This is a genomic window from Salinimicrobium sediminilitoris, from assembly GCF_020866905.1.
Classification (GTDB): domain Bacteria; phylum Bacteroidota; class Bacteroidia; order Flavobacteriales; family Flavobacteriaceae; genus Salinimicrobium; species Salinimicrobium sediminilitoris.
In genome coordinates this window covers 519,042-633,200 of the sequence record NZ_JAIVCC010000002.1, presented here as the reverse complement: position 1 = coordinate 633,200, position 114,159 = coordinate 519,042, and the positions used below count along the sequence as shown (strand labels likewise).

The following is a 114,159-nucleotide window of genomic DNA, read 5'->3' as shown; positions in this document are numbered from 1 at the left end:
GCCAATAATTCCAACAAGAGAGTCTCCTGTTTTCAAGCCGGCGACAGCAGGTCGATATTGAGCCAGGCATGAGAAGCCAGAAGACAAAATAAGAGCTATTAGCAATAAGAAATTTTTGTTAGAAGGTCTTTTTATTATCATAATTCCTTAGTATAAATGGGATTTGAAGCTTTAATATCCACTGTGGAAATTTAAAAAATTAAAGGAATCGTGATGAAGTTTTTTATTAAAAATTACAACTCAGGAGTTTTAGTCGATAAGCGCTTTCTATAACCTTCAGCAAAGACCGCAATCACCAGCAGCTGCAAGATGTGGTAAAGCATAATTGGTAGCAGGTATAAAGCATTTGCAGCACTGTTTCCGAAGATCACTTTCACCATTACCGACCCATGAACCAGAGACTTTTTTGTACCGCAGAATTTTGCTGTGATCTCATCTTCAGTGGATAGATTCATCCACCGGGATACCACTCCCAATCCGAAATAAACTACAAAAAATAAGACGGTAACCATAAGGGTGAGCTTTAGCAGATCCACCAAACCAACTGTGCTGAACAATTCCGAAGCAAAGGCACTGCTAAAACTGGAATAGACGATCAACACGATTACCGACTTGTCAAAAAGGCTGATTTTCTTAGAGTTTTTTCGGGCAATATTTCCTAAATACTTCTGAAGGGAAAGTCCGGTTACAAGAGGTAAAATAATTTGAATTACCAGCTTTTGCACTACAGCTCCAAATTCAAATTGGGAAGAGGAAGCCATGAAAACACTCATCCACAGGGGTGTAGCTATGATCCCTATAAGCCCCGAAAGGCTGGCATTAAAAATGGCCGTAGGAATATTACCTCTTGCCAGGGACACCATTACAATTGAAGAGCTTACAGTAGAGGGAAGACTTCCCAAAAAAAACAGGGCAAGCCAAAGGGATGAACCTGTTCCCCCTTCAAAAAATGGAATAAATGCAAGCACCAGCAGCGGGAACGCGATATAAGTAGTTAGCTGGATTAAAATATGAACCCGGTAATTATAAAATCCCGCTTTAAATTCTGCCGGGGAAAGTTTTAATCCGTAGAAAAAGAAGATGAAACCTATACCTATGTCAGTAATGAATTTTAAGGGCAGGACTTCCGGGCCTTCCGGAAGGAACCAAGCCAATAGGATAACAAAAAGTAAGGCAGCAATGAATCCGTTAAATTTCACTAATCTTCAATTTTGACATTATAGGTCTCGACAATGTGCAGGTGCTCTTCCGAGACAAAATCTGTTTCAGTGAACTCCTTTAGACGAACTCTTTTATTATCGTACCTCTTTATACTTTTGGCAAACCTTCTTATGTCATCTGTGGATTTGAGAATAAGCCCGGGAACTTTGACCGATTTTCCGTCACTGTCTTTTGCTACCATAGTAAAATAAGAAGAGTTACAGTGTTTTACTTCTCCCGTCTGGATATTTTCGGCTTCAACACGAATCCCGATCTGCATGGAAGTGCTTCCCACAAAATTCACCGAGGCTTTCATGGTTACCAGTTCTCCGATCTCGATGGGTTTTAGGAAATCGACAGTATCCACACTGGCTGTAACACAGTAGACACCCGAATGCTTTGAAGCGCAGGCAAAGGCGATCTGGTCCATGAGGGAAAGCACATAGCCTCCATGCATCTTACCGTTGAAGTTCGAGTGGGAGGGAAGCATTAGTTCAGAAATTGTGACCTGTGATTCGGCAACAGTTTTAAAGTCTTTGGTCATTTTATATTTTGATTCAGTAGGTTTATAAATTCATTTATTATGTGAGGCTTATCGCAAAAGTTATGAGAAAGAAGTTGAGCTTAAATAACTTCAAGCTTTAATTTAGCTGATTTTGTGAATCTTCCTCATTTGTGCGGGAAAGCCATTTTTGTGAAAGTTTTTGTTTTGGAGAAATACCCAAAGCTTCCAATTGATCAATATCCTTTATAAGGTTCTGTTGACCCGTTAGTTTCTTCATAGCATCATCGTAGGCTGTGGTTGTGGACTTCAATCTCTTTCCAACCGTTTCCAGCTCATCGAGTAGCAACTTGAATTTATGGTACAATGAAGCCGCATGATTGGCGATCTCCAGCGCATTTTGCTGTTGTTTTTCATTGCTCCATAAAGTATCAATTGTCCTAAGCACCGACAACAAGGTGGTGGGACTCACGAGCAGGATATTCTTTTGGAAAGCTGTATAAAAAAAGGAACTGTCGAGATTTTGGGCCAGGTACAAAGCGGGCTCAACCGGAATGAACATGAGCACAAAATCGGGCGACTCCATTTTATACAGATCTTCATATTTCTTTGAACTCAGGTCCTGGATATGACTGTTAAGTGAGCGCAAATGATCTTTAAGGAATCGGGCCCGTTTTTCCTCGTTTTCTTCATTTACATACCTTTCATAGGCCACAAGGGAAACTTTGGAGTCGATAACCATTCTTTTGTCACCGGGTAAATGAAGGACCACATCGGGAAGCAATTTCTTGCCGTCTTCGGTTTCGTGAGACTTTTGCAAAAAATATTCCCGGTCTTTTGCCAACCCCGATTTTTCCAGCACCCGCTCCAGGATCAATTCTCCCCAATTCCCCTGCGTCTTGTTTTCACCTTTAAGCGCCTTCGTGAGGTTGTTCGCTTCCTCACTTATTTTAATATTTTGCTCGTGTAAATACTGAAGCTGTTTTCCCAGCTGTGCATGGCGTTCAATAAAATCATTTGAGTTTTTCTCCACTTTATCCTCAAAAGTTTTGATCTTTTCCTGAAGCGGGTACAGGATCTGTTCAATATTTTCTTTGTTGATGCTGGTAAATTTTTCTGATTTTTGCTCCAGGATCTTGTTGGCCAGGTTCTCAAATTCTTTGCTGAATTTCTCCTGAAGTTTTTCCAATTCTCCTTTTTGATCTTCAAGTTTCGACTGAAGGTTTCTGTACTCCGAATTTCTTTCGGTCAACTGGGTGCTTAAAAGGTCTTTTTTGTTCCTTATTTCTTCCCGTTCCCTGCAGGCGTCCAGGAATTGCTTATTTACCGCTTCTTTTTCCTCTTTTCCCTGTTCCTTTAGCTGAAATACCTGTTCCTGAATTTGAGTTTTGTATTCCTGAAATTGATTATTCAGCTGTTCATTCCTTTCTTTCAGGACATTCTGAATGCTTTTACTTCTAAAATTGGCTACTAAATAACCTATAAAGGTTCCGAAAATGAGAATTGAAAAGGCAGTTATAAGGAGGATGGGTTCTGTCATGAGCAGCAGGTTTGCTCAAAGATACTATTTTCAGGTTTTTATTCTGAAGGATTCCGTAGTCCTGTCAAAAACAATCAGGTCCTGGGGGAAGATGCTCTCAAAATGCCCTTTTTGGATGAGCTGTTGCGGAGTGTCCTGGACGACTTCTTTTGGTTTCATCAAAATGATCTTGTCACATAATTGCAAGGCCAGGTTGATCTCATGAGTTGCAAAGATCACGGCTTTTTGAGTGCTTAAACTTAGATCTTTCAGCAGTTTTAGCACCTGTGCTTTGTGGTACATGTCAAGATGTGAAGTGGGTTCATCGAGGATCATCAAAGGAGTGTCCTGCGCCAGCGCACGGGAAATAAGTACTTTTTGCATCTGTCCGTCACTTAGCTCATAACATTTTTTGGTCTGTAGTTCCTCGATCTTTACCAAAGCCAGGGCTTCTTTTACCCTTTTTCGATCCTCTATGGTCAGGCTGCCTATCCAGTTGGTATAAGGTTGTCTGCCAAGGGCTACCAGTTCTGGAACGCTAAGGTTTTTTGATAGCGGCTGCTCGGTGAGGACAAGGCTTATCATCCTTGCCAGCTTTTCGGAAGAAATATTTTCCCGGTTTTCCTCCTTGATCTCAATCTTTCCTGAAAGTACTTCCTGAACGCCACTTATGGTTCTCAAAAAGGTAGATTTTCCGACGCCATTAATTCCAACCACCGCTACTAATTCTCCTTCATTTACAGCAATATCAATTCCTGAAGCAACTATTGTCTCCTGTTGCTTTTTCCTGTAGCCTATTGTGAGGTCTTCAGTGCTTAAGATGATATTTTTTGTTTCCGTTTCTATTTTGTAAGATATTAAAAAAGGAATTTTCTTTTCCTTACCAGGAGCCAGATCACCACAGGAGCTCCTACCAGGGAAGTTATAGCATTTATTGGTAAAGTGTGTTCACTTCCGGGTAATTGGGCGACAATATCGCATAACAACATGAGAATAGCTCCTCCTAAAACCACGGCGGGAAGCAGGATCCTGTGGTCATTAACGGGGATTACCTGCCTTATCAAATGAGGCACCGCAAGTCCCACGAAAGCAATTGGGCCTGCAAAGGCTGTTATACTACCCGCCAGTAAACTGGTCGATATAATTAGAAGTGCCCGGTTTCTGCTAATGTTCATACCAAGGCTTCGGGCGTATTGCTCTCCCAGTAATAGGGAATTAAGATTTTTTATGCTGAACAGAGCTATGCCAATACCCAAAAACCAGAAAAAGCTTAAAATTCCGAGTTCATTCCAGCTTAGGTCGCCAACACTTCCGTAAGACCAAAAGACATACTGCTGCAATTGTGCCGCGGGACTAAAATATGCAAGCACGCTCACAAGGGCCGAAGTAAGACTGGCAAACATTAGCCCTATAATGAGAATGGCCATAGTGTCCTTTAATCTTACCGATGCCAGCATTACTGCCAAAAGAACAAGCAGACTTCCCAGGCTGGAAGCAATTACAAGGCCCCACTCCGAAAAGAGGACGCTTGCAGCAACTCCGCCAAACATAGTTGCTCCCATAAGAACTAGCGCTACTCCCAGGCTGGCCCCGCTGCTTAGTCCCAGCACGTATGGCCCGGCCAACGGATTCCTGAACATAGTTTGCATAAGCATCCCGCTCACCGCAAGCCCAGAACCCGCCAAAACAGAGGTGAAGGCTTTTGGAATGCGGTACTCCATGATAATATAGGTCCAGCTGTCATTGCCTGCTTCCGAAGAAAACAGGACCCCAAGAACTTCCATAAATGGGATGTTTACAGAGCCAAGACTTATATTTAAAAACCAGACTGCAACTGTTGCTACCAGCAGGAGAATGAATACGGTGGTATAAGTGCGGGTGGTTTGCAATTATTCCATGGGTTTATAAAATGTGGTATTGTAATCGGGGAGCAGCTGCGGATGGAAAATCGAGATGAGGTCTTTTAAGACCAGGTCGGGCCGCATTGGGGCAAGTTCGTAAAAAACAACTCCGCCGGTTTCCCCTTTTTCACTGGCAAAAGTGTAAATATTTTGGTTCTTGAAAGCTTCAAACCGGGTATAATGTTGAGAGGCATTTTTTAGCTCTTCATAAGAGGTGAACTGTGCCGGCCCTACCCAAAAATCGGCATGAGCTGCTTCGGCCAGGACGGTTTCAAAAGATAAGGAAAGACTCCCTGTGCCTTCGGTTTGACCAAAATGGTAGTTCGCATTGGCGTCTTTGATGAACAAAGCTTGCCATGAATTACCTGCAGGCAGGTACCATTGATCTTTATACATGGCGCCGGCCACTACCGTAGGAGTTTCTTTAGCTTCTTTTGCCAGTTCCCTGGCAGCCAGATATTCCTGTTCCACCTCTTCAAAAAAGGCATTTGCAGTCTCCATTTTTCCCAGGAAAGCACCAAAGAATTTTATCCATTCCACCTTTCCAAGGGGCGAACTTTCAGTCCAGTCTGCATTAAAGACCACGGGAATTCCACTTTTTTGGAGGGTGTTAAAGCTTTTGTTGCTGCCGTCAATGGAGAAACCAATCACCACATCGGGCTTCAGGTCGAGCAGGCTTTCGGTATTTAAGGCTTCATTTTTACCCACTTCCTTGATTTTACCTTCAGAAATAAGTTTGCGTGTTTTTTCAGAAGAGATGTAATCCAGACCGGGGAAACCTATCAGCAATTTCTCGGCTTCTAAAATTTCGAGAGACGGGATGTGAGTGGTGGAGGTAACCACAATTTTTTCTACAGGGATTTTAATCCTTTCGTCAAATTTGATGTTCTGTGACACATCAGCACCTTCTTCTGCCAGCAGGTAACGATATGTTCTGTCTGCATTGGGCCATGGATTTTCTACGGTAATAATCATATGATCCCCAAAATCAACAATGTTTAATCCTGAAGCATACTTCACCTCAACCTCTTCTCCTTCCCGTGTAAGGATGGGTTTTTTCTCCTCTTTATCGGGCCTGCAACCCAAAAAGGCTACAAAAAGTAAGAGGATCATTATGTAAGAAGTTTTTCTCATTGACAGTTCAAAAGTAAGATTATTTAAAATTAATGAAGCCGGAAGCGCTGAAATGTTTATTTTCGCTTTGAAATTTTGGTTCGATTGTTTCTGAAGCAATTCAGAAGAAAAGACATCGATTAAAAGGGAATCAGGAAAGTTGAATTACGATGTACGAATTTAGAAGTACGAAGTTCATTCAACTTTGAAGGAGACTAAGGAGATAAAATTACTGTGTACTTCCAACTTCTAAAATCTACCTTCAAACAAGCCTGAGCTGTTCCCGCAACTGTAAGCTTAGTCCGCGGCGGCGGATGCCTTTGTACACTTCATACCACTGTTCCAATTGGGATGGGAAGGTTAACAAAAGGACGCGAGCCAGGAGACCTGCCATTTTCATTAATTAAAACCTTTGGCTTTCGGGAAAAAAGCCTGCGGATGATGAAAAAAAGCGTCTTCTACATTTTATTTTTAGTTCTGTTGTATTCCCATCCGGGATACAGTCAGCTTGATTCTATTAACCATCTGGACGAAGTGGTGCTAAGTGATGTTCACCTTTTTCGGAGGTCTAACAGCAATACCATCCAGGTGCTGAATGATTCTGTACTGGAGCATAATTCGCCTGCTCTTACTTCTATCTTAAAATTTCACAGCCCTATCTATTTTAGGGAGAACGGTCCCGGGATGGTGGCTTCGGCTTCATTTAGAGGGACTACTGCTTCACAAACAGCTGTGATATGGAATGGCATCAACATTAATTCGCAATTTACCGGACAGACCGATTTTAATACTATTCTTACTTCTGGCTATGAGAACATCGCAATAAGGTCTGGCGGGGGCAGCGTCTTATATGGTAGCGGAGCAATTGGGGGAAGCGTCCATCTCAACGACCGCTTTAGGTTTAACAATGGCTTCCAAAATAGAGCTCAAATACGTTACGGCAGTTTCGATACATATTATGGCAATCTTGAATCTGAATATTCGAAGGAAAATCTGAGCGTACAACTGAGTATATCTAAGAGTGGAAGTGAAAATGATTTTCCTTACCCGGGATCGAATAAATTAAACGAAAATGGAGATTACTCCAATACAGGAATTAATGCAGCAGTTGCTTATTTGTTGAATCCATCAAATAGTCTAAAGTTCTATACCAATTATTACATTGGGGAAAGAGGGTTTTCGGGAACCCTTACTGCACCTTCCAAAAGTAAGTACGAAGATCTTAACAGCAAAAATTTACTGGAGTGGAGAAGTTACGTGGGCAATTTTACTTCCACTTTGCGCCTGGCCTATTTGGATGAGGAGTATAAATATTTCGAAAACAGGAATCGGGAGGAATATAGCTACGGTAGATCCAAATCGGGCATTGCAAAATATGAACTCGAGTACCGGCTCCATTACGACAAAAAGCTATTCGCTCTTTTAGAATACCGTAAAACCAGGGGGGAAGGAACAAATATTGAGGCAATTCAGGAAAGAAATACAGGTTCGGCAGGTCTTCTGTTTTCTCATGACCTTTACCCTTTTAGGTATGAATTAAGTGCACGAACCGAATTTTCCGATCGTTATGATTCTCCCTTGCTTTTTTCGGCCGGTGCTTCTTATGCGGTTACCGAAGATTATTTGGTGAAACTGAACATCTCGCGCAATTACCGGATTCCTACCTTAAATGACCTTTTTTGGTACGCCGGCGGAAACCTGGATCTGCGCCCGGAAAATTCCCTGCAGGCAGAGGTAGGTCAGGAATTGAATTTTTCAAACCTGAAGTTAACCGTAACTGGATTTGTCATAAATACTGAAGATTTGCTTCGTTGGGTTCCAACTACAAATGGTATGTGGCGACCCGAAAATACGCAGGAAACCCTGAATTATGGTCTGGAAACAACTGCCGATTGGAATAAGAATTTTAACGGCCACCTTCTAAAGATCAATTCCACTTACTCCTTTACAAAGGCCGTCGATCAAAAAACTGAAATGCAGCTAATTTACGTTCCGCTGCATAAAGCAACAGCCTCTGCCGGTTACGGGTTTAAAAGGTTTAGCAGCTATTTTCAATTTTTATACAATGGGGAAGTTTATACATCTTCAGATAATAAGTATTCGCTGGATCCTTATTATATCGCCAATGCCGGTGTAACCTATGATCTTTTAAGGGATCATCTTGAAATTGGATTTGAGGCCCAGAATATTTTCAACACTTCATATCAAAGTATGCCGTCCCGGCCAATGCCCGGAAGAGCCTATTACAGTTCATTAATTTTTAAATTCTAACCAATGCAAACCAGAAATTATTTTTACCTGATCTTTATTCTTTCAATTCTTACTTCTTGTGAGGCCGATGATGATAGTAATCCGGAGCCGGATAATTCGGGCACTTATTCAGAAGGTTTTTTTGTGCTTAATGAAGGTGTATTTGGACAGGGGAACTCCTCGGTATCTTATGTAGATCCTGCCAATGAAGAAATAAGTCAAAATATATTTTCGGGTGTTAATGGGGTAGATCTTGGAGACACAGCTTCAGACCTGGGTTTTTATGAGGATAGAGTATTCATGGTGGTAAATGTTTCCAATAAAATTGAAGTTGTAGAAGATGGCACCTTTTTAAAGATGGCAACTATTGAAAGCAACCTGGAAAACCCGCGAAAAATAGCCTTTTTGGATGGTATGGCTTATGTGACGAATTGGGGAGACGCTTCCAATCCTTTAGATGATTATGTGGCTGTTTTTAATGCCGAGACTTTTGAGTTTATTACTAAAATTACCGTGGAAGAAGGCCCGGAAAATATTCTCGCTGAAGGAAACAGAATCTTTGTTGCACATAAAGGAGGATGGAATTTTAATAATACCATTAGTGTGATTTCGGGAAGTGATGTCGAAGAAGTAATTGAAGTGGGGGAAGTGCCTAATTCATTGGCTGCAGGAAATGGGTTTTTATGGGTATCATCTTCAGGCTTACCCAATTATGCGGGAGAAACGGCAGGTTCCATAAGCAAGATAGATCTTTCTACTCTTGAAGTAGTGAAGAGGTTAAAAGGTGCTAATGCGTCCTGGCATCCGGGAAATTTGACCCTGGAAAATGATCTTGTCTATTATACCCTGGGTGCAGAGGTTTACAGTTTTTCCACAGGGGAAGAAATTCTACCCTTAGAACCAGATTTTATCATGGAGGAGGCAACGAATCTATATGGATTTAAATTAAATGATGGGAGGATTTATGCAGCTTCTGCGAGCCCGGATTATACGGGAGATGGAAAATTATTTATATATGATGTTGCTACCGGTAATTTACAGACAACCTTTGATACAGGGATTAACCCTAATGGAGTTTTCTTCAATGAATAATTTTCAATAGGTAGTGCTAATTAAGAAGGCTGTCTAAAAAGTTATTTTAGCCAGCCTTTTTTTGTCTGTATAGGGGACGTGTACTTTTAATACTTTTCTTCACAATGTTAAGGTTTAATAAGTGGTCTGTTATGCTCCTTTAGGAAACAACAATTCCAATTTTAATAATTTATTCCTGACCGATTAGCCTTAATTAAAAACGTTGGATGCCAGATAATTTTTTATATAAAACAAAAAGAGGCTGCCTTTTCAGACAGCCTCTTTTTTGGATTTATTTGTTTCCTTATTAAAGGTTTAAGGAACTCGGAAGTTTTTCGATATACATTTTTTGATAGGTAGGATCAAACATTTCGCTTTCCCCAAAAGTCCTGAAATTTTCCTCAGCTCTTTTCATTGTTGCTGTAGTCTGTTCCTGTGGAATTCCCAGGATGTCGTTAAGGGCAACTTTTAAAAGCGGTTCTGATGGATCTCCTAAAGTTCCATAGTCCCTTAAGTTTTCTTTTTTAGTGATATCAGGAGCAAGTCCTTCAATATAGTCAGATACTCCTGCAGAGTTCACCGATTTCAAAACAAGGGGTTGAATTGCATAGGTGTGATTAGGGTTCGCATTTTCACGACCAAAGTTGGAGGAATCGTATAATGTTACGGAAGCCTGAAATTTTCCGGTTGTATTTGTTCCCACCTGGACTACGTCGATGTAAGGATCAAGACCGTTGATCACCAGTTCGCTGGCCGATGCTGAGCGACCGGAGGTAAGGACATAGACCTTTCCTAAGCCCAGACTACTAATAGCTTCGCCGGTTCTTATTTTATTGTTGAATCTGTTTATATAGCTCTCAGGATCCCAGGCTCTCTGATATTTTGCATTCCACTGCTCTTTCATGAAAATTTCTCCTTCGAACTGACCTGTGATCATACTGGCAAGATCGACAGCACTTTCAACGCTTCCACCGCCATTATATCTCAGGTCAAGTACAAGTTCCTGCACTCCCTGCGCTTTAAGATCAGTAAAAGCAGCATTTAATTCGCTGTCAAAATTCCCCGTAAAACTGTTATACATGATGTAGCCTACATTGATCCCTTGTACCTCAAGCACCTTGGAGATCAAAACAGGATTTTCAGTGTATTCCACAGAAGTTAGAGACACTGTTTGATCGGTCATCTCAATGTATCCCGCATCATTAATCTTACCCAGGTTTATAGTGTAAGAATCTCTTCCCAGCAGTGAAGAAAGATTGTTTTCATTCATCTGGATACCATCAATTTCGGTGAAAAGATCACCTCTCTTGATCCCTTTTTCTTCGGCTGAAGTTCCCGGAAGCACATATTGAACAATTCCAAAAACGTCGGTGGTATTACCAATATAACCTAATGAAAATTTCATTCCGTTAGAAAGACTTTTTCCTGCAAAGCTGTTTTCAAGGGCTACATAGTCTGATGTCATAAAACTAAAGCCATCCTGAGATGATTTCAGGTCTTCATAAAGATCCAAAGGAGTATCAAAAGGCTCTAAAAAGCTCCTTAGCTCTGCATTTGTAGAAAAATAATTGTCGGCCAATTCTGGAACGTCTGCCTTATATAAATAGATCTCGTTCATTCCTGCGTAAATGAACTCTTCTATCTCAAGGTTAACTTCTTCTTTTTCTTCTTCTTTTTTCTCTTGTGGTTCTTCAACTACATCGTCATCCTTGGAGCAGGAGGTGAAAAATATTCCCAAAAGGAATACTGGTAAAAATAACTTCTTCATTTAAAAATTTATTTAGTGGTGGTTAAAACTAAGACATTAATGACTGGTTCAAAAGAGAATTCTAAAATAATTGTTAAAATGTTACATTCTGTTCGAAAAGTGGCAACGGCTCTTCTGAATACATTTTTTGATAAAGCGGGTCGTACATTTGGTTTTCTCCTAACACTTTAAGCTTTTTACTATTCAAATTCATGGTAGGCTCCCTTCCTTCGATTATGTCCAGAACTGCTGCAAGTAAGGGCTCCTGGGGATCGCCAAGAGTTCCGAGATTTCTAATACTCTCACTTATTTCATAATCTGGTGTAAGTCCGTTGACATAGTCACTTACATTATTTGCATTGAGAGTTTTATATATCAAAGGTTGTACCGCATATGTATGCCCTGCATTTGCACCGTTTCTCCGGAAATCTGGCGAGTCATAAAGGGTAGTGGAAGCCTGGAATTTTCCTGTTGTATTTTCTCCTACCTGTACAACTTCAATGTAAGGTTTTAGGCTGTTGATCAATAATTCACTCGCCGAAGCTGTTCTAAGGGTGGTAATAAAATAAACCTTTCCCAATCCAAGGCTATTTATAGCAGCGCCGGTTTTTATCCTGTCGTTAAAAAGGTTGATAAGACTTTTGGGTGCAGTAGTTTCCAGAAGGATTTGATAGTCTTCATTCCACTGTTCCTTACTAAATATCTCCCCTTTAAACTGTCCTGTGATCATACTTGCCAGGTCACTGGCAGTTTCCACAGATCCACCGCCGTTATATCGCAGATCCACGACTAGATTTTCAATTCCTTCAGCTTTAAACATACCAAACGCTTCATTAAGAGCTTCATCAAAGCTACTGGTAAAACCGTTATACATGAGATATCCCACATTGCCTTCAGGAGTATCTAAAACTTCTGCTATATAAACAGGGTTTGAAGAATATTCTTCTTTTTGAAGGGTAACGGTTTCTCCTGTAGATGAGATCTCATCCTCATTTATTTCTGCAAGACCTATGGTATAAGATGCAGGTTGTAGTAGTCGAAAATAATTTTCTCTTGTAAGCTGGACTCCATCTACAGTATTAAAAAGATCTCCTCTTTTAATACCTTTTTCTTCTGCTGAAGTATTTGGTAATACGTACCTAACATAACCCAGAACTTCCTCTGAAGTTTCAGAATAAGCGATGACTCCATATTGCATTCCGTTGGTAAGATTAATGCCATCCAAAGATTTTTCAAGCTTTTTGTAATCTTCCACCAAAAAACTGAATTCATCATGATTGGCTATAAGGCCATCGTAGAAAAGATTTTCTGGAGATGAAAAACCTTTCAGGAATTCATCAAGTTCTGCCTGTGTGGCAAAGCGATCATCGGCAAGATTAGGAACATCTGCTTTGTAGAGATACATATCATTCATCGCACTCCAAATAAAGTTTTTAATTTCGAGATCATTGGCTGGAATGAAAACATCGTCAAGATCATCATAACAACTTACGGTAAGTAGGAGCAGAAAGAGACTAAAGAGAAGGTTTCTGGTAGTTTTCATAGCTTTATAGACAATTAGGTGTGTCTAAATTTAGTGGGAATAATTAAAATTTTTCAAATAACTGGTAACAAAATTGTTTTGTAACCGTCGTAAAGGAAAGGGGCAGTAAAAAGCTTCGTCCAACCAAACCAAAATGAAACAGCATACTTTCATAAGCCTCATGAAACCGGTGCAGGACAAGATGTACAGACTTGCCTTAAGGTTACTTGTTTCCAAAGAGGCCGCCGAAGATGCAACCCAGGAGGTGATATTAAAACTGTGGAGCCGAAAGGAGCAGTTAAGTTCTTACAATAATCTGGAAGCATTTGCCATGACGGTCACCAAAAACCATTGTCTCGACCAGCTCAAGCTAAAACAGAACAATAACCTTAGGATCGTTCACAGCAATTACGAATGCGGCGAATCATCCCTGCAACACAAGGTTGAGGTCCAGGATGATCTTAACTGGGTCCAAAAGATCATTGCAGGATTACCGGAGCAACAAAAGATTCTTATTCAACTAAGGGAGGTTGAGCAGTATGAGTACGAGGAGATCGCCAAAATGACCCAAATGAACGAAACAGCCATACGGGTGGCATTAAGCAGAGCCCGCAAAAAAATAAAAGAAGAAATGATTAAAAGACATCGTTATGGAATCGCAAATAATTGAAAAATTACTCGATCGCTACTTCGAAGCCGAGACCACAGGAGCCGAGGAAGACAGGTTAAAGGCCTACTTCAACTCGGGAGAGGTAGCGCCTCATTTGCAACAGTACATTCCAATGTTCTGTTACTTTGAGCAGGCAAAAACCGAACACTTCAGCAAAGAGGTCTCCTTTACTCCTAAAGCCGTAAAATTTTCGGCTGCTAAAAGGAAAGTATATTCCTGGGTGGCAATAGCAGCTTCCATAGCGATCCTCATGGGAATTGTGGTACAGCAGGAAAATCAGGTTAGTGAGTTTGGCACCTATGAAGATCCCGAACTGGCCATGCAAAAAACCCTTGAGGCTTTAGAAATGGTCTCCGTGTACATGAATTCGGGGACAGAGGACCTGGGCTACATTGAAGAATTCAATAATACTAAAGATAAAATTGTAAAATAATTAAAATTAGAAACCATGAAAAAGTTAACCTTAGCCTTATTGGCACTTATATTACCCTTTCTTGCAAATGCTCAGAGTTTTGACAAGTACGAGAGCATGAAAGAAGTAGATGCGGTAGTAGTAACGAGCAAGATGTTCAAGTTACTCACTAAAATTGACCTTAATGCCGATGATCCTGAAACCCAGGCGTACATTGACCTAATCGAGAATCTTCAGGAAATGAAAGTTCTCTCCACCACAAAAGAAGATATTCGTCAACAAATGGCTTTAGATGTTGCTTCCTATATTAAAAAAGGTAGCATGCAAGAACTTATGAGAGTTTCTGAAGATGGAAAAAATGTAAGGTTCTACTATAAGCCGGGTAAAAATGATGATTACGTGAGCCAGTTGTTCATGTTCATGGAAGGTGAGGAAAAGGACAAGCCAATGTCTGTTATTCTTAACATAACCGGGGAAATCAACCTTTCGCAAGTATCAAGACTGGCAAATGATTTCAAGATACCGGGGGGGAAGGAATTGGAAAAAGTAGAAGTGAATTAAGATGAAAAAAGTACTCATAATAATGGTGCTACTAAGCCTGGGGGTTGTTTCATGTGACAATGAAACTACCCTGCAGGAATTTTATGTGGAGCACCAAAACGACAACCAGTATTTGGCCTTTGATATCCCTGCCAGCCTTTTAACAGGGGATAATTCTGCCCTTAATGCTGAACAAAAGGCCACTTTAGAGACCATTAAAAAAGTGAATGTTCTTGGATTTCCTTTAAAAGAGGAGAATAAAGAAGCTTATGAAACCGAAAAGGAAAGACTAACTTCCATTTTAAAAGCCGACAAGTACAAACAGCTTATGCGCTATGGTGGAGGCAATCGTAAAGCCGAGCTTTATTACCTGGGAGAGGAAGATGCTATAGATGAATTGATCGTCTTTGGAAGTGATGACGAAAAAGGCTTCGGAATTGCACGGGTGACCGGCAATGACATGGATCCTGAAGCTATGATAAGACTCCTCAAGTCTTTTGAAAAAGGAGATCTTAATGTAGCCGGTCTTCCCGATTTGGACGGCTTTCTGGATTAAGAGCAAAGTAGAATAAACAATGAACCTCAAAAATGGCATTTTTGAGGTTCTTTGTTTTTTAGATTCCGGTGTAATTCTGCGGAGTGATTTGTCGCAGCTCCTGTTTTATCTCTTCAGAAACATCCAGGTGTTTTATAAAATCAGAAATGCTTTCCCGGTTGATCTTTTCATTTGTTCGGGTGAGGCCTTTTAAAGCTTCGTAGGGATTAGGATAACCTTCCCTTCTAAGAATTGTCTGGATAGCTTCGGCCACTACTGCCCAGTTCTTTTCCAGGTCTTCATTTAGTTTAGCTTCATTCAGCAGAAGTTTGTTTAGACCTTTAAGGGTAGAAGAAAAACCTATTAAGGTGTGGCCAAATGGTACTCCAATGGTGCGCAATACTGTACTATCTGTAAGATCGCGCTGTAAACGACTTACCGGTAGCTTTGCCGAAAGGTGTTCAAAAAGGGCATTTGCAATACCTAAATTCCCTTCACTGTTTTCAAAGTCTATAGGGTTCACTTTATGCGGCATAGCCGAAGAACCCACTTCTCCTTTTTTGATCTTTTGTTTAAAATAATCCATGGATACGTAAGACCAAATATCCTTATCCAAATCCAGGATGATAGTATTGATACGCTTTAGAGCATCAAAAAGAGAAGCCATATGATCGTAATGCTCAATTTGGGTTGTGGGAAATGAATGATAAAGACCAAGAGAGCCTTCAACAAAATCCTTCCCAAAGCTTTTCCAGTTAACATCGGGATAGGCCACTTTATGTGCATTGAAATTTCCTGTAGCTCCGCCAAACTTGGCTGCGTTTGGAATATCCTGAAGGAATTTCATCTGTTCTTTCAGTCTTACCACAAAAACTTTTATTTCTTTTCCAAGGCGGGTAGGAGAGGCCGGCTGGCCATGAGTCCTTGCAAGCATTGGGATATCTTTCCAGTCTACCGAGAGTTGCTCTAGTTTTTCAAGCAGTTCCTCAAGGGCAGGGCTATAAACCTCTTCCATTGCTTCTTTGATACTTAGAGGCACTGCGGTATTATTGATATCCTGAGAGGTAAGGCCAAAGTGAATGAATTCCTTGTAGGAGGCGAGGTCAAGAGCATCAAACTTGTCCTTTATAAAATATTCTACCGCCTTAACGTCGTGGTTGGTGGTTTTTTCAATTTCTTTGATCTTCAAGGCATCTTCGCTCGAAAAATCGATATAGATCTTCCTTAGACCCTGGAATTTTGATTCTGAAATGTCTTTTAGCTGAGGGAGCCCGTGCTCGACCAAAGAAATAAAATATTCAATTTCTACCCGTACTCTATATTTTATGAGGGCCTGTTCACTAAAGTAATCTACCAGTTGCTGAGTTTTGGAAGAATACCTGCCATCTATGGGAGATATTGCCTGAAGAGAGGTCATGAAATGCAGTTAAAAATTAAGGGTTAAAGATACATTTTCGGGCCCAATGGTAAAAAGTATTTGTTCTTTTAGTTTCACTCCGCTTTTTCCAGCAATTCCTGCACCAGCCTTGGAACTCCTGTAGATGCATTTTCAGCAAAGACTTGGAGGTGGCGGGTTTCCTTAACAGAGGGTTTGGGATCTATAAAATATACAGGAATATCTTCGGGGGCATAATAGAGGAGGCCTGCAGCAGGATAGACCTGCATTGAGGTCCCAATGATCATGAGAATATCGGCTTTTCGGGTGATCTCCATCGCCGGTTCCATCATAGGAACTTCTTCTCCAAACCACACTACATGTGGTCTTAACTGGTGGTTGTGTTCGCAAAAGTCTCCTGCGTTGAGATCATTTTCCCAGTCAAGCACCAGGTTTTCATTAAAAGTACTGCGTACTTTTTTAAGTTCCCCATGAAGATGAATGACATTTTTACTACCTGCCCGCTCGTGCAGGTCGTCCACATTTTGAGTAATTATGTGCACCTTGTATTGTTCTTCAAGATCTTTAAGCGCTTTGTGGGCAGCATTAGGTTTGACTTGATTTAGCTGCCGTCTTCTTTTGTTGTAAAAGTCAAGCACCAGTTCCTGGTTGCGTTCCCAGCCAATTGGAGAAGCAACTTCCATTACGTCGTGGCCTTCCCAGAGACCGTCTGCGTCCCTAAAGGTGCTAATTCCGCTTTCTGCACTTATTCCGGCGCCGGTGAGCACCACTACCTTTTTCATTTTTGATGGATTTTAATTTTAAAAAATAAGCAGATTTCTTCAGAAATCATAATGGTATAGACGACTTTTATTACCTCTCAAAAAGGGTAAATTCAGGGAGGTTTTCCTAATTTCGCTGCCATGGAAGAGAACCTTCAATTATTATCCTACCTGGAATCCTTTCTTACAGATAAGAGAAAAGAACTTTTCAGGAAGATTATTGGGCAGCGCACCAATCATTTTACAGTTGCCACCCAGGATGTTTACCAGCTTCACAACACCAGTGCAGTGATTCGCAGTTGCGACGTCTTTGGAATACAAAATGTGCATGTAGTGGAGGAGGTGAACCTTAAAAAGATTGACAGGGAGATCGCGATGGGAGCCCAGAAATGGGTCGATATAAATCGTTATACTTCAACTGCGGATTGTATTAAAACGCTTCGGAAGAAAGGCTACAAAATTGTAGCGACTTCCCCTCATAAAGGAACTTTGCTTCATAATTTCGACATTTCAAATAAGGCTGCTTTGTTCTTTGGTACCGAAACAGAAGGATTATCGCAAGAGGTAATGCAGGAGGCCGATGAGTTTCTACAGATCCCAATGGTAGGTTTTACCGAGAGCTTGAATATTTCGGTTTCTGCAGCTATTATCCTTCAGGATGTTAGCTCAAGATTGAGGAATAGTGATATAAAATGGGAACTTTCAGAAGAGGAACAAATTCTTAAGAGGTTAGACTGGGCTAAAAAGAATTTAAAAAATTCGACCGAAATTATTGCCCGTTTCGAGGCATCACGATAAATTTATTTACATTTAGGTCCCTATAGTTAAAGAATATGACCCTTTTCTTTTATGTCATTATTGGCATTATCACCTTTGTAGCATTCTTACATGCATGGGCAAAGAAGGAATACAACCTAAGCCGCACTGTGGTGATCAACCGACCAAAAGCCGAAGTTTACGCCTTCATTCGACAGCTTAAAAAACAACCCTTGTGGATGCCCTGGTACCTAAATGACCCAAAGGTGGTGATCAAATTTAAAGGGGAAGACGGGAAAGTTGGAGCTACTTCCTATTGGAAAGGGAAAAATAATATTGAAGGAATACAAAAGATCGTCAAAGTCAAAGAAGGGAAGGTGCTGGAAACCCAGTTATTGTTTATAAAACCCTACAAATCCCTGTCACTTAATTATATGGCGGTAAAAGAACTGGAGCCGGAACGTACAAAGATGGTATGGGGCGTCAAAGGGGTGCATAAATTTCCCGCATCGGTGGTGATGCTTTTCTACGGAATGGAGCGTGCTTTAGGTGATGATTTTGAAAGGGGACTTTATAATCTTAAGAATCACCTGGAAAAGAAATAGGTTTATCCTGAAGCTTATCTGCTACACATAAAAAAAATGCCGCAAATTCTCATTTTCGGCACCTTATTTTTTCAGTTTCTTTTATCTATTGAGAACTTTATATTCTTCATAGCAGCCACTCATGGCATCGAGGATCTGCAGGTCATTGGCAGTATTAATAAAGTCGGTTGAATAGTTACAGCGCCTTAGCACTTCGTCTATATCCATCCTGTTAATACCTAATACAGCCATTAATGTTTGCCGGTCAAATTTGCTCTGCAAGAGGTTCCTTATCTCGTCATCCTGCTTCATTTCCCTTAGCTTCTTCATTTGCTTTGGCTGCTGCCCAAAGATGTTGTAAAGGGCATCTGCCGGATTAAACACTGCGCCTAAGGCCCTCGAAATGGCATTTGGACTGTGTTCCCCGCCTTCATATCCCTGGTTTAAACCGGAAATGCTATAGCGGTAATTCTCGTAAATAGGAATATTCTTGGCGTCAATTTCCAGGTAGCCCGTTAATTGAATTGGGCTCACCACAACTTCTTCAAGAGCAATTCCCAGCTCGGTCATCTTCACTTTCACTTCCCCAAACTTAAGCCAGTCGTTGGTAACTCTCACCCGTATGGATTTAAAACCCAGATAAGAAAAATACAGCGTATCATTTACCTCTGCTTTAATTTCAAAATTTCCTTCTTCTCCCGAAACTGCACCAATTACCTGATTAAGATTGACAATGTGTGCATTTTCTATGGGCAGGTCATTTGCCGCATTAAGAACCTTCCCTGTCACCACAGTTGGTTCCTGGCTAAAAGCCAGGAAGCTAAAAAGTAAAAACAGGGGGATTAAAAATTTCTTCATGTTGTGATCTAAGCTACTCACATACTTAGGGAAAACTGTACCAAAAATGTCTTAAAGGATTACTTTTTTGATCTTCTTCTTTTAATAGAACTTTCAATGCTGCTGCTGCGGCCACCGCTCTTCTTTCCCTCGCGTCCGCCGGTTCCTGAGTCAGATGATCTTCTTTTCCCGCCTGAAGGAGAACCTGAAGATCTTCTACGACCTTTATCTGCTCCTTTTGAGGATTTGTCAAAGCTTTGGCTTCCCTTGTCTTTTCCTTTAAATCCTCCACCTTTGCGACCACCGCTACGTTCCTTACCGGCGCTCTTTTTGGTAATCTCAACGTTAATGTGACGTCCATTATGTTTAAAGTCCTGGAAAATTCTAATTACTTCTTCAGCTTTTGAGCTGTCGACATTAAAGAAGGAGAAGCTGTCTTTTACTTCAACACGGTTCACATCATCTCTTCCAAGATCCAAAGTGGCCTTAAGGAAATCCTTCAGACTCATCCAATCGAAATCGTCTTTTGCTCCAACGTTTATAAAGAACCTTGTGCTGTCGCCTTCATCTTCATAAACTTCAGTAGAACCTTTTGCATTTAGATCCTGGGCGTTATTGTAGTAATTGAAGAACCTTGTGAATTCAACTGAAAAGAATTTTTTCAGCAATTCCTCCTTAGTAAGTCCTTCAAAGAGTTCTGCTATACTTGGTAAGTATTTATCGATCTCGTGATTAATCTCAGTTTTGCTGATCTCATTGGCAAGGTGAAAAAGCTGCACTTCGCAGATCTCTCTACCATCAGGAATTTCTTTTCTTTCAAAAGACTGACCAATAATTCGCTCAATTCCCTTGATCTTTCGGGCTTCACTTTTGGAAACAATAACCATGGAAACTCCGCTTTTTCCGGCTCTTCCGGTACGACCACTACGGTGAGTATAAGTTTCAATTTCATCGGGAAGTTGATAGTTAATCACGTGAGTGATATCATCAACATCGATTCCGCGGGCAGCAACATCTGTAGCTACCAGCATCTGGATCTGTCTTCCCCTAAAGCTTTTCATCACCAGGTCACGTTGGTTCTGGCTCAGGTCACCGTGGAGTGCTGCAGCGTTGTATCCATCTTCGATCAACTGCTCGGCAACTTTCTGGGTGTCGCGTTTGGTACGACAAAAGATCACAGAGAAAATATCTGGATTGGCATCTGCCAGTCTTTTCAATGCCGCATAACGGTCACGGGCATTAACGACAAAGTACTCGTGGGAAACATTGGATGTTCCCATGTTCTTGGTACCCACAGTGATCTCAATGGGAGTACGCATAAATTTCTTTGCAATGGTAGAAACCTCCTTTGGCATAGTAGCCGAAAACAACCAGGTGCTCTTTTCTCTTGGGGTGTGAGAAAGGATTTCGGTAATGTCTTCATAGAATCCCATGTTCAGCATTTCATCTGCCTCATCAAGGATACAATACTCGATCGCCGAAATATCTACCAGTTTTCTATTCACCATGTCCTGCATACGACCCGGAGTGGCAACAATGATCTGCGCTCCTTTTTTAATCTGCGAAGCCTGGTCTGTAATACTGGCACCCCCGTAGATCGCTACGGTATTAAGGCCCTTAAAATATTTTGAGTAGTTCTTTAATTCGTTGGTAATCTGTAAACACAACTCTCGGGTTGGAGAAAGAATAAGGCCCTGTGTCTTTCTGTTGTTTACATCAATCTTTTGGATAAGCGGAAATCCAAATGCTGCGGTTTTTCCGGTTCCGGTTTGTGCAAGGGCTACCATATCTGTATCCTCCTGCAGTAAAATTGGGATTGCTTTTTCCTGTACTTCACTAGGGCTTTCAAAACCCATGTCTTTAATTGCCTGTAACAAGGCGTCATTCAATCCTAATAATTCAAATTTATTCATACATATCTAATAAGTTGCAAAGGTAAGGATTAGTTAGCAGCTTATTACATTTAAATTTGTTCACCTTGAGAGGTCAGGAAGTCAATAAGTTCGCGGGTTGCACGTGCGCGATGACTAATTTGAGATTTTTCTTCCAGGCTCATTTCGGCAAATGTCACCTGTTTTCCTTCGGCTTGAAAGACAGGATCATAGCCAAATCCCTGTAATCCCTTCCTCTCAAAAATGATACTTCCGGAGCAAATTCCGGTAAAGGTGTGGAGCTTACCTTTAAGATGAAGCGCAATTACAGTTTTAAAACGGGCACTGCGATCTTCTTTTCCTTCTAGCTCCTTCAATAGCTTATCAATATTGGCCTCGCTGCTTTTTTCTTCCCCTGCATACCTGGCCGAATATACCCCGGGAGCACCGTTCAAGGCATTAACCTCCAGGCCGGTATCATCGGCAAAACAATCGTAACCGTAATTTTTCTTCACATATTCGGCTTTTTGAATGGCATTGCCTTCAATAGTGGGTGCAGTTTCGGGAATGTCTTCGGTACAACCGATCTCCTCAAGCGAAAGCAGCCTTATTTCCTTCGGAAGTAATGCCTGTACTTCCTTTAATTTATTTTTATTATTGGTAGCGAATACTAATTCCATGATAAATTATTTGTGATGGTAAGGTTCATTCCGAAGAATTGTAAAAGCCCTGTAAAGCTGCTCAACAAAGAACAACCTGACCATTTGGTGTGAAAATGTCATTTTTGAGAGGGATAATTTCCCATTTGCCCGGGAGTAAACTTCTTCTGAAAAGCCATAGGGGCCGCCAATGATAAAGATGAGTTGCTTCATCCCGCTGTTCAGCCTCTTCTGGATGTATTCAGAAAAACCTTCAGAGGAAAACTGCTTTCCGTTCTCATCCAGCAGTACTACAAAGTCTGAAGGAGAAAGCTTTTCAACAATGAGCTTTCCTTCCGCAGTTTTTTGCTGGTCAAGAGAAAGGTTTTTCGTCTTTTTAAGATCGGGGATGACCTCAAGTTCAAATTTGTTGTAATGTCCAAGCCTGTTGACGTAGGTGTCGATGAGGTTTTGTAGGGCGGCATCATCGGTTTTCCCTATTGTCAGCAATTTTATGGTCATGATGAGATTTATATGTTTACTTTGTAACTTTAGCAAAAATAGGCACTGCAATGATTTCAAAAGAACAATTTGAAAAGGAAATTGAAATAATAATTGAAAATGCGTTAAGAGAAGACATAGGAGACGGGGACCACAGCTCCCTTGCCTGCATTCCCGGTAATGCCCGGGGCAAGGCTAAACTATTGGTGAAGGATACAGGTATTCTTGCCGGTGTCGATTTTGCACGAAGGGTTTTTGAAAAGGTGGATCCCGAAATGAAGATAGACGTCCAGATCCCGGACGGTAGCCGAATTAAACCCAGAGATATTGTTTTCTACGTGGAAGGGTCTTCACAGTCGATCCTAAAAGCCGAAAGGCTGGTGTTGAACGCTATGCAGCGTATGAGTGCCATAGCCACCAAAACCAGGACTTTTGCCGAAAAGCTTGAAGGCACCGGCACCAAGATCCTGGATACCAGGAAAACCACTCCCGGAATTCGTGCCCTGGAAAAATGGGCTGTAAAAATAGGGGGAGGAGAAAACCATCGTTTTGCCCTTTACGATATGATCATGCTTAAGGACAATCATATAGACTTTGCAGGAGGCATAGAAAAAGCAATAGCCAAAACCCATAAATACCTTACAGATAATAAGCTGAATCTAAAGATCATCGTGGAAGCCAGGAATATCCATGAGATAAAACAGATCCTGAACGCGGGTGGAGTAGACCGGATCTTACTGGACAACTTTAACTATGATGAAACCCGTGAGGCAGTGAAGCTGATCGACAAACGCTGCGAAACCGAATCCAGCGGGGGAATAACCCTGGAAACAGCCAGGAAGTATGCCGAATGCGGAGTCGATTTTATCTCCAGTGGAGCACTAACACATTCAGTTTATAACCTGGACCTTAGTTTAAAGGCCGTTTAATACATGAGCAACGGCGAGAAAACAACTACAAGAAAAAAGGAAGGTTTCACCCATTGGTGGACAAGCCGGGCAAAAAATATTATCCTGCCCGGGTTTGAAGGGCTTTCCCTTTATGATTTGTACATTATTTTTTACGCCGGGTTGGTTAAGGGAACATTTTCGGCAAGAGCGAGCGCCATTTCTTTCAGCTTTTTCATGGCTCTCTTTCCTTTTTTGCTATTTATTCTTAACCTCATTCCCTTTATAAATTTTATTGACGATTTCCAGCTGGAATTTTTGGCTTTTATTGACTCTTTGCTTCCGCCGGAAACCAGCGAATTCTTCAATGACATTTTTTATGATATCGCAGCACGCAAAAGGGGAGGTCTTCTTTCTATAGTTTTTTTGCTGTCCATTTTTCTTATGGCAAATGGCGTAAATGCGGTGTTTACGGGTTTTGAGTTCTCATATCATACCAAAAAAAACCGCTCAATAATTAGGCAATACATTATAGCTGTGGGGGTTTCTTTAATCCTGGCCCTCTTATTGCTGATAACAGTAGTAGTATGGGTATATCTCACTTATTTAACCGAAGATCTTAAAATGCTTCAGGTTGTGAATGATGCGGTGATGTGGGCAAATTTGGGGAGGTATATCATTTTTACAATAATGATCTATTTGGCCGTAGCCACCTTATATTATTTCGGGACCAAAGAGAGCCGGTTAAGTCGGTTCTTTTCAATAGGAGCTTTCTTTTGTACGATCTTTATTTTATTGAATACTTATTTATTCGGGCTGTATATTGAAAACTTTTCTGCTTATAACGAATTGTATGGTTCAATTGGGGCATTATTGATCTTAATGTTCTATATATGGATTAATTCTAATATATTGTTGCTCGGTTTTGAACTCAATGCTTCCTTCATGAAGCTTAAAAGAAAATGAAAATATTATTTAATTTAAAAACTCAAATTATGAAGAACCTGCTTTTATTATTAATGGCTGTTGTGGTTTCCTCTACAGCGGTAGCGCAGAAAAAAGTTGGAGGAGTAACTCTTCCTGCAACTCAAACGTTTCAAAATCACAACCTGCAGCTCAATGGGGCAGGAGTGAGAGAGAAATTATGGATTGACCTCTATGCTGCCGGACTTTACCTGGATCAAAAGAATCAAAACGCCCAGGAGATACTTAATGCAGATAAACCTATGGCCATAAAACTTCATATTGTTTCTAAATTGATCACCAGTGATAAAATGGTAGAGGCAGTGACCGAAGGTTTTGAGAATTCCACTAATGGAAATACTGCACCAATACAGGATGAGATCAACCAGCTTTTAGGCTTTTTTAGAGAAGACATTCAAAAAAATGACATTTTTGATTTGGTTTACCTTCCAAATAAAGGAGTTGTGGCATTTAAGAACGGGAAAGAACGTGGCGTGGTGACTGGGAAGGACTTCAAAAAAGCCCTTTTTGGCATCTGGTTGTCCAACAGGCCTGCAGATGATGGTCTAAGAGATGATCTCTTGGCTCCTAACTAATATTTGTATTACAAACTTTAATAAACCATTCTTCTGGAATGGTTTATTTTTTTGTCCTAAATCCTGCTATTTTTGCTTAAAACCCGGGCTTCAAAATGTCATTTTTTATCAATGTAATTTTACCGCTTCCACTGGAGAAGCATTTTACCTACAGTGTTTCTCTAGATGAGGCTCAATTCCTAAAGCCCGGAATGCGCGTAGCAGTTCCTTTCGGAAAATCAAAGATCTACACAGGAATTGTATCTGAAGTTCACCAAATTCCTCCGTCGGTTTATGAAGCTAAGCCCATTGAGCAGATCCTGGACAAAGCTCCTGTAGTTACTGAAACTCAGCTGAAGTTCTGGAGCTGGATAGCGTCCTATTATATGTGTGCTGAAGGGGAAGTGCTTCGCGCAGCTATTCCCAGTGCTTTTCTTTTGGAGAGTGAAACCATTGTGCAGTTGCTTAACGGAGTACAGGTAAATGATGAGGAATTGACCGATGATGAATTCCTGCTTTATGAAGCCCTGCAGGCGCAATCCTCTTTAAAGATCAATGAAATAATTCAGCTGCTGGACAAAAAAACAGTGCTTCCGGTGATCAATTCTCTCGTAGAGAAGAATATTGTAGTTGTTAACCAGGAGATATTTGAGCAGTACAAGCCGAAGATTGAACGTTATGTAAGACTTCATGAAAGATTTTCCGAGGAAGGACCTATGCACGAATTGCTTGATCAACTTAACCGTGCACCTAAACAAAGAGAGGTGATTTTTACCCTTTTTGGAATGGCTGGAAAGGGGAAGGCTTCAGTGAAGATTTCAGAATTAACAAAAAAGAGGGGGGCTTCGCCCGGAGTGATCAAATCTCTTATTGATAAAAATATACTTGAGGAATTGAAAATCGAAACCTCAAGATTTAATCCCGACCTGGAAGAAATTTCCGGGAGAGTGCATCTCAATGAGCACCAACAGCAGGCTTTACAGGAGATCGAAACCTCCTTCGAGACTCAGGATGTTTGTTTGCTTCACGGAATTACCTCTTCGGGTAAAACCGAGATTTACGTAGAGCTTATCGAAAAAGCCATTTCCCAGGGGAAACAGGTGTTGTACCTCCTTCCGGAAATTGCCCTTACCGCTCAGCTTATTGCGAGACTTCAGAATTATTTTGGGGAACAGGTGCTCATTTACCACAGTAAATATTCTGTGAATGAAAGGGTAGAGGTCTATCAAAATGTACTTCGGAACAAAGAAAATGCGCGGATTGTGATTGGCGTGCGTTCGAGTATTTTTCTTCCTTTTCATGATTTGGGATTAATTATAGTAGATGAGGAACACGAATCCACTTTTAAACAATATGATCCTGCGCCCAGGTATCATGCCCGGGATGTTGCCGTAGTATTAGGGAAGATGCAAGAAGCCAAAGTCCTGTTAGGTTCTGCGACCCCTTCCCTGGAATCTTATTTTAATGCCGATCATTCTAAATACGGGCTGGTTAATCTCGATCGCCGGTATGGAGATGTGCTCTTACCCGAAATTGAAATTGTGGATATAAAGGAAAAGCACCGTAAGAAACGTATGACGGGGCATTTCTCAGATAGACTTTTGGAGGAGATCAAAGAAACCCTGAGTAATAATGAGCAGGTTATTTTATTTCAAAACCGGCGTGGCTTTAGTCCCATCCTGGAATGCAATACCTGCGGGCATTCGCCACAATGTCCCAATTGTGATGTTAGTCTTACTTTTCACAGCCATAACAACCAATTGCGCTGTCATTACTGTGGTTATCATATGGCAATGCAACAAAAATGTATGGCCTGCGATAGTGTGGAGCTTTCCACAAAAGGCTTTGGAACCGAAAAGGTGGAAACAGAACTTAAAGCCCTCTTTCCGGAACATCATATTGGGAGAATGGACCTTGATACCACGCGTGGTAAACATGGATATGAGAAAATAATTTCGGCATTCGAAAATGAGGAAATAGATATCCTGGTGGGAACGCAAATGGTCACTAAAGGTCTTGATTTCAGAAATGTTCGGCTGGTGGGAATAATGAACGCCGATAACCTGCTTAACTTCCCCGACTTTAGGGCGCATGAGCGAAGTTTTCAATTAATGCTGCAGGTAGCAGGCCGTGCAGGACGAACAGAGAAAAGAGGGCTGGTGCTTATCCAGACCTATAATCCTCATCATCAAATTGTGCAGCAGGTTTCTACCAACAGTTATCATGAAATGTACAGGGAACAGCTTGAAGAAAGACGTAACTATAAGTATCCACCATTTTACAGACTTATAAGGATCACCCTTAAGGGCAGGGATTACAGCAGAGTAAACGAGGGAGCCGATTGGCTTGCCATTTCTTTAAAAAATACTTTCAGGGAAAATATTTTGGGACCGGAATTTCCGCCGGTTGCGAGAATAAGGAATGAATACTATAAGAATATTCTTATAAAAATTCCGCAGGGACAATCTTTATCTAAAACAAAAGATCTTATTGGCAGAATCCTTCAAAGCTTTAAAGCAATTGGAGCTTACAGGGGAGTAAAGACAGTAATAAATGTTGATCCTTATTGATTGGCAGCAAGTGCTTCAATAAGATTGGATTTTTTGTGTCGGCTTAGCGGAATTTGTTGCTTGTCGATCTCTATATTTCTGCTGTTATAGCGTTCTATCTTGTCGAGATTAACAATGTAGGATTTATGGATCCTTAAAAATTTGTTTGATGGTAATTGGTTCTCAAAAGACTTCATGGTAGCTAAAACTACAAAATTATCTTTCTCGGTAACAAATTTAACATAATCCCCAAGAGCTTCAATATACTTAAGCTTGTTAAGAAAAACCTTACGGTTCTTCAGGTTGCTTTTTACAAAGATATAATTGTCATCTTCTGGTGGAGCACCATCGTGTTTAAGGCGATAAAGGTTGATAGCTTTAGAAACTGCATTGAGGAACCGGTCTTTTGAGATAGGCTTATGCAAATAGTCTACAGCATCATAGTCAAAGGCCTTGAAAGCGTACTTTGTCTTACCGGTTACAAAGATGATCTGTGGTTTATTGGGAAGATCATCTAACAGGTCAAACCCTGAAAGAATAGGCATTTCTATGTCAAGAAAGATAAGATCTACTTCGGTATCGAGTAGGCCATTCTTGGTTTCGATGGCATTGTTATATTCGGCCACGAGTTTGAGATTGGAATGATCTTTTATGAGCCTGACAATAGATAGTCTTTGCAAGCTGGAATCATCAACGACCGCACATTTGAGTATAACTTCTTCCACTTATAATCGGTTAGTATTAGCAATAATAGATAAAAAAAATCATAAAAAAAAGAAAAAATGGATTTCATCGATTAATAAAGACAGTTTGACTATAAGGTTTCTATTTTGTAATATTAAAGAATAGTGTTACTTTTGCAGCCAATTTAATTTAAAGTAAATTTTTTATGAATCATTATGAAACTGTTTTCATCTTGAATCCCGTTTTATCTGACGACCAGATAAAGGAAACAGTTAAGAAATACGAAGATTTTCTTGTTTCTAACGGTGCCGAGATGATATCAAAAGAGAACTGGGGGCTAAAAAAATTAGCATATCCAATTCAGCACAAAAAAAGTGGTTTTTACCACCTTTTTGAATTCACCGCTCCTGGTGAGGCAATTAACCCACTTGAGGTAGAATTCAGAAGAGATGAGCGCATGATGCGTTACCTAACTGTAAAGTTGGATAAGCATGCTGTTGCCTGGGCTGAGAAGAGAAGAAACAGAAACAAAGAAAAAGCGTAAGGTATGTCATCAATTGAACAACAAGCTAAAGGAAAGAAAGATGGAGAGATCAGGTATCTTACTCCTCTAAATATTGAGACCAGCAAGACAAAGAAATACTGTCGTTTTAAAAGATCCGGGATCAAGTACATTGACTACAAGGATCCAGATTTCTTAATGAGCTTCGTAAACGAACAGGGGAAATTATTACCTCGTCGTTTAACCGGAACTTCTTTGAAATATCAGAGAAAAGTGGCTGTTGCCGTTAAACGTGCACGTCATTTAGCATTAATGCCTTATGTTGGCGATTTACTAAAATAAAAAGAGGCTATTATGGAATTGATACTAAAGAAAGACGTTGAGAAGTTAGGATTTAAGGATGATGTTGTTTCGGTAAAACCGGGATACGGTAGAAATTTTCTTATTCCTCAAGGTGCTGCTGTATTGGCAACTCCTTCTGCGAAAAAAGTTTTGGATGAAACTTTGAAGCAACGTTCTTATAAAGAGAAAAAGCAAGTCGATGAAGCAAAAGCACAGGCTGCGAAACTTCAGGATATTGATATTAAACTTACTGCTAAAGCAGGTGCCGGTGATAAGATCTATGGATCTGTAACCGATGCCGATCTTGCACAGGCTCTTTCTAAAGAAGGAGTAGAAATAGACAAAAAATATATCTCTATTGCAGGTGGTAACATCAAACGTTTAGGTCAGTATGACGCTACTTTGCGTTTTCACCGTGAAGTTGTTACAAACTATGCATTTGAAGTTGTAGCAGAAGCTTAATCGCTGAACAAATTTTATAAAAGCCTGCTTCTAACGGAGTGGGCTTTTTTATTTTTTATTTTAAATCGAATATTTTTTATTGAGTAAGAGTAGGCAGTCTTTAGTAATGAATTAATAGTGGATATTTTGACTCCTAAATTTTCGTTTTGCCCCAGCCCTAAAGGGAGCCGAAGATTTAATTAAAACAATTTTTTACTCGCAATCCGCAACCCGCAACCTGAAGCCCAACTAAACATTATTCCTTAAAAATTAAACCTTAGAAAATTGAAGTACGCTAGATTAACAAAAGAACAGTTTGAAGAACTTCAGCAGGAGTTCATTAATTTCCTGGCATCCCAGTCAATTACTGCAGATGAATGGCAGGATATAAAGATCAATAAACCTGAAGTTGCAGAACAGGAACTTGATGTTTTTAGTGATCTTGTATGGGAGGGGGTTCTCAACAAGGCAGAATTTTTAGAGCATTTTTCCCCGAACCAGATCTACCTCTTCAAAATAACCGAATTGACAATTAATCTTATCGCTGTAGAAGTGAAAAATGACGCAATAGACGTTACCACCCGTCATGGCTATGCCTGGTTACAGCAAAACCTAATGGATGACAGGGTAAACCTGTATACTTCCTCAAAAAACATAAGTGACGACCGCAATAAAGATATATTTGCGCTAATCCAGCAGGGGGCTGTGATCACTAAAGGGGAGTTGTATGGCTTTTTTGAAAAGCATTTGAACCTCTAAGTCTACCTTAATTCAAGTTTAAGTGTTGTCTTTTGTAGGCAAATTAAAACCTACAATAGTCAACCTTGAAAAGAGGTGCAACTGCCTACTTACTGCTGCGCACTGCTAGTTCGTTCGTTCTATTCGTATCGTAACGATTCGATAGGATCCTGCTTCGCCGCCTTTGCTGCAGGATAACTCCCGGCCAAAACTGCTACAATAAGAGTAATTGCAGTAGCCCATATAATTGCCATCCACGGAGTAGTAAAGTCAAATCCTACAGAAGTAGAGACTGCCAGGCCTATTAAGATCCCAAGGATAATTCCTATCACACCACCCATTTGGCCAATGATAAATGTTTCCATAAAAAATTGCATGGCAATGGTATTTTTCTTCGCACCCATAGCTTTTCGCACTCCTATCTCCCGGGTCCTTTCACTTACCGAAACCAGCATTATGTTCATTAGGGCGATAGAGGATCCAAAAATGGTAATTATCGATATTACCCATGCGGCAATATTAAGGTATTGAGTAATAGAAAAAATTCGATTAAGCAGGTCATCGCTTTTTGCAATTCCAAAATTGTTTTCTTCCACAGGATTTAGTCCGCGAACGTTCCTAAAGGTAATGATAGCTTCGTCCTGGGCGCCTTCAAGCATTTCCTGGTTCTCTACACGTACACTCAGATCGTAATTGATATTGGGATTGGTGAACATCGAACGGGCAACCTGGATTGGAATCAGAACCCTGAGATCCTGATTGTTCCCAAAAGTTGACCCCTTTGATTCCAGGACTCCAATGACCCTGAATTTCACTCCCCGAATGGAAATAGTTCTGTCCAGAGGTTCAAGTCCTTCCAGAATTCCACTTTTAACATCACCACCAATAATTGCTACATTATTATTGTTCTCAATATCAAAAATGCTGAAGTCACGTCCCTCTTCAATACTAAGTCCCGAGTTACTTACGTAATTTTCATTCACTCCCAGGACACTGGCTTCAGGATCTGTTTTTTCGCTTTCGTATTTTAGTTCGGCTCTTGAGGTTCCGGTAAAGGAAATAGCAACCTTTGTTTGAGGATACTCGTAATTATCCTTGAACTGCTTGACTTCTCTATAACTTATTACCGGATTCACCTTCTCTCTTTCTCCACCATTCACCCTTATCTGGGAATCATAACGCTGTAAATTAAAGGTATTGGTGCCCATAGAAGCAAAATCACTTGTTATGGTATTCTCAAGTGCGGCAACAGCGCTTAAGATCCCTACAAGTGCAGTTATTCCTATAGCTATGATCATTACCGTAAGTACAGTTCTTAGTACCTGACTCTTAATGGAAAAGAAGGCGATACGAACATTTTCTTTAAAAAGTGGAAACATGCGAAAGTTTCAGTTTGAAGGTTAGACGCATTTCATTGGCTGTTGTTACACAAACTCTGTATAAATCCTCTCCCCGGGTTCTTTTTATTTTTCAGATATTTGTGCCTTAAAGAACAAGACTAAAAATGGCGCAAAAACCTTCAATTCCCAAAGGTACCCGGGACTTTTCTCCTTCCGAAGTAGCAAAACGTAATTTTATTATTCAATCCATAAAAGAACAGTTCGAAAAATTCGGATTTCAACCCATTGAGACTCCAAGTTTTGAGAACAGTGAAACCCTAATGGGGAAGTACGGGGAAGAAGGTGACAGGCTTATATTTAAGATCCTTAATTCAGGAGATTTTTTAAGAAAGGTTGATGAGCAGGCTTATAAAGGTAAAGATAGCCTAAAGATCACCTCTTCAATTAGCGAAAAGGCCTTAAGATATGATCTTACCGTGCCTTTTGCACGCTATGTTGTCCAGCACAGAAATGAGTTAGAATTTCCTTTTAAACGTTACCAGATCCAGCCGGTATGGCGTGCAGACAGGCCTCAAAAAGGGCGTTTTAGAGAGTTCTTTCAGTGCGATGCCGATGTTGTTGGCAGCGATAGCCTTTGGCAGGAAGTGGAGTTCGTGCAGTTGTATGATGCTGTCTTTACATCATTAGGCTTGGAAGGGGTGACAATTAAAATGAACAACCGTAAGGTGCTTTCAGGGTTTGCTGAGGTCATTGGAGAGTCCGATAAGCTCATAGATTTCACTGTAGCCCTTGATAAGCTTGATAAAATAGGCGAAGAAGGCGTTGAAAAGGAAATGGGGGAGAAAGGGATCTCTTCGGAAGCAATCCAAAAAATTAGAAAGGTTTTCGGACTTAAAGGAACTTTTTCTGAAAAAATAGAGGTCTTGAAAGACATTTTAGCAACCTCTGAAATTGGAACAAAAGGGATCGAGGAGCTGGAATTCATCAACAGTGCCATACAGGAATTAGGACTTTCTACTGCAAATCTTGATCTTGACGTGACGCTTGCCCGCGGACTTAACTACTATACAGGAGCCATTTTTGAAGTCTCAGCGCCCGAAGGCGTGGCAATGGGTTCTATTGGCGGCGGCGGTCGCTACGATGATCTAACAGGCATCTTTGGAATGAGCGGCGTGAGCGGAGTGGGTATTTCTTTTGGTCTTGATCGTATCTACCTGGTACTTGAAGAGCTCAACCTCTTCCCGAAGACTGTGGCACGAAATATTAAGGCGTTATTCATAAACTTCGGAAATAAAGAAAGCCTGTACTGTCTTAAAGCGGTAAAGGAATTACGTTCTGCCGGAGTTGCTGCTGAACTTTATCCTGAAGAGGCCAAAATGAAAAAGCAAATGAATCACGCCAACAAAAGGGATATTCCTTTTGTAATACTGGCCGGGGCTGAAGAAATAGAAAATAAAAAATTTACCCTAAAGAATATGAAGAGCGGAGAACAACAGGCTGTTTCGCTTGAAAATTTGATATCAATATTAGAAAAGTAGTCAGGACCGCAATATTGAATTAAAATTCTTGTCAGCCTTTCCTTCAGGAGGATTTGTTAAGATCAGACTGTTGTCTCCTGTAAGGAATTGGACCTGTTTTTATTTTCAAGGCGGTTGATGTTTTCAGCGAATGCTTTAACTCGTTCCCAATTGGTGTATTCTATAGGTTTTTCTGTTTTGGTTGGGCCGTTGGTAAATTTCATGATGGCCTTGATCATTAATCTATCCAAAAACCTGTACTTTTTATAGTCGAGACTTCCGGCGAAAACGCCTGTAAGATCGGGTTTCCAGTCAATGGATTTCATTAATTTAATGAGGTATGGATTTGTTTCAGGAAGATTCTTGTCAGCTTTTCGCGCAACAAGATTTACCGAAAAGAAGGCGCTGTTTATCTTTTCCAGCTCTTGCCGGTTAACTTTTATAAATCTTTCAACGACTTCGTTGTGTTTCCCGTACCGTATGCTGGCGCCAATGATAATGGTATGATAACTGGAAATTTCTTCATAAAATTTATCAATGGAATAAAGGTGGATTTTTGAATGGGGATGTTCAAGGTGGTTGGCCAAATATTCACAAATTTTTTTGGTCTGCCCATCAACTGTCGAGTATAATATGGCAATAGGTTTCATAATCTTAATTAAAGCCGGGAAATAATTTCCATTAATTTTTTAAGACCAACTTGTCGTAAAATGTGGGTTATGCGGTTGCTTAACATTACTTATTTACGACCTTTTAAAGGTACGAAATGCATCAAAATAATTTTCAGCAAAATAGAAGAATTGTAGGTGTGGACACATTCTTAAATAGCAGGATTTTTTGCTAAAAATTGCCTTTTCTGACGGGCAATAAAAAAGCTTGGTGAATTTTAAAGTTTTGTTAAATTAGTGGTTCTAACCATTGACCACTATGAAGACTTTTTCATTCTTAGCCCTTTTTCTCGGATTTGGGATTACGCTCTCTGCTCAAACCCGTGCAATAACCGATACAGGCCAGGAGGTCGTCCTTTACAGTAACGGCACCTATGCTTATGTAAATGAAGAAGATGCTGCTGCAGTTGACATACCCACCAGTCCCAAGACCTTTACTAAAACCGAAAATGCTTCATTTCTTTTGAAAAGTAAGAAAGTGAATGTAGGCTTTTGGCTGGATCCAAAGCTGTGGTCATTTGGTGAATCAAAGGAAAATCCAGATGCCGAATATGAAGTGGTACTCAAGGGAGAAGACCTTTACGGAGTGATCATTACTGAAAAGATTGAAGTACCTCTGGAAACTCTAAAAAATGTGGCCATTGAAAATGCACGCCAAATTGCTCCCGATATTAAAGTGAAAGAGCAGGAGTATCGCATGGTAAATGGGGAGAAAGTGCTTTATCTTAGACTTGATGGTACTATGGATGGAATGAAAATTTCCTATTCTGGGTATTTTTACTCCAATTCTACAGGCACCGTTCAATTTATAACTTTTACTTCACAGAATTTGGTGGAAGAATATCGTGAGGTAAGTCAGCAGTTAATAAATGGGCTTGTAAAACTCAGCTAGGTTTCGTTTACAAACAGTTTTTGATTCGTTTATTCACTTAACCTATTCATCTCCTGGGGGGATAATTTCATATTAACTGCTTCCTCAAAAGCATTTAGGTGACTTTCTTCGGTTGCACTGGCAATGGGTGCGGTTACTGCCGGTTGCTGCATTAGCCATCGCAAGGCTACAGCAGCATTTGATACCTGGTGAGCTTTAGAAATTTCATCAAGGGTTTTTAATTTATTCAAACCTTTATCGTTGAAATATTTCTTGACCATTTCTTCCCGGGCACCTTCCAAATCCTCTTTCTTGCGATATTTCCCTGTGAGAAAGCCACTTGCTAAAGAAAAATAGGTAATCACTGCAAGATTATTTTCTTCGGCGAGGGGTTTATATTGCCCTTCAAATTTCTCCTTTTCAACAAGGTTGTATTCAGGCTGAATTACCTCGTATTTTGGCAGATCATTTTGATTTGCTGCTTTTAAAGAAGCCGAAATTCTTTCCGGGGACAAGTTGGAAGCTCCAATGTGACCCACTTTACCTTGTTTGATGAGCTGCTCATATGCCTCCAGGGTTTCTTCTACAGGTGTGTTTTCATTATCCCAGTGAGTAAAATATAGGTCGATATGATCTGTTTGCAGGCGTCGCAGGGAATCTTCAGCAGCTTTTAAAATATATTTTTTTGAAATATCTCTTCCTTCTTTTCCCGGATTGGAACCGACTTTGGTAGCAAGAAAGATTTCATCCCTGTTGCCCCTTTCTTTGAGCCATTTTCCAATGATGGTTTCGCTTTCTCCGCCGTGGTTGCCGGGAGCCCAATGAGAGTAAGAATCGGCGGTATCTATGGAGTTGAATCCTTTCTCAAAGATCTTGTCCAGCATCCTGAAAGATTCTTTTTCATCGAGGGTCCAGCCAAAGACATTCCCTCCAAAGACTATGGGGGCGATTTCGAGACCGGTAGATCCAAGAGGTTTTTTTAGCATATCAACAGATTTTAAATTTTTTAATGATAACAGGAAATGAAGCTATGATGAATTGGTGGAAAAAACATTTCAGAAAATAGCATTTTTGAAGATGCCTTCCGGAAGTTGTTAAACACTATTTCCGGGTCATAGGAACTTTCAATTTAATTTAATTCAACCCTTCTCTCAAAACAGTTTTCTCCTGAGAAGATATTGTTTTCTTTTGCCGGCCTAAATTATTTACCCGAACCAGAACTACTTTGAAGATTGGTTCTTTTAGCTTCCTCTTCAAGTAATCGTATATACCTGTCAAACTGTGGTTGGGTAAGAATATCCCGGATTTCCCGGGTTTCTAATATTTTGAGGTCCTTTAGTCTATTGAGTTTTTCTTCTTCTTCAGGAATATTTGCATTAAATACCTCTTCTCGTTTTATATCAAACTCCACAAACTTTTTTTGCAAAAGAAGGGCTTGCTTTGCTGTCAGGGAAAGTTCATCATCCCACTTATCAACTCTATCCTTTGCCGCTATTTCTATTTCTTCATGGGGTTTGTTCTGCGTGATATCCTGAGCGGACCCAAGTGTTGTAAAAAGGAAAGTAAAAGTTAAGCCTAATATTAACTGCATTGTTTTTATATTCTTCATGATAATTATTTTTGGGTTTGGGAAATTATTATTTTAAAATCGCTCCGGGTGGTTAAAGTTCCTCCATCCCACGAAACTCTTTGTTCACTTTGTTTTCTATTCCAGGTATCCTTTCTCCCGAATGATCACCGAATCCAGTGCTTCCTTTAGATAAGTAAGCGCCAAATCCTTTTGCTCTTCAGAATTTTTATTTGTTTCTCCATTTTTAAGGTCTGTTGCAATGTCAAAACTCTTAGAGGTCCAGTTGATCTCCTGCTGGTCATCAATTTTGCTCAATTGACTGGTGGTCTTGTTTAAGAGTTGCATTAACTCCTCTACAAAACCGTCATTTTTTACCTTAAGCTTTTCCACTTTGGCCCTTATGTCCTCAAGTTCATGAATTTTTCCTTTCATGTTTTTCAATTGAAATGATTAACCATTATTCTCAATTCGCCCTTTTTTGGTTCCTTCTATATTTTCCCCGGTATCGACTTCTGTTTCATCACCGCATGAGTAGAGAGCAACCAATATCCCTGCAAATGCTAACATCAATAATTTTTTTTTCATCATTACATTAATATTCCTTCAGAAGAAATCTGCTTCCGAAGAATTCATTGATCTGAAAATTTACTCGTATGGGTTATCCGTACTTTTCAGAAAAGGCAAATTCTTCAGTAAATCCTGGTTGCGCCGAAGAAGATGTCCGCATGTTTTAAATTTAATTGATACATCGGCCTATAACAAGAAGTTTAAGAAAGAATTAGGTGGATAATAATATAAGGTTAACAGGGAGAGTGGGTTAGTAGGCAATCAACACAGACAAAGGAAGAAAATGGTGTATCTGAAATAAAAAAAGCCGGAAAAAATTTCCGGCTTTTTTTGTAGCGAGAACGAGATTTGAACTCGTGACCTCCGGGTTATGAATCCGACGCTCTAACCAACTGAGCTACCTCGCCATTTACTAAAATTTACAGGACCAGTAAGGGTTATGCTTTCTTTTAGCGGGTGCAAATATAAAAACAATTTGGGTTGCCGCAAACTATCTTTTCGGAATTATTTAAAATGATTTCTTTTTAGGTTTATAATTAATATTTATATTGCCCGAAACTAACAATTTCGAAGAATGGACGATAAGATAAAGTATGAAATGGAGTTTCCAATCCAGGCTTCCCCTTCTTTACTCTACAACTATATTGCAACCCCCTCGGGTTTAAGTGAATGGTATGCAGATAATGTGAACTCACGCGGAGAATTATTTACATTTATATGGAACGGCAGTGAAGAAAAAGCGAAACTACTCAGTAAAAAATCTGGGGAACGTGTTAAATTTCGCTGGCTGGCCGATGAGGATACCCAGTATTTTTTCGAAATACGTATTCAGGTAGATGAGATCACCAAAGATGTCTCTATTATGATAACCGATTTTGCTGAAGAAGATGAGATAGATGAAGGAAAAATGCTGTGGGAAAATATGATCTCAGACCTGAAACAAGTACTGGGTTCAGTTTAAAAATCCTTTATAAAATAGTACATTTGCCCGTTTTTAAACGGGTTTTTTTATGACTAACATTAATGGACAATTGTTCGAAAAAGATGAGGCTTCCCTTTCAATTGCAAACCGCGGTTTTGCCTATGGTGATGCAGTTTTTGAAACTATAAGGGTGGTCAATGGGCGGATCATTTTTTGGGAAGATCACTACTTCAGGTTAATGGCTTCCATGCGAATCATGAGAATGGAAATTCCGCTAACTTTTTCTCCGGAATTTCTGGAAGCCGAAATTCTGCAGATTGTTCGGGAAAATGACCTTTTTGACACTCAGGCTCGCGTAAAGTTTATTGTTTCACGCAAACCCGGAGGTTTGTATACGCCCGAAACTAATGAGATAGATTATTTAATTACTTCTGAAGCCCTTGCAGATGCTTTCTACCTGTTCAAGGAGGACTTTTATGAAGTAGAACTCTTCAAAGATCATTATGTCACTGCAGGTCTGCTTTCAACCTTAAAGACCAATAATCGCGCAGTGAATATACTTGCAGGGATTTATGCAAAGGAAAATGAATATCATAATTGTTTGTTGCTCAACGAACAAAAAAATGTGGTTGAGGCCCTTAATAGCAATCTTTTCCTTGTGGTTGATAAAGTAATAAAAACTCCGCCTCTTAAGGATGGATGCATAAAGGGAATTACTCGCGGAAAAATACTCGAGATTGTTAAGAAAATGCCCGAGTTCAAAATAGAGGAGGCCTCGATTTCTCCTTTTGAATTACAAAAGGCAGATGAGATGTTCATTAGTAATGTGGTCATGGGAATACAGCCGGTGAAAAAATACCGCAAAAAAGAATTCACGTCAGAAGTTGCAAAAACACTACTTGGCAGACTTAATACCTTGGCAAGGCTGAGTTAATTGTAAGAAGGATTTTCTGGAGCGTTTGACCAAATGACATAGTTGCCTCCCAATTGCATCATTTTATCTTTCCAGAAGGTTCTTGGTTTTCGGTTCAAAATGTCTTTGTGATCGTGATTTTCGGCCACTATCCAGGAGTGAGCGTGTAGTTCTTCATTAAGTTGATCAAATTCCCAACCCGAATATCCCAGGAAGAACTTGATCTCGTTTTCGCTTATGAGATCTTCTTTAATAAGTTCTTTAACAGCTTCAAAATTTCCACCCCAATAAATACCGCTGGCTATCTCAATACTGTCTGGAATGAGATCGGGTATTTTATGAATGAAGTAAAGATTATCCTGTTCTACAGGTCCGCCATTGTAAACCTTAAAATTTCTTGAAATGTCTGGCAGGAGATCTTTGAGAGTAAAATCAAGCTGCTTATTAAGAATAAACCCTACAGAGCCATTCTCGGTATGATCTGCGATGAGCACAACCGATCTGTTAAAGGAAAGATCCCCGGTGATGGTAGGCTCCGCAATGAGAAGTAATCCTTTTGCAGGTTTAAGTGTAGTCATTCGTCAATAGTTTCTCCAATCTATTAATTAAATTTATAAAAATATTGTACAGCTTCAAATGACGGGGTAAAATATTTAACAAAAAACTCTCCCAGAGGGGAGAGTTTAATATTTTCTTAGCATTTGTGAGAATTAATTCACAGCTTTCTGAAGATCTGCACCAGCTTTAAATTTTACAACATTCTTGGCTCCAATCTTAATAGTTTTTCCTGTTTGTGGATTTCTTCCTTCTCTTGCAGCTCTTTTTGAAACTGACCAGGATCCGAATCCTACTAGAGAAACGCGATCTCCTTTCTTAAGTGACTTTTCTACATTTTCAAGAAAAGACTCAAGAGCTTTTTTTGCAGCTGCTTTGGAAATTCCGGCGTTTTCAGCCATTGCATCGATTAAATCTGTTTTGTTCATAATTTGAGTTTTTAATAGTTGTTGGTTAAACATTTAATAATTTGCTCTACAAATTTATATGGAAAACTTTCCCATGCAAGTAATATCAAGGGAAAAGCCTTGTATTGTTAATAACTTCGGTAAATTGTTAATAACCTTTGTTGATTTTTTCGGAAATACGCTAATATCAGCATTCATAAGGCCTCAGACAACTTTGGCATTGGAATAAAATTCATAGCCATTCAAAAGATCTTTTATTGTCATTTTTTTCTTTCCCGGAAGTTGGATTTCCTGCAGGACCAAAAAACCATTTTTAACCGCCACTTTTATTTTTTTATCCTCCTGCAGCAATTTCCCTACAGGGTAATGATGTTCTGCCGGTTCAGGCTCGCTTTTATATATCTTAAGCATTACCTCATCATTTCCGTTGATGAGTGTTGTCCAGGCAGTAGGATAGGGGCTAAGGCCACGAATAAGGTTGAAGATGGTCTCCAGTGGTTGTTCCCAGTCAATACGGGTGTTTCGGCGATTAAGTTTATAAGCCGATTTTAACTCTACAATGTCCTTTTGTGAGGTAGTACTCACCGGCCCCTGCTGTAGTGCTTCCAGGGTTTTAATAATCAGTTCAGCGCCGGTTTCCATAAGCTTATCATGCAACTCCCCAGCACTCTCCTTTGATTCTATGGCTACTTTTTGTTGCATGATCATTTCCCCGGTGTCAATTTTCTCATCTATAAAGAAGGTAGAGACTCCCGTTTCCTTTTCCCCATTAATGATAGCCCAGTTTATAGGTGCTGCTCCGCGATATTGAGGTAGTAAGGAAGCGTGCAAATTGAAGGTGCCGTATTCTGGCATTTTCCAAACCGCTTCGGGCAACATTCTAAAGGCAACTACCACCTGCAGGTTCGCTTCGAGAGCTTTTAACTCCTCCAGGAATGCTTCAGCCTTAAGGTTAACCGGTTGCAATATCTTAAGGTCTTGTTCTTTTGCATAGGTTTTAACGGCAGATTCCTGAAGTTTTCTTCCTCTTCCGGCAGGCCTGTCGGGGGCAGTGATCACTCCCACTACATTATATCCTGCTTCCACTATGGCTTTAAGTGAATACACCGCAAATTCGGGCGTACCCATAAAGACAATTCTCAAGTCTCTCATAAATGTTTTAATTTATATTTGTTGGTAGTTGTTGTAGCCAGGGCTCCTTTCTCTACCAGTATTTCCAGTACCTTAATTACATGAGCCTCGGGAAATGGCAATTTTTGGGTCATTTCCCGGGAAGAATGCTCCCGCTCTTCCAGCAAACCTATGATTGCAAAATAGATCTTTTTCATTTCTTCCCTGGTTAATTTAGTGGTCGAAGGCTCGCAAACTGAACAAATTCCGCAGGGCTCTGTTTCTTTTTCTCCAAAATAATGTAATAGCTGTTGGCTTTTGCACTGCCTGTCATTAGTTACATAAGAGAGCACCTGCGATATCTTTTCTTTCTTGGTTTTCTCCTGCAGCTTAATGTACGGCGTTAAAGGATTTATAGTAATATCATCTTCCCGGGGCACCAAAAATGTGATTTTGGTATCATGTTGATGATGCTCAAATTCGACTATGCCTTCCTTGTGAAGTTGTTGTAACAATTTCACGGTCTCCTGCGAAGAAGTCCCGGCTTTGCCTGCAATGAATTCTAAATTCAAGTCCACCATGCTGTCAAATGCCCCTCCATAGGTTCGTAAAATGGCTTTGACTACAGGATCGAACTGAGGGTTTCCCTCTAAATACCAGGTAATTTTTTTTCCTGAAATTAAAAACTGAATTCGGGTTTTCTTCTGAAATTGCTCAGAAAGGGACAATACACTTACCCGGTCCAGCAGAAGTATAGCATTATAAGCAAGTAAAGTGTTCAGCTCATATTTTTGGCAGAACTGGTAGAAGTTGAAGTAATGCTCTTCGCCTTCACCCTCGCCGTAAGCGATCCTAAAATAGGAATTCAGCTTTTTATAAACCAGCCTTACAATATCCACTCCGGGAAGCGTAGCCAAAAACTGATTTTTTAAGAGTGGAATATCACTCTTGTTTGTGAGGATCACGGCTTTTGCAGGTTTACCATCCCGTCCCGCTCTCCCGGCTTCCTGGAAGTAACTCTCGAGGCTTTCGGGCAGGTTTATATGGATCACTGTGCGCACACTTGCCTTGTCAATCCCCATCCCAAAGGCGCTGGTGGCAACCATTACCCGTTTCTCATCTTTAAGCCATTTTTGCAGCCTTGAGGATTTTTCAGCTTTTTGGAGTCCCCCGTGGAAAGAGGTGGCAGAAATGCCTTTTTTGACAAGAAATTGTTCCAGTTCAATGGTAGCTTTCCTCGTGCGAACGTAGATTATGGCTGCTTCATCATGTTCTTTAAGCAATTGCTCGAGATAGTAGTTCTTATCTTCCACTTCCCGAACCATGTAGGCCAGATTTTCTCTTCGGAAGGATTTCTGAAGGATTTTTACATCCTTAAGCTCCAGTTGTTGGGCAATATCTTTCACCACCGGAAGGGTTGCCGTTGCGGTTAATCCAACCATATTAACTTCGGGTTTTAACTCCCGAAGAATGGCAATATTTCTATAAGCAGGTCTAAAGTCGTGACCCCATTGAGAAATACAATGGGCTTCATCTATCGCAACGAGGTTGACCTGCATTTGTTTTATGCGTTCCTGTACCAGCTCCTGTTGTAATCTTTCGGGGGAGAGGTAGAGAAACTTGTAATTTCCATAGATGCAATTGTCCAGCATGGTATCAACCTCCTTAAAGGCAATTCCGCCGGTAAGTGCCATGGCTTTTATATTCTTTGCCTGTAGTGCTTTCACCTGGTCTTCCATTAAGGCCACAAGGGGAGAAATTACAATACAAATACCCGGTTTTATAAGCGCCGGAACCTGGAAGCACAGGGATTTTCCGCCACCGGTGGGCAGCAGCGCGATCACGTCGCGGTTTTCCAGTAATTCGACAATTATATCCTTCTGTAAAGGTCTGAAGGAATCAAAGCCCCAGTATTGTTTTAGTATTTTTTCGGGCTTATCCAAGATGCTCCAGGATAAAGGAAGTGCGCTCGGCAATGGTACCTTCAGGGACTTCTACAGCTTCATAGCCGTGATAAGCATAACTGCGGGCGAGTTCATCGTGTATTTCAACTGCCTGTTCGTAGGTCTCGTATCGTTCGTTATCTTCAGTATAAATCTTTTGCCAGGGGGGCAGTATAAAAACCCGATCGTACAAATATTCCTGGCACACCCGGTTAAAGACAGGAGGGTAGTCATTACCAAAATAATTCATATAAGCGACCACATCGGGTACGCCGCGATCCAGAAAAACCATATCGGCCTTCATGTCATGAGCGTCCTTGAATTGTTTAATCCTGCCTTCTAGTAGCATTTCACTAAAGAGCAAAGGGTCTTTAAGAAATAATTGATCGATCCCTTTCTTTTGAGCCTGTCTTATTATTTCCCGTGAAACTTCATGGAAACAAAAGTGACCATGGTCTTCAAGGGCTTCTATGACAGATGTCTTTCCTGTACCGGGGCCGCCGGTTATTACAATCTTTCTGGTATTCACCCGGCAAATTTCGCGATTTGCAATCAATTTAAAAAATAGATTCTAAAATGTATCTTTGCATTAATTATGAAGTAAGATCATTATGAGCGAAGCTAAAGATCCTGAAGAATTTTATAAAAAATTAAAGTCACAATTACTGGATACCGCCACCTGGCCTTCCGTTTACCTGTACAAGTTTATTGTCCCTACAGAACCCAAAAAAATAATAGGGATCGAAGAAATATTTGATAACATGGGTGCCGTAATTACTACAAAGCAGTCCAAAAAAGGAAGTTATACCAGTGTTTCTGTAAATGTAAAAATGCATGATCCAGATGCGGTGATCGCCAAATACAAGGAAGTAGGGCAAAAAATAGAAGGAGTGATCTCCCTGTAAATAATTGCAGGATAATTTGATAGAGCGCCTTTTTTCCTGAATAATTTTTTTAATTTGCAGTCGATAAACTTCTGCAGTATATTATCACCTAATACTATTCATTTTGACAAACGAATTAGAATATAACTCCGAAAGGAGTAAACTCATCATTCCCGAATATGGAAGGCATATTCAAAAAATGGTTGAACACGCCGTTGAGATCAAGGACGATGAAGAGCGTAATAAAGTAGCCAGAGCAATTATTGCGGTAATGGGAAATCTTAATCCGCACCTGCGTGATGTACCCGACTTTCAGCATATGCTTTGGGATCAATTATTTATCATAAGTGATTTTAAACTGGACGTAGAAAGCCCTTTTCCAAAACCATCCAGGGAAATGTTGGCAGAACGGCCTGAGAGAATGCCTTATCCTCAAAACTTTCCAAAGTATCGTTTCTATGGAAACAACATCAAAAGGATGATCGATGAAGCGAACAAATTCGAAGAAGGCCCCGAGAAAGAAGGTCTTGTGTTCACTATCGCAAATCACATGAAGAAGTCTTACTTGAGCTGGAACAAGGATTCTGTAGATGACAAAGTGATCTTTGAACATTTGAGGGAATTAAGTGACGGTAAGATCAATCTAAAAAATACCGAAGAGGACCTTAGCGAAGCTTCAGAACTTTTGAGAAGCAATAAGAAATTCACCTCGAAAAAACCGGTTAAAAAAACACACAACAGAGCGCGCAGCCGCAAACGTCACTAAAATACTAATTTCTTTATGGGAACTTTTCAAATTGAGGGAGGTCATGCTCTAAAAGGGGAAATTCAACCCCAGGGAGCAAAGAACGAGGCTCTGCAAATACTTTGCGCCGTACTTTTAACTCCCGAAAAAGTTACAATTCATAATATTCCAGATATCCTGGATGTCAATAAACTCATTCATCTGCTTAAACAATTGGGCGTTAAGGTTGAAAAGCTGAAGAAAGGCACCTATACTTTCCAGGCAAATGAACTGGACCTGAATTACCTTAAAAGCGAAAAATTTAAGGAAGAGGGTAGTGGCCTTCGAGGATCTATCATGATCGTTGGCCCTATGCTGGCAAGATTTGGGCACGGTTACATCCCACGTCCCGGGGGAGATAAAATTGGCCGTAGAAGACTGGATACACACTTTGAAGGTTTTATAAAACTGGGTGCCGACTTCCGTTACAATAAGGAAGAGCGTTTTTATGGAGTAGAAGCACCAAATGGTTTAAAAGGAACTTATATGTTGCTTGAAGAAGCCTCGGTAACCGGAACAGCCAATATTGTTATGGCTGCTGTGCTGGCAAAAGGTCAAACCACAATCTATAATGCAGCCTGTGAGCCCTACCTGCAACAACTTTGTAACATGCTTAACCGTATGGGGGCGAAGATCTCTGGCGTAGGATCAAACCTTCTGGAAATTGAAGGAGTGGAATCTTTAGGCGGTTGTACCCATACTGTTTTACCCGATATGGTTGAGATTGGCTCATGGATTGGCCTTGCCGCGATGACTAAAAGTGAGATCACTATTAAGAATGTCGGCTGGGAACATTTAGGTCTTATTCCGGCCACTTTTAGGAAGCTGGGGATACAACTGGAGCAAAGAGGCGAGGATATTTACATTCCTGCTCATACCGATGGCTACGAAGTGCAAAGTTTCATTGATGGATCGATCATGAGCATAAGCGATGCTCCATGGCCGGGATTCACCCCCGATCTTTTGAGTATTATGCTGGTGGTAGCTACTCAGGCCAAAGGAGACGTTCTTATTCATCAAAAGATGTTTGAAAGCCGTCTTTTCTTTGTGGATAAATTAATTGATATGGGTGCAAAAATTATCCTTTGCGATCCGCACCGGGCTACAGTAATTGGTCATGATTTTAAATCCCAGTTGAAAGCCACAACCATGGTTTCTCCAGATATTAGAGCCGGAATTTCCCTGCTTATTGCAGCACTTTCTGCAAAGGGAACATCGGTGATCCATAATATTGAGCAAATTGACAGGGGATATGAGAATATTGACGAGCGTTTGCAGGCAATTGGAGCCAGGATCAAGCGAATATCTTAACTGAGAATCAAGAGCCAAGAGCCAAGACTGTGAGCTTTTCAAAAAAAAGGCTGCCGAAAAATGTAATTTTTCGGCAGCCTTTTTTAATTAAAAGTTATTCCTTAAACCTTAACCCTTGTTAGTGGCTTTGCATTTCAGCTTTACGTTTCTTTAGTTGCTTTTCCAGATCTTTTACAGTTTCTGCTGCTGCGGCTTCAAAGCTGTCGGAATTTGAGGAGGCGTGGATCTTCGGGCCTGGGAGGCTCAATTCGATCGCACAAACTTTCCCATTTCCATTAGTAGATTTCTCTTCCTTGAACATTACATCTGCAGAGATGATCCAGTCGTATTTATTCTCAAGTTTATCAAGTTTTCTTTGAACAAGTTGTTCAGCTGAAATTTTAGTGTCGGTGTGTACAAATTGAATGTTAGTCTTCATATTACTTCTTTTTTGCTTAAAATATTAATTCCAAGATACCAAAATCACTTCGGAAAATCTTGGGTTTATAAAAAATATAACGTTCCTAAAATGGCATTTTCAGGGCTGCTGTTACTCTGGAAGTTGTGAAGCAATCTCATTAAACTCTACTTCTCCATCTTCCTGAAGTTCATATTCAAAAATTGATTTTCCCTGCACATGGCCATCATCATAAATTGCCAGCACCCAATCTTCAGAAATTACCTGAACCTTCCGGAATTCCATGCTGCCTCCAAGCACAGCTTTTAAAGGAATTAGATCCTCTTTGTTCTTCAGGGCATTAACAATGTGCTCTTCGGGATTATCAATATCTTCAAATTCCTTTCCGAAGAAGATGGAATAGTCATTTGCGGAATAATCTATCTCCCGAAGGTTGACCAAAGAATCTTTAAGCTCCTGTTGCCGGTTTAATTCCTGGGTGAGGGAATCAATTTTTGAAGTTTTTACCTCCATCTCCCGGTCATCATTTTTACAACCGGAAAGCACCAAAAAGAGGGTCAAGAATGCTATTTTTGGAAGGTATGATTTACAGGTCATAAATGTTGTTGTATGAATTGCCGGGAGTCACAAAGAATTCCCCGTTTACATAGCGGAAGTTACGTTTAATTCCGGCAATCTTCTTATGATCTTCCTCATCCAGTTCCACATTAATGCTTTCCAGGTTGGAAATTATATGATCCTTCGAAGTGGATTTTGGAATCACTGCAGTTCCCCGGGCAACGGCCCATTTAATAAGGACTTGTGCAGGTGAAACATCATGTTTTTTAGCTACTTCTAAAATTGCCGGTTCCTTTAGAAGGGAAGGCTCATCCTCAGCTTTCATTTGCGCACTTCGGTCACCGCTTCCAAGGGGTGAGTAGGCTGTACAGTGGATATTATTTTCCTTACAAAACTGTAAAAGCTCGGGCTGCGGCAGGAATGGATGTAGCTCCACCTGATTCATTTCGGGAACTTCGTTAGTTTTTGACATGAGGTCGTCCAGCTTTTTACTGCTGAAATTCGATACTCCAATATGTTTTACCAAACCTTGTTTTTTAGCTTCGATCATGGCATTCCATGTCTCGATCAATGGAACTTCCTCCAGGGAAAGATAATCTTCATCTTTAGAAGGAAAAGATACTCCATGCTTAAACGCGACCGGCCAGTGCATGAGGTAGAGGTCCAGGTAATCAAGTTGCAGGTCCTTCAGGGTTTGCTTTAGAGCTGGGATTACATGCTCTTTTTTATGAGAATCGTTCCATAATTTGGAAGTCACCCATACGTCCTCTCTTTTGATCTTCCCTTCCTTAAATATTTCATTGAAGGCATTCCCAATTTCGGCTTCATTGCCGTAAGTGGCTGCACAATCTACATGGCGGTACCCATTGTTTAGTGCAATTTTCACTGCTTCTCCAACTTTTCCTTTATCAGATTTCCAGGTACCAAGGCCTATAGCCGGCATTTTATCTCCGTTCTTGAATTTTAGTGTTTCCATAGTATAAATTTATTTCCTGAATTTAAGCAGGAAAAGCCGCCTGCCAAAGGATTTGAGCGGGTTTAGCAGAAATTTAATATCAGGTAGAAACATGTTGGCAGTAAACTTTCAAAATTTACGCAAATGGATAAAATAGTACGGACTATTTCTTTTTTTACTGAAAGCAATTAGTACGGGGAGGAACTTCTCTATTATTTAATGAACCATTTTCTGGTTTAAATCTCCATCAGAAGGTGAATCGCACAATCAACGTCTTGGGTGGAATTCCTCCATAACTTTTCGCAGGTGGGAGCGATCCAGGTGGACGTAAATTTCTGTTGTGGTAATACTTTCATGCCCCAGCATTTGCTGAATAGCCCTAAGATCTGCGCCGTTTTCCAGCAGGTGAGTGGCAAAAGAATGCCGGAAGGTGTGCGGGCTTATCTTCTTATTCAAACCCGAGGCGACAGCAAGTCGTTTTATAATGGTAAAGATCATGGCGCGGGTAAGTTTTTTTCCGCGGCGGTTCAAAAAGACGGTGTCTTCATGCCCTTTTTGAATATCCTGGTGTGATCTTATGTAATCAAGATAAAGATCAATGTATTTACGGGTGGCTTCAGCAATTGGGACAAATCTTGATTTGCTTCCTTTTCCCGTTACCTGAATAAATCCTTCTTCAAAATATAAATCGCTTAATCGCAGGTCAATTAATTCAGAAACCCTTAGCCCACAGCCGTAGAGGGTTTCAAGGATGGCACGATTTCGTTCTCCTTCAGGTTTGCTCAGGTCTATGGCAGCAATAAGAGCATCAATTTCATCTGTAGAAAGTGTATCCGGAAGTTTACGGCCGGTCTTTGGCGACTCAATAAGCTCCAGCGGATTCGTCTTTCGATAATCCTCAAAGAGCAGGTAATTAAAAAATCCGCGTAGGCCAGATATGATTCTGGCCTGTGACCGCGCATTTACCTGTTTTGCCAGGGAATAAATGAATTGCTGCAGCTGTTCTTCAGAAATAGAGACCGGGGAAACATTGATTTCATTGGCTTCTAGCCAGTTGGCCAGTTTCTCAACATCAAAAGAATAATTTTCAATGGTATTGGCAGCCAGACCTCGTTCGATCTTGAGGTAATATTTGTAATCCTTTAAAGCGTTTTCCCAGTTCACAGGTTAAAGATAGAGGCTAAAAGTACGGATTTACGAGTACTTTAATATAAAGTGAGATTTTCTTAACACTATCCCTCCTACATTTGTCCCAAACTTTAAAACATAGAATTATGAAAAAGTCGATTTTATTTATTGCAGCTATGCTATTAAGTACAACGTTTGTAGCTGCACAGGAATTCGTTTACTTTGGGGCAAAAGGAGGAGTGAACTTCTCAACCTTCTCGGGAGACGGATTTTCAGATTTTGAAGATGAAAGCTCCAGGACAGGATATCATTTAGGATTATTGGCCGAGGTGCCGCTGAGCGACAGGTTCTCGATCCAGCCTGAAGTGCTTTATTCTGCCCAGGGATTTGACATCGTTAGAAGAGACGATAACGATGATATTGAACACCAGTTAGATTATATAACTGTTCCTGTTATGGCAAAGCTTTATGTACTCGAAGGACTTGCACTTGAGGCAGGACCGCAGTTTGGTTTTGTTGTAGAAGAGGCTATAGACTTTGGAGATGCCGAAAAAGAGCTTTTTAATGACAACAGGAACGATTTTGATCTGAGTATTGGGCTTGGTGCCTCCTACAAGTTCAGTAAATTTTTTGTTTATGGTCGCTACAATGCGGGGATGACAGATATTTATGATGTGGAAGGAGTAGATGTAAAAAACTCAGTTGTGCAGGCAGGTGTAGGGCTGTTGTTCTAACGATTAATTTTTTATACTCATCAAAAGGGCAGTTTTTACTGCCCTTTTTTTTATCATGATTTGCAGGAAACAAGTGTAAGGCTTCACTTACAGGGAAAAATTGATAAATCGATTAATGTAGTTTGTAAATCACTAACTTGGTGGTAGTTAACTTAAAACAACTTTAATGATGAAAAAATTACTTCTTATTGCAGTACTTGGGTTATTTAGTTTTAACGCGGCACATGCGCAGACAGGTTTAACAGGGATTAGAGTGGGTGTAAACGCCGGTATTCCCGTTGGAGACGTGGATGATGCTTCCAGTTTTAAGGCAGGAGCCGATCTGGCCTACATGATAAGCCTCATGGATATTGTACAGGTTGGGCCAATGGTGGGGTATTCTCACTATTTTGGGAAAGATGGAGGTGAAGATTTACAGTATTTACCTATCGCAGCTTCCGGAAGGTTAGGCCTTCCCAGCTCTTTCGTTGGAGGTTTTGACCTTGGATATGCTGTAGGTCTTAGTGACGGCCTTGACGGTGGATTGTACTGGAGACCTTTATTAGGATTTCGTTTTATGAACTTTGGAATTATGGTTTCTTATGAGGGTATCACCGAAGATGCTTTCGATGTATCTTCACTTAATGTAGGAGTAGAATTTAAATTCTAATTTTTTTTAGGACTCCCCACCTGTATTATTTAAAGCAGTTGGTTTATACCTGAACATTGAAAGGCAGATTTATCTGCCTTTATTTTTTACATTTACCTTATGAAAATTTTGATCATCAACGGCCCAAATCTCAATCTGCTGGGCAATCGCGAACCGGGAACTTATGGAAATGAAACTTTTGAATCATATTTTCAAAAGCTTCAGGAAAACTTTCCAAATGTGGAATTGGATTACTACCAGTCAAATATTGAAGGTGAAATTATAAACAAGCTACAAGCTGCCGATGGAGAGTTTGATGGAATTGTCTTAAATGCAGCTGCCTATACGCATACCTCAATAGGAATAGGGGATGCCGTTAAAGCCATTTCCACGCCTGTAGTGGAAGTTCATATCTCCAACACTTCTGCACGGGAGGAATTTCGTCACCGTTCCTTTATTGCACCAAATGCAAAAGGAGTTATTCTGGGCTTTGGGCTGCAGAGTTACGAGCTGGCTGTGAGGAGTTTTTTGTAAATATTTTTTTGCAATAGGTAATTTGATCGTCAATAAAGACGTTTTTGTCCAATTTGCAGGAACACTTCAATGTTTTTCGGAAAAATTAGTATAAGTTTGGTTTTACTAACTTAAAATCAAACAATTATGAAAAAATTTCTAGTGTTAATTGTGTCTTGTTTTATCCTGGGTTCAGTCAATTCTTTTGCACAGGAGAATTTCAAATTTGGAGGTAATATAGGTATTCCTGTAGGGGATGCTGATATTTATGACATAAACTATGGTGCAGATGCAGCATATTTTTTTGAAGTTAGTGAAGGTTTTTCTGTAGGACCAATGATTGGTTTTACGGGCTACTCGGTTGAAGGTTCTAATATTTCCTTCTTACCTGTGGCAGCTACTGGCCGATATCAATTTCCAGCTTCCATGTTTTTTTTAGGAGCTGATTTGGGTTATGCAATTAGTCTTGAGGATGGAGTAGATGGAGGTTTTTTTTACAGACCAAAAGTAGGTTATAACTTCGGATTGTTAGGTGTAATAGCATCTTACTCAGGAATTAGTGTTGATGGTGGAACTTGGTCTTCTATTAATTTGGGAGTTGAATTCAGCCTTTAATCTAATAATATTAAATTTTCACTTTAAAAGAAAGCGGAGGAGAGATCTTCCGCTTTTTTTAAGCTTTTTAAGTACCTTCCCGGCATGAGAAAAGCTTATTTAAACTGGAGTTCAGGGAAAGATGCTGCATATGCCCTCTACTTAATTCAGCAACAAAAAGAATTTTCTGTAGAAAAGCTGGTAACAACGATTAATTCCGAAAACGAAAGGGTATCCATGCATGGCCTTCGAAAAGATTTGTTGCTAAAGCAGGCTCAAAGTTTAGGAATTCCCCTGCAGCTCATTTCTTTGCCCGGTGATGTTCCAATGAGTGATTATAATGACATCATGGAGCGGGAAACTAAGGCATTGAAAGCCAACGGGTTTACTCACAGCATTTTTGGAGACATTTTCCTGGAAGACCTTAAGGAATACCGGGAACAGCAGCTTCAAAAAGTAGGTTCGCAGCCGGTCTTCCCGCTGTGGAAAAAGAATACTTCAGAATTAATGCAGGAATTTCTTTCTGCCGGATTTAAAGCGATTACTGTAAGTGTAAATGCTAAACTACTTGATCAATCTTTCTGCGGAAGACTCATAGATGAGAAATTTCTAGCCGATTTACCCAAAGGCGTCGATCCCGCAGGGGAGAATGGCGAATTCCACAGTTTTGTCTTCGACGGCCCCATTTTTAAGGTGCCGGTTAACTTTCAAAAAGGGGAAATTGTGGAGCGATCTTACGCTCCTGCTTCAGAAAAAAAGGACAACTGTTTTAAAAAAGAACCGGAAGCCTGGGACACCAGGTTCTATTATTGTGACCTAAAATAATTCAGAATTCAAAATTCAAAATTGTTTTGAAAATTTCCGATTGGAATTTGTTGCCTGAAATTTGGTGCTTCTTTCTCAAATCTCAGATCTCAGATCTCACGTCTAAAGTCTAATTAACACAAATTTATCCTCCTCTTCTGTGAGATATTGAAGCTATCAATTAAATTAGGGCATGGAAAGGCAACATGTGAGAAAAGGATTCATTTTTAAGAAGTTTGAGGCAGAAAATATTCCTCCCTTTGATAAACTTTTTGAGATTTTTAAAGAGCTAATTACCCATACATCCGGGGATTTCGATGAGGCTATAGACTGGCTGCGACAATTAGACCAGGAGTATAAACTTACCGATGAGAATTACACCATTGATGACTTTATAGAGGACCTCAAGAAAAAAGGATACATCCGCGAGGAGATAGAGGGGAGTGGCGGCATGGCTATTACCGCCAAGACCGAAAGGGCTATCCGTCAGCAGGCGCTCAACCAGATCTTCGGAAAGTTGAGAAAGAGTAGATCGGGTAATCATAACACGAAACAAACGGGATTAGGCGATGAGCACACGGGAGAATTCCGGAATTATAATTTCGGAGATTCCCTGGATAAAATATCCATGACCGAGTCGCTTCGGAATGCACAGATCCAACATGGTGCCGATGATTTTCATATGACCGAAGATGAACTGGTGGTAGAAGAAACGCATCATAAAAGCCAGATGAGCACCGTGCTCATGATAGATATAAGTCATAGTATGATCCTCTACGGCGAAGACCGTATCACTCCGGCGAAAAAAGTGGCCATGGCTCTTGCCGAATTGATCACCACCCGATATCCGAAAGACACTTTGGATATTCTTGTCTTCGGGAATGATGCATGGCGAATTTCAATAGGTGATCTGCCTTACCTGCAGGTGGGACCATATCATACAAATACCGTTGCCGGTCTTGAATTAGCAATGGATCTTTTGCGCCGCAAACGGAACACCAATAAACAGATCTTTATGATCACAGATGGTAAACCCAGTTGCCTTAGAGAAAGAGACGGCAGTTATTACCAAAACAGCGTTGGCCTGGATCCTTATATCGTTGAAAAATGTTACAATGCTGCCAGCCAGGCCAGGAAACTACATATTCCTATAACCACCTTTATGATCGCACAGGATCCTTATCTGGAGCGGTTTGTTCGGGAATTTACGCAGGCAAACCAAGGAAAAGCATTCTTTACCGGGCTTAAGGGACTGGGCGAAATGATCTTTGAAGATTATGAAACAAACCGAAAGAAGAGGATCAAAGGATAATACTGAAGGCTCAAAAAAGCCATTTTAAAATAAAAATTTTGCAGAACATGGATATAAAGAAGCTCACCACATTTGGTGCATTGAAGGACTCCGGTTATCAAAGTAGAAGTATTAAAACAGAACTACGGCAAAACCTGCTGAATAAAATAAAAAAGAATGAACCCACTTTTGAAGGGATACACGGTTATGAAAATTCGGTCATACCTGAACTTGAGCGGGCCATACTTTCAAAACACAACATTAATTTTCTTGGGTTAAGAGGACAGGCTAAAACCCGCCTTGCCAGAATGATGGTGGACCTTTTGGATGAGTGGATGCCCATAGTGGAAGGGTCGGAGATCAACGATGATCCCTTTAACCCAATCTCGCGGTATGCCAGGGAGCTGCTGAAAGAAAAAGGGGATAAGACCCCAATCTCGTGGGTCCACAGGAATGATCGTTTCTATGAAAAACTTGCAACACCAGATGTGACTGTAGCCGATATTATTGGAGATGTAGATCCCATAAAAGCTGCCAACCTAAAGCTTAGTTATGCAGACGACCGGGTGATCCATTACGGAATGATCCCACGGGCCAACCGCAGTATTTTTGTGATCAACGAACTGCCCGATCTACAGGCGAGGATTCAGGTTGCCCTTTTCAATATCCTGCAGGAGGGGGATATACAAATCCGCGGATTTAAATTGAGGCTACCGCTGGATATGCAGTTCATATTCACCGCCAATCCCGAAGATTATACCAATCGCGGCAGCATAGTTACCCCTTTAAAAGACCGAATTGGCTCGCAGATCCTCACCCATTATCCACTGGATGTCAAGACTGCGAAAAAGATCACCCAGCAGGAAGCGAAGCTTGAGCAGGGGCAGACAGATATGGTGCATGTGCCTGAACTTGCAAGGGATCTTTTGGAACAAATAAGCTTTGAAGCCCGGGACCACGAATATATAGATGCCCGCAGTGGAATAAGTGCGAGGCTGAGTATAACGGCATATGAAAATTTGTTAAGTACTGCAGAAAGAAGAGCCGTGAAAAACGGAGAAGAAAAAACTCTGCTCAGATTTGGCGATTTTCTAGGGGTCATCCCTTCGATTACCGGGAAGATCGAGCTGGTTTATGAAGGAGAGCAGGAGGGAAGTGCTGTAGTTGCACAGGAGCTCATTGGAGAAGCCGTAAAAACACTTTTCCCAACGATGTTCCCAAAAATAGAAAAACTACAGAAACCAGATGCCGAAGATCCATATTCCGGAATTGTGGAATGGTTCTTTTCTGAAAGCGGATTTGAGCTGTTCGACGAAACAACAGATGAAGAATATAAGCAAGCCCTGGACTCCATCCCTGTACTGGAAAAGCTTATCAATAATTATCAGCCAAATATATCTGAAGAAGATAAATACTTTCTAAAGGAATTTGTTTTGTGGGGGCTGGTAGAATATAAAAAGCTCAATAAATTCAGGTTTGCTGAAGGTATGCAGTTTAAGGATATCTATGGAAGCTATATCGAGGGCTTAAGGAGTAAGGAGTAATGAGATATGAGATATGAGATATGAGTATTGAGATTAAACATCTATCCAACCTGTGGCCATCCCTCCTCAGGAGGATAAGTTTTAGAACAAAAAACCTTCGGAGTAAACCGAAGGTTTTTTTATTAATCTGGTAACAAGGATCTACATTCTATTTTCTCAATACTCAGTACTCAATACTCTATACTACAAATGAATTACTTCCCCGTAAGCATCGGCTACGGCTTCCATCACAGCTTCACTCATTGTTGGGTGAGGGTGGATAGCTTTAAGTACCTCGTGACCTGTAGTTTCAAGTTTACGTCCCAATACAGCTTCAGCGATCATATCGGTAACGCCGGCACCAATCATGTGGCAGCCCAGCCATTCTCCGTATTTCGCATCAAAGATCACTTTTACGAATCCGTCAGGTGTACCGGCAGCTTTTGCTTTTCCGGAAGCTGAGAATGGGAATTTCCCAACCTTCAATTCGTATCCTGCTTCTTTGGCTTGCTTTTCTGTCATTCCAACAGAAGCTATTTCAGGCGTAGCGTAAGTACAACCGGGGATATTTCCGTAGTCAATTGGTTCAACGTGCATACCCTTGATCTTTTCTACGCAGGTGATCCCTTCCGCAGAAGCGACGTGGGCAAGAGCAGGCCCCGCGACTACATCTCCAATGGCATAAATTCCTTTTACGTTTGTTTCGTAGTACTGGCTCACCACGATTTTATCTTTATCGGTTTTGATGCCCAATTCTTCAAGGCCTATATTCTCCAGATTTGATTTGATCCCAACGGCAGAAAGTACAACTTCGGCCTCTATAGTTTCTTCTCCTTTTTTGGTTTTAACTTTTGCCTTTACAAGATCTCCCGAAGTATCAACACTCTCTACAGAAGAGTTGGTCATCACTTTAATTCCGGCCTTTTTGAAGCTGCGCTCAAACTGTTTTGAGATCTCCTCATCTTCAAGCGGCACCAGGTTTGGAAGGAATTCCACGATGGTCACATCTGTACCCATGGTTTTATAAAAATGTGCGAATTCTACGCCAATCGCACCAGAACCTACAACGATCATAGATTTTGGCTGCTTTTCAAGGCTCATGGCTTTGCGGTACCCAATCACTTTCTTTCCATCCTGCGGAAGGTTAGGAAGTTCTCTTGAGCGCGCTCCCGTGGCAATGATAATATGATCTGCAGAATATTCTGTTTTCTTATCGTTCTTATCGGTTACCTCGATCTTTTTCCCCTGCTTCAGTTTTCCAAATCCGTCAATTACATCGATCTTGTTCTTCTTCATTAAGAATTGAACCCCCTTGCTCATTCCGTCGGCTACATTTCGGCTACGCTTTATAACTGCACCAAAATCTTTTTCAGCTTTTTCAACCTTAAGACCGTAATCCTGTGCATGGTTGAGGTATTCAAAAACCTGGGCACTCTTAAGAAGTGCTTTTGTAGGGATACATCCCCAGTTTAAACAAACTCCACCAAGATTTTCTTTTTCTATAACAGCGGTCTTAAAGCCTAACTGTGATGCGCGAATGGCAGTCACGTAACCTCCGGGGCCACTTCCTAAAACTATAACGTCGTATTTACTCATATTCGGAATTTTATATAACTGAATTAAAGACAGCGAATTTACGGAAATTAAGCTTAAACCAAAAGTATATAGGTTCGGGAAATGCGCTGGAAAATGTCATTTTTGACACCTTCTCAAAAAAATTCCTTTCTCCGGGAAGGAAAAAGGAATTAGTAGTAATAATGCTTAAGGTCTATTTCAATGCCTGCATAACAGCATCATAGTCTGAAACGTCAACTCCTGTATCTATAGCAAAGTCTGAAGGAACCACAAAAAATCTAAAGAACTGGTTCTGTGAATAAGCGCCATCGAGGGTAGAAAGATCAAAATTTCCATCGATCAGCAATTCAATGTCTGAAGCGGTATGGTTAAAAACATATTGAATGATCCCTTCCTCAAGGAAGTAGTTTTGCGGGATCATACTCCAGGTCTCTGTACCATCAATAACTTCCCGTCGGTATACCAAAACAGCATCGGACTCCAGCACTTCAATTTCTGCAGGGATATCAATTATGGTAGCGTAGAAATTCCCATCTTCAAAATATTCAAAATCTACATCTTCGAATTCAAATGTTTGTCCTACAATATTAACTCCCGGTTCACCCGGAGGTCCCTGTGGTCCCGGCTCATCACTTGAGCAGGAGGTAAGGCTAAAAGCTATAAAAGCGAATAAAAAGGATATCTTTTTCATATTATTTGGATTTAGGTTTAGATTCAAATTCTATACTTGCCGAATTTACGCAGTAGCGCTGGCCTGTTTCGGAGGGACCGTCATCAAAAACATGTCCCAAATGGCTGCCGCAATTGGAACAAAGGATCTCTGTGCGTATCATGCCGTAGCTTTTATCCTGCACATATTCTACGGCACCTTCTATTGCATCATCAAAGCTCGGCCAGCCGCAGTTGCTCTCAAACTTTTGATCGCTTTCAAAAAGTTTTGCGTTACAGGCTGCGCAACAATATGCTCCCTCCTGGAAATGCATGTTGTACTTGCCCGAATGTGGTGATTCTGTTCCCTTCTCCCGAAGTATACGGTATTGTTCTTCTGAAAGTTGCTTTCGCCATTCAGATTCTGAACGTTCTATTGGATATTTCTTGACCATTTAATAAGTGTTTATTTTAAATATAAAAAATAGGGAGTGTAGGTACTCTTAAACTATTGGTAAACTTTATATGCTAAAAACTTTGCTTATTCACCTTTCGGAACAAAATTCATTGCCACCCCGTTGATACAATGTCGTTTTCCGGTAGTATTCCTGGGACCGTCATTAAAAACGTGACCTAAGTGCCCTCCACAATTTGCGCAGATAACTTCCAGTGCAGAGAATCCTCCGGTTCTGTCGGGCCGGTAGTCTACATTGGCTTCACTAATAGGGCGGTCAAAACTGGGCCAACCGGTACCGCTGTCAAATTTATGTTTAGTTTCGTAAAGTTCATTTCCGCAGGCAGCACAAACAAAGGTGCCGGGGTCTTCCACACGGTTCAACTTACTGGAAAAGGCGCGTTCGGTTCCTTTTTCACGCAGGACTTTATAGGCTGCAGGACTTAATTCGGCTTTCCATTCGGCTTCTGTTTTAGTAACGGGATAGGTTTTTTGCTTCTTTGAATCCTGTGCAGAGCTGTTGCAGCTAAGCAGGAGAAAGGAAAAAACTAAGATAAAAATGCTTTTCATGATTCTTTTTTACTGAAGAATCAAGAACTATACCGAAAGAAATTGAATGATTCTATTAATAACTTGGGTATTCCCTAATATTCGGCGGTGTCCCTGTCCCTGGGTAATAAGAATTTGGCTGTTTTCCAGTTTTTCATGGATCTCATAAGCCGAATTGATCCTTACGTCAACATCATCCTCGTCATGTACCACAAGGGTTGGGATTTTCACGCCTTCAGCAGAAACAGCACCCGAGAGGCTGTCCATATCCACTCCAAATTTGTTATCAAAATAGGATTTCATTTTTGCCGCCACTTTATCGTTCATTTTCATATTGCCGGCAAACTCCTTTGTGATGCGGGTAACACTGTTTGCGGTCCCTATGATCACAAGTTTTTTCACAATTAGGCCATCAGAAATGGCTTTTAAAGAAGCCATACCGCCAAGGGAATGTCCAATAATAGCTTCAAATGGCCCATATTTCTTTTCCAGTACTTCAATGGCTTCAATAAAATGCGGCATCATACTCATTTTTCCTGAAGCTTTTCCATGTGCAGGGGCATCAAAACTTACGGTAGAATAACCCGCTTTTACAAGCTCTTCGGCCATAACAGCAAGTTGGGTTCCCCTGCCGCTCCAGCCATGAGCCAGTAAGATCTTTTTTGGGGAATTACCGTAATGATATACTACAATTTCACGTTGAAAGTGAGGTAGGATTAATTTTTCCTGTTGGGTTTCCCTCTCCATCTTTTGTTCGCGTTTAGGAAGCTTATACTTAAAAGGTGTAAGAAAAAGTTTTGCTGCAAACCTGCTGGCAAGGAAAGGGGAAATAGTAGTAAGGATTTTTCCGGCGGCTAAAATATACGAGGGCACCAGCAGCCTCTGTACCGGTGTTTTGTCTTTTTTCTGTTTTGTCATAAAAGGTGAAAGATCGCAAGATACGAATATGAAGCCTTACCGGTCAAGGCTTTTTAAAATTGGCAGGTATTTTGTTAAACCTAATTTAAAGCTTCCGGCGGAGCAGGAGCGATTTAGTAACTTTAACAAAAATCATTTATTATGAAACTTAGACAAATTACAATAATGGTTAGTTTAGTTCTGCTTATGGCGGGATGTAAGACGAACCCTTTCACCGGTGAAAGAAACCTGAACTTTGTTTCCAATTCCCAGATTTTTCCTGCCGCTTTTCAACAGTATGAAGAAGTACTGAAACAAAATGAAATAGTACGAAATACTTCAGAAGCAAATATGATTAAAAATGTTGGACGTAAAGTAGCTGTTGCGGCTGAAAGATTTCTTGATGCCAATGGCTATCAGGGTTATCTTAATGATTACGAGTGGGAATTTAATCTTATTAAAGATGACGATCAAGTGAACGCATGGGCTATGCCTGGCGGTAAGATCGCTTTTTATACAGGGATCATGCCTATTGCCAAGGATGAAACAGGGGTTGCAGCCATTATGGCCCATGAGGTAGCACATGCCGTGGCCAATCACGGGGCCCAGCGTATGAGTGCAGCCCAGCTACAGCAGGTAGGTGGAGCAGTTGTTGGAGCCGCAGTGGGTGGACGTAGTGAAAGTACTCAGCAAATAATTGCACAGGCTTACGGTCTGGGAACCAACCTTGGGGGAATGCTGCCATTTAGCCGAAGCCATGAAAGTGAAGCAGACAGAATTGGGTTAACCTTAATGGCTATGGCTGGATATGACCCCGCAGAGGCTGCTAATTTATGGAGAAGGATGGAGCAGAACAGTGGAGGCCAGGCACCGCCAGAGTTTCTAAGTACTCACCCAAATCCACAAACCAGGATCAAGAATATTGAAAAATGGGCTCCCCAGGCTAAAGCCGAGGCCCGTAAATATGGAGTGACTTCCTTTCAATAGAGGTATTAAAAAAACAGTATTTTAGGAGCTGCCAATTTTGGCAGCTCTTTTAATTTACTCCCGTATGAATAAGCTCCCGAAAGGAAGTAAAAAATTAATCAATGCCTGGGCTTTTTATGACTGGGCAAATTCGGTTTACAGCCTTGTAATTGCTTCAACCATTTTCCCCATATTCTATGCAGCACTTACTATTGTGAAAAATGAGAAAGGGGAAGTAGTGCATGACACCGTTGAGCTATTGGGGTTCAACTTTAATAATGATTCTCTTATAAGTTATGTAACCGCCCTGGCATTTATGGTAGTGGCTTTGATAAGTCCATTTCTTTCGGGCATTGCCGATTATGTGGGTAACAAAAAGAATTTTTTAAAATTCTTTTGTTACCTCGGGGCATTGTCCTGTATAAGTTTATACTGGTTTACCATCGAGAACCTATGGTTTGGTCTCACGAGTTATTTTCTGGCCCTTGTGGGATTTTGGGCTAGTCTGGTATTCTATAACTCCTATCTTCCCGACATAGCTTTTCCTGAACAACAGGATAAAGCCAGTGCAAAAGGTTTTTCCCTTGGCTATATTGGCAGCGTAGTCCTGTTGATCATTTGTCTCGTGATGGTGCTCAATTATGAATGGTTTGGTTTCGAAGATGAGGGCATGCCTACGCGATTGTCTTTTGTTCTCACGGGAATATGGTGGATAGGGTTCAGCCAGATCACCTACTATTACCTTCCGAAGGGAAACAAAAAGGAAAAGCTTACGAGGGACGTGCTTTTTAATGGGTTTAGAGAGATAAAAATGATATGGAAATCCTTTGAAAATAACCCGCAGTTAAAGAAGTACCTAAGAGCCTTTTTTGTGTACAGCATGGCAGTACAAACTGTGATGTTGATCGCAACCTACTTTGGGATCGAGGAAGTGAACTGGACCGGGCAGGATGCAACCACTGGATTAATCGTAAGTATACTTCTAATTCAACTTGTAGCAGTGGCAGGGGCGACTATTACCTCCCGTCTCTCTTCAAAAATGGGAAATATCCAGACGCTTATCCTGGTGAACGTGATATGGATGGGAATATGTATTTATGCCTTCTTTGTGGAGACGCCAATGCAGTTTTATATTGCTGCGGGCCTTGTAGGGCTGGTAATGGGCGGCATCCAAACCCTCTCGCGCTCTACTTACTCAAAAATGCTTCCTGAAGGTACCTTAGACACCACAAGTTATTTTAGTTTTTATGATGTTTCAGAAAAAATAGGGATCGTAATAGGAATGTCCCTCTATGGTCTGGTCACCCAAGTTTTTGGCAGCATAAGGTTTTCCGTTCTTTTTCTTACCGCATTCTTTTTGATTGGAATTTTTTTATTGCTGAAGGTTCCCCGCACAGGAAAACTGGCAAAAAAAGAAGCGGCTTAAAACCCCTTTTTGACACCTGAGTGAAAGAAGGTTTTAAGCCGCTTAAATTCTGCTGAAAGTTTTTAGTTTTTACTTATCGATCCCGAACCCATAGTCCTGAAATCTTCTTTTTTAGGATTTCCACGGTATTTAATATCGCCCGAACCCGGGGTTCTGGCCTTTAGAGATTCTGAAGCATAAACCTCAATATCTCCAGATCCTGTAACCGTAGCCTGCACATTCTCGCACTCAAAATCGAAGGCACTTATGTCGCCAGATCCTGTCACTTTGCAATCAAAATCAACCGAGCTTCCTTTAAGGTCAATATCTCCCGAGCCGGTAATATTTGCTGAAGTATTTTTCGCCTTCAGCGGAAGCTGCACATTTCCTGAACCCGTGATATCGATGGAGAAATTTTCGGCAGTCACCATATCTGATGATCTTATATCCCCAGATCCTGTTAAACTTAATCCTTCAATATCTGTAAAAGGAACGGTGATCACAATATCATGGTTTCGGGAAGGATTTAAAGAGTAGCCTTTTTCAACCGAAATTTTTAATCTGCCTCCATTTACTTCAGTTAAAATATGTTGCTGCAGGTTTTCCTCGGCTTCAACTTTTATTGCTCCTTCCCTGCCTTTTACCAGGATCACGTCCATGGAGCCGGTAAGGGAAACTTCGTCATAACTTGAAACTGTCCTGGTCTTTGTAACCATATTCCCGTTACCTTCAATTTTTTTCGATCCCTGCCACCACTGGGCCTGGGTTGCTGTTACACAAAGAAGGGCAAGGAAAAGAGTGATAAATGATTTTTTCATGATTATGTTTATTTTGATGATTGATATTGTTTTATAATTAGTCTGTAAAGGACACGCTTCCAAAGCTGGAGTTCACATAGATCCTTCCACCGGTGTTTTCACTGCGGTAATAACCTTGGTAGTAATTATCGCTGCCGCTTTGATTGCGCTTATTCACAGTAAAGCTACTGTTATTAATTCCATTCACGCCTCCAAAAGAAGATTTCACTTCAAAACTAAAAGGGGCCTGGCGATCGTAACCAATTTTTATACCGGTATAATCACTGTTAATGTTCATGTCCTTAAAGCTGGGCATGATCTTTTGTACTACCAGGGAACCATAATCCATGCTTATATCCACGCTTCCATAAACAAGGCCCAATTTTATTCCAAGATAGTCGCCCTGTCCTTTGATATTTTTTAGTCGTTCCACTTTTAGAGACCCATAATCGTTGTTGAAGCTTAGGTTCTCTACTTTATGAATATTGGAATCTGTGTAATCTGCACTTATATCCAGTGTTCCCGCTTCGTCAATGGTGAACTCGGAGTAATCTGCATTGATCTCTGCACGTTTTACATAGCCAATACTGCTGTTTCGGGTATAGTCGAAATTCAATTTGTTGTTATTTCCATGAAGTTCACCTATCATTATTTTTCCGTAGTCAGCCGAGATGTGCGCGTCCCCTTCAAGCTTGTCCAGGTTGATGCTTCCATAGTCATTGGAAAGATCCACACGGTTGGTTACCGGAGCTTTCACCCTGTAGTTGATCTCCATATTTACGTTGCTATTGCTACCGCCAAAGAGACTTCCCCAGAATGAATTATTATTATCTTTTTCAAACAAAGTCCTGGCAGTTACCTGTCCACTTGATTGGTTAAAAGCAACATCTATCTCCCGAAGGCGCTTTTCTACCTTTTCTTCATCGTTACCGTTTGTTTGCACAAGAACTTCGATGACTATCCGGTTCTGGTCCCATGTTATTATGTCAATGTTTCCATAGCTGTTATTGATCTTGAGCATGTCATTAGGAGATACATTGAATTCTTTCTTTACACGCTTCTGTTTCGTGTACTTTCCTTTAAAATCTCCTTCTGCACAGGCCACGGCCGGGATAAGAAAGAAGAGGATCAAAGTTTTATATAATATTGTTTTCATGATTGGTGGTTTTTAAGGTGTTTATGTCATTTACTTTTTCAAGAACCATTTTTAACAGGTCAATTCTTTTTTGAAAGTTGGTGATCATGGCGTAGATCACTCTTTGATCCTGGCCACTTTTTCCAAGATCTGTTTTTAGATTTTCATAATCTTTTTCAAGAATATCCATTTGAGCTAAAGCATCATTTATGACTGCTTCGGTCTCGGGAGTTTTTTGCTCCTTTAATGCTGCGAGCTCTGTTCTGATCACCGAAGAATAAAATTCCTGGGTTTGCTTCATCTCCGGCGACACATTTGCCAATTCCTGTTCCTGTGAGAAGGGAGTTGTGAAGATGCCCTGGAAGATTAGTACAGCTACAAGAAAGCTTGCCGCTATTGCCATGACCGGGAGCCACATGGTAATAACTCCATTGTGCCGGGGCATTTTCTTTTGCGGCCGTTTTCTCAATTTCTCCCTGAAACGGTCTTCGTGCTGTGATGCAGGCTCGGCAACATCGAAATCCAGCCCTTCGAACAGATCTTTTAGGTCGTTGTTAGTTTTCATAGCTCAGTAATTTGGTGCGCAGGCTTTCTTTAGCCCGTGAAATTGTTGTTCTGCAGTTGGCGTAGGTAATGTTGAGGATCTCACAGATCTCTTCATAATCATAACCTTCAATTAAATGAAGGGTAAGCGCCACCCGGTAATTTTCTTTTAATGATTCCATTGTCTTTAAGATCATTTTTACTTTGGGATTTTGGTCCTCTTCTTCCGAAGTTATTCCTTCACTATCATCTGCAGTATGTTTGAACTGGTCGTTATATTGAACCTCTGTATAGCGGGTATTTTTGTTATACACTCCAATACTGTGGTTCACCACGATCCTCTTCAGCCATGCTCCAAATGTGGAGGTTCCTTCAAAAGTGTCCAGTTTGTCAAAGGCTTTTAAAAAGCACTCCTGCATGATGTCTTCGGCTTCGGCCGAATCCTTTACAATGCGCAGCGCCACGTTGTACATCGCTTTGCTGTACTTCTTGTAAATTTTCATCTGGGACCGCTCGTCTCCCCGACGGCATTTCTCCAAAAGCTCATCAATATGTGTGGTGGTTAGTGTCAAAATATTAATGCTTTATAATAAAGATAGATTGCTTTTCCAATTGTTACAGTTTACCCGAAATTTCTTTTAAAATTTATTCTTTTCGTGGCATAACAATTGAATTAATGCCCGTGAAATGTGCTTTAACTGCCTGTTTTACAATGAAAGTAAAGGTATTAAAGTAACTTGCAAATTAATGACATAATAACTGCAGTGACAGTTTGACTTAAAAACAGATATGGGCAGAACAAAATTTACAAATCTTGACAGTCTGTCATTACAGGGGATGGATGAAGATGCAGAGTTGATTCCCTTAATGACTCCTGAAGATGAAGAAGAAATAAACAAAGAAGACCTCCCGGAAGTACTACCAATTTTACCATTAAGAAATACAGTGCTTTTCCCCGGGGTGGTGATTCCTATTACGGCAGGTCGCGATGCTTCCATTAAATTAATTAATGAAGCTAATAACGACACCAAAGTGATTGGTGTAGTTTCCCAAAAGGATGAGAAGGTAGAAAATCCAACTGCAACCGATATTAATAAAATTGGAGTAGTTGCGAGAATTCTAAGGGTGCTTAAAATGCCCGATGGAAATACTACTGTGATCATCCAGGGTAAAAAACGCTTTGAAATAGATGAAGTAATTGAGGATAAACCTTTTTTGAGGGCAAAGATCATTGAAGTTCCCGAGGCACGTCCTGCACAGGAAAATGAAGAATTTGGGGCTATAATTGATTCTATTAAAGATCTTGCCTTGCAAATCATTAAGAATAGTCCAAATATTCCTTCGGAAGCTTCTTTTGCTATTCAGAATATTGAGAGTCCGTCCTTCCTTATCAACTTTGTTTCTTCCAACATGAATCTTTCAGTGGAAGAAAAGCAGAAATTGCTTGAGACCAATGATCTTAAGGAACGGGCCCTTTCCACGCTTAAGTTCATGAATGTGGAGTACCATAAGATGGAGCTTAGAAATGACATCCAGAGCAAGGTGCAAAGTGATATGAGCCAGCAGCAGCGGGAGTATTTTCTTCACCAGCAAATGAAGACCATCCAGGAAGAGCTAGGCGGAGTTTCTCATGAAGGGGAAGTGGAGGAAATGCGTGCACGGGCAAAAAAGAAGAAATGGCCGGAGAATGTAAAGGAGCATTTCAATAAAGAATTGTCAAAAATGCAGCGGATGAATCCGCAAGTGGCCGAATATTCGATTCAGCGGAACTATTTAGACCTGTTTCTTGATCTTCCCTGGAATGACTTCAGCAAGGATAAATTTGATCTTAAGCGTGCGCAGCGTATACTTGATCGTGACCATTATGGTCTTGAGGATGTAAAGAAAAGGATCATTGAATATCTCGCTGTTCTTAAAATAAGGAATGACATGAAATCCCCAATTCTCTGTCTTTACGGACCTCCGGGAGTTGGAAAGACTAGCCTTGGTCGTTCTATAGCCGAGGCTTTGGGAAGAGAGTACGTGAGGATTTCACTAGGTGGTCTTCGTGATGAAGCCGAGATTAGAGGACATAGAAAAACGTATATAGGTGCCATGCCGGGAAGGATCATCCAATCCCTCAAAAAGGCAGGTACCAGTAATCCTGTTTTTGTGCTGGATGAGATAGATAAACTAAGTATTGGTCATAGTGGAGATCCATCTTCGGCCTTACTGGAAGTATTGGATCCAGAGCAAAACAGCGAATTCCATGACAACTTTCTGGAAATGCCTTTTGACCTGTCAAAAGTGATGTTTATTGCAACTGCCAATAACCTGAGCCCAATTCAGCCTGCACTGCGTGACAGGATGGAGATCATCAATGTGACCGGTTATACCATTGAAGAGAAGGTAGAGATCGCAAGACAACATTTACTTCCAAAGCAATTAAAAGAACATGGTCTTACCAAGGAGAATCTAAAAATTGGTAAGAAACAGCTCGAGAAAATAGTAGAAGGTTATACCCGGGAATCGGGTGTACGAAGTCTGGAAAAACAGATCGCAAAAATGGTGCGACATGCCGCCAAAAATATTGCGATGGAAGAGGAGTACAATAAAAAGGTAAAGGATTCAGATATTCTTGATGTGCTTGGAAGCCCTAAACTTGAGCGTGATAAATATGAAGATAATGAAACCGCGGGTGTTGTTACAGGACTTGCCTGGACTCAGGTTGGAGGCGATATTTTATTTATTGAATCCATTCTTTCCAAAGGAAAAGGATCTCTAAATATCACCGGTAACCTCGGGAAGGTGATGAAAGAGTCGGCGACTATTGCCCTTGAGTATATAAAAGGTAATGCCGAAGAACTTGGAATTGATCCCGAAGTAATGGAAAAGTACAATGTACACATCCACGTGCCCGAGGGAGCTACGCCAAAAGACGGTCCAAGTGCGGGTATTACAATGTTGACCTCTCTTGTGTCTCTGTTCACGCAGCGAAAAGTGAAGAAACATATCGCTATGACCGGGGAGATCACCCTGCGTGGTAAGGTGCTGCCCGTTGGCGGAATTAAGGAGAAGATCCTTGCTGCAAAAAGAGCTCATATCAAGGAGATCATACTTTGTGTAGAAAACCGCAGGGATATTGAGGATATTAAGGAGGAATACCTAAAAGGACTTACCTTTCATTATGTAAAGGAAATGTCTGAAGTTATAGATCTGGCTATTCTTGATGAAAAGGTGAAGAATCCGAAGAAGTTATAGTAAACACCATGTTAGCAAAAGGCTCCGGAAATTCCGGGGCCTTTTTTATTTAGAGAGGTTTTTCTTTAAAACCTGCTTTGAATGCTTATTTTTGCTGAATTGCCAAAAATGGCATTTTTGAGAGCTTTTTCTCAATTTTTTGCTGAAGAACCATATTTATGACAACAAAGATCACCATCGCGATAGACGGATTTTCATCTACAGGGAAAAGCACTGTAGCCAAACAGCTTGCAAAAGAATTGGGCTACGTTTACGTTGATACCGGTGCGATGTATCGGGCTGTTACGCTTTATGCGCTTCGGAAAAAATACATTTCTGAAGAAGCTTTCGATTTCGCTGCACTTATTGCCGATCTACAGCTGATAAAACTGAAGTTCATCTTCAATCCTGAAGTTGGTTTTGGTGAAATGTATCTTAATGGTGAGAATGTGGAAAAGGAGATCCGTCAAATGGAAGTTTCCCAGTATGTAAGTAAAGTGGCTGCAGTGCCCCAAGTTCGGGAAATGCTTGTGGCTCAACAGCAGGAAATGGGAAGGGAAAAAGGAATTGTGATGGACGGCCGCGACATAGGAACAGTTGTTTTCCCCGATGCCGAACTCAAGATCTTCATGACAGCCAGCGCACGGGAGCGCGCCCAGAGAAGATTTAAAGAGCTTTCTGAAAGAGGGGAAGAAGTCACATATGAGGAAGTTCTTGAAAATGTCGAAGAAAGAGACCTTTTAGACACCACAAGAAAAGATTCCCCGCTCGTAAAAGCTTCAGACGCTAAAGAAATTGACAACTCTCACCTTACTCTGGAAGGACAATTTGAGAAGATACTGGAGCTTTACAGTGAAGCAATTAGCAATTAACAATTATCAATAAGCACCAATTTACAAGCACCAAATTCCAAGAAATAAATTTGAAGATTTGTCGATTTGAAAATTTGAAGATGACTGCTTCTATCTCTACCATTCTCTTGTGCCGTAGGGACAATATATCGGTAGAAGAGAAGCACCACCACACCCAGGATTGTCCCATAGGGACAATATAATATATAGGTAGAAAAAGATCCCGCCCCACCAAAATGTCCCGTAGGGACAACATATCGGTATAGAACAATGCCCACCCGCAAACAACACGTCCCGTAGGGACGAAAGATTTCAGTAATGTTGTCTTAAAAAAGATTTTTCGTGATTCGTGGCAAAAGAAATCCGGTGTTGGAAAGGCCCCTGTCTACCAAATTTTATTGTCTCAAATCTCACGTCTAAAATCTCATATCTATTCATTGTTATTTGTAAAAAATAGTTGTATTTTTGCGCTCCTTTTAGCAATAGGTCGGAGGACTAAAAGGGTTGAAAATCAATATTATAAACACTTCTGTAGTTCTTTTATTGCAAACATCTTCCAGAAGAATACAGGATACAAATTAATTATCAGCAATGGCTGAAGAAAACAAAAATCAAGAAGTTCAGGGTTCTGAAAACGCTGAAATTCAACCCGTAGCAGGAATGGAGACTAAATCTCAACCTGATGCAGAGGTGCAGCAACAAGATCCTGAGCAATTCTTAAAGGAATTCAACTGGCACAATTACGAAGAAGGAATTGATCCTATCGACGATCAAAAGCTGGAAGAATTTGAGAAGCTTGTAGCAGAAAATTTCGTTGACACTTTAAATGATGAAGTTGTTACCGGAACTGTGATCAACCTGACAGATCGTGATGCGATCATCGACATCAATGCAAAAAGTGAAGGTGTAATCTCTCTTAACGAGTTCCGTTACAACCCAGATCTTAAAGTTGGAGATGAGGTAGAAGTATTGATCGATGTTCGTGAAGATGCTACAGGACAATTGATCCTTTCTCACCGTAAGGCTCGTGTTATTATGGCATGGGATCGTGTGAACAAAGCACATGATGAAAGTCTTATCGTGAATGGATATGTTAAATGTCGTACCAAAGGTGGTATGATCGTAGACGTATTTGGAATCGAAGCTTTCCTTCCTGGTTCACAGATCGATGTGAAGCCAATCAGGGATTACGATGCATATGTAGGAAAAACAATGGAATTCAAAGTGGTTAAGATCAATCACGAATTCAAGAACGTTGTTGTTTCTCACAAAGCGCTTATCGAAGCAGATATCGAAGAGCAGAAAAAAGAGATCATTGGGCAGCTTGAAAAAGGTCAGGTACTTGAAGGTACTGTTAAGAACATCACTTCTTACGGTGTATTCGTTGACCTTGGAGGTGTTGATGGACTTGTTCATATTACAGACCTTTCATGGTCTCGTATCAACCACCCGAATGAGATCGTTGAGCTTGATCAAAAACTGAATGTTGTTATCCTTGACTTTGATGAGGCTAAAACAAGAATTCAACTTGGTCTTAAGCAGCTTAGCAAACACCCATGGGAAGCTCTTGACGAGAACCTTAAAATTGGTGACAAAGTAAAAGGTAAAGTAGTGGTGATCGCAGATTACGGTGCATTTATCGAAGTTGCTGAAGGTGTTGAAGGTCTTATCCACGTTTCTGAAATGTCATGGAGTACTCACCTGCGCTCAGCTCAGGACTTCGTGAACGTTGGAGATGAGGTTGAAGCACAGATTCTTACTTTAGATCGTGAAGACAGAAAAATGTCTCTTGGTATCAAGCAATTGACTCCAGACCCATGGACTGACATCACTTCTAAGTATCCTGTAGGTTCTAGACACACAGGTATCGTTCGTAACTTCACTAACTTCGGAGTGTTCGTAGAACTTGAAGAAGGAATCGACGGACTTATCTATATCTCAGACCTTTCATGGACTAAGAAGATCAAGCATCCAAGTGAATTCACTAACGTAGGTGATAAACTTGAGGTTGTAGTTCTTGAACTTGATGTTGAAGGACGTAAGTTGAGCCTTGGACACAAGCAAACTGAGTCTAACCCTTGGGATAAATACGAAACTGAATTCGCTGTAGGTACTACGCACACAGCTGCAATTACAGAGATCGTTGACAAAGGTGCAACTATTGACTTTAATGAAGATATCACTGCATTCGTGCCGCAACGTCACCTTGAAAAAGAAGACGGAAGCAAACTGAAGCAGGGAGAAACTGCAGAATTCCAGATCATTGAATTCAACAAAGAATTCAAGAGAGTGGTAGCATCTCACACTGCTATTCACAGGGAAGAAGAGCAACAAATTGTTAAGCAGGCTCAGAAGAAAGCTGCTGCACAACAGTCTCAGGGGAACACCACTATGGGTGATGTGAACTCAGAGCTTCAAGCGTTGAAAGATAAAATGGAAGGGAAGAAATAATTCTTTGAAGTTTTAAAATAATTAAAACCTCCTTAGGCAACTAAGGAGGTTTTTTGTTTTTTATCGGTTTAAGGTTTTCATTCTTCAGACTCATTTTGAATTAGCCGCACCCACTTGTAAAAATGCTGAATAAAAACTATCTTCAATACAAACTAACCAATAATGAGCAAAACTATTCTTTTTAAAAATCGTCCGGCTGGAAAACCTTCTACATCCGATTTTGAGTTGATTCAGGAGAAGGATCCGGTTCCCGGGGAAGGAGAAATTCTTCTTAAGGCGCATTATGTTTCTGTAGATCCCTATCTCCGCGGAAGAATGCGAAATGAGGAATCATATATTCCGCCTTTTAAGCTGAATGAACCTATGGAATCCATGGTTGTTGCTGAAGTCGTAGAGTCCAAAAATCAAAATTTCCAGAAAGGGGAATTTGTTTCGGGTATGTTGAAGTGGCAGGAATTACAGTTATCTAAAGGTACAGGTTTGAACAGGGTGGACCGGGATATGGCACCGTTACCTGCATTCCTTGGGGTGCTGGGGCTAACAGGTTTGACCGCTTTTCTCGCTTTGGATAAGATTGGAAACCTAAGACCGGGGGAAACCCTTGTCGTCTCGGGTGCTGCCGGGGCAGTAGGTAGTATAGCCGGACAAATCGGTAAGATCCTTGGCTGTATGGTTGTTGGAATTGCCGGAAGCGATGAAAAGGTTAAACATATAGAGGAGAAATTCGGTTTTGATAAAGGCCTCAATTATAATAAAGAAGAAAATATGGCAGATGCTATTAGACGTATCTGTACCGATGGGGTAGATGTCTACTTCGACAATGTGGGAGGGGAGATCCTGGATGCTGTGTTGCAAACTATAAATAAAGACGCACGAATTATAAACTGCGGAGCCATTTCCCTTTATAACGAAACTGAGGTTCCTACCGGTCCAAGACCTGAAGGTATTCTTATCAAGAAAACAGCTTTAATGCAGGGATTCCTGGTTCGGGATCATGCCAAGGACTTCGGAAGAGCGCTGCGGCAATTAAGTACCTGGTTGAAGGAGGAAAGCCTGGAATATGATGAAACAGTGGTAGAGGGTTTTGAAAAGCTTCCTGAAGCTTTCATTGGTCTTTTTGAAGGAAAGAACGTGGGTAAGATGATAGTGAAGGTCTAGAAGGTTTCGGGTTCAAAGTTCAAGATTTTAAGATCAAAGGTCAAAGTCGAATGTTTAAGCTGAAAGGTTCCGAAGTCCACAAACTTGCAACCCGCAACCCGCAACTTTTTAACCCGGATAATCCTTTCCCTGTAAAGTTTGTTCGAGGACTCTTTTGTGCGTTTCCAGATCCTGATTGCTGTACAGCACAAAGACGATCCTTTTCACTTTCTTGAGGTGGGATATTTTTTCTATGAGGGTTGAAAAGGCCACTTTTGCGGCTTCTTCAACAGGATAGCCGAATATCCCTGTGGAAATTGCAGGAAAAGAAATAGAATTCACCTCATTCTGTTCTGCAAGATCCAAAGCATTCCCATAACACCTGGAGAGTAATTCCCCTTCAGGTTTATCTTTTCCATAAACAGGACCGAGGCAGTGAATAACATGTTTATTCGGTAGATCATGTGCGCCGGTGATCACAGCTTGCCCCGGTTTTATAGGTCCCAATGGTCTCGCTTCTTTGGCAAGACCGGGGCCTGCAGCGCGATGTATGGCGCCGGCCACTCCGCCACCAGATTCTAGTTGGGCATTTGCCGCATTAACCACAGCATCACAATCTGCCTGATTAGCTATATCCCCCTGGCGCAGCTCAATGCTTACTCCTGAAATCATTTTTTTCATACCACTCTAAAATAACAAATTTTTGTTGCCTTTCCTATGTCTTACTGACTTTGGTCATGCTTTCTTAATGCTACTTTATTTAATTTACACTAATTAAATTACATCTCTCATGAAAAATAAAGTAGCAATAATTACCGGCGCGGCTTCGGGAATTGGTGAAGCCACAGCGATCCTCTTTGGCCGTGAAGGTGCACAGGTTGTGGTTTCAGACATTAATACTGAAGCCGGGGAGGAAGTGGTGAAACGCATAATCAAAGCAGGAGGAACAGCCAGCTTCTTTAAAGCTGATGTGGCCTCGGCAGCCGAAAATAAGGCACTTGTTGATTTCGCTGTAAAAACTTACGGCAAACTGGATATTGCTGTGAATAATGCCGGGATCGGCGGGGAAGCCAATAAGATTGTGGACATGAGCCTGGAAGGATGGCATAGGGTAATTGATATTAATCTCCACAGTATTTTTTATGGCATGAAGTACCAAATCGAAGCTATGCTTAAGAATGGACAGGGCAGTATCGTCAACATTTCCTCTATTTTAGGAAGCGTTGGATTTGAAGGATCGGCGGGCTACGTGGCTGCTAAACATGCCGCTGTTGGTATGACTCGTACGGCAGCACTGGAATACTCTGCCCAAAAGATAAGGATCAATGCCGTAGGACCTGCATTTATAGACACTCCATTGCTCGACCAGTTGGATGATGAAATCAAGAACCAGCTTATTTCCCTGCACCCTATAGGTCGTTTGGGTCGCAGTGAAGAAGTGGCCGAATTGATCCTGTGGCTGGGAAGTGACAAAGCTTCTTTCGCTACCGGAAGTTATTATCCCATTGATGGAGGTTACCTGGCAAGGTAATTCTGAAGTACGACAGTAGAAGTACGAAGTTAGAAGTTGCCGCTGCTATTATTTTGATACAAAGATGCTTTTCTTCAATTAGATGAATAGGAGGATTATTTTGTTTATTAAGTTTGTCCCGTAGGGACGCACATATTGGTAGAAAAATATCCCGAAATCAATTGTCCCGTAGGGACAAAATATGTGTTTTATAGAGGAAAAAAGGTAAAAATGAATGACAGCAGTAGCCATTTGTTTGAATTCCGAAGCTGAAGCAAATAATAAGAGTCTATTCCTCTGGAGTAGACTCTTAATTATTAAAATATTTTCCTGCCAAACCTGAACTTCCCTGATTAGTGTTGACCGGTTTAAAGGTTAATTTTCATTATCAAAAATAGTAATTACTGGTCGCTCTTCTGGTTCGAGGGTTAACCAATAATTGATGAACTCTTCAGAGTTTCTTTTTCCTAAGTGACCATGTGATCTTTTACTATTGTAGTTCTTCACTGCCTTTTTCACCTGACTCTTAAGTTGAGTAAAAGTTTGTGGTTTCCAGTGATCCAGATATTCCTCTTTAATCGTTCTGTTGATCCTTTCGGCATAAGCATTATCCTGGGCACTTAAAGCCATACTGATCGTCGTTGTATTGGACTTTAAAAGATCAATATAGGATTTGTAAGTGTACTGACTCCCTCGATCTGAGTGATGGATCTTTGGAGCTTTATTGTCTTTTAAAGCCATCTTTAAAGCCTTCAGGTTTGCTGTCCCCCTCATGTGATCAGAGACTTCATAGCCAACTATTTTCTTAGTGTAGACATCTATAATGAAGACTGCATAATAAAATTTATCTCCTACCCGGTAATAAGTGATATCACTTTGCCAGATCACCGAAGGTGCATTGATCTCTATGCCTTTTATCTTGTTTGGATAGTAGATCTTACCCGCAATAGTGGTGCGGCTGTAATTCTTCTTCCTTTTAAGACGATAACCTAGTTGCATAAAAGTATCAACAAAGCGATCTCTTCCAATAAAATCAGGCTTTAGAGTATAGTACATTTTCTCCACCCCACAACCAGGATGGTCTTCTCGAAGGTCATCAGCTTCTTCCATCAACTGCATCAGGCGATGATCAAATACAGTTTGCCTTCGTGCATATTGATGTACAGTTTGTTTACTGATCCCGATACCTTCATAGAATTGGTTCATGGAATAACTCACTTTTTCTTTGTTTTTCCTGAACCAGTTGACTGTGGGGTGCTGTAGTTTTTTTTAATGTCGATATCGAGCTCTGACTTAGCCAATTCAATCATCTTTTCAAGATAATCCAGCTGTATCTGTTTACGTCCTAAAGCTGCCTCCAGTTCTTTGTTCTTGGATTCCAGCTCTTGCATCTTTTTATTGCTACTGTCTTTCATTTCTACGACTCTAAAACCTTTCTCGTTAAAGGTAGAAAATTTATAAATCCATCGGTAAATGACCTGATTAGCTATTCCATGAAGCTTCGAAAGTTGATTGATACTAAACTCTCCACTTTCAAAATCAGCAACAATCTGTTTCTTAAACTCTACTGAATACTGACGAGATTTTCGCAATAATCGTACATTGGGTTTCATACAAATTGATTTTAGTGGTCAACCTATATCAGGGACGTACAACCGATCACTGATCACTGACCACTCGAAATTAGCGTCTTCTTCTTTGCCTGTTATTTTTGTTTCGATTTTGTGCAGGTGCCGAAGCGGGTTCTGCATTAAGGTCCATAGGGTAAGGATGTCCATCGATTACCGGGATCTTTATTGCAGCCAGTTTTTCAATATCCTTAAGTTCCTTGCGTTCTTCTGCGGCGCAAAATGAAATTGCAATTCCTTCGTTTCCTGCACGACCGGTTCGGCCAATTCTGTGTACATAAGTTTCAGGAACATTAGGTAGATCAAAATTGAAAACATGTCCCAGCTCATCAATATCAATTCCGCGGGCGGCGATATCAGTAGCTACGAGCACACTTAAATTTCCGTTTTTGAAGTTCTTGAGTGCATTCTGCCTGGCATTCTGACTTTTATTTCCGTGAATAGCTGCCGAATTTATCTTTGCTTTGTCAAGGAACCTCGCCACTTTATCGGCCCCGTGTTTGGTGCGGGTGAAAACAAGCGCATTTTCAATACCGTTGCTTTCCAAAAGGTGGAGCAGTAGCTTTCGTTTGTCAGGTTTGTTTGTAAAATAAACCCGTTGCTGGATCTTGTCTACCGTAGATGAAGGAGGAGTAACTTCCACTTTTACGGGGTTTTTAAGCATCATCTTGGCAAGATTCTGAATTTCTTCGGGCATGGTTGCCGAAAAGAAAAGAGTCTGCCTTTTTTCAGGAAGGCTTTTGATCACCTTTTTTACATCATGTATAAAACCCATGTCCAGCATCCTGTCAGCTTCATCCAGGACAAAGAATTCAAGAGACTTCAGGTTTATAAAACCCTGGTTCATCAGGTCGAGCAAACGGCCCGGGGTGGCAACAAGTATATCAACACCGCGTTTCAATTTCTGGACCTGCGTATGCTGGGAGACACCACCAAAAATAACCGAATGGCTTAACCTGGTGTGTTTTCCATAAGCTGCGAGGCTTTCATCTATTTGTATGGCCAGTTCTCGCGTAGGGGTAAGGATCAAAGCCTTGATCCCTTTGTTGGAAAACTTTTTCTCATTTAATAATTGAAGGATCGGCAGGCCAAATGCGGCTGTTTTCCCTGTTCCGGTTTGGGCTACTCCCAAAAGATCTTTACCTGAAAGTACTACCGGTATTGCTTGTTTCTGTATTGGGGTGGGAGATGAATATCCCTGGGTGTCGAGCGCCTTTAGTAAGGCCTCATCTAATTCTAATTTTCTAAAAGACATGAAAGTGTATTATGTGAAATGCTGGAAAAGACGTTGCATTTTCTTGAAACAGCTGCTATTTTTAATTCTGAACCGGCTTACAACCTGCCGTGTATCTCGTAAAGAAGATGGCAAAGATAAGCTTTTTATCTGCCGGTATAACATAAGGCAACAACCGCGCCGTTAATGACCGGAATATGAGAATTGCTGAAACCCACCATACGCCTAACTATATTATTTTAATTTTATGCTTCTCCAATAGTCCAGGAATATTTTCTAAAGAAAACTTCGCTTCCTTAATATCATTTATTTCAGGATCAATGCTGAAGTTTTGAGAAGTGGCGAAATCCGCTTTTTGCAGCCTGGTATTGTAGAAGATGGCACCACTAAGATCGCAGTTGGTGAAATCTGCTGAAGTAAGGTCGGTTTCAGAAAAATCTGCCTGTATAAGCTTACAATCTTTAAAAGAAGTATTTTTTATTTTTAGTCTGGAAAAGGAAGAAAAGCTGAGGAGGCAACTTTCAAACGAAAATGACAATAAGAAAGGATCGCATTCATAGATATTCAGCCCCATTAATTTACAGTCTTTAAAGCAGACTTCTCTAAATGAGGTGTTTTTTATTTTGGAATTGCTTAAATCACATGCTTCAAAAATACATTCAGAAAATGTCATTTTTGAGAGGTTGCATCCGGAGAGGTCAAGGGTTTTAAAATTGCAGTTTTCGTACTCCCCCTCCGGGAGTTGATTTTTAGAAAAATCTTTTGCAGAAAAATCTTCGTCCCTAAAATAAGCTGTAGACATTATCTTTTAGCAGCCTTTACCCTTACCGTCTTTGCAATTTTTAGATTCGGCCACTAGATATGCGATACTGCCACCAAGATCAATTTTAAGAGTGGTAGAACCAAGGTCTGAAGCCAAACGCTTTTTACCGTTTAGCATCAGCTCATTAAAGCCACTTATTGTAAAGGTTTTTGTTTTCTTGTCATAAACTATTTTCTCTGCCTTTTCAATTTCTACTATAGAAGTAGTGAAATGAACATTACCGGTAAGCTCCACAATTTGTTTGTCCTTGCGCAGCACACTTTGATCACCAGAGAAGGTGATGCCTTTACTTTCAAAAGTAACAGGGGCCTCCTGTGCCATAAGTCCCGTTCCTAGAACCATAAAGAAAAAAAGTACCAGAATTTTCATAGTCGCATTTTTTTGATGCTCACAAGGTATTAATATTTTGCTAATTACTTTGGAAATTTTATGAAATTTTTGAGGAATCTTCCCAGCGTTCTTCCTAAAAATCAGCTACTAAAAATGTCATTTTTGAACCTTAAATAACTTCAGGTTAATTAGGAAAAGATTTAAAAATTAAGGAAATTTATGTAAGCTTTGGCTAACGGTTAACGCCCATTAATGGAAATAATTAGCATTTTTCGGAACAGTAACAAATACAGGCGAAAACCCAACCCCCATGGAATTTGGCAAAACATATCTGATAAAATTTCTTTTCGGAATTCTGGTTCTTTCCGGAGGAAGTTCCTGTGAGCGATCTGAAGGGGCTTCACCAATTCAGCATAATTCCCCCGAAGTAATCCATACAGATACTGTAAAGCCGTCACCTCCCCAGGAGGTAGGGGAATTGCCACTTTTTGTAACTTACCATATTGACAGTTTGGAGAACATAGCTCAAATCGACAGCTTCAAGACCAGGTTTTCTGAACTGCAACAGGAATTCATTCTTGGCATTAACCGAAAAGATGCCTATCGTTTAAGAGCAGGAGACAAGCTGGTAATTCCCGACACCCTCACTATTAATTTTTTAGATTATTCGCCTTTTCCTCAAAATTTTGAAATGCTCGACTCTATTCCAAAAGTAGTGCTTATTTCCAGAAGGATACAGGGATTTGCGCTGTATGAGAATGGGAAGTTGCTAAAATGGGGGCCGGTGAGTTCGGGAAAGAGATCTACCCCAACTCCTGCAGGACTTTTTTATGGAAATTACAAGGCCCGCAGCAAAATAAGTACTGTAGATCAATCGTGGATAATGCCCTACTATTTCAATTTTATGAATTTTGAAGGGGTAGGAGTACACCAATATTCCATGCCCGGCTTTCCCGCCAGTCACGCCTGTGTAAGGTTGCGTAAAGATGACGCGATAACCATCTACAATTGGGCGAATCAATGGAAGCTGGATGGAAAAAGACAGGTGGTTAGAAAGAATGGAACCCCTTTTATGGTGTTTGGAGATTACGATTTTGATCGCTCTGTTCCCTGGCTGGAATTGGCAGAGGATCCTAATTCAAATTATTTGAATGCAGAAGAAATGAAAACCCTTCGCAGGTATGTAACCGAATACCGGAGAGATAAAAGGAATTTTGATCTTCCCGAGCTTCCTTCCGAAGAACTTTCGGCACCCCCCAGAAGTGGATTGGAAACTATTCAGTAAAAATAGAAAGGTTGCCGGAAACGAATTTCCGACAACCTGTTCCCTCAAACAATTATCTTACAAACTATATTTTGCAGTGTAGGCTAAAATTGCCTTTTCCATGTCTCCTTTGTCTTCTATAAAGGGGATATGACCGCCTTTATTCTCCCATAACAACAAATTCTTGAATTCCAGATCTTCATAATGTTGCGGTCCCACCATAAAATCTGTCTTACCGTAGAAATAAAGTACCGGCATTTCCATTGTTGAAGTCAGAGGTTTAAAATTCTTCCAGTAGTCGGGATTATCCATGGCGTACCTCCCAAAGTCAAAATTGAAGTTTTCTATTTCAGCTGAAATTTTATCCAGCTCCGGAAAAGTTTTAGGATCTCTTGAACCCATTTTCCAGAACAGGTCTTTTTCCCGTAATTTTCCGCCAAATTCATTCATTCTCTGAGGAATTGCCACTGTATCTCCCGTGCAGGTATAACTTTCTCCAACAAATTCAGCCGCCTTGGGTATCCAACTCTCACAGGCAGATTCTTGTAAATTGATGGTGCAGTTTAACATGATCATGCCCTTTTGGGCTTCTGGATATCTTTCAGCATAACCCATTTGTAAGATTCCTCCAAAAGAATGCCCCAGTGTCAACCAGCTATCAAATCCCAATGCTTTCCTTACTTCCTCAAAATCAAGTGTCATTCTCTCCATTGAGTAATTTTGATCGGCAGCACTTTGAGATCTGCCAACACCTCTCTGATCGAGATAGATCATGGTGAAATTTTCTTCCATAAAGTCCCTGGTCAACTTCTCAAACCAATAGCTTCCCGAACCCGGGCCGCCATGTATGTACAGGAGTGGAGTTCCCTTACCTTCCACTTTTACGTAAAGCTGTACCCCATCTGAGGTGGTGATCATCTTTTCCCCCGCGAAAAGATTAAGAAAAAAAATAAAAAGTGCCAAACAAATAAAAAGTCTTCTCATTTTGATGATATTATTTTGGTTGTAAATCAGGACAGGTTTCGGTTTCTTCAAAACCTGTCCTTTTAAAAATGCTTCTTTTTCACTTATTTTTTATACAGACTCCCAAGTTTAATTTTTGTTACAGCCGGAAGTACTACAAGTGGAAATATTTTCAAACTTTTCTTCAAGAGCTGCAGTATTATTTATTTCTTCTACTGCTTTTCCATCATTCCCGGTCCATTGTTCCATCACCTGGGGAGCCGGTTTTGCATTTATTCCTTCTCCATAAACTGTAGCACTTCCATAGGTGAAAAACCCTTCCCAGTCTACTCCCTGTGGATCTGTGATCCAGCTTTTTTGGCTTTTGGAATAACAACAGGTACATTCTCCTTCTTCTCTAATAGTACCTTTTGCCTGCTGCATATTGGAGTAGATCTCTTTAAGCTCTTCTGCATTATCGGTTTGAAGGCCCAGGTGTTCGATTCCTAATTCGGCGTGGCCGGTAGAGATGGCATAATTGATCCTTGGATCTTCCAGCATCCATTTGGCATAATCTGGTTTTATAACCGCGGGTAATGTGTTGAACAGAGCGTTGTAAAACTCAATGCTCTCATTTAGATCCTTTACTCTTACATGTACGTGGAATGTTTTCATGGTTTAAATTTTTATGGTTTTACATTCCAGACGTAAGAAGTTTTAAAAAGACGCAGAATTTTTATTTTTATTCGAGATCTGCTGTAAAGGAGTGCAGGATTCTTTGATTGAGAATGCCACCAGGCCACCTGTAGCATCAGTTTCGAAATGGCAACAGGTTATAAATTCAGCTTTTAGAAGATTTCGTGCCCTCTGGATACGGGATTTGGTTGCTGTGAGGCTAAGGCCAAGTTTCTTTGCAATATCGGCTTGTTTCATGCCCTCAAGATCTGCCATCCGTAGGGGTGTAGCATATTCTTCAGGAAGAAAATCCAGTAAAGGCTGAATATATTCAAGAGCTTCATTGAAGGCGAGGTTTTCATCTTCTTCAATAAGTTCCAATTCTGTCTTGAGTCCTGCATTTTTTGATTCTCTTCGAAAATGATCGATCATGGTATTGTGAGCGATCTGGTAAAGCCAGCTCCTCACATTTTTTACGCCCGATTTAGATAAACAAAATTTGTAAACCTTCAGGAGCACTTCCTGCAGGATCTCATTGGAAAGATCTTCGTCCCTGACCCTTTTAAGAATATAATTTTTAAGAGCTGTTTTATGTTCCAGCCAAAGTGCCGGTACATCACAATTTGGTGTTTGTTCTTCTATTTGATCCATTGAAATGGAATTAATCTTCTAAAAATAGCGATTAAAACAAGGTCAATGGTAAAAAAAAGATCCCACCGAAGAAAAATATCTTCAGGCGGGATCTACAGTGTGGGGGGATACTGTTATAACTATTATACCAAAGATTCTGCCAATTCTAATTGGGGTCTTAAAATAACTTCAGCTTTTATAGAATTTGTTATTAGACAGGCTCTTTCGGCTTTGATCATGATTTTTTCAGCCTTCTCTTTATCCTCTTCATTGAAGATGGTAAGTACAGGCTCAAGAATGACCTGGGACATCACGAACTTTCCATCCTGCTTGGCCAATTTGCCTTTTGCAGGGCAGGTAAGGCTCTTAAATTCGAGTTTTGAACTTTCGGCAATAGCCAAAAATGTCGTCATAAAGCAGCTGTTCACTGCCGCCGTATAAAGATGCTCCGGAGACCAAATGCCGGCCATTCCTTTTGGAAATTCGGGAGGGGTAGCTATTTCAATTTTCTCATTGAGTTCGGGCGAGGAGATTTCCCCTTTACGGTCCGATTTCCAGCTAAGATCTACGGTATAGATATGTTCTTCCATGACTATAAGTTATTGGTAAAGTTAAAGTTGTTTAGTTTGAGATTTTCTGATCTTTTTCAGGTTCTACGGCACAATTTCCTCCTGCACAATTCCCTCCTGCACAACCAAAGCCGAAGACTCCCATAGCGGCGACGTAAACTCCTAAGCCAAGTCCCCACCACTGTTCTGCACTGGCCGCCTGGAAGGTTACCAGTAGCCCAATGATCACATAGGCAGCACGTACCCACGTCCAGTTTTTTAATATCCTGTCTTTCATCCTATTTTATTCTGAAGGTTTCTCCAGCCGCCCCCGTTGTGGACTTGTGTAAATCCTGCCATTTCAAGGGTAGTTTTAGCCGAAGCGCTTCTCATGCCCGAGGCACAACAAGTGATCACCGGTTTATTTTTATTTCCAACCTTTTTAAGGTTTTGACCAAGGCTGTTTAACGGAATATTCTTTGAACCTTTAATGTGTCCGCCGTTGTATTCTCCTTTGGTGCGCACATCTACAATTACAGCTCCTTGCTGAAGTAGTCCGGCATAGTCTGTCTTGGGCCCCAGCCCAAATATCCTTTTAAGTGTATCTATCATCTTAGGAAGCTTTAGCCTGTAAGTAATTTACTTGCAGCCATGAGCCTGCATTTGTACATTCAAGTCCGGCCCGGGTTAAATATTGTTCAGCTTGTCCACTTCTCATGCCCGAGGCACAGCATAATATTAATGGAGCATTCATAGATTTTAAGTCTTCAATGGTATCGGGTAATTCGGTCAACGGAATATTAATTGAACCGGCTACATGACCGCCATTAAATTCTACTCTGGTTCTTACATCTATTATTGTCCCTTCACCGGAACGAATTATCTTTTCAATTTCCATATTTATTCAGTTTTTATAACGGCACAAAAATAAGATTGAATGTCCTCTGGCACAGTTACATTTGTTACATAAGGACGGGGTAAAAAAAATCCGGAATCTTGTAAAAGATTCCGGATCATGAAATTCTTTTGATCAGCTTAGTTTAGCTGCTCAATTACCTTTTTTAGCTTATCCCGTACCTGGGTAGCTACTCCTCCTAAAGTGTCATTTTTGACTGCCTGCATGGAGGCGACAGGATCTACAGCAGAAACTTCTACCTTCCCGTCTTCTGTTTCCTGCACTATTACATTACATGGTAACATGGTTCCAATCTTACTTTCGGCAGAAATAGCCTGGTGAGCCATTTGAGGGTTACAGGCACCAAGGATTCGGTATTTCCTGAAGTCAACATCCAGCTTCTTTTTAAAGGTCTCCTTTACATCAATTTCGGTAAGGATCCCAAAGCCTTCTTTCTTTAATTCTTCTGTTACTTTTTGAATGGCCGTATCAAAATCGTCCTTTAAGGTAGTCGTGAAATAGTAGTTCATTATCGTGGTTTTTATATCTGATTATTAAGATACTACAAAAATCGGATTTTAGAAAGAACTATGCAGTGACTCTTGTTACAGACATAAAAAAAGAAAAACCTAAAGGGTAGGATTGTAGGGGAATCCAGGCCCAAAAGGTTTTCATTGCAAATATACCGCAGGTTTATCTATTGATTATTTAAAATCAATAAATTTTTTCTATTTAACAAGTAAGAGAATTAGCGGTTATATGGATGTATTTCTGTCTACGGGTTCAGGAATGCCATTTTTGGCACCATTTGATTTTGCAGGGATTAGGGATAAGGCGCGTTCCGCTATTGCAGTAATGGAAAGACTTGGATTTACTCCGGGATTGGCCGAGATCATAGCTCCGTCAATGACGTACATATTGTTATATCCAAAAACTTCATTCTTGGTATTGATGACGCCTTCCGAAGCATCTTTACCCATTACGGCACCTCCTAAAATATGAGCGGTCGTAGGAATGCCTGCGAGACTTTCAAGAACGAAGGAGGTTGCTTTGCCGTTGACGACTTTGCTGTACCTTTTAGTGAGCTCTTTTGACTCCGGAATATCTGAGGTGGGTTTTGTCCCCGAACTAATGCCGGTAGACATTGACCCTAAAAAGTTCCTTTTTAGCCTGATGGTGCTGTCGACACTTTGCATAAAAAGTAAAACCGCAGTGCTTCTTGACCAGCCATTAATAAAGTAGGTTTTAAACCAGGAAACCGGAGAACGTAAAAGCTGGCTAATAACATTAAATACGCGTTTGGGCGGAGTATTTCCCTGGGCAAGGGGCAGGTGCAGTAATTTCCAAAAACCCGATCCCCGGGAATACCGCACCACCTCAAGATGGCTGTTATCATCGGTGTGCAGCAGGCTTCCTATGGCAACCCCTTTTGAAAGATCACTTTTTTTGTTGGCTGTAGAAACGCTGATGAGGGTTTCATTATTCGTGCGGATATCATCTCCCACCTTGTCTGATAACTTCGGAAGACTTTTCTGTTTCAGTTTTAGTAGAAGCTTCACGGTGCCTAGAACCCCTCCTGAAAAGATCACTCCTTTGCTACTTAATTTGCGGGTTTTTCTGAAGAAGGAGGTACTGGATCTTAGTGTTACTTCATAAGCTTCCGAAGCCAGGGCTTTTACGTCTGTGACTTCATTTTCTGCCAGGATCTCTGCGCCCAGTCTTTGAGCCAGCCACAGGTAATTTTTATCCAGCGTATTCTTAGCATTGTGCCTACATCCAGTCATACAGCCGCCACAGAAGTTACAGCCTGTACGATTTGGACCCTTGCCTTCAAAATATGGGTCTTTGACTGTTTCTCCTTCCTTTCCGAAGTAAACTGCCACGTGTGGGTGCTCAAAATGTGCTTTTCGCCCCATGTCTTCAGCCATTTTTTCCAGGGCTTTATCGGCATCAAAAAGCTGCGGATTGGGTACTGCTCCCAACATTTTGAGAGCTTTTTCATAGTGAGGTTTAAGTTCCTCTTCCCAGTTCTCCAGCTGCCCCCAGGAACCGGAGGTGTAAAATGCCCTTTTTGGAACCGGCAAAGTGTTCGCATATACTAGCGAACCGCCACCCACCCCGGTCCCGGAAATTACTGCCACATGCCGAAAGATGCTGAGCTTCATGATCCCAAAGAACCTTAGCGCGGGCATCCAGAGCCATTTCTTGAGGTTCCAGTTGGTCTTTGGGAAATCCTCTGCTTTAAACCATTTTCCTTTTTCAACCACCAGCACCTTATATCCTTTTTCGGAAAGCCGCAATGCGCTTACCGAGCCACCAAAGCCGCTGCCAATAATAATGTAATCGTAGTCGAATTCCATTGAAGGTTTTTTAAGGTGCTTCAAAATAGTAAATTCTTAAACAATTATTTTAACAGGAGTTGAAACAGGCTTTTTTTACCAGGATAGATCCAGTTCGTTCTAAAACGATTCACAAAAATATCATGGAGCCAGGGACGCGACAAAGTCAGACGTTTCCAACCGATCTTCTACTTTAAAGGACTATCCGCTTTCGCAAAGTTTTAATGTATATTTATGGGATGCAGCATCCCAACGAAAAAATTATTCTGGAATTCTTCCAGGCTTTCCAAAAAGGAAACGCAAAAGCTATGAACGCCTGTTACCATAAAGACGTTGTCTTTTATGATCCTGTTTTTGGGCATATAAAGGGCGATAGAGTTAGAGCTATGTGGTATATGCTTTTGGAAAAAAGCGGAGGGGAGCTGAACATAAGCTTCAGTGAAATACAGGCCAATGATTATAACGGGAGCGCCAGGTGGACTGCCAGCTATTATTATGGTCCTTCCAGACGCCGGGTTGTCAATGAGGTGGTGGGTACTTTTTACATTCAGAATGGAAAGATCCTGCAGCATACAAATCATTTTGATCTGTGGAACTGGTCCCGCCAGGCTCTGGGCTTCAAAGGTTTTTTGATGGGATGGACTAAATCGATGAAACTTGAGATCCAGCAGGAATCAAGTAAAATGCTCTCCCGCTACATTCATAAGATGCGCTCTTTGGAAGAGGACGATATTTGATCATTTTCTTTTCTATTTTGTTCTGAAAAATAATAAGAGTCCTGCAATTGGTCCGGGTGCAAGGAAGAGGTAGAGGTAAGCCGGGTGGATTTCGGAAGCCAAAGAATTGAGTAATTGTATACTGAAGATCGTAATAGCAAAACCAATGCTATTGACAATCGTAAGTGCAGTGCCCCGGGCCTCTTCGGGTGCATTTTTTGCAACGAGCGTAGAGAAGAGTGGAGAATCGGCTACTACTGCCAAGCCCCAGAAAATAAGGAAAATGAGCAGGATTTCTACTGAAGCCTGTAAGATGAAAAGTGGAGAAAGCAGGCAACAAAGGCCGGAGAGAAAGAGTGCAGTTGCTGCAGTTCTTTTGCTGCCAAATCTTCTGGAGATATAGCCTCCTGCTACGCATGAAATTCCGCCGCATCCAATAATTATAAAAGACATCAGAGAGATATTCATGGACAGGTGCGGATGCCTCTGCTCATACATTGCGAGAATAATAGGGACAAAAGCCCAAAAGGCATACAGTTCCCACATATGTCCAAAGTAACCAAAAGCTGCAGCTCTAAAATCTTTCAGCTTAAATACAGAAATAAAGGCTGAAAAGTTCCTAATCAACATGGGCCGGCGGTAAGGACCATCGGGCACCATTAGTAAAATAATAGTTCCGCCAACAGCAGCCAGCGCAGAGGTAATATATAGCACCAGCTTCCATGGCAAGGCCTCATTTCCGGTCAAAGCTTTTAGCAAATGTGGAAATGCTGTGCCAACTACAAGCGCTCCCACCAGGAAACCTAGTGCGGTACCCAGGCCATTTTTATAATAATCTGATGCGATCTTCATCCCCACGGGATAAATTCCGGCAAGGGAAAATCCTGTGAGGAACCTTAGTGCCAGCAGACCTCCGGCACTGTTATTTTCCCAAAGCATCCCCAAATTAAATAAAGCGCCAAAAATGGCAGAATAGAAGAAAACTTTTGACGGAGAAAACCTGTCTGCAATGCTTAAAAAGGCAAAAATTAAAGTTCCTGCAATAAATCCCAATTGAACTGCAGAAGTAAGATGTGCCAGCGCCGAAAGATCAAGATCGAACGTTCGTCGCAGATCATCCATAACTCCATTGCCGGCGAACCACAGCGAGGTGCAGCAAAACTGGGCAAATACAATTACAGGTAAAACCCGGCGGGATTTAGGCATCTAATCTTGTTTCTGTTGCTAAGAAACAAAATTCACCGGTAAGGACTAAGCCAGAGCTTCCTTGATCTTATGATTTATCTTTTGAACCGGACTTTTCTTTTTCTCCCTGGTATCTATTCCAAAGAATTCATTTACCGGACATACTCTGGTGATGGCACTTTCGGCCAATAAAGTTCCCGTCACAATTGATGCTATTCCCCCGAGTCTGTTTTGATATTTTCTAAGAGCAAAGTAGCCTAGCACCATAAGGCCCGGGCCTACAATACTTCGAATCAATTGATCTTCTTTACCTACGTTCTCTTTCATGATTTTTTATTTTAAAGTTCCCTTTAAGATACTATAAACCCCCGGGATATCCAACTAATGATACGGATAATTCCATCCAGAACGGATTGAAAAGATAAAATTAAAAATCACCCATTTCTGCCAGGCTGGTAACTTTGTTTTCCTGAAGATCTTCAGTTAAATTCATCACTTTCCCAAACCTCTGTGAAGCGGTAATAAAGGTGATAAATGTAATAAGTTCAGCAATTTCAGTCTCCGTAAATTGCTCCTTTAAAAATCTAAAATGAGCCTCCTGAATTGAGGAATGATCCACAGCAAATAATTCAGCAAAGGCCGTAGCTGTTTGGATTTTTTGATCCTTTATATCAAAATAAGGTTTACCGCCTTTTACCATGCAATATTCACAGCCATTCCCAAAAGCGAGGGTACGGCGCACCTGTTCCATTAGGTTGGCATCAAGGGAGGTGTGATTGAAAAGAGCCAGTTCGAGTTCATTCCATTTTTCAAGTACAGAGGGATTATGACCTATTAATTTTTCAAAGGGGGTGTTACCGGTTTTCGAAAGTCCTATTCTGGTGCTCATAAGGATAACAATTGCTGCTAATTTTAGGGCAACAAAAATAACCAAACTGATGATACAAAGTTATTATTTTGTATCAAAGAATAAAGGTTTGCAAAAGAATGGACCAGCACTTCCTTTTCCAAACCTTTATTAATTATTTAATTATCTCAAAAAATTTCAGTAGATAAAGCAATTGATGAGGTTATTTCAGGGCTTTAAATTTCATCATCTTTAAGATATTTGTTTAGGAACTGGAGGATCTGTTTATAGCCTTTGATCTCATTTTCTTTTTTGATGAAACCATGTCCTTCATCTTCAAAAATGACATATTCTACAGGCACATCATTTTTCTTTAATTGCTCCACAATTTCATCTGACTCCACCTGAAGTACCCGTGGGTCATTGGCACCCTGCAGCACCATCACGGGATTTTTCACCTGGTCGGCATGGAAAAGTGGTGACTTATTATAAAGCGCAATGGAGTCTTTTGTAGTTGGATCTCCCATTTCTTCATACAGAGCATTTTTAAAAGACTCCCAGTAAGGCGGAATTGACTTCAAAGTACGCAACCAGTTGGTTACTCCAAAAAGATTGACACCAACATCAAATTCTTCGGGAGTAAAGGTCATGGCAGCCATGGTCATGTACCCCCCGTAACTGCCGCCAATGATTCCAATGTTTTCCTCATCAATATACTCCTGAGACTGGAGCCAGTTCTTTCCTGCAATGACATCTTTTAAGTCTTCTTCTCCATGCTTCTTGTCGTCCATCTTAAAAAATGTTTTACCATAGCCGCTGCTACCCCTGTTATTTACTGCCAGAACTGCATAACCATGATTAACCAGATATTGAATTAAGGCAAAGTAACCCGTTCTTGACTGTCCCCCGGGACCACCATGGACCCAAACCAGAGCAGGAACTTTATTTGCTTCGGAAGCCTGGTGTGGCTTGTAGAAAATTGCCGGAATTTCAACGCCGTCAAATGAATTGTAGCGAACCACTTCTGCAGAAACAAGATCTTCGGGATCTATTTCGGGATTTAAAGTATTTGTAAGTTTTTTGATCTCATTGTTTCGGAAATCATATACATAGAGGTTGCTGGGTGCTTTGGAAGTTGCAGCTGTTAGGCGCATCAGGTTTTCACTTTCTGAAATGGCTACAGCACTTATATTGGCTCCCGGTAACTCCGGCAGGTCTACCATTTTATCGGTGACATTATTCTGAACAACTAATTTATTGGTGCCGTCTTCATTGATGGCGATCACCCTGTACTTGTCATTTTCACTTAAATAACTGTACATTACATCCCAATCGGCTTCATATACCGGACTTCTTTCACCCGTAGCGGTATCATATTCCATCAAATATTTGAATTCCCTGCCATCATCTGTAATGTAGTAGAACTTATCATCCTCCTTACTAAAGCCGGAAGCGGAATATGTTCCTTTCTCATTTGATATTTCCGTCATTTTATCCTGCGAACGATCATAAAGAAAAAGTTTGTTCTCACTGGTGGTAATTGGCTGTGAAAGCGCAATATGATTTTCATCATGAGACATTCCCACTATTTCCAAACCTTTGTCATTCTGGTAAAGCATATGTGGCTCCCATTGATCAATCTGCATCCTGTAAAGATCAAAGAATTTAGGGTCCCGTTTATTTGATAAGTAATAAAGGAAATCCCTGTCTTCACTCCAGCCGGCAAATTGTGCCTTCTCATTTTCCCCTGGTGTTAGATCTTTGGTCGTTCCATCATCTGACAACAGGTAGATATGATTTATCTCATTTCCTCCTTTATCGGCAGAATAAAGTATATCTCCTGTTCCCGGAACATAATCAATGGCAAAGAAAGAGTCATCTTTAGAGTTCGTGATCTGCTTTTTGGATCCATCACTTATATTGATCTCATATACGTTAAAGATGCCCGATTCATCACTGCTCATTAGGAGACGTTTTTCATCTTCAGAAAATTCCCCGCCTCCAATACGGGTGTTTTCATAAAACTGCTCAATACTGTATTCCTCCACGGAAGTTGTGTCCTGCTGGCTCCAGACTGGAAAGGACATTAGTAATAATAGAAAAAGCGAATTTTTCATTTGGATCTACTTTTAAAGGTTAGAAAATAAGAATGTAGGGGGAGAATGATTCTAAATTTAAATATAGATAAACAAATTCACATTTTTGATAAATTTTGTGTTGTGGGGAGCTGTTAACTGGTTTTTGGTAAACTATGGGGTTTTAAGAGGTTGCCGGCCATACCATCAAAGACAAAAAAGTGAAACGGCAATACAGAATACCAGTACAAGCGTCCTGCAAGACCTTCGGGGCGAAAAGTGGCAGTTTGCTGAAGAAAGTTTTGGCCATTTCTCTCTATGATCCTGAATTCCAGCCAGGCTTCTCCCGGGAGTTTCATTTCAGCGTAAAGGAGTAACCGGCGATTCTTTTTATCGGCAGCCAAGACTCTCCAGAAGTCCAGGGTGTCCCCGGTATTAATTTCATGCGGATGCGTGCGTCCCCGCCGCAGTCCTACACCGCCGACCATTTTATCCATAAAACCTCTTATCTTCCAGAGCCGGTTGCCATAGTACCAGCCGCGTTTCCCGCCAATAGACCAGATGTTTTGCAGCACTAAATCGGGGTCACCAACAATTTTTTTCTCCCTGCGATCGACCAGACAACCATCTGTTGGCACATTAATATGTTCCAGAAGGGAGTTATCTGCATAACTGGAAGCCAGGGAATCTTTCCAGCTCGAGATCACGCTGTTTTGTTCTATTTTTTGAAAGGCGAGCCGCACTGCTTCTTTATAGGAAATGGGCTCTATGCCCAGCATTTTTTCCAGTTCATTATCCTTGGCAATAACTTCTACTTTCATACTGTCGACAAGGTTTACTGCCAGTTTATACGAAGTTGAGGTTACAAAATATAACCAGTATGATGAGAGCCTTGGAGTCATGACAGGCACAGTAAAAACATACCTTTTAAACCCGCGAACTTCGGCAAATTGCAAAAGCATATCTTTATAGGAAAGCACATCGGGACCTCCAATGTCAAAAGACCTGTTGAAGGTTTCCTCTTTAAGAAGAACTCCCGAGAGACACTCGAGGACATTCCTTATAGCGATAGGCTGACTTTTAGTATTCAGCCATTTAGGTGCGATCATGACAGGTAATTTCTCCACCAGATCGCGAATGATCTCAAAAGAAGCACTTCCGGAACCCACGATGATTCCGGCTTTTATAGCAGTTAAAGGAACACTGCTCTGGTTTAGGATCTCTTCTACATTTTTTCGGGAGGAAAGATGTTTAGAAAGCTTTTCTTCATTGGTGATCCCTGTAAGGTAAATGATCTGTTTGACAGAAGTTGACTTTACCAGTTTGAGGAAATTTTTTACTGAAGCTTCTTCCATCTCAGCAAAATCACCACTTCCCGAACTCATTGAATGTATGAGGTAATATGCAGCGTCAATATCCTTTATTGCTTCTGAAGATGGCAATTCTTTTAGAAAGTCTACCTCGAGCAGGGAGATCTTTGGGTTTGAATAAATACCCTCGGTGGGAAAGCGTTTTTTGTCACGAACGCAGCAAATCACTTCATGCCCCTTATCAATTAAGATGGGGAGCAAACGTTTTCCAATATATCCGGTAGCACCGGTGAGGAGGATTTTCATAGCTTAGGCTTAGGTTTGTTGGAAGATATGAAAAGATAGTCAAAGTTCGGCTTCCATACCTGCCACTTAAGCTGATAACTGAATAGATAAGTTCTACTATTTAGTAACCTGAAAAACCTCCCAATAGTTTTCCTTATCTCAATTTCACATTGACATGGAAAAATTCTTAAAGCCCTACAAGGTATTTTATTTTTTCTGGTCTTTTTCATCCAGAATAAGAAGGTCGGCCGATGCCCGGTTTAATGCAATTGGGATATTGTTGATCACGGCGGTCCTAATCAAAGTTTGAATGTCGTGCTCATGCCCGTGCGGCGTTTCGGCATCAATAAAGAAGATGATCATTTGTACTTCTCCCTGAAGGATCTTTGCAGCCAGTAGTATATCCCCGCCACTGGGGCCATGACCAAAACCTTTTACTTCAATATCAAGCATATCACTTAGAAGCTTGGAAGTATTGGTCGTGCCAATGAGATTATATTTTAACAGGGCATACCGATGAACCTTTGCCCAATTTAGGAGGTCTGTTTTACGGCTGTTGTGTGCGATTAGTGCAATGGTGTTCATTTTTTCTACTTTATTTTTTGATCAATAAAAAATTCTATGGTGTAATGGGCATACTCCGGTTGAGTTATTCCCTGGGAATAAATTAAATTTTCCTGCTGATTGTACTTTGTGAGGTAGGCTAAGTTAATTTTCTCCTGTGTAGGATCGTTAGCTGGCAATTTTTTTCCGTTTACGTTCAGGATGGATTCGCCATACCTAATCTGGCCCACCCCCGAATTTATAATATCTGTAAACCAGCTTTTTTTGCTCCTGTTCCAGCTTCTGGAAAAATACCTGTCGCCAACCTGTACCATCCAGATGTTGAGAAAGGTCTCTCTTTCTCTGCCTCCTTTAATTTCCACAAGGGTATTGGTCCTCAAATAATTCTTAAAATCTTTAGGAAACTCAGGCTGACCTGTCATTTTGTAGTGGTTAATTAGTTAGTAAAATTAAAGAATAAAGCTAAAGAAAGACTAAATGACTCCAGGAAATCTTTCGGATAAGGCAGAAATTATACCCTCTAATCTTTTGACATAGATTTAAGATTGTAATTAGTATTTTAGGGCATGATTGAATTTTTTCCCATAGAAGCTAACAGCCCCGGAATTCTGCTGATCTATGCTGCAATTTTCTTTTTTGCTATCCTTTTCAGGTATTTTGTCGCGGCAGGTATTTTCTATTATTACTACTATGTAAAGAACTTTAGTAAGTATGATAAAAGACGACTCAGCAAAAGACTGGCAAACAAAAAGCAGTTCAAAAAAGAAATATCCTGGAGTATAAAATCATCAGCAATTTTTGCACTCCTCGGTGCTGCAACCTATTGGTTATGGCTGGAAGGACATACTGCCGTATACCTGGAGCCGGCTCTTTATGGATATTGGTACCTGCCGGTAAGTCTCCTGGTAGTTTCCCTCATTCATGAAACTTATTATTATTGGGTACATCGCTGGATGCATCATCCTAAAGTTTTTAGAGTAGTGCATAAGGTGCATCATGACAGCCGGATCCCCACCCCATGGACGGCTTTCTCATTCCACCCCTGGGAAAGTTTCATAGAAGCACTGGTATTGCCCCTAATCCTGATATTTTTACCGGTTAATGTATATGTGCTGGGATTTTACCTGCTTGTAATGACCGTTAGTAGTGTGGTAAATCATCTTGACATAGAAATCTATCCGCTCTGGTTCCAAAAAAGCAAATTTGGTAAACTTTTTATTGGTGCCACGCATCACCATCATCACCATACCGAATTCATGACCAATTACGGTCTTTACTTCACATTCTGGGATAAATTGATGGCTACCGAAAGCAGGAAAATGCAGGATTAACGGTCTTATTTTATTCTTCTAAAAATCTTTTTCTCCGAAAAAATACCTTTTTTAAGAAGTTGTGCAAATTGACGTTTTGAAGGGCTAATGAGATAGTAAGCCAGTTTTCCATCCTTAAAAATCTTTTGCATCTCCATATTTTCCTTAAAGTTTTCAATTACTTTTTGTTCATCCTCCTCCATATCTGAGTAGTAAACTGTAATTCGATCCTTAGAGATTTTAAAGGGAAAAACCCACCATTGTGTGTCGTCCTGTATACTCAGAACGTACCATTCATCCATTTTTTTCAGAACAGCACCGGGAGGCGTAATATCTCCCGATATGCTAACAATGTCCCCATCGGCAAAAACAAAAGAAGTTCTGTCGATTACAAGGGTATCTTCCTGATTTAAAAAGCGTCCAATAATTTTCTCCGGAAATTCCTGAATAGGGGGTGTGTCTTCAGGTTGAGCATTGGTAAAAGAAATACTGCTGCAGGATTGCAACACGAAAACTAAGGCGAATATTATTGCAAAATTCCTCATTCTCATTAAAGATAATTAATAAGGGAGGCTATGGCTTCTTGCCTTTTAAATTTACAACTATTGGAGGTAATTATTCAGTGCAATTGAAACATTTTTGAAGATGGTCTGGCAGGTCCAAATCTTCACTTCCTTTCAAGGGTTCTTTGGGATATTCCATTTTTTCTATTGCCTCTCTAAACTCCAGGGCGTACTCCTGCAGCTTATCTCTTCGATGCTCAAGTTTTGTGGCTATTTCATTGCCATTGAGCTGGACAAGACTTTCCGGCCATTCCTGAAGAGCCTTTTCAATTCGTGCATTCGTTAATTCCTGTTGTAGAAATTTTGCTTCCTCAATAAAGATCTCCTTAGAAACACCTTTTAAAAAATAAAGATCAAAAGGATAAACATAACCGGGAATGTGATCTATATCTTTTTCAAATGGTCTTACCATTGGCTGCACTAAATGATTGGTAAGAATAGTGGGAATAACACCATCGATCCTGAAAAAAGCATTATCCCTGTCTCCGGGAAGTGGAATACCTACAAGTTTGCCCTCAAGTTTTTGAAGAACCCAACCCCATTGTTTAGTATGCCTGTCCCAATCTCCAATGAGAAGGTCAAAAAGTCGTGCCCGTACCAGTTTCCGTAGATCAATTTCAAGTTCTTTTCCCACATTGGCCTTCATCTCCTGTAGGTCATCTGTATCCACTATTTCCTGCACGTTTTCATATGAGGTCCAGTTTACCTCTCCTTCAGTTTCATATTCGAGCAGGAATAAGCGATCGCCGTAATCTTCGGCATACCGACCCATAGCCTCATGTTTGGGCACATACACAATTTTTGGATTTGTATGAAGAATATCTACATGGTCAGACAATGCGGCTGAGAGTATTGCACCGTATGGATGCTGGGCCGAAATCCCGTCAATCACAATATTTTCAAGTCCCAGGGTTTTTGCAATTGGTGGAATAAGTGGATCCGGGTCTTTGTTGACACTTCTTAAACTGTAAAGCTTTCCCTGTTGGTCTAAGACATCAAGAGATTTTGTTTGGTTGCCTCCACCTTCTTCCAAAATATCAAAAGAATCCAGAAGAAAGATCTCTGCGGGCACGGGAGCCTCCCAAGCTCTACGGTAATTCACTCCCTGCATAAACCGTTTTATCGCATTCGCTTCGTAACGATTTGAGGTGATCACGGTGACCTTTTCCCCGGCAGTGTATTCTGCTGAAGGTGCTTCTGGCTTTACAACTTTGGATATTACAACTTCTGAAGGCCCTATGGAGACCGACCAATAGGTAAGGCCAAGGAACAATAGCAGGAGAATTAGGAGGAGGAGGAAAAATTTCTTCATGTGGCAGCTGGCTTCAGCTTGAAAATTAGTAAAATTATTCTGTAATTCCTGAAGCATCTTAAAGGTGGCTAAAAACTTCAGGTAAGTTAACTTTTCAGAAAACAGGTGAGTGTCTCGACAAATTCAGATTATAAAACGAATCCTTAACTCTTCAGCAGGTGTCAGAAAAGATTTTGCTCAAAATGACATTTTTGAAAGTCTAAAATTCCATTGCCGAAACCACCTCCAGTCTCACCGGCTGGTCTATCCTCTTTTCAATTTCTTCCTTGATGGCTTGTATTCGCTGAGGCTCAATATTCTCGGGCCCCACTAGTCTAAGAGATACCACCATGGTGGAACCAAATCTTATGCGTACGTCTCTAAGTACTACATTTTCTATTGTGGTTCCTTCAAGGGAGCGGGTAATATTGGCTTCCTGCATGATACGGTCAAAGGAAAGTGAAAGGGGGACAGCCACCAGGATCACAATAATCAAAGTATAAACAAGTCCCATTTTTGCTCTTTTGAAAGGGGCAAAGCCCAAAAGTAAAAAGGTAAGTCCTCCAAAAAGTATGATTCCTGCAAGGTTGGTCGCATACAAAAGAATAGCTCCCGAGAAAACCTCCCAGTCCCACCAACCTATTCCTATACCAGCCACGGCAAGTGGAGGAACTAAGGCAACCGCGATAGCTACTCCTGCAAGACTCTTGGCAATTCCTTCATTTGAATGGGCATAAGCTGCTGCAATTCCCGAAGACACGGCAATACCCATGTCGAGCAGGGTAGGGGAAAGCCTGGCCTCAATTTCAGGCGTAAGTACTTTTAATGGGATTATAATACTTACTCCGGCTGCGAACGCAAGGGAAACTAAAGTTCCCGCGGTAATAGTAATAAAGCTTTCTTTCAACATTGGTACATCATACCGCACCATTCCCATGGAAAAAGAAACTATTGGGGCAATTACAGGAGCCAGGATCATTGCTCCAATGATTACCGGTGAGGAGTTGGCGAAAAGGCCAAAGGTGGCTATTAAGGTAGAGAGGATCATCATCACCATAAAAGCGGGGCTAATCCTGGAGTTAGTCCGTAAAACCTTGAACAGGTCCTGAAATTGTTCTGTACTGGCCCGGGGGAGGATTGGCAGACTCCTTTTTATAAGTTCCTTACGGGTTTCACCCTTTGGAAGTCCTTCAAATTTTATACTTTTCCTTCCATTTTCTTTTTCGGTATTTTCGCTATATATACTTTTCTGTTTGAGGAGGACTGCCCGTTTGTGAACCTCGAAATCCAGCGCTTTTGACTGTTTTTTTTCTCCATCAATGGTGTAATCCATGGGCGCATCGTCACTAACTTGCAGATTGGAGGTTTTAATTTTTCCAATAAAAGAAGGCAGGCGATTGAGCGTTTTTGTGTTGGGAACCAGGCTCCTAACAAAGAACCATAAAAGTACCAGAAGGTTTTGCGGGGCAAGTACAAAAGCCTGAAAAGAGCCGTCATTAATGGAACTCTCTTCGAGCAGGCGCTTCGAAATTAGGGAACTTGAAGCATGTTCAACAACAATGATCCCAAGAGCTGAGGTATGAATGATCTTTTCCCCATCTGTACTTAATTGATAAGAATGGTGAGAAAGTGACGAAACCCTACGAATATTGTGGATGATATTGATTACCTCCTGAAAAAAGTTCTTTTTGCCGTTTCTTTTTGAAAGGATGAAGATGTCCCCAATATTTACCGAGCTAAAAACAGGAACCTCATTACAAAACAGCAGGTCAATGTCATAAGGATTCTCACATTCGGCATATTGAGTAATTACTTCTTCAATATCTTCTGATATACCCAGACCTTTTGATGTAAATTTATTTTTGGGGTGGGGAAGAATGGAAACAGACCAGCTGTTTTTTGCTGCCATTGGGATAATTTCTCTCAGGACAGCATCGGGTAGATAAAGCATGAGGGAAGAGTCTTTATCAATATCAAATTCTTTATCAAGAGGATAGGATACCAGCTCATGCTTAATATTCTTTAAAAGCGGGAGGATCTTTTCTTCTACAGTTTCTGTTTCTACTGGTTCGTGTAAAAGGTAAAGCATGAATTTTTTACTGCAAGATAATCTTTAATTTGCCTTTTTTTGAAGGAGAAACTTATAAAAATCGCTTAATTTCCAAGGGAGCCGGTAATTTTATTTGATCCTGTCGAAGGTTGTTCTCAGGAAAAAAATCTTACTTTTGTTATGATAACTTCTGTAATTATGAGCCAAAAAGTGTTGCTTGCTTCTAAAGAAATGAACATCATTTTACACCGTTTGGCCTGCCAGTTGATTGAAAATCATAATACTTTTGAAAATTCTGTGATCATTGGTATCCAACCCCGTGGAGTTTTTCTGGCAAATAGGATCTACAAAATCCTTAAAGAAGAATACGGCATTTCTGCCGTAAAAATGGGACAGCTGGATATTACTTTTTACCGCGATGACTTCAGGCGGAGCGATAAACCCCTGGAGGCCAATAAAACCCATATTGATTTTGTGGTAGAGGACAAGCGGGTGATCTTTATTGATGATGTGCTCTACACAGGGAGGAGCATAAGAGCTGCTCTTACAGCGGTTCAATCTTTCGGGAGGCCCAATGAAATTGAGCTGCTAACCCTTATCGACCGCAGGTTTAGCCGGCATTTACCCATTCAGCCCGATTATAATGGAAGACAGGTGGACGCCATAAATGAGGAAAAAGTAAAAGTGAACTGGAAGGAGAACGAAGGAGAAGATGTGGTTTATCTTATAAGTAACGTATAAACATGAGCGAGTTAAGTGTTGACCATTTACTGGGTATAAAATATCTGAAAAAAGAGGATATCGACCTCATTTTCCAAACAGCCGATCATTTTAAGGAAGTGATCAACAGGCCGATTAAAAAGGTGCCTTCCCTTAGGGATATTACAATAGCAAATTTATTTTTTGAAAATAGTACCCGCACAAGGCTTTCTTTTGAACTTGCCGAAAAAAGATTAAGTGCCGATGTTGTAAATTTTTCGGCCGCCTCATCTTCAGTAAAAAAAGGAGAAACTCTTATAGATACAGTGAATAACATCCTTTCTATGAAGGTAGATATGGTTGTGATGCGGCACCCCAATCCCGGGGCCGGAATTTTTCTTTCAAAACATGTGGGCGCGAGTATCATAAATGCCGGAGATGGTGCGCATGAACATCCAACCCAGGCTTTGCTTGATAGTTACTCTATACGGGAGAAACTGGGGGAAGTTTCAGGGAAAAAGGTGGTCATAGTGGGAGATATTCTGCACAGCAGGGTAGCATTATCCAATATCCTTGCTTTAAAATTACAGGGGGCGCAGGTCAAAGTTTGTGGTCCTTACACCTTACTTCCAAAGCACATAAGGTCTTTGGGAGTAGAGGTAGAGCCAAATCTTAGAAAAGCTCTGGAATGGTGTGACGTGGCTAATATGCTGCGGGTACAGAATGAACGTATGGAAATAAACTATTTCCCGAGTACCAGGGAGTATGTACAACTTTTTGGGCTTAATAAACAATTACTTGATTCCCTTGATAAAAAGATCGTGATCATGCACCCGGGCCCAATTAACCGGGGAGTTGAGATAACCAGTGACGTAGCCGATTCCGACCAGGCTATTATTTTAGATCAGGTACAAAACGGGGTAGCCGTAAGAATGGCAGTGATTTATCTCCTGGCATCAAAAATTAAACAACAATGATTATAACAGAAAAAGAAGGATACAGGATCTTTGCAGATGAAAAAAATGATGTTTCTAAATTTGCCTCCTTCCTGGAAAGCATTCATCCCAAGTTCAAAAATGATAATGTGGTTGTGGATATCCTTAAGTATGGAGAGTTACAGCTTAATGAACTTCTTAACTTTTTAGAGCTGTCCAACCGGCATCGCAAGGGTGGGAAATCTTTTGTTATTGCCAATGACACCATCATTATTGAACAGGTTCCCGAAGAGCTTTTAGTGGTTCCCACTTTACAGGAAGCCGAAGATATCATTCAAATGGAAGAGATTGAGAGAGACCTGGGATTCTAGGTTCTTTAATTTTAAGATCCCAAGCCATGAAATTGACTGTTTTAGGCTGTTATGCAGCTACTCCAAGAACCTTTACAAATCCTACCTCCCAGGTACTGGAGATCAATAATGAACTTTTCCTTATTGATTGTGGTGAGGGAACACAGGTAGAATTGCGCCGGCATAAGATCAAATTCGGGAAGATCAAACACGTTTTTATTTCCCACCTTCATGGCGATCATTTCTACGGGCTGGTTGGGCTTATATCCACCTTCATGTTGTTGAACCGAAAAACCGAGCTCCACATCTATGGACCTAAAGGAATTAAGGAGATCGTACTTTTGCAGCTTAAACACTCTAATTCCTGGACAGGCTACCCATTATATTTTCATGAACTTACCTCCACAGAGCCGCAGGTGATTCTTAATACCAGGAAAGTTACGGTAGAAACCATTCCCCTAAAGCACCGTATTTATGCTAACGGATACCTGTTTCGGGAAAAGCCAAAGCCGCGAAAACTTTTAGTGGAAGAAGCGGAAAAATATGATATCGATGTAGCATATTACAACGGGATCAAAAAAGGAAAAGATGCTATCCTGGATGATGGCAGAATAATTCCCAATGCTCAATTAACTGCAGACCCTGAACCACCCGAAAGTTTTGCTTTTTGTAGTGATACTGCTTACAATCCCATATTAGCTAAGCAGTTAAAAGATATTACCGTTTTATACCACGAATCAACATTTTTGGAAGAGCACGCTTATCTTGCTGCTCCCACCGGGCATTCTACAGCTCGCGAAGCGGCTGCCATTGCTCGAGCGGCCAATGTTTCTCATCTTGTTCTGGGGCATTATTCAACCCGGTACGACTCTATTGAAGGTTTTAAAAAAGAAGCTTCTAAGGTTTTTCCTGAGGTACATCTCGCCGACGACGGAAAGGTGCTTTCTTTTTCCAATTAGCCATTCGTCGATCCATCCTGCCTTTAATCTTCGCCTAAAAACCTTTAAATTTTTGTAAGGATTAAGCCTTTTTGGGTTAAATTTTATATTTTTTGTGTAGTTCATCGATTTTTTTGTTTGTTAATCGGAATTAATTCTTACTTTTCCTATCCCAAACCTACTGACTACCATTATGAAGAATTTAACCTATTTCGTTTATGTGATGGCCATTTGTACGTTTTCTCTTACTTCTTGTTCTAAGGAAAATATTGAGGAACTTGATTCGGCCAATCTTACTACTAAACTCGCCCCAGTTAATTATTCATCAATAGAATTAGATGTTCTTGAATTAGTAAATGCATACCGTAGTCAACAAGGTCTGCCTGAGCTTCTTTATTTAGATGAGAGCTCTGTGGAAGCAGCAGGACATAATGATCACATGATTGAGAACAATGAAGTGTGCCATGATTTCTTCGGAAGTCGCTACGAGGCACTTGTAAAATCTGTAAGTGCAAAATCGGTAAGTGAAAATGTAGCTTCGGGTTTTCGTACAGCAGAAGCCGTGGTAAATGCGTGGATCAAAAGTGATGGGCATCGTAAGAACATGGAAGGTGAACATACCCATTTTGGTATTTCTGTTAAAGAAGGAAAGGATGGAGAACTATACTACACTAATATTTTCGTTAAGAAATAATATAACAATAAAGGTTTCACTTTTTTCTTGATTATTTAAGGTTAGTTAAATGGGGCTTTTTTGAGCCCCTTTTTTATGCCAAAACCTGAAGTGGTTCTCTTATACTAATCATAACAAATAACATTGAGAATAGTATGATTCGTCGCTATACAGAACTTATTTTAAGACAGGATGTTCTTTGATAACTCCGGCACCAGGAGTCGGGAGAAACTCTTAGTAACATTCTATAGTCGTTTTATATGGTGCCTATAAAATTACAGTAGCCATTGTCATACCCACTGGGAGTCTAATTTATTTCTACCTCCCTGTAAAGCTTCCGAAGGATTCTGTTCTTATTCAAATCTTATTTGGATATTTAAAATTCTTACAAGCAAAAAAGGAGGCCATAGGACCTCCTTTTAATGGTTGGTTAGCGGTTAGATTTATTTATTCCATTTTCACCACTTTAAAAATGGATCTTCGGTTCAACTGGTGTTGAACTTCATCACAGTTTTTACAATCTATTGCGGGTTGTTCTTCGCCGTAGCCTTTGTAAGTGACTATCCTTTCGGGAGCGATTCCGTGTTCTACCAGATAATCAAAGGTCGACTGTGCCCGTCTCTCGGCCAGGCGACGGTTATACTCTATTGAACCTCTAAAATCTGTATGAGAGCCAATTTCAATAACGAGTTCGGGGTAATCGTTCTTCATAAGATCGACCAGCTTATCAAGCTCTGCAGCAGCATCGGGACGAATATTGTGCTTGTCAAAATCAAAATAGATCTTGTTGATCTCTGCTAAATATTCCACATCCTGCACAGGGGCTAGTTCAATATTGTAGACGAGTTCTACCTGGTCATCCATATTAAAGCTCTTTACTGTACCCTGCTTTTCATTGTATTTAATATGTTTGGTTTCGATAGGATAGGTGGCGTCCCTTTTAATATGTTTTTCATAATATCCCAGGCTGTCGGTCTCTAAAAAGGCCATTTGGGTGTTGTTTTCATCCATTAATCTCACGGTGGCATTTGCAATGGGTTTACCATTTATGGAATCTGTCACAGTCCCTTTAAGTAGAAGTGGTGCAAACATCTGCATTTTATAAATATCATCACTTCCTTTACCACCGCTCCGGTTTGAGGCAATATATCCTTCTGAAAAATCTTCGGAAGAGATAAAGAAGGAGAAATCATCGAGGTTGCTGTTGATTGGTTCCCCAAGGTTAAATATTTCTTCCTGAGTTTTAAGATCGGTGACAAAAATGTCCATCATTCCGAAGCCTTTATGTCCGTCAGAAGAGAAATAGAATTTATCATCTTCAGCAACAAAAGGAAAAACCTCGTTTCCGGCAGTATTTATTTTTGCACCTAAATTCTCTGGGGTTCCAAAAATGCCATTTTCAATACTTACTTTATAAATATCAGATCCACCCATGCCGCCCGGTGCTTCCGAAGCAAAGTAAAGGGTTTGTTCATCTTTTGAAAGGGCAGGATGACCAACAGAATAATTATCATTGTTAAACGAAAGTTCTTCAATATTGACCCATTCCCCATCTACCAAAGAAGCCTTATAGATCTTAAGATGATTAATACCTTCATCATCTTTCTTTCCATCACGCTTGAGGTAGTTATTTCGGGTAAAATACATGGTTTTGCCATCCCTCGAAATCACCAGCGGACCTTCATGACGAACTGTGTTCACATCTCCGGGAAGGGTCTCTAAAATGCCATTTTTGGAAGGTAAGCTGTAAACGTCAAGAAAAGGTTCCCCGTTCCAGTCATAGATCTTCGGATTTTTAGCTCCTTTTGCCCTGGCAGAAGTTAAGTAAACCGTACCGTTATTTTCATAAGCACCAAAATCGCTGAACTGGGAATTGAAATCAACAGATTTAACCCTGAAGGTTTCGAGCCCGGGATAGAATTTTATCTTCTCTTCGGTAAGTAGGTTTTCTGCAAGGTTTTCATTTTTACCATCTTTCAGGTATTTTTTTAGCCATTCTCTGGATTCATCGTAACGGCGTACCCCACGCAAAACCTGTGCGTATTTAAAGTAATATTCTGGGGAGACATCCGGCTGTTTAACCACTTCAGAATAGAGGGCAACTGCGTTTTCCGGATCCCTTAATCGTAGATAACTATCTGCAAGCTTCTTTTGGTTGTGATCTACGTTATACTCTTTTTCGAGCAGCTCCTTATAAACATCTATTGCTTTAGTATAGGCGAAATTCTCATACAACCTGTCGGCCCTTTTTTGCATCCCCGACTGTGCCGGGAGATAAAATGACTGGCAGATCAAAAGGAGTAGTAAAAAGTAATTTTTGTTCATAATCCTTATTTTTATTAAAAGAATCTTGGGGATTTATATTTTGTATTTCCTAGTCTGAGTTCGTAGATCAATAAGATCTCATGGGAACCCGAAGTGTATGGCTGCAGGTCTGATATTGAATATTCGTACCCATATCCAACTCTAAAGCTTGGCAGTATTTGAAAATCAACGAACGCACCAACTGCGTCATCAAATCGATAATTTGCGCCCAAATAAACCTTTTCATTAAATATTACAGTTCCTGAAACATCTACAGAAAGTGGGGCACCATTGGTCATTTTGAAGAGGGTAGTGGGGCGTAACTTCACATTATCACTAAGGTCGAAAACATATCCACCGGTTAGATAATAATGAACCTGTTCCAGAGCGACATATTCACTTCCTTCCTGGTCATTGTTATCATTGTTAATGAATTTTGGAGCTGAAAGACCAATATACCAGTCCTGGGAGGAAAGGAAAAGTCCGGCACCAAAATTTGGGGTCCATCGATTAAAGGTATCTCCGTTGAAAAACTCATCATCGGGTACATCTGTCATGAGTTCTTCCTCCAGATTATAGTAGCTCATGCCTCCCTTTAATCCCATAGAAAGGGTGGTGTTAGCACTTACGTTAATTGTATAGGAGAAATCGGCGTAGGCATAAGTGTAATTCTCGTAACCTATGTTGTCATTTATCACCGAAACACCGAGGCCAATTTTCTCATTCCTCAAAGGGGAGTGGATTGACAGTGTTTGTGTTTCGGGGGCGCCATCGATTCCTGCCCATTGACTTCTGTGTAGTCCCACCATCGAGATCGCGTCGCGGTTACCTGCATAGGCGGGATTGATGGATATAGTGTTGTACATGTATTGCGTAAACTGGGGCAATTGTTGCGCATTGGCACATACACTAATAAACAGAAGGATTATTATTGGGGAGATTTTTTTCATGTTTATTGATTTATTTTGTTCCTAGATAGATATAACCCTGGATTGGTTCAAATCCGCTTTGTTTAATTTCCACAATATAGAAGTAGGTTCCTGAAGGTAGCTGGTCTCCTGTTACAGAACTGCTGGAGTATCCATCCCATCCCCCGGTGTAGTTATTTGAGCTGAAAACTTCATTCCCCCAACGGTTAAAAACCTTGAGAGTATAAATAAAGCCACAGTCAATGCCTATTCCAACTTCAAATTCATCGTTTACCTGGTCTCCATTAGGAGTTACAGCTTTAGAAATGCTGTTTCTTATATCTGAAATTTGACATGGGAGTGTTACCCCACAGTCTTCTACTTCAAGAGTGATCTCTGTACTTGATGAGCAGGCTCCTTCCACAACATAAGTAAAGGTGTAGAAGCCGGCAGCCATGTCTGGATCTAAGGTACTTCCTGTAAGAGCTCCTGTTTGATCTGTGTCAATCCAGGTGCCAGTCACGGTGCTGTCGCTTACTAAACTATTTAGGTCAAAAGCTCCCGAATCATCACATATAGGACCGGACGGATTATTCACGGTAACACTTCCCTGAGGTTCTTCTATAGTTATAGTAATTCCTTCAGAAACACATCCATTCTCGTTCGTTGCGTTAGCCGTGTAAGTTCCCGGAGATAAACCTTCAAAAATTCCGTCGGCGTCTTCATCGGCTACTTCATTTCCATTGGCATCTGTAAGCGTGAAAGTGACTCCTTCTGCCATTTCCAGAACCAGGAATCCTGTTGGATCTTCACAAGTTGCCTGCATTAGTTCTTCAATAGCCGGAGCATCCGGAGCATTTGGAACTTCATTAATAGTAACTGAAATTACTTCGGAAATACATCCCTGTGTATTTTTCGCAGTCACTGTATAAGTTCCGGCTGCAAGTTCTGACCATGAAGTAGTACTTCCGAAGGTTCCACCGTTAAAGCTGTATTCCATTCCGGTTATAGCAGTGATGCTGAAAGATCCAGTTGCTACGTCACATGTGGGCTGAACAGTTTCAGCTACTACAGGAGCTATAGGAGTTTCCGGCTGATCGTTAATTGTTACTGAAAGTGCTTCAGAAATACATTCGTCAGCATTTCTTGCGACAACAGTGTAAGTTCCGGCAGCAAGTTCAGACCAAGAAATTGGTGTTCCAAAGGTTCCTCCATTAAAGCTGTATTCCATTCCGCTTACAGCAGTGATGCTGAAAGATCCAGTAGCTACCTCACAAGTTGGCTGCGTAGTTGAAGCTACTTCTGGAGCTAAAGGAGTTTCCGGCTGATCGTTGATTGTTACAGAAAGTTCTTCAGAAATACATTCGTCAGCATTTCTTGCGACAACAGTGTAAGTTCCGGCAGCAAGTTCAGACCAGGAAATTGTTGTTCCAAAGGTTCCGCCATTAAAGCTGTATTCCATTCCGCTTACAGCAGTGATGCTGAAAGATCCTGTTGCTACGTCACATGTGGGCTGAACAGTTTCAGCTACTACAGGAGCGGCTGGCGTTTCAGGTTGAGCGTTGATTGTTACAGAAACTGTTTCAGACACACATCCGTCTTCGTTTCTTGCAGTTACAGTATAAGTACCGGCGGCAAGTTCAGACCAGGAAGTAGTGCTTGCAAAAGCTCCACCGTCAAAGCTGTATTCCATTCCGGCTTCTGCAGTGATGCTGAAAGATCCGGTTGCTACTTCGCAAGTCGGCTGAACAGTTTCAGCTACCACAGGAGCGGCAGGAGTTTCCGGCTGATCGTTGATTGTTACAGAAACTGCTTCAGAAACACATCCGTCAGCGTTTCTTGACACTACAGTGTAAGTTCCGGCAGCAAGATCAGACCATGAAGTTGCAGATCCAAAAGTTCCTCCGTCGAAGCTGTATTCCATTCCGCTTACAGCAGTGATGCTGAAAGAACCGGTGGCTACAGTACAGGTTGGTTGCGTAGTGGAAGCTACAACCGGAGCATTTGGAGTTTCAGGCTGTACGTTGATAGTTACAGAAAGTGCTTCAGACACACATCCATCCGTATTTTTAGCTACTACAGTATAATTATCAGCAGCAAGATCAGACCATGAAGTAGTACTTCCGAAGGCCCCTCCGTTAAAGCTATAAGTCATTCCGTCTACAGCAGTAATGCTGAAAGCTCCGGTTGCAAGCTCACAAGTTGGCTGAACAGTTTCAGCTACTGCAGGAGCAGCAGGAGTTTCAGGTTGTTCGTTTATTGTTATTGAAAGTGCTTCAGAAACACATCCGTCAGCATTTCTTGCAGTTACAGTATAAGTACTTGCAGCAAGATCAGACCATGAAGTTGCAGATCCAAAAGTTCCACCGTCAAAGCTGTATTCCATTCCGGCTACAGCAGTGATGCTGAAAGATCCGGTTGCAACGGTACAGGTTGGTTGAGAAATTTTAGCTACTACAGGAGTTTCAGGAGTTTCCGGCTGTTCGTTTATTTTTACTGAAAGTTCTTCAGAAACACATCCATCTTCGTTTCTCGCAGCTACAGTATAAGTTCCTGCAGCAAGATCAGGCCATGAAGTTGCAGATCCAAAAGTTCCACCGTCAAAGCTATATTCCATTCCGTCAACAGCAGTGATGCTGAAAGATCCGGTAGCTACTTCACATGTTGGCTGAACAACTTCAGCAACTACTGGAGCTGCTGGAGTTTCAGGCTGAGCGTTAATTGTTACAGAAAGTTCTTCAGAAACACATTCGGTAGCGTTTCTTGCAGTTACAGTATAAGTACCTGCAGCAAGTTCAGACCAGCTAGTGCTAGTTCCAAAAGTTCCACCGTTAAAGCTATAAGTCATTCCGTCTATAGCAGTGATGCTGAAAGCTCCGGTAGCTACCTCACAAGTTGGCTGCGTAGTTGAAGCTACTTCTGGAGCTAAAGGAGTTTCAGGCTGCGCGTTAATTGTTACAGAAAGTTCTTCAGACACACATTCGTCCTCGTTTCTTGCAACAACAGTGTAAGTTCCGGCAGCAAGTTCTGACCATGAAGTAGTAGTTCCAAAAGCAGATCCGTTAAAGCTGTATTCTATTCCGGCTTCAGCAGTGATGCTGAAAGCTCCTGTTGCTACGTCACATGTAGGCTGAACAGTTTCAGCTACTACTGGAGCTGCTGGAGTTTCCAGCTGAGCGCTTATTGTTACTGAAAGTTCTTCAGACACACATCCGTCAGTATTTTTAGCTACTACAGTATAAGTTCCGGCAGCAAGTTCTGACCATGAAGTAGTAGTTCCAAAAGCAGATCCGTTAAAGCTGTATTCCATTCCGGCTTCAGCAGTGATGCTGAAAGATCCGGTTGCTACATCACATGTAGGCTGAGTTGTTTCAGCTACCACAGGAGCGGCAGGAGTTTCAGGTTGTTCGGTGATAGTAACTGAAAGTGTTTCAGAAACACATCCATCGGCATTTCTTGCAACTACAGTGTAGGTTTCGGCAGTAAGTTCAGACCAGGAAATAGTAGTTCCGAAAGTACCTCCGTTAAAGCTGTATTCCATTCCGGCTTCTGCAGTGATGCTGAAAGATCCGGTTGCTACTTCGCAAGTCGGCTGAACAGTTTCAGCTACTACAGGAGTGGCAGGAGTTTCGGGCTGAGGATCGATCGTAACAGAAAGTTCTTCTGAAAGACATCCCTCAGCGTTTCTTGCCACTACAGTATAAGTACCGGCAGAAAGGTTGTCAAAATTGACATTTTCAGAGAACGTTCCACCGTTGAAGCTATATTCCATTCCGGCTGCAGCAGTGATGCTGAAAGATCCTGTTGCTATATCACATGTGGGCTGCGTAGTTGAAGCTACTTCTGGAGCGGCCGGAGTTTCCAGCTGATCGTTGATCGTTACAGAAAGTTCTTCAGAAACACATCCATCGGTATTTTTAGCTACTACAGTATAATTATCAGCAGCAAGATCAGACCATGAAGTAGTACTTCCGAAGGCCCCTCCGTTAAAGCTATAAGTCATTCCGTCTACAGCAGTGATGCTGAAAGATCCGGTTGCAACAGTACATGTTGGCTGAGTTGTTTCAGCTACTACAGGAGCGGCCGGAGTTTCAGGTTGAGCGTTTATTGTTACCGAAAGTGCTTCAGACACACATCCATCTTCGTTTCTTGCAGTTACAGTATAAGTACCTGCAGCTAGGTTGTCAAAAATGGCATTTTCAGAGAACGTTCCACCGTTAAAGCTGTAAGTCATTCCGGCAACAGGAGTGATGCTGAAAGATCCGGTTGCTACGTCACATGTAGGCTGAACAGTTTCAGCTACTACAGGAGCTGCTGGAGTTTCAGGTTGTTCGTTGATTGTTACAGAAAGTGCTTCAGAAACACATTCGTCAGCGTTTCTTGCAACTATAGTATAAGTTCCGGCAGCAAGTTCATTCCAGGAAGTGGTACTTCCAAAAGTTCCACCGTTAAAGCTGTATTCCATTCCGGCTTCAGCAGTGATGCTGAAAGCTCCTGTTGCCACATCACATGTTGGCTGAACAGTTTCAACAACTACAGGAGCGGCCGGAGTTTCCGGCTGAGCGTCGATCGTTACAGAAAGTTCTTCAGAAACACATTCGGCAGCGTTTCTTGCAAGTACAGTGTAAGTTCCGGCAGAAAGTTCTGACCAGCTAGTGCTGGTTCCAAAAGTTCCTCCGTTAAAGCTATAAGTCATTCCGTCTACAGCAGTGATGCTGAAAGCTCCTGTTGCCACAGCACATGTTGGCTGAACAGTTTCAGCTACTACAGGAGCGGCAGGAGTTTCAGGCTGAGCGTTGATGGTTACAGAAAGTGCTTCAGAAAGACATCCGTCAGCGTTTCTTGCAAGTACAGTGTAAGTACCGGCAGCAAGATCAGACCATGAAGTAGTGCTTGCAAAAGCTCCACCGTTAAAGCTATAAGTCATTCCGTCTACAGCAGTGATGCTGAAAGCTCCTGTTGCCACTTCACATGTTGGCTGAACAGTTTCAGCTACTACAGGAGCTGCTGGAGTTTCAGCTTGTTCGTTTATTGTTACAGAAAGTGGATCAGACACACATCCGTCTTCGTTTCTTGCCACTACAGTATAAGTTCCGGCAGCAAGTTCAGACCAGGAAGTTGCAGATCCAAAAGTTCCACCGTCGAAGCTATATTCTATTCCGTCAACAGCAGTGATACTGAAAGATCCGGTTGCTACTTCGCAAGTTGGCTGAACAGTTTCAGCAACAACAGGAGTTTCAGGAGTTTCCAGCTGAGCTTCGATCGTTACAGAAACTGCTTCAGACACACATCCGTCTTCGTTTCTTGCAGTTACGGTATAAGTACCTGAAGAAAGATTGTCAAAAATGACATTTTCAGAGAAGGTTCCACCGTCAAAGCTGTATTCCATTCCGCTGACAGCAGTGATGCTGAAAGCTCCTGTTGCTACATCACAAGTTGGCTGAACAGTTTCAGCTACTACCGGAGCGGCCGGAGTTTCAGGTTGAGCGTTGATTGTTACTGAAAGTTCTTCAGAAATACATCCGTCAGCGTTTCTTGCAGTTACAGTATAAGTACCGGCGGCAAGTTCAGACCAGGAAGTAGTGCTTGCAAAAGCTCCACCGTCAAAGCTATATTCCATTCCGGCTACAGTAGTGATGCTGAAAGATCCGGTTACTACTTCGCAAGTTGGCTGAACAGTTTCGGCTAGTACAGGAGCGGCCGGAGTTTCAGGTTGAGCGTTAATTGTTACAGAAAGAGCTTCAGAAACACATTCGTCAGCGTTTCTTGCTATTACAGTATAAGTACCTGCATCAAGTTCAGACCAGCTAGTGCTGGTTCCAAAAGTAGATCCATTAAAGCTATATTCTATTCCGTCAACAGCAGTGATGTTGAAAGATCCGGTTACTACTTCGCAAGTTGGCTGAACAGTTTCGGCTAGTACAGGAGCGGCCGGAGTTTCAGGTTGAGCGTTAATTGTTACAGAAAGAGCTTCAGAAACACATTCGTCAGCGTTTCTTGCTATTACAGTATAAGTACCTGCATCAAGTTCAGACCAGCTAGTGCTGGTTCCAAAAGTAGATCCATTAAAGCTATATTCTATTCCGTCAACAGCAGTGATGCTAAAAGATCCTGTTGCTATATCACATGTGGGCTGAGTTGTTTCAGCTACTATAGGAGCAGCAGGAGTTTCAGGTTGTTCGTTTATTATTACAGAAAGTGCTTCAGAAAGACATTCGTCAGCATTTCTTGCAACAACAGTGTAAGTTCCGGCAGAAAGGTTGTCAAAAATAACATTTTCAAAGAAGGTTCCACCATTAAAGCTGTATTCCATTCCGCTTACAGCAGTAATGCTGAAAGATCCTGTTGCTACATCACAAGTTGGCTGCACAGTTTCAGCTACTACAGGAGTTGCAGGAGTTTCGGGCTGAGGATCAATCGTTACAAAAAGTTCTTCTGAAAGACATCCATCAGCGTTTCTTGCCACTACAGCATAAGTTCCGGCAGAAAGTTCTGACCAGCTAGTGCTGGTTCCAAAAGTTCCTCCGTTAAAGCTGTATTCCATTCCGGCAACAGCAGTGATGCTGAAAGATCCGGTTGCTACTTCGCAAGTTGGCTGAACAGTTTCAGCTACTACAGGAGCGGCCGGAGTTTCAGGTTGTTCGTTGATTGTTACAGAAAGTTCTTCAGAAACACATCCATCGGTATTTTTAGCTACTACAGTATAATTATCAGCAGCAAGATCAGACCATGAAGTAGTACTTCCGAAGGCCCCTCCGTTAAAGCTATAAGTCATTCCGTCTACAGCAGTGATGCTGAAAGATCCGGTTGCAACAGTACATGTTGGCTGAGTTGTTTCAGCTACTACAGGAGTTGCAGGAGTTTCGGGCTGAGGATCGATCGTTACAAAAAGTTCTTCTGAAAGACATCCATCAGCGTTTCTTGCCACTACAGCATAAGTTCCGGCAGAAAGTTCTGACCAGCTAGTGCTGGTTCCAAAAGTTCCTCCGTTAAAGCTATAAGTCATTCCGTCTATAGCAGTGATGCTGAAAGATCCTGTTGCCACATCACATGTAGGCTGAACAGTTTCAACGACTACAGGAGCGGCCGGAGTTTCAGGTTGAGCGTTGATCGTTACAGAAAGTTCTTCAGAAACACATTCGGCAGCGTTTCTTGCCACTACAGTATAAGTACCTGCAGCAAGATCAGACCAGGAAGTAGTGCTTCCGAAAGTACCTCCGTCGAAACTGTATTCCATTCCGCTTACAGCAGTGATGCTGAAAGCTCCTGTTGCCACATCACATGTTGGCTGAACAGTTTCAGCTACTACAGGAGCGGCAGGAGTTTCAGGCTGTACGTTGATAGTTACAGAAAGTGCTTCAGACACACATCCATCGGTATTTTTAGCTACTACAGTATAATTATCAGCAGCAAGATCAGACCATGAAGTAGTACTTCCAAAGGCCCCTCCATTAAAGCTATATTCCATTCCGTCAACAGCAGTGATACTGAAAGATCCGGTTGCAAGCTCGCAAGTTGGCTGAACAGTTTCGACTAGTACAGGAGCGGCCGGAGTTTCAGGTTGAGCGTTGATGGTTACAGAAAGAGCTTCAGAAACACATTCGTCAGCGTTTCTTGCTATTACAGTATAAGTACCTGCATCAAGTTCAGACCAGCTAGTGCTGGTTCCAAAAGTAGATCCATTAAAGCTATATTCTATTCCGTCAACAGCAGTGATGCTAAAAGATCCTGTTGCTATATCACATGTGGGCTGAGTTGTTCCAGCTACTATAGGAGCAGCAGGAGTTTCAGGTTGTTCGTTTATTATTACAGAAAGTGCTTCAGAAAGACATTCGTCAGCATTTCTTGCAACAACAGTGTAAGTTCCGGCAGCAAGTTCAGACCAGGAAATTGTTGTTCCAAAGGTTCCACCATTAAAGCTGTATTCCATTCCGTCAACAGCAGTGATGCTGAAAGCTCCTGTTGCTACATCACAAGTAGGCTGAACAGTTTCAGCTACTACAGGAGCGGCTGGAGTTTCAGGTTGAGCGTTGATCGTTACAGAAAGTTCTTCAGAAACACATTCGGCAGCGTTTCTTGCCACTACAGTATAAGTTCCGGCAGAAAGTTCTGACCAGCTAGTGCTGGTTCCAAAAGTTCCTCCGTTAAAGCTATAAGTCATTCCGTCTACAGCAGTGATGCTGAAAGAGCCGGTTGCAACAGTACAGGTTGGCTGAGAAATTTCGGCTACTACAGGAGTTGCAGGAGTTTCGGGCTGAGGATCGATCGTAACAGAAAGTTCTTCTGAAAGACATCCCTCAGCGTTTCTTGCCACTACAGTATAAGTACCGGCAGAAAGGTTGTCAAAAATGGCATTTTCAGAGAACGTTCCTCCGTCGAAGCTATATTCCATTCCGGCTACAGCAGTGATGCTGAAAGACCCGGTTGCTACGTCACATGTAGGCTGAACAGTTTCAGCTACTACAGGAGCGGCTGGCGTTTCAGGTTGAGCGTTGATTGTTACAGAAAGTGCTTCAGACACACATCCGTCTTCGTTTCTTGCAGTTACAGTATAAGTACCTGAAGAAAGATCGTCAAAAATGACATTTTCAGAGAAGGTTCCACCGTCAAAGCTGTATTCCATTCCGCTTACAGCAGTGATGCTGAAAGATCCTGTTGCTACATCACATGTTGGCTGCGTAGTTGAAGCTACTTCTGGAGCGGCAGGAGTTTCAGGTTGAGCGTTGATTGTTACAGAAAGTGCTTCAGACACACATCCGTCTTCGTTTCTTGCAGTTACAGTATAAGTGCTTGCAGCAAGATCAGACCATGAAGTTGCAGATCCAAAAGTTCCACCGTTAAAGCTATAAGTCATTCCGGCAACAGCAGTGATGCTGAAAGATCCAGTTGCTACGTCACATGTGGGCTGAACAATTTCAGCTACTACAGGAGCGGCAGGAGTTTCAGGTTGAGGATCGATCTTTACAGAAAGTTCTTCTGAAAGACATCCATCAGCGTTTCTTGCAACTACAGTGTAAGTTCCGGCAGAAAGGTTGTCAAAAATGGCATTTTCAGAGAACGTTCCACCGTCGAAGCTGTATTCCATTCCGCTGACAGCAGTGAAACTGAAAGATCCGGTAGCCACTTCACATGTTGGCTGAACAACTTCAGCAACTACTGGAGCTGCTGGAGTTTCCGGCTGAGCGTTAATTGTTACAGAAAGTTCTTCAGAAACACATTCGGCAGCGTTTCTTGCAGTTACAGTATAAGTACCTGCAGCAAGTTCAGACCAGCTAGTGCTAGTTCCAAAAGTAGATCCATTAAAGCTATATTCTATTCCGTCAACAGCAGTGATACTGAAAGATCCGGTTGCAACGGTACAGGTTGGTTGAGTAATGGAAGCTACTTGAGGAGTTTCAGGCGTTGCATTTATAGTAATAGTGGCAATTCCTGTCTCAACTTCATTGCCGGGACAAGTATTGTTAACAATTATCGCACGATAGGAGGTTGTAAGATTGACGTTAGAAGCAACATAAGTGCTGGTGTTAGCTGTATTAGGTATATCAAACCAACCCGAACCTTCTTTTTTTTGCCATTTCTTAACTGCTCCAAAATTACCTGTGAGTGTTAAGGTAGTAGAGTTTGAACTACCAGAACAATAAGATTTTTCTCCAGAAATGGTACCGGTAACATTAATGTCCACACCAATATTCCCCATACCACAAGGTTTAGCATTTAAACTACCTCCGGCAAAAGATAAGTAAGAGCCAAGATTGATAATGCCACCATCTGCCAAACTACATAGATCAATTAAAGATCCACTTCCTGATAATGGCACCTTAATTTCTATAAATTGTCCATCGCCTGAATTAAAATCACCTGCTTTTGCTATAAGTCCGCTCGAATTATTTAAAACTAAACTTGAACCATTCCATTTGTAAACCAATGGAGGCGAATCATTGGCATTCACCTGTAAAACAACATCTGCACCTGGAAAAGGATAAGTGGTGCCTTTATAGGTTTCAGAAACCAGGTCGAGAGAAGGATCGGTATCTAAATAATATCTAAAGATTGAATTACCACCATTTCCGTTATAGAACCCCAATAGTAAATAAGGACTATTAAGATCGGTTTTAACGACAGAATAAACCTGTATTACCTCGCAAGTACCCGAGGCATTCATATTAATATCCGTTTTAATAGATCCTACATATTCACTTGCATTATAATCTCCGTCAGGAATAAAGCCTTGTGAATATCCAGTAGAAATACTAAAAATGTATCCTGCGATAGTCAACAGAATGGATAGAGTCTTGAAAGGGGTCTTTCCGGTTTGGGCATATCTCTTCCCAAGAGAAAGTAAATAAACCGGAAATGCTAGGGTAGTTTTCCAAATCATAGTCGTCATGTTTGAATGATATAAACCTTCTGATCTCAACTGTTAGAGCATCAAAATCTTTAGGTTGTATTGTCTTATTTTTTTTGATTTTAGGTTAAGTTCATATTATTCGCAGGGGAAGAATAATCTGAAGTTTTTAGGTCAAGAATTCTTACAAAGCAATCGATGACCTGGGGGAGTCTGCAGCTTGGTAAAATCTGAATTCTTTAACTTTCAAAGTAAATGTAGGAGGCAGGAACTGTTAAAAAAAAGAAATTTTCATCTTTTAGATGTAGTGTGAGGTTTTACGGACAAACGACACATCAACAGTTAATTATAAAGGTCAATTGGAATTTTTTTTAAGAAAAAAACCTTGTGCAGGTAATCTTACAACAGTAAAAATTGTGCGAAAAAGAATATTAATTTCTTCTTATTTTTCCATCCATTTTTCCCTATTTTGTTACCCTTTTTCAGGGTGGAGATGAATGCTGAAGGAGATTTATAATTCTTACAAAATTTCCCTTTTTTGAGCAGGATATGTACTTCGTGTAATTAGTAGATTTTGTAAATTGGCAGTATGAAAAATAAACTCCACGATTACCGCAAGCTCTACCAGAAACATGAGTTGCTGGAGGAGGAAATCCCCCAGGATCCATTTGATTTATTTCATGTCTGGATAAGGGAAACCGAAAGCAATAAGGAAGTTGACGAAGTCAATACCATGCACCTTTCAACAATTGGCCTGGATGGCTTTCCCATGACACGGGTAGTTCTTCTTAAAGAATATGATAACGAAGGTTTTGTGTTTTATACCAATTATGAATCTGAAAAAGGAAGATCTATAGCTAAAAGTCCAAAGG

At 41.0% G+C, this 114,159-nt stretch carries 114 protein-coding genes, 1 tRNA gene, 1 pseudogene and 1 riboswitch (2 of these 117 running past the window's edge); of the genes and pseudogenes, 46 read left to right on the top strand and 70 right to left on the bottom strand.

Annotated elements, in window-relative coordinates:
- From LA313_RS04655 to LA313_RS04625, 7 genes are all read right to left on the bottom strand, one after another.
- A protein-coding gene (locus LA313_RS04655; RefSeq protein WP_228913502.1) for a hypothetical protein crosses the window boundary here: on the bottom strand, nt 1-105 show its beginning. It extends 474 nt beyond the left edge of the window; 105 of the gene's 579 nt are visible here — the first part of the coding sequence; its start codon is at nt 103-105; the stop codon falls past the left edge of the window.
- 128 nt (nt 106-233) lie between these two features.
- Complete coding sequence (locus LA313_RS04650; RefSeq protein WP_228913501.1) at nt 234-1,199, bottom strand: bile acid:sodium symporter family protein; 966 nt, start codon at nt 1,197-1,199, stop codon at nt 234-236.
- On the bottom strand, nt 1,199-1,744 hold the full coding sequence (locus LA313_RS04645; protein WP_228913500.1) for an acyl-CoA thioesterase: 546 nt from the start codon (nt 1,742-1,744) through the stop codon (nt 1,199-1,201). Before LA313_RS04645 ends, LA313_RS04650 begins: the two co-directional genes overlap by 1 nt.
- Before the next feature lie 97 nt (nt 1,745-1,841).
- Entirely contained in the window at nt 1,842-3,242 is a 1,401-nt protein-coding gene (rmuC, locus tag LA313_RS04640) for a DNA recombination protein RmuC (RefSeq protein WP_228913499.1), read from the bottom strand.
- Between the two features lie 30 nt (nt 3,243-3,272).
- On the bottom strand, nt 3,273-3,989 hold the full coding sequence (locus tag LA313_RS04635) for an ABC transporter ATP-binding protein (RefSeq protein ID WP_333473547.1): 717 nt from the start codon (nt 3,987-3,989) through the stop codon (nt 3,273-3,275).
- An 89-nt stretch (nt 3,990-4,078) separates the two neighbouring features.
- Entirely contained in the window at nt 4,079-5,110 is a 1,032-nt protein-coding gene (locus LA313_RS04630) for a FecCD family ABC transporter permease (protein WP_228913498.1), read from the bottom strand.
- Nucleotides 5,111-6,235, bottom strand: a complete 1,125-nt coding sequence (locus LA313_RS04625; RefSeq protein WP_228913497.1) for an ABC transporter substrate-binding protein — start codon at nt 6,233-6,235, stop codon at nt 5,111-5,113.
- Between the two features lie 80 nt (nt 6,236-6,315).
- Nucleotides 6,316-6,644, top strand: a riboswitch (cobalamin riboswitch).
- Between the two features lie 29 nt (nt 6,645-6,673).
- Between LA313_RS04625 and LA313_RS04620 the strand changes: the two genes are divergently transcribed.
- Together LA313_RS04620 and LA313_RS04615 are read left to right on the top strand one after the other, a co-directional pair.
- A complete protein-coding gene (locus tag LA313_RS04620) occupies nt 6,674-8,506 on the top strand; it encodes a TonB-dependent receptor plug domain-containing protein (RefSeq protein ID WP_228913496.1) in 1,833 nt (610 codons plus the stop codon).
- Nucleotides 8,507-8,509: 3 nt separating this feature from the next.
- On the top strand, nt 8,510-9,577 hold the full coding sequence (locus tag LA313_RS04615; RefSeq protein WP_228913495.1) for a YncE family protein: 1,068 nt from the start codon (nt 8,510-8,512) through the stop codon (nt 9,575-9,577).
- 286 nt (nt 9,578-9,863) lie between these two features.
- On the opposite strand, the gene LA313_RS04610 is transcribed toward LA313_RS04615, so the two are convergent.
- Nucleotides 9,864-11,324: a S41 family peptidase gene (locus LA313_RS04610; RefSeq protein ID WP_228913494.1), complete on the bottom strand. Its 1,461-nt coding sequence runs from the start codon at nt 11,322-11,324 to the stop codon at nt 9,864-9,866.
- A 73-nt stretch (nt 11,325-11,397) separates the two neighbouring features.
- Nucleotides 11,398-12,846: a S41 family peptidase gene (locus LA313_RS04605; protein WP_228913493.1), complete on the bottom strand. Its 1,449-nt coding sequence runs from the start codon at nt 12,844-12,846 to the stop codon at nt 11,398-11,400.
- Nucleotides 12,847-12,979: 133 nt separating this feature from the next.
- On the opposite strand from LA313_RS04605, the gene LA313_RS04600 reads away from it, so the two are divergent.
- From LA313_RS04600 to LA313_RS04585, 4 genes are read left to right on the top strand one after another with little or no spacing between them, the layout of a single operon-like run.
- A complete protein-coding gene (locus LA313_RS04600; protein WP_228913492.1) occupies nt 12,980-13,495 on the top strand; it encodes an RNA polymerase sigma factor in 516 nt (171 codons plus the stop codon).
- Nucleotides 13,476-13,928, top strand: coding sequence for a hypothetical protein (locus LA313_RS04595; RefSeq protein ID WP_228913491.1), 453 nt, complete (start codon nt 13,476-13,478; stop codon nt 13,926-13,928). The genes LA313_RS04600 and LA313_RS04595 overlap by 20 nt, the downstream gene beginning before the upstream one ends.
- A gap of 15 nt (nt 13,929-13,943) precedes the next feature.
- Nucleotides 13,944-14,468, top strand: coding sequence for a DUF4252 domain-containing protein (locus LA313_RS04590; protein WP_228913490.1), 525 nt, complete (start codon nt 13,944-13,946; stop codon nt 14,466-14,468).
- Nucleotide 14,469: 1 nt separating this feature from the next.
- Complete coding sequence (locus LA313_RS04585) at nt 14,470-15,003, top strand: DUF4252 domain-containing protein (RefSeq protein WP_228913489.1); 534 nt, start codon at nt 14,470-14,472, stop codon at nt 15,001-15,003.
- A gap of 58 nt (nt 15,004-15,061) precedes the next feature.
- Here LA313_RS04585 and purB read toward each other — a convergent pair whose 3' ends face one another.
- A complete protein-coding gene (gene purB, locus LA313_RS04580; protein ID WP_228913488.1) occupies nt 15,062-16,399 on the bottom strand; it encodes an adenylosuccinate lyase in 1,338 nt (445 codons plus the stop codon).
- A 74-nt stretch (nt 16,400-16,473) separates the two neighbouring features.
- The gene (locus tag LA313_RS04575; protein WP_228913487.1) at nt 16,474-17,160 is read right to left on the bottom strand and encodes an SIR2 family NAD-dependent protein deacylase; all 687 of its coding nucleotides are present in this window, start codon (nt 17,158-17,160) and stop codon (nt 16,474-16,476) included.
- A 120-nt stretch (nt 17,161-17,280) separates the two neighbouring features.
- Here LA313_RS04575 and LA313_RS04570 point away from each other — a divergent pair, with 120 nt between their 5' ends.
- Both LA313_RS04570 and LA313_RS04565 read left to right on the top strand, forming a co-directional pair.
- The gene (locus tag LA313_RS04570; RefSeq protein ID WP_228913486.1) at nt 17,281-17,937 is read left to right on the top strand and encodes a TrmH family RNA methyltransferase; all 657 of its coding nucleotides are present in this window, start codon (nt 17,281-17,283) and stop codon (nt 17,935-17,937) included.
- A gap of 35 nt (nt 17,938-17,972) precedes the next feature.
- Nucleotides 17,973-18,500: an SRPBCC family protein gene (locus LA313_RS04565; protein WP_228913485.1), complete on the top strand. Its 528-nt coding sequence runs from the start codon at nt 17,973-17,975 to the stop codon at nt 18,498-18,500.
- An 81-nt stretch (nt 18,501-18,581) separates the two neighbouring features.
- On the opposite strand, the gene LA313_RS04560 is transcribed toward LA313_RS04565, so the two are convergent.
- The 4 genes from LA313_RS04560 to rlmH are packed head-to-tail and all read right to left on the bottom strand — an operon-like array spanning nt 18,582 to nt 22,347.
- Nucleotides 18,582-19,337, bottom strand: coding sequence for a carboxypeptidase-like regulatory domain-containing protein (locus LA313_RS04560; protein ID WP_228913484.1), 756 nt, complete (start codon nt 19,335-19,337; stop codon nt 18,582-18,584).
- A gap of 59 nt (nt 19,338-19,396) precedes the next feature.
- Nucleotides 19,397-21,229, bottom strand: coding sequence for a DEAD/DEAH box helicase (locus LA313_RS04555; protein ID WP_228913483.1), 1,833 nt, complete (start codon nt 21,227-21,229; stop codon nt 19,397-19,399).
- Nucleotides 21,230-21,279: 50 nt separating this feature from the next.
- Nucleotides 21,280-21,867 (bottom strand): non-canonical purine NTP diphosphatase, encoded by a 588-nt coding sequence (locus tag LA313_RS04550; RefSeq protein WP_228913482.1) that lies wholly within the window; start codon nt 21,865-21,867, stop codon nt 21,280-21,282.
- A 6-nt stretch (nt 21,868-21,873) separates the two neighbouring features.
- Nucleotides 21,874-22,347 (bottom strand): 23S rRNA (pseudouridine(1915)-N(3))-methyltransferase RlmH, encoded by a 474-nt coding sequence (gene rlmH, locus LA313_RS04545; RefSeq protein WP_228913481.1) that lies wholly within the window; start codon nt 22,345-22,347, stop codon nt 21,874-21,876.
- Between the two features lie 50 nt (nt 22,348-22,397).
- Here rlmH and nadC point away from each other — a divergent pair, with 50 nt between their 5' ends.
- From nadC to priA, 4 genes are all read left to right on the top strand, one after another.
- Nucleotides 22,398-23,255: a carboxylating nicotinate-nucleotide diphosphorylase gene (gene nadC / locus LA313_RS04540; protein WP_228913480.1), complete on the top strand. Its 858-nt coding sequence runs from the start codon at nt 22,398-22,400 to the stop codon at nt 23,253-23,255.
- Between the two features lie 3 nt (nt 23,256-23,258).
- A complete protein-coding gene (locus tag LA313_RS04535; RefSeq protein ID WP_228913479.1) occupies nt 23,259-24,179 on the top strand; it encodes a YihY/virulence factor BrkB family protein in 921 nt (306 codons plus the stop codon).
- Between the two features lie 29 nt (nt 24,180-24,208).
- Nucleotides 24,209-24,772, top strand: a complete 564-nt coding sequence (locus LA313_RS04530) for a chalcone isomerase family protein (protein WP_228913478.1) — start codon at nt 24,209-24,211, stop codon at nt 24,770-24,772.
- Between the two features lie 95 nt (nt 24,773-24,867).
- Nucleotides 24,868-27,321 (top strand): replication restart helicase PriA, encoded by a 2,454-nt coding sequence (gene priA, locus LA313_RS04525; RefSeq protein WP_228913477.1) that lies wholly within the window; start codon nt 24,868-24,870, stop codon nt 27,319-27,321.
- Here priA and LA313_RS04520 read toward each other — a convergent pair.
- Nucleotides 27,315-28,025: a LytR/AlgR family response regulator transcription factor gene (locus LA313_RS04520; RefSeq protein WP_228913476.1), complete on the bottom strand. Its 711-nt coding sequence runs from the start codon at nt 28,023-28,025 to the stop codon at nt 27,315-27,317. The genes priA and LA313_RS04520 overlap by 7 nt on opposite strands.
- Before the next feature lie 164 nt (nt 28,026-28,189).
- Between LA313_RS04520 and rpsF the strand changes: the two genes are divergently transcribed.
- The 4 genes from rpsF to LA313_RS04500 all read left to right on the top strand — a co-directional run bounded on the left by rpsF (nt 28,190) and on the right by LA313_RS04500 (nt 30,028).
- Entirely contained in the window at nt 28,190-28,528 is a 339-nt protein-coding gene (gene rpsF / locus LA313_RS04515) for a 30S ribosomal protein S6 (protein ID WP_029036470.1), read from the top strand.
- A 3-nt stretch (nt 28,529-28,531) separates the two neighbouring features.
- Nucleotides 28,532-28,828: a 30S ribosomal protein S18 gene (gene rpsR, locus LA313_RS04510; RefSeq protein ID WP_037324607.1), complete on the top strand. Its 297-nt coding sequence runs from the start codon at nt 28,532-28,534 to the stop codon at nt 28,826-28,828.
- 12 nt (nt 28,829-28,840) lie between these two features.
- A complete protein-coding gene (gene rplI, locus LA313_RS04505; RefSeq protein WP_228913475.1) occupies nt 28,841-29,290 on the top strand; it encodes a 50S ribosomal protein L9 in 450 nt (149 codons plus the stop codon).
- A 264-nt stretch (nt 29,291-29,554) separates the two neighbouring features.
- Nucleotides 29,555-30,028, top strand: coding sequence for a DUF6495 family protein (locus LA313_RS04500; protein ID WP_228913474.1), 474 nt, complete (start codon nt 29,555-29,557; stop codon nt 30,026-30,028).
- A gap of 119 nt (nt 30,029-30,147) precedes the next feature.
- Here LA313_RS04500 and LA313_RS04495 read toward each other — a convergent pair whose 3' ends face one another.
- Nucleotides 30,148-31,386, bottom strand: a complete 1,239-nt coding sequence (locus tag LA313_RS04495) for an ABC transporter permease (protein ID WP_228913473.1) — start codon at nt 31,384-31,386, stop codon at nt 30,148-30,150.
- A gap of 125 nt (nt 31,387-31,511) precedes the next feature.
- Between LA313_RS04495 and hisS the strand changes: the two genes are divergently transcribed.
- A complete protein-coding gene (gene hisS, locus LA313_RS04490) occupies nt 31,512-32,885 on the top strand; it encodes a histidine--tRNA ligase (RefSeq protein WP_228913472.1) in 1,374 nt (457 codons plus the stop codon).
- A 62-nt stretch (nt 32,886-32,947) separates the two neighbouring features.
- On the opposite strand, the gene hemG is transcribed toward hisS, so the two are convergent.
- The gene (gene hemG / locus LA313_RS04485) at nt 32,948-33,514 is read right to left on the bottom strand and encodes a menaquinone-dependent protoporphyrinogen IX dehydrogenase (protein ID WP_228913471.1); all 567 of its coding nucleotides are present in this window, start codon (nt 33,512-33,514) and stop codon (nt 32,948-32,950) included.
- A gap of 277 nt (nt 33,515-33,791) precedes the next feature.
- Between hemG and LA313_RS04480 the strand changes: the two genes are divergently transcribed.
- Nucleotides 33,792-34,424, top strand: coding sequence for a hypothetical protein (locus LA313_RS04480; RefSeq protein ID WP_228913470.1), 633 nt, complete (start codon nt 33,792-33,794; stop codon nt 34,422-34,424).
- A 29-nt stretch (nt 34,425-34,453) separates the two neighbouring features.
- Here LA313_RS04480 and LA313_RS04475 read toward each other — a convergent pair whose 3' ends face one another.
- The 5 genes from LA313_RS04475 to LA313_RS04455 all read right to left on the bottom strand — a co-directional run bounded on the left by LA313_RS04475 (nt 34,454) and on the right by LA313_RS04455 (nt 36,947).
- Nucleotides 34,454-35,389, bottom strand: coding sequence for an aldo/keto reductase (locus LA313_RS04475; protein WP_228913469.1), 936 nt, complete (start codon nt 35,387-35,389; stop codon nt 34,454-34,456).
- Between the two features lie 215 nt (nt 35,390-35,604).
- Entirely contained in the window at nt 35,605-36,012 is a 408-nt protein-coding gene (locus LA313_RS04470; protein ID WP_228913468.1) for a hypothetical protein, read from the bottom strand.
- Nucleotides 36,013-36,108: 96 nt separating this feature from the next.
- Nucleotides 36,109-36,405 carry a hypothetical protein gene (locus tag LA313_RS04465; protein WP_228913467.1) on the bottom strand — a complete coding sequence of 99 codons (297 nt, stop codon included), beginning with the start codon at nt 36,403-36,405 and terminating at the stop codon, nt 36,109-36,111.
- 18 nt (nt 36,406-36,423) lie between these two features.
- Complete coding sequence (locus LA313_RS04460; protein WP_228913466.1) at nt 36,424-36,561, bottom strand: hypothetical protein; 138 nt, start codon at nt 36,559-36,561, stop codon at nt 36,424-36,426.
- 312 nt (nt 36,562-36,873) lie between these two features.
- Nucleotides 36,874-36,947: transfer RNA gene (locus LA313_RS04455), tRNA-Met, on the bottom strand.
- Between the two features lie 167 nt (nt 36,948-37,114).
- Between LA313_RS04455 and LA313_RS04450 the strand changes: the two genes are divergently transcribed.
- A complete protein-coding gene (locus LA313_RS04450) occupies nt 37,115-37,501 on the top strand; it encodes an START-like domain-containing protein (protein ID WP_228913465.1) in 387 nt (128 codons plus the stop codon).
- A gap of 49 nt (nt 37,502-37,550) precedes the next feature.
- Nucleotides 37,551-38,396, top strand: coding sequence for an aminotransferase class IV (locus LA313_RS04445; protein ID WP_228913464.1), 846 nt, complete (start codon nt 37,551-37,553; stop codon nt 38,394-38,396).
- Here the strand turns inward: LA313_RS04445 and LA313_RS04440 are convergent.
- The 5 genes from LA313_RS04440 to LA313_RS04420 all read right to left on the bottom strand — a co-directional run bounded on the left by LA313_RS04440 (nt 38,393) and on the right by LA313_RS04420 (nt 42,919).
- Complete coding sequence (locus LA313_RS04440; RefSeq protein WP_228913463.1) at nt 38,393-38,953, bottom strand: YqgE/AlgH family protein; 561 nt, start codon at nt 38,951-38,953, stop codon at nt 38,393-38,395. The genes LA313_RS04445 and LA313_RS04440 overlap by 4 nt on opposite strands.
- A gap of 132 nt (nt 38,954-39,085) precedes the next feature.
- On the bottom strand, nt 39,086-39,391 hold the full coding sequence (locus LA313_RS04435) for an HU family DNA-binding protein (protein WP_255702467.1): 306 nt from the start codon (nt 39,389-39,391) through the stop codon (nt 39,086-39,088).
- A 150-nt stretch (nt 39,392-39,541) separates the two neighbouring features.
- Nucleotides 39,542-40,489 (bottom strand): methionyl-tRNA formyltransferase, encoded by a 948-nt coding sequence (fmt, locus tag LA313_RS04430; RefSeq protein WP_228913462.1) that lies wholly within the window; start codon nt 40,487-40,489, stop codon nt 39,542-39,544.
- On the bottom strand, nt 40,486-42,390 hold the full coding sequence (locus LA313_RS04425) for a RecQ family ATP-dependent DNA helicase (protein ID WP_228913461.1): 1,905 nt from the start codon (nt 42,388-42,390) through the stop codon (nt 40,486-40,488). The genes fmt and LA313_RS04425 overlap by 4 nt, the downstream gene beginning before the upstream one ends.
- Nucleotides 42,383-42,919: an AAA family ATPase gene (locus LA313_RS04420; protein ID WP_228913460.1), complete on the bottom strand. Its 537-nt coding sequence runs from the start codon at nt 42,917-42,919 to the stop codon at nt 42,383-42,385. The genes LA313_RS04425 and LA313_RS04420 overlap by 8 nt, the downstream gene beginning before the upstream one ends.
- An 82-nt stretch (nt 42,920-43,001) precedes the next feature.
- On the opposite strand from LA313_RS04420, the gene LA313_RS04415 reads away from it, so the two are divergent.
- From LA313_RS04415 to murA, 3 genes are all read left to right on the top strand, one after another.
- Nucleotides 43,002-43,295, top strand: a complete 294-nt coding sequence (locus tag LA313_RS04415; RefSeq protein WP_228913459.1) for a DUF493 family protein — start codon at nt 43,002-43,004, stop codon at nt 43,293-43,295.
- Between the two features lie 103 nt (nt 43,296-43,398).
- Nucleotides 43,399-44,040: a DUF4290 domain-containing protein gene (locus tag LA313_RS04410; RefSeq protein ID WP_228913458.1), complete on the top strand. Its 642-nt coding sequence runs from the start codon at nt 43,399-43,401 to the stop codon at nt 44,038-44,040.
- Between the two features lie 15 nt (nt 44,041-44,055).
- Nucleotides 44,056-45,369: a UDP-N-acetylglucosamine 1-carboxyvinyltransferase gene (gene murA, locus LA313_RS04405; RefSeq protein ID WP_228913457.1), complete on the top strand. Its 1,314-nt coding sequence runs from the start codon at nt 44,056-44,058 to the stop codon at nt 45,367-45,369.
- Between the two features lie 118 nt (nt 45,370-45,487).
- Here the strand turns inward: murA and LA313_RS04400 are convergent, their stop codons facing one another.
- The 4 genes from LA313_RS04400 to xerD all read right to left on the bottom strand — a co-directional run bounded on the left by LA313_RS04400 (nt 45,488) and on the right by xerD (nt 48,443).
- Nucleotides 45,488-45,787, bottom strand: a complete 300-nt coding sequence (locus tag LA313_RS04400) for an HPF/RaiA family ribosome-associated protein (RefSeq protein WP_228913456.1) — start codon at nt 45,785-45,787, stop codon at nt 45,488-45,490.
- A gap of 111 nt (nt 45,788-45,898) precedes the next feature.
- Nucleotides 45,899-46,363 carry a hypothetical protein gene (locus tag LA313_RS04395; protein WP_228913455.1) on the bottom strand — a complete coding sequence of 155 codons (465 nt, stop codon included), beginning with the start codon at nt 46,361-46,363 and terminating at the stop codon, nt 45,899-45,901.
- Nucleotides 46,353-47,300 (bottom strand): aldo/keto reductase, encoded by a 948-nt coding sequence (locus tag LA313_RS04390; RefSeq protein ID WP_228913454.1) that lies wholly within the window; start codon nt 47,298-47,300, stop codon nt 46,353-46,355. The genes LA313_RS04395 and LA313_RS04390 overlap by 11 nt, the downstream gene beginning before the upstream one ends.
- 246 nt (nt 47,301-47,546) lie before the next feature.
- Entirely contained in the window at nt 47,547-48,443 is an 897-nt protein-coding gene (gene xerD, locus LA313_RS04385) for a site-specific tyrosine recombinase XerD (protein WP_228913453.1), read from the bottom strand.
- Nucleotides 48,444-48,553: 110 nt separating this feature from the next.
- Between xerD and LA313_RS04380 the strand changes: the two genes are divergently transcribed.
- From LA313_RS04380 to LA313_RS04350, 7 genes are all read left to right on the top strand, one after another.
- Nucleotides 48,554-49,141: a porin family protein gene (locus LA313_RS04380; RefSeq protein WP_228913452.1), complete on the top strand. Its 588-nt coding sequence runs from the start codon at nt 48,554-48,556 to the stop codon at nt 49,139-49,141.
- Between the two features lie 166 nt (nt 49,142-49,307).
- On the top strand, nt 49,308-49,790 hold the full coding sequence (locus LA313_RS04375; RefSeq protein ID WP_228913451.1) for a hypothetical protein: 483 nt from the start codon (nt 49,308-49,310) through the stop codon (nt 49,788-49,790).
- A 99-nt stretch (nt 49,791-49,889) separates the two neighbouring features.
- Entirely contained in the window at nt 49,890-50,303 is a 414-nt protein-coding gene (gene aroQ, locus LA313_RS04370; RefSeq protein WP_228913450.1) for a type II 3-dehydroquinate dehydratase, read from the top strand.
- A 126-nt stretch (nt 50,304-50,429) separates the two neighbouring features.
- Nucleotides 50,430-50,897, top strand: a complete 468-nt coding sequence (locus tag LA313_RS04365) for a hypothetical protein (RefSeq protein WP_228913449.1) — start codon at nt 50,430-50,432, stop codon at nt 50,895-50,897.
- An 84-nt stretch (nt 50,898-50,981) separates the two neighbouring features.
- Nucleotides 50,982-51,701, top strand: coding sequence for a Dph6-related ATP pyrophosphatase (locus LA313_RS04360; protein WP_228913448.1), 720 nt, complete (start codon nt 50,982-50,984; stop codon nt 51,699-51,701).
- 172 nt (nt 51,702-51,873) lie between these two features.
- The gene (locus tag LA313_RS04355; RefSeq protein WP_228913447.1) at nt 51,874-52,992 is read left to right on the top strand and encodes a vWA domain-containing protein; all 1,119 of its coding nucleotides are present in this window, start codon (nt 51,874-51,876) and stop codon (nt 52,990-52,992) included.
- A 47-nt stretch (nt 52,993-53,039) separates the two neighbouring features.
- Nucleotides 53,040-54,515 carry a sigma 54-interacting transcriptional regulator gene (locus LA313_RS04350; protein WP_228913446.1) on the top strand — a complete coding sequence of 492 codons (1,476 nt, stop codon included), beginning with the start codon at nt 53,040-53,042 and terminating at the stop codon, nt 54,513-54,515.
- Nucleotides 54,516-54,698: 183 nt separating this feature from the next.
- On the opposite strand, the gene lpdA is transcribed toward LA313_RS04350, so the two are convergent.
- The 5 genes from lpdA to LA313_RS04325 all read right to left on the bottom strand — a co-directional run bounded on the left by lpdA (nt 54,699) and on the right by LA313_RS04325 (nt 58,638).
- Nucleotides 54,699-56,090 carry a dihydrolipoyl dehydrogenase gene (lpdA, locus tag LA313_RS04345; protein WP_228913445.1) on the bottom strand — a complete coding sequence of 464 codons (1,392 nt, stop codon included), beginning with the start codon at nt 56,088-56,090 and terminating at the stop codon, nt 54,699-54,701.
- A gap of 172 nt (nt 56,091-56,262) precedes the next feature.
- Nucleotides 56,263-56,760, bottom strand: coding sequence for a collagen-like protein (locus LA313_RS04340; protein ID WP_228913444.1), 498 nt, complete (start codon nt 56,758-56,760; stop codon nt 56,263-56,265).
- Nucleotide 56,761: 1 nt separating this feature from the next.
- Entirely contained in the window at nt 56,762-57,172 is a 411-nt protein-coding gene (gene msrB, locus LA313_RS04335; RefSeq protein ID WP_228913443.1) for a peptide-methionine (R)-S-oxide reductase MsrB, read from the bottom strand.
- 86 nt (nt 57,173-57,258) lie between these two features.
- Entirely contained in the window at nt 57,259-57,741 is a 483-nt protein-coding gene (gene msrB / locus LA313_RS04330) for a peptide-methionine (R)-S-oxide reductase MsrB (protein WP_228913442.1), read from the bottom strand.
- Nucleotides 57,742-57,768: 27 nt separating this feature from the next.
- The gene (locus LA313_RS04325) at nt 57,769-58,638 is read right to left on the bottom strand and encodes an alpha/beta fold hydrolase (RefSeq protein WP_228913441.1); all 870 of its coding nucleotides are present in this window, start codon (nt 58,636-58,638) and stop codon (nt 57,769-57,771) included.
- A 141-nt stretch (nt 58,639-58,779) separates the two neighbouring features.
- Between LA313_RS04325 and LA313_RS04320 the strand changes: the two genes are divergently transcribed.
- Nucleotides 58,780-59,604 (top strand): M48 family metallopeptidase, encoded by an 825-nt coding sequence (locus tag LA313_RS04320; protein WP_228913440.1) that lies wholly within the window; start codon nt 58,780-58,782, stop codon nt 59,602-59,604.
- Nucleotides 59,605-59,668: 64 nt separating this feature from the next.
- Nucleotides 59,669-61,009: an MFS transporter gene (locus LA313_RS04315; RefSeq protein WP_228913439.1), complete on the top strand. Its 1,341-nt coding sequence runs from the start codon at nt 59,669-59,671 to the stop codon at nt 61,007-61,009.
- A 62-nt stretch (nt 61,010-61,071) separates the two neighbouring features.
- On the opposite strand, the gene LA313_RS04310 is transcribed toward LA313_RS04315, so the two are convergent.
- The 4 genes from LA313_RS04310 to LA313_RS04295 are packed head-to-tail and all read right to left on the bottom strand — an operon-like array spanning nt 61,072 to nt 64,035.
- On the bottom strand, nt 61,072-61,806 hold the full coding sequence (locus tag LA313_RS04310; protein ID WP_228913438.1) for a head GIN domain-containing protein: 735 nt from the start codon (nt 61,804-61,806) through the stop codon (nt 61,072-61,074).
- A gap of 37 nt (nt 61,807-61,843) precedes the next feature.
- Nucleotides 61,844-62,941 (bottom strand): hypothetical protein, encoded by a 1,098-nt coding sequence (locus LA313_RS04305; protein ID WP_228913437.1) that lies wholly within the window; start codon nt 62,939-62,941, stop codon nt 61,844-61,846.
- On the bottom strand, nt 62,922-63,485 hold the full coding sequence (locus LA313_RS04300) for a DUF4179 domain-containing protein (protein WP_228913436.1): 564 nt from the start codon (nt 63,483-63,485) through the stop codon (nt 62,922-62,924). The genes LA313_RS04305 and LA313_RS04300 overlap by 20 nt, the downstream gene beginning before the upstream one ends.
- Nucleotides 63,475-64,035 carry an RNA polymerase sigma factor gene (locus tag LA313_RS04295; protein ID WP_228913435.1) on the bottom strand — a complete coding sequence of 187 codons (561 nt, stop codon included), beginning with the start codon at nt 64,033-64,035 and terminating at the stop codon, nt 63,475-63,477. The genes LA313_RS04300 and LA313_RS04295 overlap by 11 nt, the downstream gene beginning before the upstream one ends.
- Nucleotides 64,036-64,252: 217 nt before the next feature.
- Here LA313_RS04295 and lon point away from each other — a divergent pair, with 217 nt between their 5' ends.
- The 4 genes from lon to LA313_RS04275 all read left to right on the top strand — a co-directional run bounded on the left by lon (nt 64,253) and on the right by LA313_RS04275 (nt 71,142).
- Entirely contained in the window at nt 64,253-66,703 is a 2,451-nt protein-coding gene (gene lon / locus LA313_RS04290) for an endopeptidase La (protein WP_228913434.1), read from the top strand.
- A 158-nt stretch (nt 66,704-66,861) separates the two neighbouring features.
- Nucleotides 66,862-67,554 carry a (d)CMP kinase gene (gene cmk / locus LA313_RS04285; RefSeq protein ID WP_228913433.1) on the top strand — a complete coding sequence of 231 codons (693 nt, stop codon included), beginning with the start codon at nt 66,862-66,864 and terminating at the stop codon, nt 67,552-67,554.
- Nucleotides 67,555-68,124: 570 nt separating this feature from the next.
- Entirely contained in the window at nt 68,125-69,984 is a 1,860-nt protein-coding gene (rpsA, locus tag LA313_RS04280; protein WP_228913432.1) for a 30S ribosomal protein S1, read from the top strand.
- Nucleotides 69,985-70,146: 162 nt separating this feature from the next.
- A complete protein-coding gene (locus tag LA313_RS04275; RefSeq protein ID WP_228913431.1) occupies nt 70,147-71,142 on the top strand; it encodes an NADP-dependent oxidoreductase in 996 nt (331 codons plus the stop codon).
- 108 nt (nt 71,143-71,250) lie between these two features.
- Here the strand turns inward: LA313_RS04275 and LA313_RS04270 are convergent, their stop codons facing one another.
- Nucleotides 71,251-71,802, bottom strand: coding sequence for a macro domain-containing protein (locus LA313_RS04270; RefSeq protein WP_228913430.1), 552 nt, complete (start codon nt 71,800-71,802; stop codon nt 71,251-71,253).
- 109 nt (nt 71,803-71,911) lie between these two features.
- Between LA313_RS04270 and LA313_RS04265 the strand changes: the two genes are divergently transcribed.
- Nucleotides 71,912-72,652 carry an SDR family NAD(P)-dependent oxidoreductase gene (locus LA313_RS04265; RefSeq protein WP_228913429.1) on the top strand — a complete coding sequence of 247 codons (741 nt, stop codon included), beginning with the start codon at nt 71,912-71,914 and terminating at the stop codon, nt 72,650-72,652.
- 354 nt (nt 72,653-73,006) lie between these two features.
- Here the strand turns inward: LA313_RS04265 and LA313_RS04260 are convergent, their stop codons facing one another.
- From LA313_RS04260 to LA313_RS04235, 6 genes and pseudogenes are all read right to left on the bottom strand, one after another.
- Nucleotides 73,007-73,837 (bottom strand): IS3 family transposase, encoded by an 831-nt coding sequence (locus LA313_RS04260; protein WP_228913428.1) that lies wholly within the window; start codon nt 73,835-73,837, stop codon nt 73,007-73,009.
- An 8-nt stretch (nt 73,838-73,845) separates the two neighbouring features.
- Nucleotides 73,846-74,244, bottom strand: a complete 399-nt coding sequence (locus LA313_RS04255; RefSeq protein ID WP_228913427.1) for a transposase — start codon at nt 74,242-74,244, stop codon at nt 73,846-73,848.
- A gap of 70 nt (nt 74,245-74,314) precedes the next feature.
- Nucleotides 74,315-75,514, bottom strand: coding sequence for a DEAD/DEAH box helicase (locus LA313_RS04250; RefSeq protein ID WP_228913426.1), 1,200 nt, complete (start codon nt 75,512-75,514; stop codon nt 74,315-74,317).
- A gap of 208 nt (nt 75,515-75,722) precedes the next feature.
- The gene (locus LA313_RS16405) at nt 75,723-76,067 is read right to left on the bottom strand and encodes a pentapeptide repeat-containing protein (protein WP_228913582.1); all 345 of its coding nucleotides are present in this window, start codon (nt 76,065-76,067) and stop codon (nt 75,723-75,725) included.
- A gap of 21 nt (nt 76,068-76,088) precedes the next feature.
- Nucleotides 76,089-76,295: pseudogene (locus LA313_RS16400) on the bottom strand (pentapeptide repeat-containing protein); the annotation flags it as partial.
- A gap of 6 nt (nt 76,296-76,301) precedes the next feature.
- Nucleotides 76,302-76,685, bottom strand: coding sequence for a hypothetical protein (locus tag LA313_RS04235; RefSeq protein WP_228913425.1), 384 nt, complete (start codon nt 76,683-76,685; stop codon nt 76,302-76,304).
- A 271-nt stretch (nt 76,686-76,956) separates the two neighbouring features.
- On the opposite strand from LA313_RS04235, the gene LA313_RS04230 reads away from it, so the two are divergent.
- A complete protein-coding gene (locus tag LA313_RS04230; protein ID WP_228913424.1) occupies nt 76,957-77,931 on the top strand; it encodes a L,D-transpeptidase in 975 nt (324 codons plus the stop codon).
- 57 nt (nt 77,932-77,988) lie between these two features.
- Here the strand turns inward: LA313_RS04230 and LA313_RS04225 are convergent, their stop codons facing one another.
- From LA313_RS04225 to LA313_RS04185, 9 genes are all read right to left on the bottom strand, one after another.
- Nucleotides 77,989-78,945 carry an alpha/beta fold hydrolase gene (locus LA313_RS04225; RefSeq protein WP_228913423.1) on the bottom strand — a complete coding sequence of 319 codons (957 nt, stop codon included), beginning with the start codon at nt 78,943-78,945 and terminating at the stop codon, nt 77,989-77,991.
- A gap of 57 nt (nt 78,946-79,002) precedes the next feature.
- The gene (locus tag LA313_RS04220) at nt 79,003-79,527 is read right to left on the bottom strand and encodes a VOC family protein (RefSeq protein WP_228913422.1); all 525 of its coding nucleotides are present in this window, start codon (nt 79,525-79,527) and stop codon (nt 79,003-79,005) included.
- 42 nt (nt 79,528-79,569) lie between these two features.
- Nucleotides 79,570-80,178: an RNA polymerase sigma factor SigZ gene (gene sigZ, locus LA313_RS04215; RefSeq protein ID WP_228913421.1), complete on the bottom strand. Its 609-nt coding sequence runs from the start codon at nt 80,176-80,178 to the stop codon at nt 79,570-79,572.
- 122 nt (nt 80,179-80,300) lie between these two features.
- On the bottom strand, nt 80,301-80,747 hold the full coding sequence (locus tag LA313_RS04210) for an OsmC family protein (protein WP_228913420.1): 447 nt from the start codon (nt 80,745-80,747) through the stop codon (nt 80,301-80,303).
- 31 nt (nt 80,748-80,778) lie between these two features.
- A complete protein-coding gene (locus LA313_RS04205) occupies nt 80,779-81,003 on the bottom strand; it encodes a hypothetical protein (protein WP_228913419.1) in 225 nt (74 codons plus the stop codon).
- Nucleotides 81,000-81,317: a rhodanese-like domain-containing protein gene (locus LA313_RS04200; protein WP_228913418.1), complete on the bottom strand. Its 318-nt coding sequence runs from the start codon at nt 81,315-81,317 to the stop codon at nt 81,000-81,002. The genes LA313_RS04205 and LA313_RS04200 overlap by 4 nt, the downstream gene beginning before the upstream one ends.
- 1 nt (nt 81,318) lies before the next feature.
- Nucleotides 81,319-81,603, bottom strand: coding sequence for a rhodanese-like domain-containing protein (locus LA313_RS04195; protein WP_228913417.1), 285 nt, complete (start codon nt 81,601-81,603; stop codon nt 81,319-81,321).
- Nucleotides 81,604-81,740: 137 nt separating this feature from the next.
- On the bottom strand, nt 81,741-82,130 hold the full coding sequence (locus LA313_RS04190; protein WP_228913416.1) for a DUF302 domain-containing protein: 390 nt from the start codon (nt 82,128-82,130) through the stop codon (nt 81,741-81,743).
- A 225-nt stretch (nt 82,131-82,355) separates the two neighbouring features.
- Nucleotides 82,356-83,960 carry a GMC oxidoreductase gene (locus LA313_RS04185; protein ID WP_228913415.1) on the bottom strand — a complete coding sequence of 535 codons (1,605 nt, stop codon included), beginning with the start codon at nt 83,958-83,960 and terminating at the stop codon, nt 82,356-82,358.
- Nucleotides 83,961-84,178: 218 nt separating this feature from the next.
- Here LA313_RS04185 and LA313_RS04180 point away from each other — a divergent pair, with 218 nt between their 5' ends.
- A complete protein-coding gene (locus tag LA313_RS04180; RefSeq protein WP_228913414.1) occupies nt 84,179-84,676 on the top strand; it encodes a nuclear transport factor 2 family protein in 498 nt (165 codons plus the stop codon).
- Nucleotides 84,677-84,688: 12 nt separating this feature from the next.
- Here LA313_RS04180 and LA313_RS04175 read toward each other — a convergent pair whose 3' ends face one another.
- The 7 genes from LA313_RS04175 to LA313_RS04145 all read right to left on the bottom strand — a co-directional run bounded on the left by LA313_RS04175 (nt 84,689) and on the right by LA313_RS04145 (nt 91,343).
- Entirely contained in the window at nt 84,689-85,861 is a 1,173-nt protein-coding gene (locus tag LA313_RS04175; protein WP_228913413.1) for an MFS transporter, read from the bottom strand.
- Nucleotides 85,862-85,906: 45 nt separating this feature from the next.
- Nucleotides 85,907-86,167, bottom strand: a complete 261-nt coding sequence (locus LA313_RS04170; protein WP_228913412.1) for a YgaP family membrane protein — start codon at nt 86,165-86,167, stop codon at nt 85,907-85,909.
- Nucleotides 86,168-86,267: 100 nt separating this feature from the next.
- Nucleotides 86,268-86,729: a carboxymuconolactone decarboxylase family protein gene (locus LA313_RS04165; RefSeq protein WP_228913411.1), complete on the bottom strand. Its 462-nt coding sequence runs from the start codon at nt 86,727-86,729 to the stop codon at nt 86,268-86,270.
- A gap of 194 nt (nt 86,730-86,923) precedes the next feature.
- Entirely contained in the window at nt 86,924-88,804 is a 1,881-nt protein-coding gene (locus LA313_RS04160) for a S9 family peptidase (RefSeq protein ID WP_228913410.1), read from the bottom strand.
- Between the two features lie 113 nt (nt 88,805-88,917).
- Nucleotides 88,918-90,378, bottom strand: a complete 1,461-nt coding sequence (locus LA313_RS04155) for an SDR family oxidoreductase (RefSeq protein ID WP_228913409.1) — start codon at nt 90,376-90,378, stop codon at nt 88,918-88,920.
- 186 nt (nt 90,379-90,564) lie between these two features.
- Nucleotides 90,565-90,942, bottom strand: a complete 378-nt coding sequence (locus LA313_RS04150; protein ID WP_228913408.1) for a methylglyoxal synthase — start codon at nt 90,940-90,942, stop codon at nt 90,565-90,567.
- 5 nt (nt 90,943-90,947) lie between these two features.
- A complete protein-coding gene (locus tag LA313_RS04145) occupies nt 90,948-91,343 on the bottom strand; it encodes a DUF2255 family protein (RefSeq protein WP_228913407.1) in 396 nt (131 codons plus the stop codon).
- A 144-nt stretch (nt 91,344-91,487) separates the two neighbouring features.
- Between LA313_RS04145 and LA313_RS04140 the strand changes: the two genes are divergently transcribed.
- The gene (locus LA313_RS04140; RefSeq protein ID WP_228913406.1) at nt 91,488-92,252 is read left to right on the top strand and encodes a sterol desaturase family protein; all 765 of its coding nucleotides are present in this window, start codon (nt 91,488-91,490) and stop codon (nt 92,250-92,252) included.
- Between the two features lie 5 nt (nt 92,253-92,257).
- Here LA313_RS04140 and LA313_RS04135 read toward each other — a convergent pair whose 3' ends face one another.
- From LA313_RS04135 to LA313_RS04125, 3 genes are all read right to left on the bottom strand, one after another.
- A complete protein-coding gene (locus LA313_RS04135; RefSeq protein ID WP_228913405.1) occupies nt 92,258-92,782 on the bottom strand; it encodes a hypothetical protein in 525 nt (174 codons plus the stop codon).
- A 64-nt stretch (nt 92,783-92,846) separates the two neighbouring features.
- Complete coding sequence (locus tag LA313_RS04130) at nt 92,847-94,106, bottom strand: hypothetical protein (RefSeq protein ID WP_228913404.1); 1,260 nt, start codon at nt 94,104-94,106, stop codon at nt 92,847-92,849.
- 199 nt (nt 94,107-94,305) lie between these two features.
- Nucleotides 94,306-96,174, bottom strand: coding sequence for a DUF389 domain-containing protein (locus LA313_RS04125; RefSeq protein WP_228913403.1), 1,869 nt, complete (start codon nt 96,172-96,174; stop codon nt 94,306-94,308).
- A gap of 159 nt (nt 96,175-96,333) precedes the next feature.
- On the opposite strand from LA313_RS04125, the gene pyrR reads away from it, so the two are divergent.
- The 5 genes from pyrR (at nt 96,334) to LA313_RS04100 (ending at nt 99,751) form a co-directional block, all read left to right on the top strand.
- A complete protein-coding gene (pyrR, locus tag LA313_RS04120; protein WP_228913581.1) occupies nt 96,334-96,876 on the top strand; it encodes a bifunctional pyr operon transcriptional regulator/uracil phosphoribosyltransferase PyrR in 543 nt (180 codons plus the stop codon).
- A 2-nt stretch (nt 96,877-96,878) separates the two neighbouring features.
- Complete coding sequence (locus LA313_RS04115; RefSeq protein WP_228913402.1) at nt 96,879-97,811, top strand: aspartate carbamoyltransferase catalytic subunit; 933 nt, start codon at nt 96,879-96,881, stop codon at nt 97,809-97,811.
- Complete coding sequence (locus LA313_RS04110) at nt 97,808-98,140, top strand: ribonuclease Z (RefSeq protein WP_228913401.1); 333 nt, start codon at nt 97,808-97,810, stop codon at nt 98,138-98,140. Before LA313_RS04115 ends, LA313_RS04110 begins: the two co-directional genes overlap by 4 nt.
- A 26-nt stretch (nt 98,141-98,166) precedes the next feature.
- Nucleotides 98,167-99,078: a ribonuclease Z gene (locus tag LA313_RS04105; protein ID WP_228913400.1), complete on the top strand. Its 912-nt coding sequence runs from the start codon at nt 98,167-98,169 to the stop codon at nt 99,076-99,078.
- 172 nt (nt 99,079-99,250) lie between these two features.
- Nucleotides 99,251-99,751, top strand: a complete 501-nt coding sequence (locus tag LA313_RS04100) for a CAP domain-containing protein (RefSeq protein WP_228913399.1) — start codon at nt 99,251-99,253, stop codon at nt 99,749-99,751.
- Nucleotides 99,752-100,177: 426 nt separating this feature from the next.
- On the opposite strand, the gene LA313_RS04095 is transcribed toward LA313_RS04100, so the two are convergent.
- Genes LA313_RS04095 through LA313_RS04085 form a run of 3 tightly spaced genes read right to left on the bottom strand, consistent with a single transcriptional unit; the run spans nt 100,178 to nt 113,320 of the window.
- Nucleotides 100,178-102,055: an OmpA family protein gene (locus LA313_RS04095; RefSeq protein ID WP_228913398.1), complete on the bottom strand. Its 1,878-nt coding sequence runs from the start codon at nt 102,053-102,055 to the stop codon at nt 100,178-100,180.
- A 14-nt stretch (nt 102,056-102,069) separates the two neighbouring features.
- Nucleotides 102,070-102,984: a PorP/SprF family type IX secretion system membrane protein gene (locus LA313_RS04090; protein ID WP_228913397.1), complete on the bottom strand. Its 915-nt coding sequence runs from the start codon at nt 102,982-102,984 to the stop codon at nt 102,070-102,072.
- 10 nt (nt 102,985-102,994) lie between these two features.
- Nucleotides 102,995-113,320 (bottom strand): gliding motility-associated C-terminal domain-containing protein, encoded by a 10,326-nt coding sequence (locus LA313_RS04085; protein WP_228913396.1) that lies wholly within the window; start codon nt 113,318-113,320, stop codon nt 102,995-102,997.
- 556 nt (nt 113,321-113,876) lie between these two features.
- Here LA313_RS04085 and pdxH point away from each other — a divergent pair.
- A protein-coding gene (gene pdxH / locus LA313_RS04080; RefSeq protein ID WP_228913395.1) for a pyridoxamine 5'-phosphate oxidase crosses the window boundary here: on the top strand, nt 113,877-114,159 show its start. Its footprint extends 362 nt past the window's final position; the window shows 283 of its 645 coding nt (coding positions 1-283); its start codon is at nt 113,877-113,879; its stop codon lies beyond the right edge, outside the window.

Bases quoted from the DNA above. Each gene is read 5' to 3' on its own strand.
- LA313_RS04475 (WP_228913469.1), bottom strand. From the start codon at position 35,389: ATGCTAAAAAAACCTCTTGGATCTACCGGTCTCGAAATCGCCCCCATA.
- LA313_RS04110 (WP_228913401.1), top strand. From the start codon at position 97,808: ATGATTATAACAGAAAAAGAAGGATACAGGATCTTTGCAGATGAAAAA.
- LA313_RS04480 (WP_228913470.1), top strand. From the start codon at position 33,792: ATGAAGACTTTTTCATTCTTAGCCCTTTTTCTCGGATTTGGGATTACG.
- LA313_RS04210 (WP_228913420.1), bottom strand. From the start codon at position 80,747: ATGGAAGAACATATCTATACCGTAGATCTTAGCTGGAAATCGGACCGT.
- priA (WP_228913477.1), top strand. From the start codon at position 24,868: ATGTCATTTTTTATCAATGTAATTTTACCGCTTCCACTGGAGAAGCAT.
- LA313_RS04395 (WP_228913455.1), bottom strand. From the start codon at position 46,363: ATGACCTGTAAATCATACCTTCCAAAAATAGCATTCTTGACCCTCTTT.
- LA313_RS04445 (WP_228913464.1), top strand. From the start codon at position 37,551: ATGACTAACATTAATGGACAATTGTTCGAAAAAGATGAGGCTTCCCTT.
- LA313_RS04100 (WP_228913399.1), top strand. From the start codon at position 99,251: ATGAAGAATTTAACCTATTTCGTTTATGTGATGGCCATTTGTACGTTT.
- LA313_RS04570 (WP_228913486.1), top strand. From the start codon at position 17,281: ATGGAAGAGAACCTTCAATTATTATCCTACCTGGAATCCTTTCTTACA.
- LA313_RS04200 (WP_228913418.1), bottom strand. From the start codon at position 81,317: ATGATAGATACACTTAAAAGGATATTTGGGCTGGGGCCCAAGACAGAC.
- LA313_RS04320 (WP_228913440.1), top strand. From the start codon at position 58,780: ATGAAACTTAGACAAATTACAATAATGGTTAGTTTAGTTCTGCTTATG.
- LA313_RS04380 (WP_228913452.1), top strand. From the start codon at position 48,554: ATGAAAAAGTCGATTTTATTTATTGCAGCTATGCTATTAAGTACAACG.
- LA313_RS04550 (WP_228913482.1), bottom strand. From the start codon at position 21,867: ATGGAATTAGTATTCGCTACCAATAATAAAAATAAATTAAAGGAAGTA.
- rpsA (WP_228913432.1), top strand. From the start codon at position 68,125: ATGGCTGAAGAAAACAAAAATCAAGAAGTTCAGGGTTCTGAAAACGCT.
- LA313_RS04615 (WP_228913495.1), top strand. From the start codon at position 8,510: ATGCAAACCAGAAATTATTTTTACCTGATCTTTATTCTTTCAATTCTT.
- LA313_RS04265 (WP_228913429.1), top strand. From the start codon at position 71,912: ATGAAAAATAAAGTAGCAATAATTACCGGCGCGGCTTCGGGAATTGGT.
- LA313_RS04140 (WP_228913406.1), top strand. From the start codon at position 91,488: ATGATTGAATTTTTTCCCATAGAAGCTAACAGCCCCGGAATTCTGCTG.
- LA313_RS04585 (WP_228913489.1), top strand. From the start codon at position 14,470: ATGAAAAAAGTACTCATAATAATGGTGCTACTAAGCCTGGGGGTTGTT.
- LA313_RS04220 (WP_228913422.1), bottom strand. From the start codon at position 79,527: ATGAAAACATTCCACGTACATGTAAGAGTAAAGGATCTAAATGAGAGC.
- LA313_RS04350 (WP_228913446.1), top strand. From the start codon at position 53,040: ATGGATATAAAGAAGCTCACCACATTTGGTGCATTGAAGGACTCCGGT.
- LA313_RS04190 (WP_228913416.1), bottom strand. From the start codon at position 82,130: ATGAACTACTATTTCACGACTACCTTAAAGGACGATTTTGATACGGCC.
- LA313_RS04230 (WP_228913424.1), top strand. From the start codon at position 76,957: ATGGAATTTGGCAAAACATATCTGATAAAATTTCTTTTCGGAATTCTG.
- LA313_RS04340 (WP_228913444.1), bottom strand. From the start codon at position 56,760: ATGAAAAAGATATCCTTTTTATTCGCTTTTATAGCTTTTAGCCTTACC.
- LA313_RS04560 (WP_228913484.1), bottom strand. From the start codon at position 19,337: ATGAAGAAATTTTTAATCCCCCTGTTTTTACTTTTTAGCTTCCTGGCT.
- LA313_RS04450 (WP_228913465.1), top strand. From the start codon at position 37,115: ATGGACGATAAGATAAAGTATGAAATGGAGTTTCCAATCCAGGCTTCC.
- LA313_RS04090 (WP_228913397.1), bottom strand. From the start codon at position 102,984: ATGAAAAAAATCTCCCCAATAATAATCCTTCTGTTTATTAGTGTATGT.
- LA313_RS04255 (WP_228913427.1), bottom strand. From the start codon at position 74,244: ATGAAACCCAATGTACGATTATTGCGAAAATCTCGTCAGTATTCAGTA.
- rmuC (WP_228913499.1), bottom strand. From the start codon at position 3,242: ATGACAGAACCCATCCTCCTTATAACTGCCTTTTCAATTCTCATTTTC.
- LA313_RS04150 (WP_228913408.1), bottom strand. From the start codon at position 90,942: ATGAACACCATTGCACTAATCGCACACAACAGCCGTAAAACAGACCTC.
- LA313_RS04400 (WP_228913456.1), bottom strand. From the start codon at position 45,787: ATGAAGACTAACATTCAATTTGTACACACCGACACTAAAATTTCAGCT.
- LA313_RS04600 (WP_228913492.1), top strand. From the start codon at position 12,980: ATGAAACAGCATACTTTCATAAGCCTCATGAAACCGGTGCAGGACAAG.
- LA313_RS04250 (WP_228913426.1), bottom strand. From the start codon at position 75,514: ATGTCTTTTAGAAAATTAGAATTAGATGAGGCCTTACTAAAGGCGCTC.
- rlmH (WP_228913481.1), bottom strand. From the start codon at position 22,347: ATGACCATAAAATTGCTGACAATAGGGAAAACCGATGATGCCGCCCTA.
- LA313_RS04095 (WP_228913398.1), bottom strand. From the start codon at position 102,055: ATGAACAAAAATTACTTTTTACTACTCCTTTTGATCTGCCAGTCATTT.
- LA313_RS04470 (WP_228913468.1), bottom strand. From the start codon at position 36,012: ATGAAGAATATAAAAACAATGCAGTTAATATTAGGCTTAACTTTTACT.
- LA313_RS04125 (WP_228913403.1), bottom strand. From the start codon at position 96,174: ATGCTTTACCTTTTACACGAACCAGTAGAAACAGAAACTGTAGAAGAA.
- LA313_RS04275 (WP_228913431.1), top strand. From the start codon at position 70,147: ATGAGCAAAACTATTCTTTTTAAAAATCGTCCGGCTGGAAAACCTTCT.
- LA313_RS04555 (WP_228913483.1), bottom strand. From the start codon at position 21,229: ATGAATAAATTTGAATTATTAGGATTGAATGACGCCTTGTTACAGGCA.
- LA313_RS04105 (WP_228913400.1), top strand. From the start codon at position 98,167: ATGAAATTGACTGTTTTAGGCTGTTATGCAGCTACTCCAAGAACCTTT.
- LA313_RS04325 (WP_228913441.1), bottom strand. From the start codon at position 58,638: ATGACAAAACAGAAAAAAGACAAAACACCGGTACAGAGGCTGCTGGTG.
- LA313_RS04260 (WP_228913428.1), bottom strand. From the start codon at position 73,837: ATGAACCAATTCTATGAAGGTATCGGGATCAGTAAACAAACTGTACAT.
- hisS (WP_228913472.1), top strand. From the start codon at position 31,512: ATGGCGCAAAAACCTTCAATTCCCAAAGGTACCCGGGACTTTTCTCCT.
- LA313_RS04310 (WP_228913438.1), bottom strand. From the start codon at position 61,806: ATGAAAAAATCATTTATCACTCTTTTCCTTGCCCTTCTTTGTGTAACA.
- LA313_RS04355 (WP_228913447.1), top strand. From the start codon at position 51,874: ATGGAAAGGCAACATGTGAGAAAAGGATTCATTTTTAAGAAGTTTGAG.
- msrB (WP_228913442.1), bottom strand. From the start codon at position 57,741: ATGAAAAGCATTTTTATCTTAGTTTTTTCCTTTCTCCTGCTTAGCTGC.
- aroQ (WP_228913450.1), top strand. From the start codon at position 49,890: ATGAAAATTTTGATCATCAACGGCCCAAATCTCAATCTGCTGGGCAAT.
- nadC (WP_228913480.1), top strand. From the start codon at position 22,398: ATGATTTCAAAAGAACAATTTGAAAAGGAAATTGAAATAATAATTGAA.
- LA313_RS04495 (WP_228913473.1), bottom strand. From the start codon at position 31,386: ATGTTTCCACTTTTTAAAGAAAATGTTCGTATCGCCTTCTTTTCCATT.
- murA (WP_228913457.1), top strand. From the start codon at position 44,056: ATGGGAACTTTTCAAATTGAGGGAGGTCATGCTCTAAAAGGGGAAATT.
- LA313_RS04440 (WP_228913463.1), bottom strand. From the start codon at position 38,953: ATGACTACACTTAAACCTGCAAAAGGATTACTTCTCATTGCGGAGCCT.
- sigZ (WP_228913421.1), bottom strand. From the start codon at position 80,178: ATGGATCAAATAGAAGAACAAACACCAAATTGTGATGTACCGGCACTT.
- LA313_RS04155 (WP_228913409.1), bottom strand. From the start codon at position 90,378: ATGAAAATCCTCCTCACCGGTGCTACCGGATATATTGGAAAACGTTTG.
- rpsF (WP_029036470.1), top strand. From the start codon at position 28,190: ATGAATCATTATGAAACTGTTTTCATCTTGAATCCCGTTTTATCTGAC.
- pyrR (WP_228913581.1), top strand. From the start codon at position 96,334: ATGAGCCAAAAAGTGTTGCTTGCTTCTAAAGAAATGAACATCATTTTA.
- rpsR (WP_037324607.1), top strand. From the start codon at position 28,532: ATGTCATCAATTGAACAACAAGCTAAAGGAAAGAAAGATGGAGAGATC.
- LA313_RS04595 (WP_228913491.1), top strand. From the start codon at position 13,476: ATGGAATCGCAAATAATTGAAAAATTACTCGATCGCTACTTCGAAGCC.
- LA313_RS04135 (WP_228913405.1), bottom strand. From the start codon at position 92,782: ATGAGAATGAGGAATTTTGCAATAATATTCGCCTTAGTTTTCGTGTTG.
- LA313_RS04645 (WP_228913500.1), bottom strand. From the start codon at position 1,744: ATGACCAAAGACTTTAAAACTGTTGCCGAATCACAGGTCACAATTTCT.
- LA313_RS16405 (WP_228913582.1), bottom strand. From the start codon at position 76,067: ATGGGGCTGAATATCTATGAATGCGATCCTTTCTTATTGTCATTTTCG.
- msrB (WP_228913443.1), bottom strand. From the start codon at position 57,172: ATGGTCAAGAAATATCCAATAGAACGTTCAGAATCTGAATGGCGAAAG.
- LA313_RS04605 (WP_228913493.1), bottom strand. From the start codon at position 12,846: ATGAAAACTACCAGAAACCTTCTCTTTAGTCTCTTTCTGCTCCTACTT.
- LA313_RS04375 (WP_228913451.1), top strand. From the start codon at position 49,308: ATGATGAAAAAATTACTTCTTATTGCAGTACTTGGGTTATTTAGTTTT.
- LA313_RS04460 (WP_228913466.1), bottom strand. From the start codon at position 36,561: ATGATGAAAAAAAAATTATTGATGTTAGCATTTGCAGGGATATTGGTT.
- LA313_RS04530 (WP_228913478.1), top strand. From the start codon at position 24,209: ATGAAGAACCTGCTTTTATTATTAATGGCTGTTGTGGTTTCCTCTACA.
- LA313_RS04300 (WP_228913436.1), bottom strand. From the start codon at position 63,485: ATGAAAACTAACAACGACCTAAAAGATCTGTTCGAAGGGCTGGATTTC.
- hemG (WP_228913471.1), bottom strand. From the start codon at position 33,514: ATGAAACCTATTGCCATATTATACTCGACAGTTGATGGGCAGACCAAA.
- fmt (WP_228913462.1), bottom strand. From the start codon at position 40,489: ATGAGAGACTTGAGAATTGTCTTTATGGGTACGCCCGAATTTGCGGTG.
- LA313_RS04115 (WP_228913402.1), top strand. From the start codon at position 96,879: ATGAGCGAGTTAAGTGTTGACCATTTACTGGGTATAAAATATCTGAAA.
- LA313_RS04170 (WP_228913412.1), bottom strand. From the start codon at position 86,167: ATGAAAGAGAACGTAGGTAAAGAAGATCAATTGATTCGAAGTATTGTA.
- LA313_RS04625 (WP_228913497.1), bottom strand. From the start codon at position 6,235: ATGATCCTCTTACTTTTTGTAGCCTTTTTGGGTTGCAGGCCCGATAAA.
- rplI (WP_228913475.1), top strand. From the start codon at position 28,841: ATGGAATTGATACTAAAGAAAGACGTTGAGAAGTTAGGATTTAAGGAT.
- LA313_RS04465 (WP_228913467.1), bottom strand. From the start codon at position 36,405: ATGAAAGGAAAAATTCATGAACTTGAGGACATAAGGGCCAAAGTGGAA.
- LA313_RS04435 (WP_255702467.1), bottom strand. From the start codon at position 39,391: ATGTTTAACCAACAACTATTAAAAACTCAAATTATGAACAAAACAGAT.
- LA313_RS04165 (WP_228913411.1), bottom strand. From the start codon at position 86,729: ATGAGCACCAGAATAGGACTTTCGAAAACCGGTAACACCCCCTTTGAA.
- LA313_RS04305 (WP_228913437.1), bottom strand. From the start codon at position 62,941: ATGAAAACAATATTATATAAAACTTTGATCCTCTTCTTTCTTATCCCG.
- LA313_RS04175 (WP_228913413.1), bottom strand. From the start codon at position 85,861: ATGCCTAAATCCCGCCGGGTTTTACCTGTAATTGTATTTGCCCAGTTT.
- LA313_RS04365 (WP_228913449.1), top strand. From the start codon at position 50,430: ATGAAAAAATTTCTAGTGTTAATTGTGTCTTGTTTTATCCTGGGTTCA.
- LA313_RS04085 (WP_228913396.1), bottom strand. From the start codon at position 113,320: ATGATTTGGAAAACTACCCTAGCATTTCCGGTTTATTTACTTTCTCTT.
- LA313_RS04360 (WP_228913448.1), top strand. From the start codon at position 50,982: ATGAGAAAAGCTTATTTAAACTGGAGTTCAGGGAAAGATGCTGCATAT.
- LA313_RS04145 (WP_228913407.1), bottom strand. From the start codon at position 91,343: ATGACAGGTCAGCCTGAGTTTCCTAAAGATTTTAAGAATTATTTGAGG.
- LA313_RS04185 (WP_228913415.1), bottom strand. From the start codon at position 83,960: ATGGAATTCGACTACGATTACATTATTATTGGCAGCGGCTTTGGTGGC.
- LA313_RS04535 (WP_228913479.1), top strand. From the start codon at position 23,259: ATGAGCAACGGCGAGAAAACAACTACAAGAAAAAAGGAAGGTTTCACC.
- LA313_RS04130 (WP_228913404.1), bottom strand. From the start codon at position 94,106: ATGAAGAAATTTTTCCTCCTCCTCCTAATTCTCCTGCTATTGTTCCTT.
- LA313_RS04160 (WP_228913410.1), bottom strand. From the start codon at position 88,804: ATGAAAAATTCGCTTTTTCTATTATTACTAATGTCCTTTCCAGTCTGG.
- lpdA (WP_228913445.1), bottom strand. From the start codon at position 56,090: ATGAGTAAATACGACGTTATAGTTTTAGGAAGTGGCCCCGGAGGTTAC.
- LA313_RS04620 (WP_228913496.1), top strand. From the start codon at position 6,674: ATGATGAAAAAAAGCGTCTTCTACATTTTATTTTTAGTTCTGTTGTAT.
- LA313_RS04315 (WP_228913439.1), top strand. From the start codon at position 59,669: ATGAATAAGCTCCCGAAAGGAAGTAAAAAATTAATCAATGCCTGGGCT.
- LA313_RS04235 (WP_228913425.1), bottom strand. From the start codon at position 76,685: ATGAAAATTCTGGTACTTTTTTTCTTTATGGTTCTAGGAACGGGACTT.
- LA313_RS04205 (WP_228913419.1), bottom strand. From the start codon at position 81,003: ATGAAAGACAGGATATTAAAAAACTGGACGTGGGTACGTGCTGCCTAT.
- LA313_RS04270 (WP_228913430.1), bottom strand. From the start codon at position 71,802: ATGAAAAAAATGATTTCAGGAGTAAGCATTGAGCTGCGCCAGGGGGAT.
- LA313_RS04590 (WP_228913490.1), top strand. From the start codon at position 13,944: ATGAAAAAGTTAACCTTAGCCTTATTGGCACTTATATTACCCTTTCTT.
- lon (WP_228913434.1), top strand. From the start codon at position 64,253: ATGGGCAGAACAAAATTTACAAATCTTGACAGTCTGTCATTACAGGGG.
- cmk (WP_228913433.1), top strand. From the start codon at position 66,862: ATGACAACAAAGATCACCATCGCGATAGACGGATTTTCATCTACAGGG.
- LA313_RS04415 (WP_228913459.1), top strand. From the start codon at position 43,002: ATGAGCGAAGCTAAAGATCCTGAAGAATTTTATAAAAAATTAAAGTCA.
- LA313_RS04180 (WP_228913414.1), top strand. From the start codon at position 84,179: ATGCAGCATCCCAACGAAAAAATTATTCTGGAATTCTTCCAGGCTTTC.
- LA313_RS04565 (WP_228913485.1), top strand. From the start codon at position 17,973: ATGACCCTTTTCTTTTATGTCATTATTGGCATTATCACCTTTGTAGCA.
- purB (WP_228913488.1), bottom strand. From the start codon at position 16,399: ATGACCTCTCTTCAGGCAATATCTCCCATAGATGGCAGGTATTCTTCC.
- LA313_RS04390 (WP_228913454.1), bottom strand. From the start codon at position 47,300: ATGGAAACACTAAAATTCAAGAACGGAGATAAAATGCCGGCTATAGGC.
- LA313_RS04195 (WP_228913417.1), bottom strand. From the start codon at position 81,603: ATGGAAATTGAAAAGATAATTCGTTCCGGTGAAGGGACAATAATAGAT.
- LA313_RS04610 (WP_228913494.1), bottom strand. From the start codon at position 11,324: ATGAAGAAGTTATTTTTACCAGTATTCCTTTTGGGAATATTTTTCACC.
- LA313_RS04575 (WP_228913487.1), bottom strand. From the start codon at position 17,160: ATGAAAAAGGTAGTGGTGCTCACCGGCGCCGGAATAAGTGCAGAAAGC.